Below are 108,629 nucleotides of genomic sequence, written 5' to 3' on the forward strand. Positions count from 1 at the left end.
AAGCCGCCGAACCAAGTGGACCTCCCCAAATCAGATGGGCTTCCAATATGTATAATTTTCCCCGGACAGCCCTGCGTAAACGGGGCGAGAGGGCTGGCCGCAACGCCGGCGTCTTCTTGCAACGCTGGAGATTGGCGAAATCGCCGACGGTAGCGCCCCTCTCCCCGTCACTATACGGGGATATGACCAGTTGCCATGACGCTAGCAGGGGTAACATCTCAGCGTCATGAGCCGGCAGCCGGATTCTTCGAGGGCTGTTCTTCCCGAACGTCCACGATCTCCCGGTAGTCCCTCACCTCCCCATCCAGCCCGCGTATCAGCCAGCTCCGACCGTCCTGTCCCTCGATAGGACATGGTCCGAGCGGCACCTTCCCTCCCCCCTCCGGCAGGTCGATGACGTAGACCGGATTGCAGATCCCCGACAGGCGCGCGCGCAACGCTTCCACCAGCGCCTGGCCTTCGGCGATCGTGGTGCGCCGGTGGGCCATGCCGCGCGCGAGATCGCCATGGTGCAGGTAATAGGGTTTTATCCCGAGCCGGTACATCAGCTCGCGGCAGAGCTCCTCCAGCACCTCGACCGTATCGTTGACGCCTTTCAGCAGAACACTCTGGTTGAGCATCACGAACCCGGCCTGTCGCAAGGTGCGGCAGGTCGTTTCGGTGGCATCGGTGATCTCGCGCGCATGGTTGAAGTGGGTGACCACCGTCACCATCAGCCGGCCCTGCAGCGCCGCGACCAGCCCTGGCGTGATGCGCGAAGGCAGCGCCACCGGCACGCGGGTGTGGATGCGCAACAGCCGCACATGGGCAATAGTCTCTATGCGGGCGCGGATTTCGGAGAGTGCGTTATCCGGCAGCGACAGCGGATCGCCGCCGGTAAGGATCACCTCGCGGATTTCGGGGTGGCCCGCTATATAGGCCAGCGCCGGCTCCAGCGCCTCGCGCGTATAGCCACGGCCGATCGAGGTCAGCGATTCCTTACGGAAGCAGAACCGGCAATAGACCGCGCATTGATAGGTCGGGAACAACAGCACCCGGTCGGCATGGCGATGCGTCAGGCGCGGCACCGGGCTGAATTCATGGTCGGCGATCGGATCGCCAAGCTCGCCCTCGGCCTCTTCCAGTTCTTGCGGCGACGGGATCACCTGCGCCCGGATCGGATCGGCGGGATCGTTCCAGTCGATCAGGTCGAGATAGGTTTTCGGCGCGCGCACCTTGTGCAGCGTGGCGGCGGCTTGCGCGGCTTCGCGTTCGGCCGGCGACAGCGGCAGGGAAGCGAGGTCGCGCACATGGCGCACGCCGGCGCGGACATCGTCCTGCCAGGCGGTGTCGGGGGCGGTCGCGCGGGTGGCGTCTTTGAGATCGGTCATCGGGGTCTCGGGTTTTTGCCGCGGACCTATCGGCCGGATGGGCTGTCGGGTCAACCACTGGGCAAGCCAACCACGCCCGCCGCACTCTACGGCGCCCCCTCTGAGGGGGGAGATCGGATGTTGCGACGGCCTTCGCCAATCTCCAAAGTTAAATAGGGAATGCCGGCGCCCAAACTGCCAATCTCCCCACTTGAGGGGGAGATGTCCGGCAGGACAGAGGGGGGCGCCGTAGAGCGCCGCCCTTGCCTTCACACCCTCCGCCCACCCGCGCCGGCCATCGCCACAAAAGCGCTTTCGATCGTCTCGAACCTCAGCTCCGGATAAAGCGCCCCCGCCTCCGGGGTGGCCGTTTCGAGCGCGGTCTCGCCACGGATCCAGAATGCCCGCAGCAGTCCGAGCCCCGGAACCGCCGCGATCAGCGCCTCCAACTCCTCGGCGCTCATCTGCTTGACGCGCGGCGAGCGGCCGCTCACCCGGCGCCAAAGTTCGATCATCGCGCTTTGCGTGATCCTGTTTCGCGCAATACGGATTTCGCTGCGCACCGCATTGGGGTCCTCTAGCGCGCGCATCGTGACAGCCGCGATATCCCTCTCGCTGACAAACGTCGCCGGCACATTGCCTTTGCCATAGAGCGTCACCTCGTCCGGCGGCAGCGGCGACGAGCCGAAACGCGTCAGGTCGCCAAGCGTCGCCACCCAGGTCGAGAAGAAGCCGTTGGTGTAGATCACCGTATAGGGCAGATCAGCCTGCCTGACCGCGTCGAAGACGGCCCGCTTGATGTCGAGCGGTTCGATCGAGCCGGGTGGGGCGGCGGCAAAGTCGAGGCCGAAGCCGGCGGACGGCACATAGCGCGAGACGCCGGCATCCCTGACCGCGCGCACCAGCGTCATCTCGCTGGCCGAACCGACATGCACCGAACTGATGACGCGGTCGACCGAGCCGAGCGCGCGCACAAGGCTGCCATAGTCGTCGAGATCGCCAAGATGGATGGTGGCGCCCAATTCCTTGAGCGGGCGCACCCGCTCCTCATTGGCCGCCGTTGCCGGCCGCATTAGCACATGCAGGCTGTCGCCATTGCGCACGCTGGCCTTCGCCATCTCGCTGCCCAGAAGTCCCGTCGCGCCGATGATCAGGGTGCTGGTCAAATCGCCCTCCCATTGCCCAAAATTCCGTTGGCAAGAATGGAACCGTCCCAGTCGCGTTCGAGGCCGATGTCATGCAAACGGCGGTCGGAGAGCCTGGAAACCTGGCGCAGTGTGCGGCGGCGCTCGAAGGCTGCCGCGCTCCTCATGGCAAGGCCGCTCATCGCGCTGCCGATGGGTCGAAGGGTCAAGGTCATTGTCCGTCTCCTATTTCATTGGGCGCAAGCCTGCCGACGTCGCCCACCGGGCGAGCATGACGATTGCTCACACTTCTCTGGTCAGTTCAGCGCATCGATGAACCGGAAGTCCGGCATGGATGCTTGCTACGCCAGAATATTGGGCGGTTTCGGACTGGACGACAAACGACTCTTTGTGCAGGATTTGTGAGCAACACTCACAGGTCGAACCATGCCTCGCAGATTGCCGCCCCTCACCGCTCTGCCCGCCTTCGACGCGGCCGCCAGGCATTTGAGCTTCTCCAAGGCCGCCGAAGAACTCAACCTCACCCATGGCGCGGTCAGCCGCGCCATCCGCAACATCGAGGACAGGCTGGGTATCCAACTCTTCGATCGCGGCACACGCTCCGTGCGCCTGACCGCTGTCGGCGCTGCCTATGCGGTCGAGGTCGGCAAGGCGCTCGACCAGATCGCCGCCGCCACCATCGCCGCCACGCCCGACCGCTCGACCCGCATCCTCAGCGTCAGCACGTCGGACGGTTTCGCCGGCCGCTGGCTGGTGCCGAGACTGCATCGCTTCCATCGCGCCAATCCCGACATCGACGTGCGGCTGGCGACTTCGGGCGTGCTGGCCGATTTCGTCAGCGACGGCATCGACATATCCATCCGCTACGGCCGCGGCGGCTATACCGGGGTGACGGCGGAATTCCTCGCCGACGAGGAGGTCTTCCCCGTCTGCAGCCCGGAACTGCTGGAAGGCGAGCACCCGCTGCGGCAGCCCGGGGATCTGCGGCATCACAAGCTGATCCACGACGCCTTCCGCATCGACTGGGCGACCTGGCTCGGACAGGCCGGCGTCGAAGGCATCGACCCCAAACGCGGCGTGCGTTTCGATTCCGCCACCTTCGCCGTCGAGGCGGCCGTGCATGGCGAAGGCGTGCTGCTCGGCCGCAGCGCGCTGGTCTCGGCCGACCTCGCTTCCGGGCGGCTGGTACGGCCCTTCGACCTCGCGCTGAAATCAGCCGCCAGCTACTACGTCGTCTATCCGGAAGGCGCGTTGCGCCAGAAAAAAATCAAGGCATTCCGCGACTGGTTGTTCGCCGAGATCGCTACCGATTGGGTTGGCGTGCCCAAGAGCCAGGCGCCCGAAGCCACCTGAGCACATCCGGTTCCATCGATTGAACAGGCGTCGGCGACGGACGAGACAGGTGGACAGCCCAAAGCTGCCCACCCGGCCCCCGCCGCTAATGCATGTCGCCCCAAAAAGGGGCATCGGTATTTTCGGGAGCCGCCATGCATTGACGGCCCAGAGTGAACGCTGGCGCTCGCGGCGACCAGTCGTCATATGACGGTATCGCGCTTCACGAGGCCGGCTTCGGCCTACTCCCTGGCGCGGAAAGCCTCCGGTACGATGAAGACCTCGTCGGCGCGGCCATAGCCGCCGTCGGCGATTTCCTCCACCAGCACCATTGTGGTGGGCCGCACGCCTTCGCCGAAAAAGTCGACGAACATGGCTGTCGTGCGGTGGATGAGGTCTTCCTTCTGCGCCTTGGAGAGAGCGGCCTGCGGCATCTTGAAATTGGCGAATGGCATGGTCTTTTCCTGTTTCTGGAGGTTGGATTTCTGGGGTTTGGTTTCAGGTTTTGGGATGGAACGGATCGGCGGACGGCGGAGGCCCCGCCTCCTCAGATCACGCCGCCATTGGCGCGGATGATTTGCCCGTTGACCCAGCCACTGTCCGGCCCGGCCAGGAACGACACCACGCCGGCAATGTCGTCGGGCTGGCCGAGCCTGCCGAGCGGGACCATTTTTCCGATGGCCTCGATCTGCGCCGCGCTCTTGCCATCCGTGAACAGCGCCGTCTCGACCGGTCCGGGCGCCACGGCGTTGACGGTGATCCCGCGCGCGCCAAGCTCCTTGGCCAGGATGTGCGTCATCGCCTCGACCGCCGCCTTGGTGGCGGCATAGACGCCGTAACCCGGCTGGTAGAGGCCGACGACGCTGCTCGAAAAATTGACGATGCGGCCGCCGTCGCGCAGCCGCCGCGCGCCTTCGCGCATGCCGCGGAAGACCCCGCCGAGATTGATCGCGATTTGGGTGTCGAAGAAGGCGTCGTCGGCCTGCGCGATCGGCGAAAGCTTCATGATGCCGGCATTGTTGACCAGGATATCGATGCCGCCGAAGGCCTTTTCGCCGGCGTCGAAAAGGCTGGCGATGCCCGTGGGATCGGCGATGTCGGCCCGCACCGCGATCGCCTTGCCGCCATCGGCTTCGATGGCGCGCACCACGTCCTCGGCCTCCGCCTGTCCCCGCGCATAATTGACGACGACGGCGATGCCGTCACGCGCAAGCCGCCGCGCGATCGCCGCGCCGATGCCCTTAGAGGCGCCGGTCACGATCGCCGTTCTGGCTTGATCCGTACTTCTTTGGCCTGAAGTCATGGAAGTCTCTCCTTATCGTTGGCGAGACGGATATAGGCCAGTGCACTTTCCGGATAATCGGCCCTCAATTGACATCACTATTCGGAAAATGCGAACAAACCGCATGGATCGGCTCGACACGATGCGGCTCTTCGTCCGCGTGCTGGAGCGGCGCAGCTTCACCGCCGCCGCCGCCGATCTCGGCCTGCCGCGCTCGACCGCGACGGAAGCGATCCGGCGGCTGGAGGTGCATCTCGGGGCAAGGCTGCTGGAGCGCACGACGCGGCAGGTCAACGCCACCCAGGACGGCGAGGCCTATTATCAGCGCTGCCTGTCGATCCTGGCCGAGATCGAGGATGCCGAGGCTGCCTTCCGCGACGCCGAACCGTTCGGCCTGCTGCGCATCGATGCCAGCACGCTGCTCACCCGCACCTTCCTGCTGCCGCGCCTGCCGGAATTCCTCGAAAATTATCCCCGCATCGACCTGCAGATCGGCCAGAGCGACCGGCTGGTCGATCTCGTGCGCGAGGGCGTCGACTGCGTCATCCGCGTCGGCGAACCGCCCGACAGCGGCATGATCATGCGCCGCCTTGGCATGATCCGCGAGATGACTTGCGCCAGCCCCGCCTATCTCGCGCGCCACGGCACGCCAGCCTCCCCCGACGCGCTGGAGGGCCATCAGGCGATCGGCTTCGTCTCCTCGCGCACCGGCGAGGTGCTGCCCTTCGAATTCACCGTCGCCGGCAGGACCCGCGAGGTGAGGCTGCCCGGCCGCGTCGCCGCCAACAATTCCGACACCGCCGCCGACCTGGCGCGGCTCGGCCTCGGCCTCATCCAGGCGCCGCGCTATCGCTTCGAGAAGGATTTGGCCGAGGGCACGCTGGTCGAGGTGCTGGCCGACTACCCGCCATCGCCGACGCCGCTGTCGGCGCTCTACCCGCAGAACCGCCAGCTCTCGCCACGCCTGCGCGTCTTCCTCGACTGGGCGGCGCGCATCTTCGCCGAGGCGAACCTGTAGGCGACGGATGCAGATTGGCATCGATCGTTGCCCATCGGCGCGATCTGATGGCATTGTCGCCGCGACAGCGCGCCATGGGGAGAGATGGCGCGCCGCCAGGGAGGATTTTCATGACCACGACACAAGGCGGCTTGCCGCGCTATGAGGACGCTGTTTCGGGCTTCCGCATCGAGGATGAGATCGCCAGGCTCGACGGCGACCCGGCGACCGGCATCAACGCCTATGTCGAATGCTGCGGCCGCCACGCCGGCCAGAACCGGTTGGCGCTACGGGCGATCTCCGCGAGTGGCGAGCTCAACGAATTCAGCTTCGAGGATCTCAACGCCATGTCCGGCCGCGTCGGCAATCTGCTGAAGGAGTTGGGCGTCGGTCCGGGCGATGTCGTGGCCGCCATGCTGCCGCGCATCCCAGAACTGGTGGCGCTGATCCTCGGCGCCTGGCGCATCGGCGCCGTCTACCAGCCGCTGTTCACCGCCTTCGGCCCTAAGGCCATCGAGCATCGCCTCGGCTATAGCGGTGCAAAACTGGTGGTGACCAATCCGGCCAATCGCGCCAAGCTCGACGAGGTCGCCAACCCTCCGCAAATCGCCACCATCCTCGGCGCGGGCGAGACGCTGCCTGCGGGCGACATCGATTTCCGCGCCGCCCTTGCCGGTGCTTCGCCGGCCTGCGAACCGGTGATGCGCCGGGGCGAGGACCTGTTCATGATGATGTCGACCTCGGGCACCACAGGCCTGCCCAAGGGCGTGCCGGTGCCGCTCAGCGCTCTGCTCGCCTTCGGCGCCTACATGCGCGATGCGATCGGGCTGCGCCCCGACGATGTCTTCTGGAACATCGCCGATCCCGGTTGGGCCTACGGCCTCTATTACGCCATCACGGGCCCCCTGCTGCTCGGCATCGCCACCACCTTCAACGAGGGCGCCTTCACCGCCAAGAGCACCTATGACGTCATCGAGCGGCTCGGCGTCACCAGCCTTGCCGGCTCGCCCACCGCCTTCCGCCTGCTGCTCGCCGAGGGCCCCGAGGCCGCCGCGCGCGCAAAAGGCCGGCTGCGCGTGGTGAGCAGCGCCGGCGAGCCACTCAACCCTGAAGTGATCCGCTGGTTCGACGCCCATCTCGATGCGCCGATCCACGACCATTACGGCCAGACCGAGAACGGCATGATGGTCAACAACCATCACGGGCTTTCGCATCCTGTCCGCGCGGGCTCGGCCGGCTTTGCCATGCCGGGCTACCGCATGGTGGTGCTGGACGAGGCCGGCAGCGAGCTCGGCCCCAACCAGCCCGGCATCCTTGCCGTAGACATCGCCAACTCGCCGCTGCGCTGGTTCGGCGGCTACCATCAGGCCGAGACACCGGCGATATCGGGCGGCTACTACCGCACCGGCGACACGGTGGAATACGAGCCCGACGGCTCGGTCTCCTTCATCGGCCGCGCCGACGACGTCATCACCTCGTCCGGCTACCGCATCGGCCCCTTCGACGTCGAAAGCGCGCTGATCGAACACCCCGCCGTCACCGAGGCAGCCGTGGTCGGCGTGCCCGACCCGCAACGCACCGAAATCGTCAAGGCCTTCGTCATCCTGGCGCCGGCCTTCAACGGCAGCCCGGAACTCGCCGAGGAACTCGCCCAGCATGTCAGAAAGCGCCTCTCGGCCCACGCCTATCCCCGCGAGATCGACTTCGTGAGCGAGCTGCCGAAGACGCCGAGCGGGAAGATCCAGAGGTTTCTGCTCAGGAAGGCGGAGGTGGAGAAGCGGAAGGGGTGATGGGCGTGACGCCGCTTCTCGGCCCCAACAGTGAGGGCACTTCATGACGAAGCGTCGAATCTATTCCACAAGCTTCGCCAGCGTCTATCCGCACTATGTCGCCAAGGCGCAAAGGAAAGGACGCACCAGAGCCGAGGTCGATGAGATCATCCGCTGGCTAACGGGTTACACCGAGAAGGAACTCGACGCCGAACTGGAGAAGAAAACCAGCTTCGAGGATTTCTTTGGTCAGGCCTCTCGACTGAATCCTTTGCGGAATTTGATTACAGGCGTGGTCTGCGGCGTGCGCGTGGAAGACATTGAGGATCCGCTGATGAAGGAAATTCGCTACCTAGATAAGCTGATCGACGAGCTTGCGAAGGGGAAAGCGATGGAGAAGATACTCCGGAAATAAGGCGAGAGGTCGAGCGCGCGATATCATTGACCGAGCGCATGAGCGCACGCGCTGATCGCGCGCCCTCACCCCACCATCTGCAGCGTCCCCTGGCGCCGCACCTCGGCTTCTATCTCCTTCACCAGCGTCTCCAGCGCGGGGTTGCGGGCGTTGCGGGCGCGGCGGATGACGTAGGCTAGGTCAGGAGGCTTGGGGAAATTCTTGTCGGCGATCTCCATGCCGGGCTGCAGATGGCGCTGGCTGAGCAGCGCGACGCCGAGGCCGGAGGTCACGCCGGCGATGATGCCGGCGGCACTCGAACATTCGAACACGATCTCGAACACCGTTCCCTCGTCCTGGCCGAGATCGAGGCCCCAGCGGCGATAGAAGCAGTTCTCGTCGAAGGACAGGAACGGCACCGGGTCGCCTTTCGCCAGGATCAGTTCGGGCGACTTCACCCAATGCAGGCTCTCGCGAAAGAGCAGGACGTCGGTCGGGCGGACCTCGTGCTGGAACACCTGGATGATGGCCGCGTCGAGCGCGCCTTCGCCCAGCAGCTTCTGCAAGGCGAGGCTCATGCGCACTTGCGTGCGCACGCTCACTTCGGGGTAGAGCCGGCGAAACCGGCCAAGGATGCGCGACAGGTCGGTGCAGGTCGTGTCCTCGGTCATCCCCAGCGCGATCTTGCCCTGCAGCGTGCTTTTCGACAGGCTCAGGATCGCCTCGTCATGGATGCCCAGGATGCGCCTTGCATAGCCCAAGAGATCCTGCCCTGAGCTGGTGAACATCGGCGCATTGGCCTTGCGGCTGAGGATTTCGCAGTCGAGGCTCGTCTCCAGCCGCCGGATCTTGTGGCTGACGGCCGACTGCGACAGGCCCAGCATCTCGGCCGCGCGGGTGACGCCGCCATGTTTCTCGATCGCCACCATCGCCCGCAAGGCATCGACATCCAGGCGGCGGCTCATCACTCCAGCCATGACAATCCTCGTTCGAAAAGACGTGCTGGTCCAGTTCCTTGCGCGGAACCGGCTCCAAGGCAAATTCATATGTCAGCTTTCGTGGCTATTTCATGAGTTCATCGAAATTTGTCATGTGCAAAAACAGGCCTGCCGCCATAAATCCTCAGCTCGGATCGGCCACGATCCGCCTAGCGCGGATCGGCGCCGCTGCAACGAAGAGACCGCATGATGCACCCTCTACCCCATCGCCTGGTCTGGCCACTGCTGGCGACCGCGCTGGTCGTCAGCTGGAGTTCCGGCTTTGTCGGCATCCGCTACGCCAGCGAGAACGCTGACGTCATGCTGGTGCTGTTCTGGCGGACCTTGATGTCGGGACTGGTCCTGCTGCCCTTCGCGCTCATGGTCGGGCCGCGCATCGGCGCAGGCGCCCTGGTGCAACAGATGGCGTTCGGCGTGGCGATGATGTTCCTCTATCTCGGCGGCTTCGCGCTTGCCATCGGCCAGCGCGTGCCGACCGGCCTCGTCGCACTGATCTCCGACCTCGTCCCGCTCGCCATTGCGGCACTGTCGCAGCCCGTTCTCGGCCACCGACTGACATCGAGGCAATGGACCGGAACGGCGCTCGGGGTGGCCGGCGTGCTGATCGTCTCGCTGAACAGCCTCAGCCTCGGCAGCGCGCCCGCCTGGGCCTACATGGTGACCATCGCTTCGATGATGGTTTTCGCGCTCGCGACCGTACTGCAGAAGCGGATGGGGACGATCGACATGCCCATCCACCAAAGCCTGTGCATCCAATGCCTGACAGCGTCGATCTTCTTTGCCGCCTGCGCCGGGTGGAATGGCGGGCTAATGCCGCCGCTCGATGGCCGTTTCGAGTTCGGCATCGCCTGGCTGGTGCTGTTTTCGACCTTCTTCTGCTACGGCGTCTACTATGTCAGCCTGCGCCTCCATAGCGCAGCGCAGGTCAGCAGCGTCATCTATCTTAGCCCGCCGGTGACGATGCTGTGGGCCTGGCTGCTGTTCGGCGAGCCGCTTTCATGGGCGATGGTCCTCGGCCTCGCGGTGACGCTGTTCGGCGTCTGGCTGACATCCTCGCGCGGCACTGCATCCAGGGGCGAGGCAGGTTTGCGGCCGGTCGGGCAACCGGCCGATTGATCGCGATCCGCGCAAACACCACCCCAAAGGAGTGATTCCATGAAGCTGACTGATTTCAAGGCCCTGACCTTCGACTGCTACGGCACGCTGATCGATTGGGAATCCGGCATGATCGAAGCCCTGAAGCCGCTGACCCAGCGGGTTGGCGGCGCCTTGAGCCGCGACGAGGTCCTGCAGGCGCATGCAAGGCATGAATCCAGCCAGCAGAACTGGACGCCGCAAAAACGCTACAGCGACCTTCTGGCTGTCGTCTACAAGCGGCTGGCCGAGGAATGGGGCGTCGTGGCCACGCCGGAAGAGTGCATCGCCTATGGCCAGAGCGTGAAGGACTGGCCGGCCTTTGCCGACACCGCCGCCGCCCTGCAATATCTGAAGCAGCACTACAAGCTCGCCATCCTCTCCAATGTCGACAATACAAGCTTCTCCTTCAGCAACAGGAAGCTCGGCGTCGATTTCGACGCGGTCTACACGGCCGAGGATATCGGCTCCTACAAGCCGTCGCCCCGGAATTTCGACTATATGCTGGAAAAGCTGGCGACGCTCGGAATCAGCGGCAAGGAGGTCCTGCACACGGCCGAAAGCCTGTTCCACGATCATGCCGTCACCAATGGCCTCGGCCTTAAATCATGCTGGATCCAGCGCCGGCACGCCGATCAGGGTTTTGGCGCCACCATGCATCCCGGCGACATGCCGAAGGTGGACTTCCGCTTCGACAGCATGGCCGACCTGGTGGAGGCGCACAGGGCAGAGGTGCGCGCCTGATTGACCATCCGCAGCGGGGACGTCAGTCCTTTTTGTGGGCGCGATCGAGCGGCTTTCCGGCCGAGGCGCCGGAACCCCACAAGGCGCGGCCGAGCAAGCCCCTGCGTTTGCGCGGGGCGAGATCGATATCGCTGACCAGCTTGGCGCCGCCCTTGCGCCGCTCGAGCGTGATCTTGCGGCTGTGAAAAGCCTCCAGCTCGGCCCGGTGCGCCACGCTGACGATGGTGACATCGGGCAATTCATGGATGATGGTCTCCATCATCTTTTCCTGGCTCTTCTCGTCGAGCGCCGCCGTCGCCTCATCCAGCACGATGATGTCGGGCGCGTGCAGGAGGAGCCGCGCGAAGGCCAGCCGCTGCTTCTCGCCGCCCGACAGGGTCTGGTCCCATGGCGCGTCTTCGTCGATCCTGTCGCCGAGATGACCGAGCCCGACCTTGTCGAGGGCAGCCTTGATCTGCGCGACCGTCCAGTCGTCGGCCGCACCGGGATAGGCCGCCGCCCGGCGCAGCGTGCCCGCGGGAATGTAGGGACGCTGCGGCAGCATGAACATGCGCTTTCCCGGGTGGAAATCGACGCTGCCGCCGCCCCACGGCCACAGGCCCGCTATCGCCCGCACCAGCGTGCTCTTGCCCGAGCCGGATTCGCCCGCCACCAGCAGCCGCTCGCCCGGCTGGATCACGACCTCTGTCTCCTTGACCACGGCGGTGCCGTCATCGAGCGACACCGAGAGGTTGTTGAGGCTCAACATCGTATTGTCCTTGGTCTCGCCGCGATTGATGCGGCCGAGCGCGTCGCTCTCTTCGGCGCGTTCGAGCCCGTCGAGCGACATCATCAGCGAGGCGATGCGCCGTGCCGAGGCGTTCCAGTCGGCGAGCCGCGGATAATTGTCGACCAGCCATCCGAACGCCCCCTGCACTATGGCAAAGGCGGACGCCGCCTGCATGACCTGGCCCAGCGACATCGAGCCGTCGAGGAATTTCGGCGCACACAACAGCACCGGCACGACGGGCGCGAACAGGCTCGACCCCTGCGACACCAGCGCCGTGCGCATGTGCTGGCCGGCAAGCTTCGCCCACCGCCCCAGCACGCCGGCGAAGGTCCTGTCGATACCGCTGCGCTCTTCCTCCTCGCCGCCGAGCAAGGCGATGCTCTCGCCGTTTTCGCGCACGCGTGTCAGCGTGTAGCGGAATTCCGCTTCCGCCTGGTTCTTCTGCTCGGAGAGTTCGACGAAATGCCGGCCGATGACCACCATCGAGGTGGAGGTGATGGCGGCATAGATGACCGCGGTGATGACGAGGAAACCTGGAATGGTGACGGTCGAGCCGCCGATCGTCAGCGTCAGCGCGCCGCCGATCGTCCACAGCACGACGATGAAGGTCGATGCCGCCAGGAAGGCGTTGAGGACGCCGGAAACGAAATCGACCGGCGATTCGGTGGCGATCCGCAGATCTTCGGCGATTCGGGCTTCGGGATTCTGGTGATCGCCGCCGACGAGATTGAGCTGGTAGTAGCGGCCGTTGGTGAGCCAGCGGCCGATGACGGACGTGGTGAGCCAGGAGCGCCAGCGGCGTTGGATCGTCATGCGCAGATAGACCTGCGCGACGACCAGACTGGCGCTGCCGAGCACCAGCGGCACGAACACGGCGCTCAGGAAATAGACGTTCGGCGCATTGCGCTGCTCGATGGCGTCGAAGATCGAGCGGTTCCAGACATTGATCCCGTACTGGAAGCCGACATTGACACAGATCAGGATCAGGAGCGCGATCGTGCACGGCCAGGCGAGCTTGTCGCCGCGCCGGCTCCAATAGCCGCGCGCGCTGATCCAGAACCGCTTCAAGAGGTATTTCTTGCGCGCCTGCTCTGCCTGTTCGGGGCTCAGCTGCGGATCGGGTTCGACGGCCTCCGGCGGGGGCGCGTCCTCGCCGACGACCTCTGACGCGGCCTCGACATCAGGTGCCTTCTCCCGGCGGGGCTTCCTGGCACCGTTTGGTTTGGCGCCGCCGACCGGCTTCGGTTTGGATTTGATGTCTGCCACAACCGCCATAACGGCCTGGATATCGGAAGGTTTCATTGTGACGGCTCGCCACCGTGCCAAAGCTGTCCTGGTGCCTCGATATCCGACCGCCTCGGCCCGCCTTCACCGCCGCACAATCGCCACCAAGCCACGCGAAGAGCTTGTAAAAACGGAGGTTCGACGATGCGTCTGGTCTGGACTTTGGCGTTCGCGCTGGCGAGCGGTGCGGCCTGTGCCGCTTCACCGGAGGACGAGTACATCGCCGCGCGCGACAAGGCGATATCAGCCATAGCCGCGATGGAAAGCGCCAACGCTCCCGTCGAAACGCTCGATGCGGCCAATGAAAAGGCCCGCGCCGATCTCGAACAGCGCCTTTCGGCGCTTCTGGGGCCTTTCACGGTCAAGGGTTTTCCGGCGGCCGGCACGATCAACATCGAAAGCCTCAGTTCCTCCGATGTCGGCTTCGGCATGCTGGACGGGCTGCGTCACGGCACCGAGGACGGCCCCAGCATCGTGGCCTCGACACGCGGGCTGGTCGAACGCTGGCTGCAATCGCGCGCCGCCGAGACCGACGCCGATCTCAAACTGCCGACCAGCTTTGACGCAGCGCTGAAGCTCGACGCCTTCTACACCCAGGCCATCGGCAGCGACGCTGCGTTCACCGGCACGCTAGACTTCAAGCTGAAGACGCCCGACGGCGCCGACATGACGATCGCCCGCCTCGGCGGCTGGGCCCAGGATGTCGGCCCGAATTACGACCAGGAAATCGTCGTCACCCTGGTCAAGGGCGACAGCGTCATGATCGCCGAGGCGCCCGCGACGGTCCCCAAGATCGCCGCCTGCGACGCGGTCTGGACCGCCGCAGACGCCGCCGCCCAGAAACTGGTCAAGCAGGCCACCGACGACAGCGAAGACAACACATCCGATGCCGCCGACGCCGCCTGGGCAAAAGGCGACAGCGACTTCCGCGCCTGCATGGCCAAGACCCTGCCCGATACCCCGGTCTTCCCCGCCCTGCTCACCCAGGCGCAGGCGCTCGCCGACAAGATGGCTGGGAAGTAGGGCGCGACGCAGACGCTGCCAATCTCCCCCCTCGTGGGGGAGATTGGCTGTTTCGCCGATTCCGCCCTTGCGGCCTCCGCACTCCATCACGATATTGTCGTCGCGCCGGCACCCGCCGAGTTGCCGACGCAATTGAAAATGGTTGAAGGAAGTCCTGGACGCGCCACGGCGCGGCGGGCGGGTGAAAAGCGTGGGAAACCTGGAATGACGACAGACACAAAAGCGACGGAAACCAAGGCATTCGAGGCGGATGTTTCGCGGCTGCTGCACATGATGGTGCACTCGGTCTACTCCGACAAGGACGTCTTCCTGCGCGAGCTGATTTCCAACGCCGCCGACGCCTGCGAAAAGCTGCGCTTCGAAGCCGTCAGCCGCCCCGAATTGCTGGCCGACGATCCGAAGCCGCGCATTTCGATTTCCGCCGACGCGGACAACAAGCAGATCACCGTCGAGGACAACGGCATCGGCATGAGCCGCGACGACATGACCGAGGCGCTGGGCACCATCGCGCGCTCGGGCACGCGCGCCTTCATCGAGCGCGTCGGCGCCGGCAATGCCAGCGAGGACACGCAGCTTATCGGCCAGTTCGGCGTCGGCTTCTACTCGGCCTTCATGGTCGCGGACCGCGTCGACGTCATCAGCCGCCTGGCGGGAAGCGACGAGGCCTGGCGCTGGTCGTCCGACGGCAAGGGTTCCTATGAGATCGCGCCGGCGCCGCTGGAAGCCGCTCCGAAGCGCGGCACCCGCGTCGTGCTGCATCTGATGGACGACGCCGTGTCCTACACCGGCTCCTACCGGCTCGAGCAGCTGGCCAAGTCGCAGTCGGGGCACGTGCCGGTGCCGATCACGCTCATCGAGAAACCCGGCGCCGAGGCGCGCGACATCGCCGATGGCACGGCCCTCTGGGTCAGGCCGAAGAGCGAGATCAAGCCCGAGGAATACACCGATTTCTATCGCGGCCTCGCCGGCCAGTATGACGAGCCGGCCGCCACCATCCATTTCCGCGCCGAAGGCAGGCAGGAATACTCGGTGCTGGCCTTCGTGCCCGGCTCGCGTCCGTTCGATCTCTTCGACCAGGACCGCAACGGCCGCATCAAGCTCTATGTGCGCCGCGTCTTCATCACCGACGAGGCCGAGCTTCTGCCGCGCTACCTGCGCTTCATGCGCGGGCTGGTCGATTCCGCCGACCTGCCGCTCAACGTCTCGCGCGAGATGATCCAGGAAAGCCCGCTGCTGGCCGCGATCCGCAAGGGCCTGACCAACCGCGTGCTCGGCGATCTCGCCAAGCTGGCGGAGAACGAGGCCGAGGCCTATGCGAAAATCTGGGAGAATTTCGGCGTCGTCCTGAAGGAAGGCCTCTACGAGGACCATGAGCGCCGCGAGCAGCTCTTGAAGCTAGCCCGCTTCCGCTCGACGGCCTCGGGCGAAGGCTGGCGCGGCCTTGCCGACTATGTCGCCGCGATGAAGGAAGGGCAGAAGGCGATCTTCTTCATGGCCGGCGACGACCGCGCCCGGCTCGAAGCCTCGCCGCAGCTCGAAGGGTTCAAGGCGCGCGGCATCGAAGTGCTGCTGCTCACCGACCCGGTCGACAGTTTTTGGACGTCGATGGCGCCGGAGTTCGACGGCAAGCCGTTCAAGTCGGTGACGCAAGGCGTGGCCGAACTCTCCGACATTCCCCTGCTTGACGATGCCAGGAAGCCGGACACGGCGGCGACGCCCGAAGTCGACAGCTTCCTGGCCTTCGTCAAGGCGGTGCTTGGCGACGCCGTGTCGGATGTAAAACCTTCCGACCGGCTGACCGAAAGCGCGGTCTGCCTGGTGGCGCCCGAACACGGACCGGACCGCCAGTTCGAGCGGCTGCTCAATGCCGCCGGACGCCTCGACAAGACGGCCAAGCCGATCCTCGAAATCAACCCCCGCCACGAGCGCGTGCTGGCGCTCGCCAGCCTCGGCGACGACGAGCAGGCCTTCAAGGACGATGCCGCCCACCTTCTCTACGACGAGGCGCGCGTGCTCGACGGCGACAAGCCGGCCGACGCCCGGGCGTTCTCGGAGCGCCTGGCGCGGCTGATCGCGAGGGGAATTTCGAAAGGCTAAGCTGGCGCCGCCCAACAGTCCTTCGATGCTGGCTCAATCGCCAGCTGTAGACATCGGGCCTCCAATCACCCACTCTTGATCCCGGGAACAAAACAGGCGCTTCAAAGAAAGCGCACCGGGTGCTCATGAAACGACGATGGACATTGTATGATCCACGGCTGGCCTGGATGCTGGTCGCGCCGGTGCTCCTGCTGCTGATCTTCTTCCTGGTGCTGCCGATCGCCGTGATGGCCGGCTATACGTTCTTCACCTTCGTCACCGCCGGCGTGGAAACCAGCGCGCTGACGACCGCGAACTGGCACGAATTCCTCACCGACAGCTATTATTCCGGCTTCCTTGTGAAGACGCTGCGGGTCGGCGCGATCACGGCGCTGCTGTGCGGGGTGCTCGGCTATTTCCCCGCCTATTTCATCTGGGCCACCACCTTCAAGCACAAATGGCTGCTCTTGCTTTTGCTGATCGTGCCGTTCTGGATCAGCTTCACCATCCGCACCTTCTCCTGGATCAACATCCTGGGCGAACAGGGCGTCATCAACGTCGCGCTGCTCAAAATGGGCATCATCCATGAGCCGCTGCAGATGCTCTACAATGAAGGCGCGGTCATACTGGGCATGCTGCACTTCCTGCTGCCCTACATGATCCTCAACGTCTATGTCAGCCTGGAGAGCATTGATCGCACGTTGATTTCGGCGGCCCGCTCGATGGGCTGCACGAGCGCGCAGGCGTTCCGCGAGGTGACGCTGCCGTTGTCGCTGCCCGGCCTGGCGGCGGGGTTGCTGCTCTGCTTCGTGCTGGCCGCCGGCAGCTATGTGACGCCGCAGCTCCTCGGCTCGGGCCGCGACGCGCTGTTCGGCAATTTGATCTACGACACCATCATGGGCGAGCTGAACTGGCCGATGGGCGCCACGCTTTCGATCGTGCTATTCGTCGTGCTCGGCTTCTTCGCCGCCGTCTACACGCGCTACATGGGCATGTCGCAGATCGTCAAAGGGCTTGGTGGATGACGGGACTGGGTGGATGAGCGGGACCCGTCGCAAGCAGGAAGGCAGATGGGCCTGGCGGCTGACCGGCTTCGTCACGGTCTGCGTCTACATCTTCATGTTCGCGCCGATCGTGGCGACGGTGATCCTGTCGTTCAACGCCTCGATGTTCGGCGGCTTCCCGATGACCGGCTTCAGCCTGCAATGGTACGGCAAGCTGATGGCCAACGAGGCGGTGCTGGCCGCCTTCCGCACGTCCTTGTGGATCGCATTGGTCACCGCCCTCGTCACCACCGCCATCGGCGTCACCACTGCGTTTGCCCTGGTGCGCTTCGATTTTCGCGGCAAGCAGGCGCTGAGCACGCTGGTGATCCTGCCGGCGCTGGTGCCCGAAACAATCCTTGGCGTCGGCCTGCTGGTGCTGATCAAGGCGGTCGACCAGCCAAGGACCATGCTGCTTCTGGTGCTCGGCCATATCCTGCTTGCCATGCCCTATGTCGTGCTGATCGCCCAGGCGCGCATGATCGGCATCCGGCGCGTCTACGAGGAGGCGGCGCTGTCGCTCGGCGCCTCAAGGGTCTCGTCCTTCCGCGAGATCACGCTGCCGCTGCTCATCCCGGCAGTGGTCGGCGGCGCGCTGCTCGCCTTCACCATCTCGTTCGACAACACCTCGGCCAGCCTGTTCTGGCGGCCGGCCGGCGTCGAGACCATGCCGACCCAGATCCTTTCCATGCTCAAGATCTCGATCAGCCCGGAAATCAACGCGCTCGGCACCGTGATGATCCTGGTGACCGTCGGCATCCCGCTGATCGGCGGCCTGATTCTGCAAAGCCTGACGAAACTGAGAAGACGTGGCGAACCAAAGGAGGATACACAATGAAACTCACCACCACGAAGCGGCTGGAACGGCTGCATGACCGATATGCCAATGGCGATTTGAGCCGCCGCACTTTCCTGACGCTGACCGCCGCCGCGGCGGCATCGGCCGGCCTTTCCATGCCATGGATGGGCCGGGCGCTCGCCGCGGTCCAGGAGGTTCGCTTCGACGGTTGGGGCGGCACGGTGCAGGACGCGATCGACAAGTTCGCCTTCCAGCCCTACACGACCAAGACCAAGATCAAGGTGGTCCAGGGCACGTTCGGCGACGAGGACGAGATCATCACCAAGATCAAGACCGCCAAGCCCGGCGACTACCAGGTGATCCATTCCTCCGGCGTCAACTACTACATCAAATATGTGAACGCCGGCCTGACCTCGGAGATCAACGAGGCCAACATTCCCAACATGGCCAATGTGCTGCAGCCGATGATCGAGCCGTTCCGCAAGCTGACGCCAAAGCTTTCGGCCGTGCCTTACGACTACGGCACGACCGGCATCGCCTACAACACCAAGGTGATCTCGCCCGAGGAAGCCAAGGAAAAGGGCGCCGGGCTACTGCTCGACAAGAAATATGCCGGCAAGGTCGGCGGTTATTCCGACATGACGACGCGCGTCTGGTACGCGGCGCTCGCCACCGGGCAGGACCCCAACAATCTCAAGGACATGGACGCCATCTGGGCCAAGGTGCGCGAGACGCGCGACCTCGCCAAGAAGTTCTGGAGCTCCGGCGCGGAGCTGATGGACCTGCTTTCCAAGGGCGAGATCGTGGTGACCGATGCCTGGTCGGGCCGCGTCGCCGCGCTGCAGGACCAGGGCCATCCGATCGGCTATCTCGATCCGGCCGGCTCCTATGCCTGGATGGAGGACATGCTGATCCTGAAGGGCTCGCCCATGGCCGAGTGCGAGGAACTCATCAACTTCATGCTCGACCCGGCGACCTCGATCGCGGTTGCCGAGGGCCAGAGCTATCCGCCGTCGCTCGACCCCAACAAGGTCAAGCTGACCGAGAAGATCGAGAAGCTGCCGGCATTCGACAAGTCGGGCACGATGAAGTCGCTGACCTTCGCCGATCCGACCTACTGGGCGACCAACGAGGACGCCTGGACCAAGCAGTGGAACAGGATCTCCAAAGGTGCCTGACAGCCAGGGCACGACACTCCATCCCCGGCCTGTGCTGGCCGGGGCAGCCGGCGCTAGCGCGGCCGCCGAGGCAGACAGCCCGGCGGTCGAGTTCCGCGACATCGACATCGCCTACGGCAAGTTCGTCGCGGTGCGCGATTTCTCGCTGTCGATCCGCAAGGGCAGCTTCGTCACCCTGCTCGGGCCCTCGGGCTGCGGCAAGACCACGATCCTGCGCTCCATCGCCGGCCTGGTCGACATTTCGGACGGCCAGATCATGATCGACGGGCGGCGGGTCGATGACATCCCGATCTACAAGCGCAACATCGGGCTGGTCTTCCAGAGCTACGCGCTGTTCCCGCACAAGAACGTGTTCGACAACGTCGCCTTCGGCCTGAAATACCGCAACGTGCCGAAGCCCGAGATCACCCGCAAGGTCGGCAAGGCGCTGGAAATGGTGCGGCTGCCGGGCAGCGAGAAGAAGCTGCCGTCGCAGCTGTCTGGCGGTCAGCAGCAGCGCATCGCGCTTGCCCGCGCCATCGTCTTCGAGCCGCAGGTGCTGCTGCTGGACGAGCCGCTATCGGCGCTGGACGCCAACATGCGCGAGGAGATGCGCGTCGAGATCAAGAAGATCCAGAAGGAAACCGGCATCACCGCCATCTTCGTCACCCACGACCAGGAGGAAGCGCTCTCCATGTCGGATCGCATCGTGGTGATGAACGCCGGCGCCGTGGAGCAGATCGGAACCCCACAGGAAGTCTATGACACGCCGGCCACGGCCTTCGTCGCCGACTTCCTCGGCAAGGCCAACATGCTTGCCGGGACCGTGAGCAGGTCCGGCCAGGCGGTGGTGCTTGCCAGCGGCCAGACCATCACGGTGGCCTCTTCAAGGCCGCTTGCCGAAGGCAGCAAGGTCACCGTCGTGGTGCGGCCGCAGAAATTTTCGGTCGGTGCGGCGGTGAGTGCCAACCGTCTGTCCGGCCGCGTCGTCTCGGCCTCCTATCTGGGCGGCAGCGCAATCTACGAGATCGACATCGGCGGCAAGACCCACCTCCGCGTCAACGCGCCGATCGCTGGCCACGTGCTTCGCGAAGGCGAGGCGATCGACCTTGGCTTCGACCCCGAGGGCTCCGTTCTGCTTGATGAGGATGGTCGGCGGATTTCCTAGGCGCCGCACTTCACGTCGCGGACTTCATTGGATCATTGCTCCGCCGGGCATGCGGTTTAGATGCCTGAGATGCGTCGGCGTGATGCCGGTCTGCTGGCGGAACACGCGGCTGAAATGGCCGGCATTGGTGAAGCCGCAGCGGTAGGCGATGTCGCCGATCTGCAGGTCGCTGCCTTCCAGAAGCGACTTCGCATGATGCACCCTGAGCGCCAGATAGGCGGCCATCGGGCCGATGCCCAGTTCCGATCCGAAGAGCCGTTCGAGCTGGCGCCGCGAGCAGTTCAGGCGGCTTGCGATCTCGGCGACCGACAGCGTCTCCTGGAGGTTGCTCTCCATCAACAGCAAGGCGCGCTTCACCGCCCGGCTCGACGCACCGGGAAACAGGTCGCCCACGGGCTGGACGTCCCTGCTGCTTCTGATCCGGTCGAGGACGAGGATCTTGGCGGCCTTTTCGGCCGCCTTCTGGCCGATGAACTGGGATACAAAGTGACCCGCAAGGTCGGCGGCACCAGTGCCACCGGCGCATGTCGAGCGGCCCCGGTCGACGGTAAACAGGCTGTCGGCATGAGCGTTCACCTCCGGGAACCGGCTGCGGAAATCCTTGATGTGGAACCAGCTGACGGCGGCGCTATAACCATCGAGCAGGCCGTAGCGCGCGAGCACGAAACTGCCCGTGCAGAGCGCCGTCAGCGGCACCCCCTTGCCGGCGGCCCGCAACAGGAACGCCTCCTTCTCGGAACTCAAGGCACGGTTGGTGTCGAGCAGCCCGCCGACCACGACGACATTGTCGAAATCCTCCGGATTGCCGATCCCCCCGGTCGGCAGCAATTCGACGCCGCAACTTGCCCGGATCGGCAGACCGCGTTCGCCGACGATCTCCCAGTCGAACTCTATCCTGCGGCTGCGATCGCCCTCATCGCCCGCCAGCCGCAGCGGTCGATGAACAGCGACAGCGGCGACAGGGTGAAATCGCGAACGAGGAGAAACGCAATCCGCCTGGCCATTGTTGTTCGAAACCGTCCCTATGCCCTTAACCTGATAGCTCAAACCTGTGGTTCCGTCTTGGCGCTTTCTTGCCCAAGGCGCGGCTCCGTCCCGGCCAGAAGCCGCCGGATGTTGGCACGATGGCGTGCGATCACGTAGAGCCCGCCGGCAATCACCAGCAGCCGGTAGGGTAGCGGTTGCTCAAGGCCGCAGACAAGCGCCATCGCTGTCAACGCCGCCAGCATCGAACTGAGGGAAACGAGCCTGGAAACACCCAGCACAAGGCAGAACACCGCCGCCGCACCCACACCGACCGGCCACGACATCGCCAGCAGCACGCCAAGCCCGGTCGCGGCGGATTTGCCGCCGGTGAAATTCAACCAGATCGAGCGGCCATGCCCGAGCAGCACCGCAAGGCCGGCGAGGCAGACGGTCCAGGGCACGAAGCTTTGCGGCTCAAGTCCGGCCGGTGGCGTCAGCAACGGCAATGCATGGAGCCAGCGGATAAGGACGATCGCCGCCACGCCTTTCAGCACATCGACCAGCAGCACCGCCAAAGCAGGCCCCTTGCCCAGGGTTCGCAACACGTTGGTCGCACCGGTCGATCTGGAGCCATGCTCCCGGATATCGATGCCCCCGAGCAGTTTTCCCGCCAGATAGCCCGTGGGAATCGAACCGAAGAGATAGGCGATCGCCAGTCCGGCCACGCTCGCTACCCAGAAGATCATCACGTTCCCCCTGTTGCGGATCAATCGCCACTCCCTTATATCGCCACTGTCGGAAAAGGCAGGGTTGGTTTGGTAAGCCCAACTCCCCTTCGCCAGCGAAATCGTTCGCTGAGAAGGCTCTGGTCTTTGGCTTCGTGCACAAGATCCCCGCGACGAACATCGGACGCTGATGGCGCCCAATCGTTCGTCCGTGTGGTTCTCAAAGCGAGGAACGCTCCGGTCGAACATCGACCGAGGAGCAGTTCATGCAAAACCCCAACCCATATGATGTCGTGATTGCCGGCGCCGGCCCTGTCGGCCTGTTTCTCGCCTGCGAGCTTCGCCTCGCCGGCCTCCGCGTGCTCGTGCTGGAGCAGGCCGAGCATCCCGGCTCGCCGCTGAAGCGGCTGCCTTTCGGCATGCGCGGCCTTTCGGCGCCCACCATCGAGGCTTTCCACCGTCGCGGCTTGCTCGACGACATCGCCGCGCCGCGACAGGCGGCCGGCGACGTCTCGGCCGCCGCGCACTGGACAAAGCAGCCGCGCCGGCCGGGCGGCCATTTCGCCGGCATCCAGTTCCATCTCGATGCGGTCGACTCTTCGAAATGGCCGTATCGCCTGCCCGGCCCAGCCGGCACCCACACGGCGTCGGACATGGAGGCGATCGAAACCGTGCTGGCGGCGCGGGCGAGCGCGATGGGCGCCGAGATCAGGCGCGGCCTCGGCGTCGAGGGTTTCGACCAGTCGGACGGGGACGTTACCATCCGCGCCGGCGGCGCAATTTTTCGCGCGCACTGGCTCGTCGGCTGCGATGGCGGCCGCGGCACGGTCCGCAAGGCCGGCGGCTTCGAATTCGTCGGCACCGATCCCGAATTCACCGGCTATTCGGTCGACGTCGAGCTGGCCGATCCCGAAAAGCTCGAGCCCGGCCGTCACTACACGGCGACGGGCATGTATACTTATGGCCGGCCGGGCACGATCGCGATGGTCGAGTTCGACGGCGGCGCTTTCCACCGCACCCAGCCGATCACGCCGGAGCATGTGCAGGCGGTGTTGCGCCGCGTCTCCGGCACCGACGTCACGGTGACCGCGCTGCGGCTGGCCACCACCTGGACGGACCGCGCCTACCAGGCGACCGCCTACCGCAAGGGCCGGGTGCTGCTCGCCGGCGACGCCGCGCATATCCATTCCCCCTTGGGCGGCCAAGGCCTCAATCTCGGCTTGGGCGACGCGATGAACCTTGGCTGGAAGCTTGCCGCCACCATCCGTGGCGATGCGCCGGCAGGCCTGCTCGACAGCTATTTCGAGGAGCGTCATCCCGTCGGCGCCGATGTGCTCGACTGGTCGCGCGCGCAGGTCGCGCTGATGCGCCCAAGCCGCGATTCGCGGGCGCTCGCGGCCATCGTCCGCGACCTCATCGACACGCGCGACGGCGCCACCTATTTCGCCGAGCGCGTCTGGGGCGTTGGCCTGCGCTACGATCTCGGCGGCGCCCATCCGCTGGTCGGCCGCGGCGCGCCCGATTTCGAGCTGGCCGACGGGACGAGGCTCGGGGAGCTCATGCGCTCTGGACGCGGCCTGCTGCTGGACTTCGATGGCCGCGCTCCGCTCCAGGCGCTCGGCGGTCGCTGGAGCGGGCGGATCGCCTATATCGCCGGCGATGCCCGAGAGCGGTTCGGCCTGAGCGCCCTGCTCGTGCGCCCCGATGGCTTCGTCGCCTGGGCCGCTGATGGCGAGCCCGACATCGAGGAGGCTACCCAGGCCGCGTCACGGTGGTTTGGCGAACCCGAATAGGGCGTGGAGGAGACCAGGGTCCGCGCGAGATCGACTTTCTTCGACCTCCCCGCGCTGGCTCGCGCCCAAGCCGGCCATCCCAGCTCAGCATGGAGGGACGCCAAATTGATTGTGCCGTAACGAATTCGACTCGGGGGCAAATGCTATTTGTACAATCCGGCCTACAACTTGACCAATCATCCGGCGTCGTAGTAAAATACAGATGGGTTGGGATGATGACTTGCAACGCGATCTCTTTTCATTCGCTTTGGCTGCGAACGTCTTGCCATGCATATGCGCGGCCAAGTGGCGGGTCGCATGATGAGATGCCTGGTCATCAATTTGGACCGGTCTCCTGGTCGGCTTGCCCATATGACCACCGAGTTTGCACGGATTCAGGTAAAATTTGAGCGTGTTTCCGCCGTTGACGGGATGAAACGGCCGGAGATCGCCGCGATGTCGCGAATCCTGTCACCCACCGAAATTGCCTGCTTTCTGAGCCATAAGGCATGCTGGCACATCATTGCGGAGGGCGACGAAGCCTATGGCGCGGTGTTCGAGGATGACACCGTCTTCACCGCCAAGGCAGGCCCATTGCTTGCCGACGTCGGCTGGATACCAGCCGACGCAAGCATCATCAAGCTGGAGACGGTCTTCAAGAAGGCCGTGATAGCGATGATGCCGTCGCATGTCGGCTTCAGTTTTTCGGTGGCGAGGCTTTACGGACTGCATCTTGGCGCTGGAGCCTACATCATTTCAAGGAAGGCGGCCCGCGACCTCCTTCAAGCGACTGGAGATTTCAATATTCCAGTCGATCACGTGCTTTTCGACCCCACGCTCGCGACGTCATCATCCGAGACCATCTATCAAATCCTGCCGGCGGCTTGCGCGCAGGGGCTGTTTCTTAAGGACAAATGGATCGAATTGGCGAGCCAGATAGAGCAGGATCGATCGCCGTACCAGATGAAGCGCAATCTCGTAAAAAAGCGCAGAAAAACTCCGTTGACGACCGTCAAGACCGAAGCACGGCGGGTAGGCTTGCAAATCGCCAACATCTGCCGGTTGAGGCTGGAGAAGACGATACCGTTCCACCATCATGGAGCGCGCGTTCGGCGCGGCATGATGGTGATGGAATATCCACACCATCCAGCGCCGCCTAATGCCAATACCAATCTTGATGTACCATCAAATCGATGAGGCCGCCGGAAAGGGTGGCCCGTTCAGCCATTTGACGGTCTCCCCACGCGCCTTTCGCCATCAGATGAATTGGTTGAAGCGCCTGGGATGGACAGGCCTGTCGATGCGTGACCTGAAACCCTTTCTGGACGGAGAAAGGTCCGGGAGGGTGGTTGGCATCACGTTCGACGATGGCTTTCGCAATGTCCATTCGAACGCGCTTGCGACCCTTCAGAGATGTGGTTTCACCGCAACCAACTACCTGGTCAGCAGGCAGATTGGTGGCTTCAACAAATGGGATGCGGGGCTCGGCATCCCGCACGCCGCCTGCATGTCAAAGGAAGAGATACTGGATTGGGTCCGCTCAGGTCATGAGGTGGGTGCCCACACGTTGGACCACGTTCGCCTCACGGCTGCCGCGCCGGCCGAATCCCGGCGTCAGATCACCGATGTTCGCCACGAGTTGGAAGATCTGATCGGCAATACGGTCGACGCCTTCTGTTACCCCTACGGCGATGTGTCCGAGGAGATCAGGAGCGTGGTTGAGGAGGCCGGCTATGCCAGCGCCACAACCACTCGCAGCGGCAGGGCGCGGTCGGAAGACGACAGGCTGCTTCTCCCGCGGATATCAGTGCGCCCAAACGACGGCATCTACAGCATCCTGCGCAGGTGGCTCACCGGCTGATTGCTGTCGCCGTCATCGCACATCGCCCGAGTGGAACGTGCAAGCTGGCCGGATCAAGGAACTGTTTGGCCCGATTTCGGTTGTCGGCCGTGGTAACGTGGTTCCAGCAAGGCACCTGATGAGCAAAAAGGACACATGACCGACAAGAAGCGCGGTTCCCTGCGCAAGATGGTGAGCGGCATCGTTGCGGCAATTGCCGCCGCTCCTGATCGCGCATCGGAGCGCGGCGGTACCACAGCTGCGTCACTCGTTGCCGAATGGCCGCTGCCGCCATCGGCGACGCTTGGGTCCTCCATGCGCCTGAAGGGGATCGAACGCGAAATCAGGGCCAGACTGCCGTGGACGGTGAGGACGTTCGCCAAGGCCGAAACGGGCCGAATCGTCTTGCGCATGGTGAAAGCCGACGCGGATGCGTTCCAGGCCGCCTCGGCAACCATTGCGAGCACACTGGAAGGGATCGAAGCGCTGCCCGTGCTGCCGCGCGAGGCCGAGGACATTCTCACCATCTCCGCCCGCGAGCGTCACAAATGGCTGAAGGACGGGCGCCTGAAAAGCATCGGCACGCGCACCGTGAAGATGCGCGGGCGATCCAAGGCCGTGACCTTCCACGTCTTCGATCCACGGCACATCGAGGACATTCTCGATCGCGACCTGGCGACCGCCTGGCGGGAGGAGGATGCGCGCGAAACCTCCGAAAACAGACGGCGCGGGGCCGGCAAGGCCGCGCTGACGCGAGCCGGCAAGCGGAGCGGCAAGGCGCGCAAGACCAGAAATTCGGGTGGGGATGATGCGCCAAAGCTCGAAGGCTGGGACACGTTCGAGGCCGAAGGGCTGCTGCGCTAGGTCGAAGGCGCGCCTGGAGGCCGGTTGCGGCCAGATTTGGCGGGCCTGCTTGGGAGGCGCATCAGGCGAACATGGCCGCCGCGGGCGGTGGTTCGCGGTCGTCAAACCCCGGCACTGGAGCGTATCTGCTATAGAAGGTGCTCAAGCGTGCCTGTCCTTTTGAAAGCGAGCGCAGTGCGTCCTCCAATTTGGACATGGTTGCGAGCGGCACCACCGCATTGATGAGGACGTCCGGGTCGCGGGTTTCCTGATCCTGGATATGGCCACGGCGGCTCTTCAGTTCGCCGATGATGCCGTCGACATGGTCTGCTGGCGTCATCACCTCGACCTTCATGATCGGCTCAAGCAACTGCACGCCGAGACGCGGAGCGGCTTCGCGAAAGCAGGCGCGGCCGGCGATTTCGAAAGCCAGAGCCGAGGAGTCGGTCTGGTGCCAATCCCCGTCCACCAGAGTTGCCTTGACGCCAATCATTGGAAAGCCCGCGAATGGCCCAGCCGCCAGGGCGCTTAGCAGCCCCTTTTCGACCCCTTCAACATAATCGTTCGGAACCGCATCGCCGATGATCCCGGACTGGAATGCGAAGTCCGCTTTGTGCGAGTTCGGCTCGAACTTAATCACCACACGGGCGAACTGGCCCGCCCCTCCAAACAATCTCTTGTGTGTGTGATCCCGCTGATGGCTGCGGGTAATCGTCTCGCGATAAGCCACCTGCGGCGTGCCGATATTCACCGCAATATTGAACTCGTGGCGCACGCGGTCGATGATGCTCTCGAGTTCAACCTCGTCCATGAAGGCGATGATCGTCTGCCCCGATTCCTCGTCCCATCTGACATGGAATCCGGGATTGCCGCCCGCCAGTCTCCGCAAGGCGATACGCAGCTTCTCCTCATCGGCTTTCGACTTTGCCTCGATTGCGATTTGCAGCAAAGGCCATGGCGGGGCGGACTTTTCCATCACGCCATGGTCGCAGCTCAACCGGATGACTGCAACGGGTCGAAAGCGGCGGTGCCTGCACGGCTTTCAAGCCGGGCCTACGGATATTTCGCCTTGTCCGGGCCGCCCGCCCCCAGATCACCCTGCAATTCCTTCGGCAGCGGCAGGCTCGAACATTGCAGATGCACGTCGCGGGCGAGCAGCTTTCGCTGCTTCTGCTCGTGCTCCTTGGTGGCCGCTATGATACCCAAACCATACGGGCCAAGGGCGACGAATTCCCAGCCCGGGTGCGTTTTTTCGCGGACCGCGTAGTCCGAAGCCGCCGCCCGGGCTTGCTGGCATTGCGGCGTCGCCCATTTCTGGTCCTGCTGCGAAAGCGAGGCTCCATAGTCCACCGGAGAGGTCGCGCATCCAGCCATCGTCGCGGCCAGTGCGGACATTGCAATTGTCATCGCAATTCTCATCCCGAGCCCCTTGCTGTCCCCGTCCCGCTCTCGGCAAGCTTGCCCGTCGTAGTGCCCGCGCCAATCACGTATCCGCGATGTCTCGTCCCAGCGCTTGCCATAGACCCCGCTCCGTGTCGATCTTCCACGGTCAGAATCGAGCTGCGTGCCCGGAACCAAATGACAGGCGAGACTGTTCAGTTGTAACTTTGACACAGCGCTGACGCGCCTGTCCGGTCGGACAAGCGGTAATTTGAGGAGCTCTTATCATGAAAATTTCATCTGGATTTCGCTCGATAGCGGCTGCCGCCATCGCCACCGCGGGCATCGGCTTTGCCACCGCCGCGCATGCCGACAGCGGCACGATCCGCTTCTCCGTCTACAAGGCGGCCTTCTTCGTCGGCGGCTCCGGAGGCGAAGGGACCTTCACCTTCCATGGTAAAAGCTACCCCATCTCGATCGGCGGCGTCTCGGGCGGCCTCGCCTTCGGCGTCTCCAAGACCTATTTCCGCGGCACCGTGCGCCATATCAGGCGCGCCCGGGACGTGACCGGCGTATATGGCGCGGCCGGCGGCGGCGGCACGCTCGGCAAAGGGGCCCAGGTGATCGTGATGACCAACGACGAGGGCGCCCAGCTCGAGCTCACCGGCAAACAGGTGGGCCTGCAGGTCAACGCTGACCTGAGCGGGATGGCCATCTCGCTAAGATAGGCTGCCCGCCGGAGCGCGTCGCCATCGACCATGCGGCGCTTCGGCGCACATTCCAAAAGCTGGAATCAGCTCCGCAAGCCCGGCGCTTCCTGTCCGGTGCGCTCGACATATTCAGTGTAGCCGCCGCCATAGGTGTGGACGCCTTCTGGCGTCAGCTCCAGCACGCGGTTCGACAGTGCCGCCAAAAAGTGCCGGTCGTGCGAGACGAACAGCATGGTGCCCTCATATTGCGATAGCGCCTCGATCAGCATCTGCTTGGTGGTGATGTCGAGGTGGTTGGTCGGCTCGTCCAGCACCAGCAAATTGGGCGGGTCGAACAGCATCAGCGCCATCACCAGCCTCGCCTTCTCGCCACCTGACAGCACCCGGCATTTCTTCTCGATCTCGTCGCCGGAAAAGCCGAAACAGCCGGCAAGCGCCCGAAGCGGCGCCTGGCCGGCCTGCGGAAAATTGTCTTCCAGCGTCTGGAACACGGTGCGCTCCCCTTCCAGAAGCTCCATGGCGTGCTGGGCGAAATAGCCCATTTTCACGCTCGGTCCCCGCGCCACCGTGCCGGCATCGGGGTCGGAGGCGCCGGCCACCAGCTTCAACAGCGTCGATTTGCCCGCGCCATTGACGCCCATGATGCACCAGCGCTCGCGGCGGCGGACCTGAAAGTCGAGCCCTTCATAGATGGTGCGGCTGCCATAGGCCTTGTGGACGTTCTTCAAGGTGACGACATCCTCGCCGCAACGCGGCGCCGGCTGGAACTCGAAATTCACGATCTGGCGCCGCTTGGGCGGCTCGACGCGGTCGATCTTGTCGAGCTTCTTCACCCGGCTCTGCACCTGCGCGGCATGGGAGGCCCGCGCCTTGAAGCGTTCGATGAAGGCGATCTCCTTGGCCAGCATCGCCTGCTGGCGCTCGAACTGCGCCTGCTGCTGCTTGTCGGCGATCGCCCGCTGCTGCTGGTAGAATTCGTAATTGCCGGAATAGGCGGTGAGCGAGCCGGCATCGATCTCGACGATCTTGTTGACGATGCGGTTCATGAACTCGCGGTCGTGCGAGGTCATCAGCAGCGCGCCGTCATAGCCTTTCAGGAACTGCTCAAGCCAGATCAGGCTTTCGAGATCGAGATGGTTGGACGGTTCGTCGAGCAGCATGACATCGGGCCGCATGAGAAGAATACGGGCCAGCGCCACGCGCATCTTCCAGCCGCCCGACAGCTTGCCGACATCGCCGTCCATCATCTCCTGCGAAAAGCCGAGACCGTCCAGCACTTCGCGCGCGCGGCCATCCAGCGCATAGCCGTCGAGTTCCTCGAAGCGATGCTGCGCCTCGCCATATTTCTCGATGATCTCGTCCATCCGGTCGGCCTGGTCGGGATCGGCCATCGCGGCCTCTAGCTCCGCCATCTCGGCCGCCACGTCGCTCACCGGTCCGGCGCCGTTCATCACCTCGGCCACCGCGCTGTGGCCCGCCATGTCGCCGACATCCTGGCTGAAATAGCCGATGGTAACGCCGCGATCGACCTGCACCTGGCCCTCATCGGGCTGTTCCTGGCCGGTGATCATGCGAAACAACGTCGTCTTGCCGGCGCCGTTGGGGCCGACAAGGCCAATCTTCTCGCCCTTCTGCAGCGAGGCCGACGCCTCGATGAAGACAAGCTGACGGCCGTTCTGCTTGCCGATGTTTTCCAGTCTGATCATGATAGTTCCGGGAGGCTCAAGCCGAATGGGAGGGATTTGCCCGCGCCTTTACGCGAATGACGGTGCCTGGGGAAGAGGCAGAAGCGCCGCAGCGGGTATGCGCGAACGGCGGCGCACCGACAGGCCGCCAAGGTCGGCTTTCCAGCCGCGCAGGCAAAAATCATTCGCTTGTCGAAATCCGCGCCTGTCGAACGACTTCGGCGCGGTGGCCCGCACGGCCCGACCAAGCAACGCCAACAGGACAGGACCAATGGCCAAGATGCTCGTGATCTACAAAACCCCGGCCGATCCGGCCGCCTTCGACCGGCACTATTTCGACATTCACATACCGTTGGCCAAGAAGCTTCCCGGCCTGCGGCGCTACGATGTCAGCAGGCGGCCCATCGTCAAGCTCTCGGCGGGCGAGATGCCTTATCTGGTGGGAACATTGTATTTCGACAGCCTCGACGACATCCGCGCCGCGTTCGCCAGCGAGGTCGGCGTTGCCTGCGCCGCCGACCGGCGGATATTGGCCCCGGGCGACGACGATTTGACGATGCTGCTGTTCGACGCCGACGAGGTGTGAACCCGGCCTCCAGACACACTCCAGAAACAAGATTCAACATCCGGGAAAAACTGGCGAAAAGATCGTCTGCGATAACCATCCCGTGGCGGCCGGACAGCGGCGCCAGACAACGCAACGGGATCTTGCCTGCGATGCAACGACGTTCGACCAGATGGATGGGTGCCCTGACAGGCATTTCGCTTGCCATGCTCGCGGTCGCGCAGTCGGGCGCGGAGGCGGCGGTCACCCGGAGCGAATATTGCAGCCGGCTTGGGCTTCAACTCGACGGAGCCATCCGGACCAAGGCCGAACCCGGTGCCAGTGCGAGCCAGATCGCGCAGGCAACGGCGCTGCAGGACAAGGCGAACCGGTTCTGTAGCGAGAGCAAGCAGGCGCAAGGCATCCGTACTTACGCCAACGCCCTGAAACTCCTCGGCGTGACGCCGGTCGACCTCAACCAGTGACGACAATCATCAACCCTGAAGGAAAGCCCATTATGAACAAGCCTCTCCTCTCCGCTCTCGGTCTCGCCATCGCGCTGGGTCTCGCAATGCCGGTTGTCGGCACCGCCAATGCTGCCGCCACGACCACCACCGCGACGACCGCTCCGGCGACGACGACCGCCCCCGCGACCACAACCGCCCCCGCGACCACGCCGGCGGCCGTAGACGCGGCGAAGACGCCGGTCAAGTCGGCCGCGCACAAGCGTCACCGGCACCACAAGAAGCACCATAGGCATGTGCGCAAGCACGCTCACCGGCACGCGGGCAAGAAGCACGGCCACAAGCACGTCGCCAAGAAGCACGTCGCCAGGAAGCATCACCACAAGAAGCACGATCACAAGCACGCCAAGGCAGCTTGAGCTTTTCTGACCTCTCTTTCTGACTTCCTCCCGGGAAAAGGCCGCCACTCGCAAAAAGCGAGGGCGGCTTTTTCTTGTCCATCAAGGCCGGGTTTCGCTTATTTCTCGCCCAGATACTGGAAGACCGCCTGCTTCCACCAGTCGCTTTCCATGGTTTGCAGCAGGGCGACGTCGAGCGGCTTGCGCAACCGGCTGCCGAGAGGCAGCGCGATGGCATATTGCTGCTGGTCGAAGGTCGCGTCGAGAACCCGCAGGCTCGCGCCATAGTTCTGTCCGACCAGCCAGCCAAGCAGCGGCTTGTCATGGACCAGCGCATCGATCTTGCCGGTGCGCAGCGTGTCCAGGCCCTGCTGGATGGTGTCAAAATCCTGATGGCGGATATGGGTGGAATCCAGATAGGACGCCGTCGAGGAATTCCGCACGGCGCCGACCCTGACCGTGCCGAGGTCGCTTTCGCCCTGCACCATGCCTTCCATCTGCGTCACCGTCAGCACCGATGTGACGCCGGCGGTGAACACCGCGATGGCGATGATCGATCCCATCATCCACAGCGCGGCGAGCACGCGTCCCGGCACGGTTCGCGGACCGAAATCGCCGGTGCTGGCCTGGGTCGCGGCAATCGTCGACCACCACATGCTTGAAAACAGGCCCTTGGCGACGCCGCCGCCGAAATCGTCATTGTGGCGGCGTTCGAACATCCAGATCAGGACGCCGACCACGACCGAGATGACGACCAGCGCCAGCACCGCCTGCAGGAAACCGAACGAGGTCAGCGCATGCAAAATCGGCCGCCATGACGGCTGGCTGTTGAGCGGTGTGGCGATGCCGAGGCCGGTCGTGAAAAAGGGCTGCGAGAAATCGGCGGCTTTCTCGCGGTCGGCCGTGACCGTGATCGCGGCCATCGCCACATCGAATTTGCCACTGGCAACGCCATCGATCTGGTCCTGCACACCAGGCACTTCGACATAGTGGAAGCGAAGGTTGAGCCGCCCGGCTATTTTCTGCCAGAGGTCGATGCTCAATCCGGACCAGGTACCGTCCTGCAGCTTGAAGGCGAAGGGCGGCGCGGCCTTGACCCCGACCGATATGTCCTTCGATGCCAAATCCGCCGGTAAAGACAGCTCGGCGGGTGTCTGTGTCTGGGCGGCCGCGGCGCCCGCCCCGGCACACGCGGCGACGGCAACGAGGATCACCGCCATCATCCACGAAGCAGCACTTCTCAACGGTAAAACTCCCGGCGACCCTGCGCCGCGCGATCTGGTCGCGGCACGGAAAGGTAGCCGCCATGCCGCCCTTCGTCCACCCGCCATCTCAGCGGGAGGCGATGCGCGGATGCCAGGCGGGATTGATGCAAAAACAACCAGTTGGCACAATTTCCGATTCAGATGCTGAACGCCGCGGGGCAATGCCGAGCGCCAATGGACCCCGAATTGCGGTTCTCATCTTCGCCTCGTGCCGAACAGAACCATCATGTCGTCACCACGGCAGCCCTGCCTCCCTGCCAGAACCTGTCTGTTTACACCATGGCAGAATAGGGATATTTCATATCCTTAATAGAGTTGGGTCGGCATCGACTCCGGAACCCGTGGATGATTCTGAAAAGCCAAGTCGAATGGGCACTGCACTGCTGCGCCATTCTCGCCGGTCTGCCCGAGGGACGCTATCTCTCCACAAAGGCGCTTGCCGAATTCCACGGCCTTCCCAAGGAATATCTTTCCAAGGCGTTGCAAAGCCTGTCGCAGGCAGGCCTTGTCGATACGACGCTCGGCCCATCGGGTGGATACCGGCTGGCACGGACACCGGCCGAACTGACCTTCCTGGACATCGTGGAAGCGGTGGAGGGCAAGGCGCGGACATTTGTGTGCAGCAACATCCGTGCAAACAACCCGTGCCGACCTCAGGGCTATTGTGAAAGCAGCCCTTGCGCGGTGTCGCGCATCATGTGGGAAGCCGACGAAGCCTGGCGGGCAAAATTGCGCGGCGTCAGGCTTTCCGACCTCACCGAAGCGCTGGCGCAGGAGATTCCGGCGGAGCTCTGGAAGAACAGCTTCGAATGGGTGCTGGAGCACGCCGGGTGAGCATTAACGCATGATCCTCGCCAGCGGCTGGCCCGCGGCCGCCCGCAGCATGATGGCATAGCTTTGGGGCGACATAGCAAGCGACAGGCCGTTCGCCTTGCAATGACGATGGACAAGGTCGATCACCTCATTTCTCGCAAGTAGCCGGTCGCCCGGACCGGCGACGCAAAACAGCAGGTCCATCCCGATGGCCGCCGCGTCGATCTCCGTGAGCGCGACAAGCGGTGCCGGCTCCTTCACGATCCGTTGGCAGTTCCGCAGAGCCGCATGCATGGCCTCCTCGATGACGTGCGGCGCGTGCGTGGCCGCAAGCCGCACGGCCAGGGTCATTTGCTGCGTCTCGTCGGGACGGCTGAGATTGGTCAGGCTCAGCTTCGCCAACACGCTGTTGGGGAGGACGACAATATTGGTCGCACCCGTAAGCAGATGCGTGGAACGCCAAGTTGTCTCGACGACACGTCCTTCCGTGCCGTCGCTCAGCATGATCCAGTCGCCGAGCGTGAAGGGTCGGCCCAGCGTCAGCGCAATACCGGAGAAGACGTCGCCAAGCGTATTCTGCAGCGCAAGCCCGACAATGATCGCAACCACGCCCGACGTTGCCGCCAGCGTTCCGATGGGAGCGCCGAAGACGAAGCCCGTTATCGACAGCGCCACGCCGAGATAGATGGCGGCGACGACAAGGTCCTGGAGCAGGCGCGCCTCTTGCGGCCGGTGCTCCAGAACGATGTAAAGGCGCACAAAGCCGACAAGCGTCCAGGCAAGATGCGTCCACCAGAGGACGCGCGCCGACTTCGCCAGATATGCGCCGGAGCCTTGTAGATCCGCCTCGCCCATCCAGTGCGGCAGGATATCGCTGAAGCCGAGCACCGCCGTCATGCCGGCGAAGAACAGGATCTGGACGATCAGGCGCGCCATGGGACGCCCACGGCCCTGGAAATACCACACGGCAATGCCGACGAGCCCCAGAAGGTTGATCAGGACCAGAGCCAGATGATCGCCGAACATGGACTCTCCGACAGGATTGAATTTGCTGGCAGGGCCGGACGCCAGGAATGGCGTCCGGCCGCTTGCGCCTACTTCTTGACCGGATAGGTCAGTTCCTTCTGCGCGGTATCGACCACGAAGACAGCCAGCAGCTTTGCGGGTTTCGTCTTGCTGCCGTTCTCGCTCACGCTGTGGCGATCGCCCGGCATCTCCGAAAAGCTCTCACCGGCCTTGTAGACCTTGGCCGGGTCGTCATTGACCTGGCTGCGGATCGAGCCTTCCAGAACCGTCGCATAGATGAAGGCCGAGCTCGGATGGGTGTGCGCCGGCGAGTAACCGCCGGGGCCATATTCGACGAGGATGCCCTTGATGCTTTTGCCCGGAACATTCGGCAGTTCATGCTCATAGACAAGGGTGACCTTGGCCGCCTTCTCGCCAGTGCGCGGGGCTTGCGTGGCGCCGGCCGGGTCGGCCAGGGCTGCCGTCACGACGAGGGCGGCGACGATTGACTTGATCATTTGAAAACTCCTTTCCATTGAGCGGTATCCCGGGCCTAGGCCGCCGCGTTTGCCGGCGGTGATTTCCGCGTCGAGGCGGCGAACCACTGCTCGAACGTGATGTGGCCAAGGCGCGGATTGTCGTCGGAGACCAGCGAAGTGTCGTTCAGCCTCGCGCCGAAATAGAGCGCCTCCGGATCGGCCACGACCTCGCGAGGATCGCCGACAGCCTTGAGGTAGCGGGCGACGAGTTCGCTCATCCGCACACGGTCGGGCCCCGAGATCTCGATCGTGCCGTTGATCGGCGCGGCGAGCGCGACCCCGGCCATCACATCGGCGACGTCGTCGGACGCGATGGGCTGTACATAGGCCGGCGACAGGTGCACGGCCTCGCTCACCGTGCCCGACTTGGCGATGCCGGCCAGGAACTCCATGAATTGCGTCGAATGAACGATGGTGTAGGGAATGCCGGACGCCTTGATCAGATTTTCCTGGACAAGCTTGGCGCGGAAATAGCCGCAGTCCTGCAGGCGTTCGGTGCCGACAACCGAGAGCGCGATATGGTGCCTGACGCCCGCGGCCTTGCCGGCGGCGAGCAGATTGCGGCCGGACGTCGTGAAGAAGTCCATCGATGCCTTATCCTCGAAGGAAGGCGAGTTGGCGAGGTCGATCACCACTTCGGCGCCTTCGAGGGCCTCCTGCAGGCCTTCGCCGGTGATGGTGTTGACGCCAGTGTTCGGCGCGGCGGCGATCACCTCGCTGCCCTGCTTGCGCAAGCGTTCAGTGGTCTTGGAACCGATAAGGCCGGTGCCCCCGATGATGACGATTTTCATGATGGTCTCCGTTTGCGGCCGTGATCTCGCGCCGCGTCGATTGATGGTCAGCCGAAAGGAAGGGTTTTAGTTCAGACCAGCCTTGTCGAGGCCGTAGAGCTTGTCCGCGGAGCCGGGTACGGCCTTGAAGGCGACGCTGACACGGTTCCAGGCGTTGATGGCCATGACCGAAAAGGTCAGGTCGGAGATTTCCTTTTCCGAAAGCTGCCCGCGCACGCGCTCATAGAGCTCGTCCGGGATGCCACCTTCGGGAAGCTTGGTGACGGCTTCGGTCCAGGCCAAGGCAGCGCGTTCACGCGGAATGAAAAGGGTCGATTCCCGCCAGACGGCGAGATGATGGAGGCGCAACTCGCCCTCGCCGTGGATCCTGGCTTCCTTCACATGCATGTCGAGGCAGAAGGCGCAGCCATTGATCTGCGATGCCCTGATGTGGACGAGGTCGCGGGTCTTCTCCTCGATGGCACCGTGTGCCTCGGCCATACTGAACTCGGAGAGCTTCTTGAACAGTTCAGGCGATTGCTGGGCGGCGTTCAGGCGCTGTGTCATGGCTTTTCCTTTTTTGAGGATATCTTATATCCTTAAGGATAATAAATATCCGTAATATCTGGACAGTAAAGCGCTATCCGCCTAGGATGCGGACATAAGGCTTATGTCGAAAAGTATGAGGGCGAGGATGGACGTCGTATCGGCGTTGAGAACGTTCCTGCGGGTGGCGCAGACAAAATCCTTCTCAGCGGCCGCGCTCGACCTCGATCTGACGCAGCCGGCGGTATCGCGGCAGGTCTCCGCGCTGGAAGCGCATCTCAAGACGCGCGTTCTGCACCGCACGACGAGCGCGCTCGCCTTGACGGCGGAGGGTGAACAGATGTTGCCGATGGCGCTGCGCGTCCTCGAAGCGGTCGAGGCGCTCGGCCATGCCAGCGGCGCCGAAGCGGCAACCGTCTCTGGAAAAGTGCGGCTCAGCCTGCCCACGCCGCTCGGCTTGTTCATCGGCGACCGCCTCGCGGGGCTGCTGGAGAGCCATCCGGCGCTGGAAGTCGAGCTGATCTTTCGGGACGAGCCTTCAGACCTCATCGCCAATGCGATCGATCTCGAGGTGCGCCTCGGGCCAGCCGGTGACAGCAGCCTGATGTGCCGCCGGATCGGCTGGACGACAGCCTTTCTGGTGGCCTCGCCAGGCTATCTCAAGGGACGCGGCTCACCGCGAACGCCGCAAGACATCAAGGATCACTCCTGCATTTGCTACAGCCGTGCCGGCGACGGCCGGTCATGGTCGTTCTCGAGCGGAGCGGACGACGTTGTCCTGCGCATCGAGCCCCGTCTTGTCGCCAACAATTCGATGGCCGTTCATCGCGCGACACTGGCAGGAGCCGGGCTTGCGGTGCTCTCCCACATTCTGGTCGGGGCGGACATCGAAGCAGGCAGGCTGGTCAAGCTGATGCCGGATTATTCGCCGACGCGCCTGCCGATCAACGTCGTCTACCCATCCCGCCAGAATATACCGTTGCGTGTGACGACAGTCCTCGACTTTCTTGTCCAGGCCGTCCGCGGCGATATCTTCATGGCGTCGTCAGCACCCTTGCCGCCCGAGCCATCGACCCGCATTCCCGCGCCCGAAAGCCCCTACTTCTTCCCCTGCGGATAGATCGTCTCGCCGCGCTTCAGCATCGCCACGAAGGTCTCGATCTTCTTCTTGCGGCCAGCCTCGGTCTTCATGTTGTGGGTGCGGAAGGCAAGCGAGAAGCGGTTCTGCGCGCTGAGTTTTTCCAGCATCGCCTTCGCCGCCGGCTCGGCGTCGATCGCCGCCTGCAAATCGCTTGGGATTTCCATCTTCTTGCCGCTGCCATAGGCGCGCGCCCAGCGCCCGTCGGCCTTGGCCGCCTCGACCTGGGCCAGCCCATGCGCGGTCATGCGGCCCTCCTCGACGAGACGCGCGACATTGTCGACATTGATCTTGCTCCAGATGCTCTTCTTGCCGCGCGGCGTGTAGCGCTGGAGAAAACTGTTCTCGTCCAGCGCCTTGCGCACCGCGTCGATCCAGCCGAAGCACAGCACGACGTCGATCGCTTCCTTTGGCGTGATCGATTTCAGGCCCGACCCCACCTTGTGCACCTTGATCCACACCTCGGTTTCCGTGGCGTGGTGCTGGCCGAGCCAGGCGTAAAAACTGTCCGCGTCGGGGAATTCCCTGACCTTGTCGGGATCGACCTTGACCGGCGCCATCAGTGGGCCTGCCTGTTCGGTGCTGTAGTCGCTGGCGTCACTGTCATCTGCCTCCGGCCTCGTTTCAGGTCCCGGCATCATGGCATGGCCCACTGCCAATTTTCGTCAGCAGCGGAACCCCTGCCCTCGCCTGGAACGCACCAACCATCGCCGCGTTGCGACTGGAGTGCAATCCGTGGAGGTCCCGATGGCGATCCAAACCGTTTTCGCCCATGTCAGTTGCTCCGATCTCGAGCCCAGCATCGGCTGGTATGAAAAGCTCTTCGGCAAGCCGCCATTGCGCCGGCCGATGCCCGGCCTCGCCGAATGGCAGTTCACGGAAAGCGCGGAAGTGCAACTGTTCGAGGACAAGGAAAAAGCCGGCACCTCGACGCTGACGCTCGGCGTGCTGCCGCTGGCGCCCGAGCGGCGGAGACTGGTCGATGCAGGCCTCGACCCAGGCCCGATCGAGGAAGCCGACCATTTCTGGATCATGCGCATGCGTGATCCCGACGGGAATCTCGTGGTGCTTGCGAGTGCCAAGCGGGAATAGGGCGGAAAAGCGTGCAATCTTCTAAAGAAGCCCTCTCGTCCAGGCATTCAGAATTCGCTATATGTAGCGCATGGCCAAGACAAGCGCAGCATCATCAAGTCTAACAGTCCGCAACGCGAAGACGGGAAAGTCGGTGGTTGTCCGTGGCGCCGGATCGCTGAAAGGTAGCAAGTTCGCGATCAAGAAGAGCGTAGACCTGACGAAGCCTATCGCCGAGCAAGCCCTCAAGGGCGGTTCTCAAGTTTCGAAACACGCGGCCAAAGGCTGACCCGTGCCGGGCATTCTGCTCGACACACATGTTCTCTATTGGTGGTGAGCGAGACAGAACCGCTTTCGAACGATGCGCTGATAACCATCGGCGAAAACCAAGAGACCGGCACCCTTTATGTCTCGCCTATCACAGCGTGGGAGTTGGCAATCGCCGCGCGAAAGCCTGCCCATAAGAATCCGCCCGATCTTGGCGCCAATTCTCCTGCGCGCTGGTTTTCAGCAGCTGTCGAAGCCACAGCCGCGAAGATCATTCCAATCAAACAGCGGATAGCCATCGAAGCAGCCGCCGTGGTCACTGCGACGGCGCACAAAGACCCTGGTGACTGCTATCTTATCGCCACCGCTCGGGTGCGCAAGATTCCGATCATGACGCGAGACGGCGTGATGCGAGGGCTTGCCGCGCCGGACTATCTGCAAATCCTCGACTGCTGACCTCCCCCTGCCCCTCACCAATCCATCGGCATCTCCGATAGCACCATCGGTTTCTTCCGTTTCCGCTTTCCACACCGACCTGCCAATCCCCTGCCCGTGTCCATCCAGACAAAGGCAGAGCGGATATGAGCACTTCCAACCAAAAGATCCTGATCGTCGGCGGCGGCTCCGGCATGGGGCTGGCGTTGGCCAGACGCTGTGTCGAGGCCGGTGCGGACGTCACCATCGCCGGGCGCGGCGAGGACAGGCTGCGGCGGGCATGCGAGGCGCTGGGCAATCCCGCCGGCCTGGACGTGGCCGTCGTCGACATCACGCGGGAAGATCAGGTCGCCGCGTTGTTCGCAGGGATCGGCGGCCTCGATCACATCGTCAGCACCGCCGCCGACATCGAAGGCGCCTATAGGCTGCTGCCTGAACTCGACCTCAAGGCGGCGCAACGCGTGGTCGACGGCAAGCTCTTCGGCCCGTTGCTGCTCGCCAAGCATGGCGCGCCACGGCTGGCGGCGGCCGGCTCGATGAGCTTCGTCTCCGGCATTGCCGCCTATCGGCCGGCGGCGCGCGGCTCGGTCGTCGCCGCCGTCAATGCGGCGCTCGAAGGGCTGGTGCGGGCGCTGGCGATAGAGCTCGCGCCGATCCGCGTCAACGCCGTCTCGCCCGGCTGGGTCGACACCGAAATCTGGGCGCAGGTTGCCGGCGACAGGAAGGCCGAGACGCTGGCGGCGATGGCCGAGCGCCTGCCCGTCGGCAGGATCGGCCAGCCCGACGATATCGCCGACGCGATTTTGTTCCTGATCGGCAATGGTTTTACGACCGGAACGACGCTGCATGTGGAGGGCGGGCATCGCCTCGCCTAGGCAGAAGCGCCGCCCGCTCAGGAATTGTTTGGAAACAAGACCTTGGCGCGGTTCGCCGATTCAAGACCTGAATCGGCCCCCACCCGTTGGGGCGCCAGCGTTTCGCGCGCGGCGGCGAGAAATTGCCGGAGTGCCGGCGGTTGGACGCGCCGGCGCCGCCAGATCATCGTCAGTGGCGCCGTCCGCATCTCACCGGGCCATGTCAGTTCGGTGAGATCACCACGCGCCAGCGCGTCGCTGACGGCCAGACGTGGAACGAGGCCGAGCCCCGAGCCGGCCGCTACCAGCCGCGCGATGGCGCCAATGCTGCCGACTTCGGCGGCGAGTTCCGGCGCGCCGATGCCCGCTTCGGCAAAGGCGGTGTCGAACATGTGCCGGTAGATGCATCCAGGCTCCGTTGCCACGAAACGCCTTGCCGCAAGCGCGGCCAGGTCGCATGGAGCCAAGTTCTGCCCCGGCGCGGCGACAAGTACGAGCGGTTCGGCCGCTATCATGTGCCTGGCGAAGCGTTGATCGGCGCCGTCGTTCGAAACGTCGCGGCGATCGAAACAGAAGGCGACGTCGATGTCGCCATCCTCGAGCTGGCGCAGCAGCGCGCCGCTATCAGCCACTTTCAACCGCACGGCGATGTCGGGATGGCTCGCCTGGAACCCCGGCAGCCAGGGCGCCAGCCGGACCGAGGCGATCGTTTCCAGCGCGCCGATGGTCAGCGCGCCGCTGGTCTGCTCCGCTGCCGCCTGAACGGCGGCACGCGCCTCGCCATCGAGCCGCAGCAGTTCCTCGGCGATGGGCTTCAGCGCCAGCCCCGCCGGCGTCAGTTCCAGGCCTGACTTCAAGCGCGTGAACAACGCAGTCCCAAGTTCGGCCTCCAGCGACTGGATCTGGTCGCTGACGCTCGACTGGGCGAGGTGCACCGCCTCGGCGGCGCGCGTGACGTTGCGGCTCAGCGCCACCGCGAGGAAGGTCTTGAGCAGTCTTGGATGCATCGCCTGGCCGAAATCGCCCCGCCCTATTGCAGCTGCGGCTTCTTCAAAAAGCTGCCGCGGTCGGCGGACTTGACGCGCAGCCAGGTTTCGCGGCCGTCGCGCACCACCCGCATCGGGATCTCGGCCCCGGCCGAGCCGCTTTCCCACAGTTTGCGATAGAAATCGGCGAGCCCGTCGACCGCGCCGTCGCGCACCTCCGAAATGACGTCGCCTTCGCGCAGGCCGGCCTTGGCGGCGGGGCCGCCTTCGGTCACGCTCATCACCACCACCTTGCCGTCGCTTTCGGCCGACAGCGCGCCGAGCCACGGACGCGGCGGCTTGGCCACCTGGCCGCGCGTCAGCAAATCGTCGAGGATCGGCGGCAACAGGTCGATGGGCACCACCATGTTGATGTCGGCGACCTCGCCGGCGCGGCTCATCTGCAGGCGCAGCGAACCGATGCCGAGCAGCGCGCCCTCGGCGCTGAACAAGGGCGCACCGCCCCAGGACGGATGGGCCGGCGCGATGAAGATCGCTTCGTCGAGCAGATACTCCCAATAGCCGGCGAATTCCTGCTTGGTGACGATCTTGGCCTCGACCGCCCGGCCGATGCCGTCGGCAAGCACAACCGCGTCGCCGATCCTGGCCTTGCCGGCATCGCCGAGCGCCACGGCCGGCAGGCCGGTCGGCGCCAGCGCCTGGACGAGGCCGAAGCCCGATTCCTGGTCGTAAGCCAGCGCGTGCGCGGGGATGACGCGGCCGTCATGCGCGGTCAGCCAGACTTCCTCCGCCTCGGTGATGAGATAGCCGATGGTGAGCACCAGCCCGTCATCCCTGATGACGACGCCGCTGCCTTCCCTGAGCGTGCCCAGCGCCCCGGCCGTGAAGGCATCGTCGGGAACGGTCGCTCGCACGGCAACCACGGAGCGCGGATTGGGATTGATGGTCATGGTTTTGTCCTGCGATACGAATGCCCGGCGGCTTCCTCTATAGGTATGCCGCTGAGAGGAAGGCGCAAGGGGTGGCGCTTGCCTTCTCCCCTTGTGGGATAAGGAAGATCCGACGTCCGTGCTGACATCGACAATAGTTCAACGCAAGTTGAACTTCCCGCTCCCCCACCCTAGTTCTAGCGTATCTGCCTAACCCCATTCTTCCTCCCCGCCATCCCGAGGCCCCGCATGACCGATTACACCCCGCCGAAAGTATGGACCTGGAACAAGGCCAATGGTGGCACATTTGCCAGCATCAACCGCCCGATCGCCGGTCCGACGCATGATAAGGACCTGCCCGTCGGCAAGCACCCGTTGCAGCTTTATTCGCTGGCGACTCCGAACGGCGTCAAGGTGACGGTGATGCTGGAGGAACTGCTCGCGCTTGGCCACAAGGGCGCCGAATACGACGCGTGGCTGATCCGCATCAACGATGGCGACCAGTTCGGCAGCGGTTTTGTCGAGGTCAATCCCAATTCCAAGATCCCCGCGCTGATGGACCACAGCGGCGGCAGCCCGGTGCGCATCTTCGAATCCGGTTCGATCCTGGTCTATCTCGCCGAAAAATTCGGCGAATTCCTGCCCGTCGAACAGCCGGCCCGGGCGGAAGTGCTGTCCTGGCTGTTCTGGCAGATGGGCTCGGCCCCCTATCTCGGTGGCGGCTTCGGCCATTTCTACGCCTATGCGCCGGAAAAGTTCGAATATGCCATCGACCGCTTCTCGATGGAGGTGAAGCGCCAGATGGACGTGCTCGATCGCCGGCTGGCCGAAACCGACTATCTCGGCGGCAAGGATTATTCGATCGCCGACATGGCGGTCTGGCCCTGGTATGGCGGGCTGGCGCTCGGCCGGATGTACAATGATTCCGCCGATTTCCTGTCGGTGCAGGATTACAAGAACGTGCAGCGCTGGGCAAAGGCGATCGATGAACGCCCCGCGGTAAAGCGCGGCCGCATGGTCAATCGCGCCTTCGGCGAACCGGCCATGCAGTTGCACGAACGCCATGACGCCAGCGATTTCGATACGAAGACGCAGGACAAGCTGGCCGCCGAATAAATTCCACCCTGGTCGGGGTCAAAACAAAAGCCCATCACCGGTCCGACCGGTGATGGGCTTTTTGCTTCGCATGAGACGGATCAGTGAAGAACTTCAACGATCTGACGGGTGTCGGGGTCGACCAGCACGGTCTGATCGTTGATCACCGCGACGCGGTACTTGACGTTGGGAACTTCACGCAGTTCGACCTTGTCCGGTACCGACGAACCCAGCTTGAGCTCGACGCCCAACAGATTCACCGACGCCAGCGGCTCCTTCTTGACGTATTCGCGAACGACCGTCTCCTGTTCCGGCTGGACAACGATGGTGTCCGCCATGGCGGCACCCACGCCGCCCAACAGGACGATCGCAGCCGCAGCACTCGTAAGATAATGTTTCATAACAACCTCCATGATTGGATATTTCGCTCCGCCTCGGAAAAAACTCCCACGCAACTCGGAGGTTCCATTGCTGCTTGCGAAATAAGTATGGCGAGAAACCAGAAACATGCCACATTTTGTTACGCATGCATGCGAAGATACTCACTGACATGATTTTCATGTCAGCCAGAACTTCTTCCCGTTTTTCAGGAATAGCAAAAAGCATTAGCGCTTTGCAGCCAAGCAATGCAGCCTTCTTCTCGGATCATCCACTCCTTAGCAACAACTAACGTATAGCGAAGAGTGTCGTTCCAAATGCTCTACCGGCCTTCAAAAAAGCCCGCCCTGCCGGGAGCAGAGCGGGCTTCAATGGATCGGTGGAGGTGGCGCCTCACCGGTCGCGGCAGGAAAACGCACGCACCGCGGCTTCGTTCCACCATGCCGACGCGATTTGGCGGAAGGGGCGCAACGCTCGACATGCTGCTGGAGTACGAACTCTTCGCTAGAACCGGACGCCGTCCCGATGGAGCGGCGGCACCGGGTTGACTGCATCCGGGCTCATCGCGGCGTCTTGCGCGCGCCTGTAGATCAACCCCACGACGAGCACGAAGTAGCCGACCTGCAGCACGACCAGGACCACCACCGTCCACGCAAGCGCCACCCACAACGACCCGGTGGCAATATAGGTCCACACCGCGACAAGGATCGTGGTCGCCGACATCCCGACGAGAAATGGCCCAAAATACATCGACCTTCAAGATCGCCGAACCCGTTTCGGTCCGGCGACTCCCCTGCCCAAACACCACACCCGCGCACAGGCTTCCATTATTTTAGCAATTACGCAAGTATGGCGTCCGGCTAGGCGTCCATGTAGAAGTTTATTACGGGCGGCGCCGACAGGAGCAGTTTGATGCTCACGAACCGCGATTTGCGGGAAAAGAAGTCCGGGGGGGATTGAATATGACGCTCAAGCTTATCGGGGTCGGTTTCGGCCGCACCGGCACATGGTCGACCTTTGCCGCGTTGAACAAGCTCGGCCTGCCCTGCTACCACATGCAGGAAGTGATCATGAACAAGGCCAATAAGGGCCATCTCGATTTCTGGCGCAAGGTGGCCAACAGCCCGCCCGGCACCCAGCACGACTGGAACCACGTGTTCGCCAACTATACCGCCACCGTCGACAATCCAGGCTGCTGCGTCTGGAAGGAATTAATGGCTTCCTATCCCGATGCCAAGGTGCTGCTTACGCTCCACCCGCGCGGCGCCGAAGCCTGGTATGAAAGCACCATAGATACGATCTACTTCACCAAGAACGTCTGGCAGTTCAAGATCCTGGAATGGCTGACGCCGTTCGGCCGCAAGTTCGGCGACATGTCGAGCAAGCTGGTCTGGGGCCGCACGCTGGCCGGTGTCATGGGCGACCGTGACAAGGCGGTAGCCCGCTATAACGCCTATGTCGACGAAGTGAAGGCAGCCGTGCCGCCGGAAAAATTGCTGGTCTTCAAGGTCAGCGAAGGCTGGGGCCCGCTCTGCCATTTCCTCGACGTGGCGCAGCCGAACGAACCCTTCCCAAACCTGAACGACCGCGAAACGATCAAGAAGATCATCCGCGACATCATCAAGGGCTCCTACATCATGCTGGGGCTGACGGCGGCGGCCATCGCGGCGGCGATCGCGGCATTGTGGTGGTGGCTGGGGTAAGGGCAGCCGGGAACTCAAGCAGCGGCTTTCTCGCAATTTTGCGCTTGCCTTCCCTGCCGGGCGGTCACCGGCCCATGCCTATCCTGGCAGGCTTTTGCCCCTCTCAACCTTCAGGCGAGACGGGATCGTTACATATTGATTGGATAAAATAGCGGAACGTCCAATGGACATTGCCGGAACCGAAGAGGGCCTCTCGGACCTTTGCGCGCGTACCCCAAGACCTTGGTCCTACAAGGAAAACCGCACGGTTCGATCCGCGGCACTCAGGCCCGGTCGGTAAAGAGGCTCCAACACTTTTCCATGCCGAGCATCGCCATGCACACAACGCCCGCCTGGCGGTTGGCCGATCATGCCCGGCTAGAATGCCGGACCTCGCCACCCTTGCCTATTCCGCTTTCGCGGAAGTTTCGGCCGGCATGCGATGTGCGATGGTGCTCTTGCGGCGGTACGAGCCGCCCTGGCTGACGCGGGCGCCGAGCACACCCCAACAATGCGCCCCCCCGTCCGCGTCGGCCAGGCGCTCGGCGCGCAAAGCGCTGCCCACTCCATCGCCTTCGATCACCGGTCTCTGCTTGATCAGGCGGTTCCTCGACATGTTCCCAATTGCACAGTGCAACATTGACAGAGAACCAAGATGTGTCACGATGATGGCGGTATATAGGGGAGAGCTTTTGATCATGAAGAAGATTTATGAACGGCCCGTCCTGGTCAAGAAGGGCAATCTGAAGTCCATCGTGGCTACGGCCTCGCCGCCGGTGCGCCCGGAATAGGTCAGCAGGTCGGCGTCAGGGCACTCGGGACCATTTTCCAACAGCATTCTTCGAAGTGTGCAGGCGGTTTTATCGCTCCAGGCATTTGGGCGGCGCGTGAGCGCCTGGAAATCAGTGGTGCGTGAGCGCCGTGATCGATCCCGGCGCCTTCATCGCGACCACGATTGCAGGTTCGATCAAACGACGCCGCCGGAGCAATTCCAGGAAAAGTGTGAAACGGTTTTCCGTCCGGAATTGCGCCGAAACAGAGAGTCAAAGTACCAGTGTCCGATTTGTCACGGTCGCGATCGGTATGGCTTGAACTATCCCCGTCGAGACATTGACAGCAGGCAACGCTATGGCAAACTCCTAACGGGATATAGTGGAGAGACTGCATCATGAAGAAGCTTTATGAACGGCCCGCTCTGGTCAGGAAGGGCAATCTGAAATTGATCACGGCCGGGACCAACGGCACGGTGGTGATCTCAAAGTCGCCCAGCTAATCAGCCGGCCAGCACCAGGTCGTCCACGACTATTTGCCAGGTATGTTTCGTCGACAGACGGACGCGGGTGACTTCTCCAAGCATCGGCGCGTAGTGCAGCGGCGTGAGCGCCGACAGCACCACTTCATCGCTGGCGACCAACTGGTCGCCGAGCCAGCTTTCGATCAGCGCCGTTTCCCCTTCCGCCTTCAGCCACGCAACACTAAGCAGCACCGAGTGGAAGCCGAATGGCGTCTCGCGGCTGAACTCGGCCGGATAGCCGCTGCTTGTATAGGCGACGTGGTCGCCCGAGACATTGCCGTTGACATAGCCCTCGCTGTCCTTGGTGTGGTCCTTCGCCATGGCGTTCAGGTTGCGCCAGTCGAGCCCGGCATGGCCGCATGGGATCTTGCGGAAGCCACGCCCGGTGACGTCGTCGAAGCCGATCATGCGCGCCGCCGCCTCGTCGGCCAGGGCTCGGGGCGAAAGCTGCCCGAGATCGGTCGGGTAAGGCGACAGCGCCAGCCGGCGGTCGAGCCCGCCGCCGCTGATCACCACCATGTCGGCCTCGCCGGCAAGCTCGAAGCGAAAGGCCAAAGCCGGCGCCAGCGTGTGGCGCTCCAGCACCTGCCCGTTCGCCATCACCGACAGGGTCGCGCTGTTGGCCGCCGCCATCCTGCCGGCCAGGGTGCGCACCGGCGCCAGCCCGACCGGACGTGGCAGATCCCGCGACACCAGCCCGGCGGGTGAGCCGGGCGCCAGCTCGAACTCCATCGACTGCGTGTCGTTGGCGCTGGGCGAGCGCCAGCCCGGCGGCACCGAAACCGAGAACCGGTAGGCGCCGGGCAAGCGCAATGCGGCCTTCACCGCCGACGTCGACATGGCGAAATTGGCATAGCCGGCATTGTTCGTCCTCGATGACGCGACGAAGCCGCCCTGCCCGTCGAACAGCCGCACCATGATGCCGGCCATCGGCCGGTCGGCCACGCCGTAGCTGCCGTCGCGGTCGACATCGAAATAGACGAAGGATGAGTAGTTGACGGTGCCCGTGCTGCGGCTCCAGTCGGTGCGCACCGCATAGTCGTTGGCGGGGTTGGCCCGGCGCAACGCGCGGCGGCTGAGGTGCCGCCGCCGCAACAGCCAGATCACGGCAACGGCGGCGGCAATGATCGCCAGCGTCGCGACAAGAAGACCGACAAGAGCGAGATTACTCATGGCGGACCGGCTTCGCTGGCGGCCGCTCGCCACTTGTCAGAAATGCAATTCATCAAGCAGCCCCCTTGCCGATCCGATCCAGCTTAGCCCGACGGATGCCCCGCGCAAAAGGGTGGCACGCGGTTAATGCCCGGCAGGCGTGACATGCCTCACCCCAATTCCACCCAGACCGGCGCATGGTCGCTGGCGCCGTCCTGCCCGCGCACGTCGCGATCTATCCCCGCCCCCTTCAGCCGCCGCGCCAGCGTCTTCGACAGCAGAATGTGGTCGAGCCTCAATCCGGCGTCGCGCGGCCAGCGGTTCCGGCGGTAGTCCCAAAAGGTGTAGAGCGTCTCCTTCGGGTGTTTCCTGCGCAACGCATCGGTCCAGCCTTGTTCGAGCAGCGCGGCGAAGGCGGCGCGGCTTTGCGGCTGCACCAGCGCGTTGTCGTCATAGGAGCGTGTGGCGTAGATGTCGCGCGGCTCGGGCACGATGTTGTAGTCGCCGGCCAGCACGACCGGCAGGCCGGTGTCGAAGAGTTGTGCCGCATGCGCCTCCAGCCGCGCGTGCCAGGCGAGCTTGTACTGGAATTTCGGCCCCGGCTGCGGATTGCCGTTGGGCGCGTAGAGGCAGGCGATGACGACGCCGTTGACCGCCGCCTCGATATAGCGGCTCTGGCGGTCCTCGTCGTCGCCCGGCAAAGCATCGCGCGTCAGCACCGGTTCGGCCCCGCGCGCCAGGATCGCGACGCCATTCCAGGTCGGCTCGCCCTTCCACACCGCGCCATAGCCGGCATCGGCAAGTGCGGTGCGCGGAAACTGCGTGTCGCGCGCCTTCAATTCCTGCAGGCACACGACATCGGGCCTTGCGGCGGCGAGCCAGGCCAGCAGATTGTCCAGCCGGCTGTTGATGTTGTTGATGTTGAAGGTGGCGATCTTCATTGGGTATCTAGATGAAGCCGACGAGAGCCCTTCCAGAAAAGAATAACATCAGGGAAAATGAGAGTAGAAAAAAGAAGAACGATCGCATAGGCCACCGATTCAGCTACTCCAGATACCTTATCAAATATGAATAATATAGACGATATCGCAATAATATAAATCACGATAGAAAACCTTTTAAATCTGGCTATATCTCGATGATTCAACATAAACCAGAAATAATCAGCATACTCATTCGATTTGTCCATTACAACATATATATATATTAGTGACAAAATAAAAGATACATATTCTATGTACGATAAATATCCAGAATTCAAAAAAGACACAGCAGAAAGCGATATAGATATCAAAATAATCAACGCCACCGCAATAAAGGCAGCGGTCGTTTCAAGCCTTCTCTTACCATATATCAAATAGGGCAAAGTTACCTCTTCTAGATTATAGCCCTTGCGAAATCCACACGTTGGCTCGCTTTACGAGACTTTCATCGAACTGCAAACTCCGGCCCACCCCCTCACAGTTTCCGCCACGGTCTTCAAATGATCCGCCGTCGAAAACCCCGACACACTCTTGCGCGGTTTCAGATCGTGGTCGCCGTCCTCCAGCCAGATCACTTCGATCGCATCGGAAAGGCTATAACCGGCCACTTCGTCCGGCGCACCGAATTCGTCGCGCGTGCCCTGAAATATCAGCGTCGGCGTCTTCAGCCCCAACAGATGTTTGGTTCGCAGCTGCTCGGGCTTGCCTGGCGGATGGAAGGGATAGCCGAGGCACAGCAGGCTAACGATTTCGCCCCTGGCGAGCATTTCGTCGGCGACCATCGAGGCGACGCGCCCGCCCATCGACTTGCCGCCGATGATCAGCTTGCCCGTCACGCCCCTCGCCCGGAGATCGGCGATCGCCTTGATGTATTCCGGGTTCACCGTCTCTGCGCGCGGCGGCGGCTTGCGCTGGCCGTAGCGGCGGGCCGCCATGTAGTGGAACTCGAAGCGCGCCACCTGGAAGCCCGCGACGGCGAGCGCCTTGGCGGTGGCGGTCATCGAGGGAGAGTCCATGGAGGCGCCCGCGCCATGCGCGAGCAGGATGGTGACAGGGGCGGTGTCGTGGCCGTCGAAGAGGAAGCTAGTGGCCATCAGGTCGCTGGGTCCCAATGTAGTGATACGTAACTTTGGAGCCGTTGACTTCCTTGCGCCATTGCTCCGGATGGAACGTGATGTGTCCCGCCCCGGCCGCTAATGCTGCCACACAAAACATAACGAAAGGTCGAGCCAAACAGACGCGCTGTCTGTTTGACGCAAGGTATTCGGCGGGAGTTGGGCCGAGCTCTAAAAACGGTCGCCTCCTGCCACTGCGGATCTTTAGCCAATTGATGTTGCTATCCACCGAGAAGTCCCACCCAATGTTTCGATAGAACAGCAATTCCCGCATCTGGCCAATCGCCAAGAGTACAAACAACCCCGTAAGTCCGATAAACAGGAACGCCATTTGAAATCCCACCGGCAAACCGAAACTCCTCTCCGTTGCAAGAAAGGAACGCGTCACCCCGCCGACTTCGCCAGTTGCATATCCACGAATTGCACGCCCCTGGCCGCCACTCCAGCCCATTCGGACGCCGCGTCCAGTTCCAGATACCGCACCCAGAGCCGCCGCGCCTCCGGCAGATTGCCGGCGTCGAATTCCAGCCGCGCCAGGTTGAACACCGGATCGGCATAAGTCCTGTCCAGCGCGATCGCCTTCTGCAAATGCCTTCGCGCCGAGGCGTCGCGGCCCTGCTCGCTCATCAGCCCAGCGAGGTTGAACCAGGCTTCGACGAAGGCCGGGTCGAGCTTTATCGCCCGGGCGTAGTCATGCGCGGCTTCCGCCACGCGCCCGGCCCCGCGCAAACAGTTGGCGCGGTTGAAGGCGGCGATGGCGTCGGTCGGGTCGATCGCCAGGCAGCGCTGGTAGAGCTCGGCGGCGCCGTCATGGTCACCGCCCTCCTCCGCCGCTTCAGCTTCGGCGAAAAGGTCTTCCAGCGTGTCGTCGCCGATCGCGGCGGCGCCCAGATCGAACAGCAGTTGCCCGTCGAGTTCGCTCTGGCCACCTTCGAGATAGATCGCGTCGGGCCGGCCAAATGCCGAGCCGACATTGAGCGACTTGGCGGTGAGCGAGGCGACCGGACCGGAGCGGTGGACGGAGCGCGCGATCGCGCCCCATGTCGCGCCGCCGGCGATCAGCCCGGCATATTTGCGCGCCAGGATCAGGTCCCGGAAGGAATAGGGCTCGCCATCATGCTCGAAGGCATCGAACAGGCTGAGGCGGTCGAGATCGGCACCGGACAGCCTGGACTGGTCGATCAGCGACTGACGCGACAGCGAAGACGCCTCGGGCGCCTTGATCAGCCCGAGCAGGCGCAGGAAACCGTTCTCGCTCAAAACCACGCGCCCGGCGGCGCGCTCGGCGCCGAGCCGGCGTTCGATCTCGCTATCGCTGTTTTTGGTCAGCCCCGCCTTGGTCAGCCCAACCTTGGCCAGCCCCGCTTTGACCAACCCAGCCTTGGCCAGCAAGGTCCGTCCGACCACGACATGGGTGGTTCGCCTTGTGACGCCGCGCCTGAGCTGGCCGTGCTGGCGTTCCACCTCGCGCGCGGCGAGCCGGAGCGGAAACGCCGCCAGCGCGCCGATCGTGCCGAAGACGGCCCCCGCAACGGCCGGTGCCGTCATTTCTTGCTCTTGCCGACCGCCTTGAGCAGACTGGCCTTGAGCGGATTTTCAGGAGCAGCGCCGCCCGCGGCCGCCTTCTTGGCGGCGGGTTTGGCGGCCTCGTCCGCCTTGCTCTTCGACTTGGCCGGCGGCTTCGACTGCGACAGGCTGGCCTTCAGCGCATCCATCAAATTGATGACATTGCCGCGTTCCGGTGCCGCCGCGATGATCGGCTTGTGGCCCTTCAGCTTCTCGCGGATCATCGTCATCAGCGCGACCTCGTAGCGGTCCTCGTAATTCTTCGGATCGAAGGTGGTTTCCTTCTGCTTGATCAGCGCTTCGGCAAGCTGCAGCATTTCCGGGTCAGGCTTGCCGGCCGGAATGTTGCCGAAATATTCAGCGGTGCCGCGCACTTCGTTCGGGTTCCTCAACGTACACACGAACATGCCGTTCTCGCGCGCGCCGATCGTCACCACGCGCTCGCGGCTGGACAGCACCAGCCGCGCGATGGCGAGCTTGCCGGATTTGCGCATGGCCTCGCGCAGCACCGCGAAGGTCTCCTCCGCCATCGCCCCGTCCGGCGCCATGTAATAGGGCGCGTCCTGGTAGATGACGTCGACCTCGTCCTCGTCGACGAAGGCCTCGATGTTCATCGTGTGGTTGGATTCGATGCGCACCGCGTCGAGGTCAGTGTCATCGATGATGATGTACTGCTTGTCCTCGTACTCGTAGCCCTTGACCAGATCCGCGCGCTCGACAAGCCCCAATTCGGGATCGACCGGCTTCATATTGATGCGGTTATGGGTCTTCTTGTGCAGTTGATTGAACGAGATGCGTTCGCTGGCGCTGGTGGCGGGATATAGCCGCACCGGACAGCTGACGAGACTGAGCTTGAGATAACCCTTCCAACTTGCCCTGGGCGCCATGATGAACTCCTACGCGGCCACGCGCTGACATTTTAGCTCGGGCATGATCTCTGGACAAACGGAAACCGTTTGTCCGCGAAAACCGGTCCCGCTTTTCGGGATCATGCTCTCTGCAGCGCTTTTCGTCCGCAGGACGATCGACGCCGAGGAAATCCTACACCGACCCCGCACAATACCGGCAAATCCCTGATGAAACCTTCCGGCGGGTTTTGGGTCACGGGAAGAGAATAATTCAAATTGTCGGAACCGTCGATGGAGGTAGCGTGACGGTCACGGCGAACGCGGACCGATCGGCCAAGAGATCGGCCAATTTCTTTGGGGAAATCAAAAAGTATGTTTATGATTAGGCAGTTACGAGAACCAAAGATCGGCCAAGCCAAGCCCATGGAAGAAAGCGTGCAGCGGATAGAACCGGCCCGTCTCGAGGATGCATCGGAGGCGATCTCGGATGCCTTGGCGGAGCTTTCCGCCACATCCGCCATGTTGGGAAACAGCCTTCACCCCCGCACGGCGGCAAATCTCGCGGATCTCGTCCGCATCATGAACACCTACTACAGCAACCTGATAGAGGGCCACGACACGCGTCCGCGCGATATCGAGCGCGCGCTGGCGGGCCATTTCGACCAGGATGAGGCACGGCGTAACCTGCAACTCGAGGCCGCTGCCCATGTCAGGCTTCAGGCGGATGTCGACCGGATGGCGGCACAGGGACAATTGAACCGGCTTCCCGCGACTTCATCCTGTGGCTGCATCGCCAGTTCTACCTGGAGGCCGGGGAGCCCATGCTGCGCATCAAAGGCGCGGGGCGCGAATTTCTCATGACGCCTGGGGAATGGCGATCGAAACCTGAACAGGATGCCGCGGTTGGCCGGCACGAACCGCCTTCCAGTGCCCGCGTCCCGGATTTCATGCGCCATTTCGAAATGCGCTACCGTCTCGCAAATCTGGGCAAGGCAGGCCGCATACTCGCCATTCCCGCCGCGCATCACCGCTTCAACTTCATCCATCCATTTCCTGACGGCAATGGACGCGTCAGTCGCCTCATGAGCCATGCCATGGCGCATGAGGCCGGCATTGCCGCTCATGGGCTGTGGTCGATCTCGCGCGGATTGGCGCGAGGGCTGAAAAGTCGGCAAGACTACAAGACCATGATGGATCATGCCGACATGCCGCGTCAGGGTGACCTCGACGGCAGGGGCAATCTCTCGCAACGCGCGCTGGCGGATTTCACCCTGTGGTTCCTGCGCGTCTGCGTCGATCAGGTGACATTCATGTCCGGCCTATTTGATCTCACGACCCTAGCGAGGCGTCTTCGTGCCTATGTTGACCGCAGCGAGTTGAAGCCGGAGGCCGCTCGCTTGCTGGAGGAGGCACTGATGCGTGGCGAATTCGAGCGCGGCGACATCTCGCGCATCACAGGATTGCCGGAGCGAACGGCGCGACGGGTTTTCAACGAGGTGATTTCGCTTGGGTTGCTGGCATCCGAAACACCAAAGGGGCCCGTCTCCCTACGGTTCCCCGCTGACGCCTTGGATACGCTTTTTCCCAGGCTATTCCCGGAAACATGACCCGCAAGGTGCGAAGAAATTTCACGAAACCGCCGGCAAATCCCTGGCAAACTCATTAATCTCCGCCCATGGATCGCCGGACGTCTCCAGCAACCCCGGCAGCGACGCATAGTTCAGGTCCTGCGGCGCATCGATCGCCTCCAGGTCGCTCCAGCTCACCGGTGTCGAGGCCGGCAGGTTGGTGCGCGCGCGCAGTGAATAGGGCGCGGCGGAAGTGTGGCCGCGCGCGTTGCGATGATAGTCGATGAAGATGCGGCGCTTGCGGTTCTCCTTGCCCATGGTGGTGGTGAAAGTGTCGGGCGCGGTCGCCGCCAGATGCGTCGCGATGGCGCTGGTTGCCTGGTGCAGCTTCTTCCAGTTCTGCTTGCCCGTCACCGGCACGGTGATGTGGATGCCGCTGCCGCCGGACGTCTTGGCGAACGGCACCAGCCCCAGTCCCTCCAGCTCGCCCTTGATGTGGACGGCGGCCTCCACCACCTCGCGCCAGGAAATCCCCTCGCCCGGGTCGAGGTCGAGGACGATCTGGTCGGGCTTGTCGAGGCTCGTGCGGTGCGTGCCCCAGGTGTGGAATTCGACGACACCGAACTGCGCCAGCGCCAGATAGCCCTTGGCGCCCTCGACCGAGAGATAGGATTTGGCCTCGCCCTCGGAATTGATCGCCTGGAAGGTCACCACCGAAGGCGGCATGCCGGTGAAGGCGTGACGCTGGAAGAAGCAGTCCTTGGGCAGGCCGGTCGGGCAGCGCACCAGCGACACCGGGCGGCCAAGGAGGTGCGGCAGCATGAAGTCGCCGACCAGCGCGTAATAGACGGCGATGTCGAGCTTGGTCGGCCCGGTCTTGCCGAACAGCCGCCGTTCGGGATTGGTCACCCAGATGGTCGCCAGATCCGCCTCGGAGATCAGGCGCTTGCGCTTGGTCGACACCGGCGTCGACAGGCCGACATCCCTAAGACCGCGAAACACGCCATGGCGCAGCGCATTGTCCGCCGTGCGGTTGGCATAGTGGACGCGCGCCGAGAACAACGGTTTCACCCAGCGCATCTCGCGCATGATTTCGCGCGGCACGCCTTCCGGCGGGGTCGCGCCTGATGCGAGCGGCTGCAGCCGGGCCAGCAGATCGCCCGCGGTTCCGGCATCGAAGCCGGTGCCGACCTTGCCGCGATAGTGCAATTCGCCATCCACCCATTCGGCCATGCCGAGCGCGGCCAGCCCTTCCGCCGCGTCGGAGACAGTGTAGCCGGCGATGACGAAATCTTCGCTCTTTAGCGCCTTGGTCTTGGTCCAGCTCTTGGTCCGGCCGCTCTGGTAGATGGCGGTCGCCCGTTTTGAGACGACACCTTCCAGCCCCATATCCGAGGCTTGATCAAAAAGTCCCTGCCCCGAACCCTCGACATGGTCGGAAAACTGGATGGCGGAGTTGGCGCCGAGCCCGCCAAGCAATTCGGCCAACAGCGCCTTGCGCCGGATGAGTGGCACCTTCATCAGGTCCCAGCCGTCGAGATGCAAGAGGTCGAAAGCATAGAAATGCAGCTTGCTGCCGGCGCCCTCGGCAAGCGCGTCCTGCAGCAGCGCAAAGCGCGAAATGCCCTTGGCGTCGAGCACGACGATCTCGCCGTCGATGATCGCCTCGCGGCACGGCAATTTGGCGAACGCATGAGGCAGGTCGCCATAGCGCTTCGTCCAGTCGATGCCGCCACGGGTGATCAGCCGCACCTCTCCATCGGCGAGGTGTGCCATGGTGCGGTAGCCGTCGAATTTGATCTCATGCAGCCAGAGCTCGTTCGTGTTTTCGGCAAGGCCTTCGCCGCCCGGCGGCTTGGGCACCTGGCTTGCCAGTTGCGGCTCGATGCGGCTGAGCGCCGGCGCCTTGGCGGCACCCGGCAGCTCGCCAGGCTTCAGCGAACCAGGCTTTGGCGCGGACTTGGCGGCCGGTTTCGGCGGCGCCACCAGTTCCTCGATGCGCAATCCGGATTTGACGCTCTCCGGCCGCGCTTCGAGGATGTTCAGCACCGTGTCGGCGGCGAGGTCCCGCTCCTTGAACAGCAGCCAGTTTTTCTTCTCCGAATCCTCTCCCGGCTTGGGCTTCAGCCGGGTCAGCATCCAGCCGCCATTGAGCTTTTCGCCGGCCAGCCGGAACTTGAAGGCGCCGGTGCGCAGGCTCTTGTCGACATCGTCCATCGGCGCCCAGCTGCCGGTGTCCCAGACGATCATCGGCCCGCCGCCATATTCGCCTTCGGGAATGACGCCCTCGAAATCGATATATTCGAGCGGATGGTCCTCGGTCTCGACCGCCAGCCTCTTGTCGGCCGGATTGAGCGAGGGCCCGCGCGGCACCGCCCAGCTTTTCAGGACATCGCCGACCTGCAGGCGCAGATCGTAGTGGTCCGCGGTCGCGTGATGCTTGTGGACGACGAAGCGGTTGCCTTCATCGGTGATCAGCCCGCCGGCGGGTTCGGGCGTTTTGGAAAATTCGCGCTTGGCGCGATAGGTTTTGAGCTTGGTGGGCGGCATGTCAACAGCCGAGCCGGGCGGGAATCAACAACCGCCTCGTTCCTTCGCGCCCCCCTCTGCCCTGCCGGGCAAACCTCACGCCGGCCTTCGCGAATATTGGACTTTGAAGGAATAGCGCGGTAGGCGAAATTACCAATCTCTCCCCTAGAGGGGGAGATGTCCGGCAGGACAGAGGGGGGCGCCGTAGGGCGCTACGTTTGCACCACTCGCGATTTTTCACGTGGTCTCAATCGTCGATCGCGGGCGTCAGCTCCAGCTCGGCTGGGGTCAACCCCTGCTGCAACTGGCTCAAGCGGAATTCGTCGACCCAGTAGGCCTCGCCGTCGACCAGCACGCGCGCCTGGTAGGCGCCATCCGAAAAGCTTTGCGCGGTGATGTAGACCTTGTGGCGGTCGAGCGCCTTGCGCACCGCGGCGCGCTTGGCATTCTGGCCGGTGACGGGACTGAACATGACGCTGCCCTCGGTCGCTCTTACACGCAACATGGCCGTTTCCCTGGCCCGCGACTGTGCTTAAGGATGACGGAGACGCGCCGCCCTGTCAATTTCGCGGGCGGCGGCCCCTGGCCGATGGCTTACGAGCCGCTGGTGTTGAGCGTGTTGCCGATCTTCAAAAACTTGCTGTTGATCGCATTGCCTAGCGCGCCCGCGCCGACGATGATGGCTAGCGCGATAAGAGCGGCGATCAGGCCGTATTCGATCGCGGTGGCGCCGGAATCATCCCGGATGAACCGAGAAATTGTTGCTGACATGTCATGCCCCTGCTCTTGATCCCTCGCACAACCCTATAGGCACAGCAGGTTGCGGTTCGGTTAAATCTTCGCAGTGTTTTGAAGAGGTTCCGGGGCTGCCTTGAATCAGGATGAGAGCAATCGTGCCCGAATGCCAGGCAGGAAAGATAGCAGTCAGGTCTTCAATCGCCGCAGACGGCGCATCGCGCCTTGCATGGCCTTGTAAAGCCGAGGCTTGGAGCGCACGAACAGCTCGGTCTTGCAGCGCAGCCTGATATAGGCGGTCGAACCCCTGCCCTTCAGGGTCGTCGCCTCGCACAGTTCGGCCAGCACCGAGTTCGAGGCGCCGATATGTTGCTTGTATCCCTGTCCGCCGACCGAGAGGTCGAAATAGCCGAGCCCTTGCGCCCGTGCCCACATCATCAACTTGCCGATCATTGTCAGGCCCGGGGCGACGTTGGCCACCGCGTCCTGGTCGATGCCGAGCAGCAGGGCATGCAAGGTGCCTTTCATGACCAGCACGTACATGACAGCGAGATAGGCCTGGCCCACGCGCAGCCCGAACAGCCGCACCGAGCCGTCGGAAAGCCCCTGCAGGGCGGCGTTGCGGTAGAATTCCACGACCGGCGCCTGCGTCAAGAGGTCGAAGCGCCCGAGCTCGCGAAAGCGATTGAGCCTGAGGTCGAGCAGCCTGTCGAATTGCTCCTCGATCATGTCAGGCGTCTCGGCTTCGACCAGTGCGAGGCCGCCGTGCTCTTCGAAGCGGCGGCAGTGCTTGTTGAAATTCTTGGTGAAGGACGATTTGCAGATGCGTTTGAGAAGCGTCTCCGGCTCGCCATCCATGACCATACCCGAGGCGATCTGGATGGAGTCGCGCGCCGTCGAAAGCAGCGCCAGAGGATTGGCAACGCCGTGGATTTCCCGTGGAATCCCCGCGACATGGATGCGGTCGGCCGGCGGCAGCACGGCGCGGGCCGCCGCCCAGGCGGCGTCGGCGCTTTGCCTGGTCCAAGGCCTGGCATCGGCCAGTAGCGGCGCCGAATAATCGCACACGCCGCGGCTCAGCCATTCGATCACGGAGTGGCCAAGCGCCCGGCGCCGCATCAGCGGCATCAGCATGACCGGCGCGCCCGTGTCGGCGTCATTGACCTCGACGACCAGCAGCTCGGCGCTTTTGGGCATCAGCCGCCCGGCGATCCCTTCCACCCAGGCAAGGCCCTGGTGGCCGGTGCACAGGCCGGTCTCCTCGAGACGCTGCCAGAGCTGCCTTACGGTGTCGAAGCTGGTGTGCAGCCGCGCCGTATAGCGCGCCGTGGCGCCCATGCCTGCTCTGATTGGAGAAGTCGGTTGAGCCGGTGCATCCGCCGTCGCCGCCAACCGCACTGCCTGGCTTGCCAAATGCCTCTCCCATTCGTTCTGGGGCGCCCAGGCATCATCCACGCAAGCGCCGCAGACCCCGCATCGTTCCCTGGACCGCCTTGAGCAGCCTGGGTTTGGAGCGTATGAAGGCCTCGGCCCCCCTGCGCAACTCGATGGCGGTGCTGGCAAGACTGCCCCGCATCGTCAACCCATGGCAGAGTTCGACCAACACCGAACCCTTGGCGCCCATATGTTCCTTGTAGCTCTGGTTGCCGACCGACAGGTCGAAATAGCCAAAACCCCGTTCGCGCGCCCAGCCGATCAACCTGCCCATGATTGCAAGGCCCGGTGAGACGTTGGGCACGACGCTCTGATCCATTGCTATCAGCAGAGCGTGAACAGTCCCTTCATGAACCAGCAAATATTGGACCGAAATGAGAGCCTCGCCGACGAGCAGTCCAAACAGCCGCACCGAACCGTCCAGCAGGCCCTGAATGGCCGCGTTCCTGTAGAAATCGACGATCTTGTCCTGCGTCAGCAGGTCGAAGCGGCCAAGCTCGCGAAAGCGATCGAGGCGCATCCGCACCAGCTCGCCGAAGATGCGTTCAACCTCGGCCGGCGCGCGCGCCTCGACCAGTTCCACACCGCCAAGCCGCTCCAGGCGACGCCAATCCTTGCCGAATTCCTTGACGAAAGACGGCCTGCAAAGGCGCTTGAGGACCGTTTCCGGATCGCCGTCGATGGCGAGGCCGAAAGTGGTCTGGATCGAATCGCGCGTGGCCGGAAGCAAGGCCAGCGGATTGGCAACGCCCTGGATCTGTCGCGGAACCCCCTCGATGTGGACGCGGTCCACCGGCGGCAGCACCGAGCACAGCGCGGCCCACGCGGCCTGCGCGGATTGTTTCGTCCATGGAGTGTCATCGGCCAGCAGCGGTGCCGCATAGTCGCAGACGCCACAGCTCAACCATTCGACCACCCAATGGTGGAAAGCCTTGCGGCGCATCAGCGGCACCAGCATCCTGGTTTCGCCGGTCGCCGCGTCGCTCACCTCCACGAGCAGGAGTTGCGCGCCTTCCGGCAACAGCCGCGCGACGATCCCTTCCGCCCATGCGAAATTCTGGTGGCCGGTGCACACACCCTGCGCCTGCAGGCGCAGCCACAGCGGCCTGACCGCCTCGAGGCTGGTGTGCAGCTTCGCCGTATAGGCGTCGTTGGCGGCGACGGCGGCGGCGTGCGGAACCTGCCCGTCGGGCAGCTCGGTCACAGCGGCGATTTGTACGGCCTGGCCTGACACGTCCGTCTCCTATCGCTTTACCGCGGCGAACGAGACCGCCCGCCGCCAGGAGCCCAGGCGGCTGTCGCGCTGCTGGTCCGGATGTTCGATGTTCCACATGCGGTGATGCACGAAATACCATGATGCCGCGAGCACGAAGATCTCGGAGAGCGCGGAACCGAGCAGCGCCCATGGCGGGGGGGCGATTGCCAGGGAGATGGCGATCAAGGCCAGCCCGACGATGGCGCCGCCCAGGGTGATGAACGCGACGATGCGGAAGTCACCCATGATCTCCAGCACGATGCGGGGCATGATGTAGAGCATGATCGGAACGAAATTCGCGGTCACGAAAAGCCCGATGAAGCCTACCGACGCATCCTGGAGCGCCTGCGATTTTATCATCGGCAGGACGAACAGGATGGCGCATCCATAGACCACCGCGCCGAGCCCCATGACGACAGCCCACAGCTTCGCCTGGGCCCAGACACGACGGGTCTCGTTATTGCGCATCAGCTTGGCCAGTTCCGGCTGCGTCATGTTGACGAAGGCGAGGCTGATGATGCGCAGCGGCGCGAACAGCACGATCACCGCCGCCAGCGGCGCATAGGCTGCCGGCCCGGCAATGCCGGCAACCAGCAGCGCCAGGCATTGGCCCTGGATGTTGGTGGTGGTGGCGCTGAACGCCGACCAGCAGAGCTGGGCCCAGAGCCTTGCATAGCGCCGCCGCGTCGGCATGCGGAAGCTGATGCGCAGCGTGCGGCGCGCCAGCCGGACCAGGACGAAGATGCCGAACACATTGGCCGCGGCCAGCGCGTAGAACACGGTCTGCAGCATGTCCTTGGCCAGCCAGATCGCCAGGCCGCCCATGACGGTGCCGGCGATCGTGAAGGCGGCATCGCTGATGGAGACGATCACCTGCTGGCGGCGCGCGAAGAAGGCCGTGCGCATGTGGCTGCGCAGCGACCACGCGCCGACGAAGCAGCCGGCGGCGATCCCACTGGGATCACCCAGGAGACGCATCACCATCGTCGTGCCGAGCGCCATCACCAGCGCGACGACCAGCGCCGCCGTCCCGAAGGCCACGTCATAGGCATCGACGCCGGCGCTGTTGGTGCTCTTGCTCATCCATATCGAGGCGGGAACGGCGGTGAGCGACCTGATGTAGGACAGGCCGACGCCGCCCATCACCATGCCGATGGCGAAGAGGCCGTAGCCTTGCGCCGACAGCATGTGCAGCAGCGCGATGTTGAGGGCGAAGTGGAATCCGCTCTGCATCGCCTCGCCGCCGATCATCAGCACGAGGCGCCGCACCAGATGGCCGGGGAGTTTCACGAGCGTGTCTCCGCCTGGCGCACGGTTGCCGTCCGGCCCGGCCTGGCGATCGCCGCCTTGAGCTTGTCGGCGGCTATCGCGGCGATCGCCGCCGCAGCGACCGGCTCGCTGAACACCGCTTCGTAGCGCGCCCGCCCGGCGGCGACGAAGGAGCGCCAGGCCTCGGGCCGCAGGATGATTTCCTCGAGTTTGCCGGCAAGGGCCGCGGCATCGCCGGGCGGCACATGCCAGCCGGTTTCGCCGTCCGCGACCACCTCGACCAGCCCGCCGATCGCCGACACCAGCGGCGGCCGGCCATAGGCCATCGCCTCGATGGCGACGCGGCCGAGCGATTCGGGACGCCGTGACGGCACGGTGACGATGTCGGCCCAGCGATAATGTTCGGACGGATCGGAAATGAAGGGCAGCACGCTGACGCGTCCGGTAAGCCCCATGCTGGCGACCAGTTCGGCCAGCGCGCGCTCGCGCTCGACGCTTTCGAAGGCGCCGCCGACCAGCCGCACCTCGATCCGCGACTTCAGCTCAGCCGGCAGCGAGGCGACCGCCTCGAGAAGCACTTCCTGGCCCTTGATCCTGTTGATGCGGCCAAGCAGCAGCACCTTGAGCGGCCGCTTGCCGTCATAGGTCGTCGCTTCGACCGCCGCCGGGCCGGCAACCCCGTTATAGACCACATGGGAGCGCGCGGATTTGGGATCGCCGAACGCTGCGCGGGTGGCGCGCGAGTTGAAGATGAGATCGGCATGGCTCCAGTGCATCAGGCCGACGAGGATCCTGCGCATGGCGCCTTCGGGAATTTCGTGGATGTGCAGCACGGCCTTATCAGGCAGAAGGCGCGCGGCGATCGCGTAGTCGGCCACGATCGAGGTGTTGACATAGGTGAGGTCGCAATCCCTGAGCCGCCGCCAGGCCCGCAGCACCGCGACCGGCAGCCGCGCCATCTCGGTGGTGGCAAGGCGCGCGATGGCCTGGCGCCTCAGCACCCAGAGCGGCTCGAAGACGATGCGGGTCGCATGCGGTTCGAGGATTTGCACGATCGGTCCGCCGCGCGGCAGGACCACTTCGATGTCGGCCGACGGAAACGCGGCGCGCAGCGCCGCCACGCTCTCGGCGAAGCTGCGATCGGAACCGTAGAGCTCGTAGCCCTGATGGATGCAGGCAATCCGCATCTTCAAATGCATCTTTCTGTCAGGGTGGTGAGACGATTCCGCTGCCTGACGCTATCGGCGGCTGGAAACTTCAAGCAACACCCCTTTGGACTTCCCTCGTTGTCAGTGTGGTCGTGAAACGAATCTCGAACCCGGATCAACGGATGTTGATCTGGGATCACCACACCAATGCTGCGCGCCCTCCGCCGATTCTGGCGCACAGAAGTCCTTACGCAAGCATTATGCCGTGCTAATATATCCGTTCGCAGGCCGACAAGCCGCAGCGTGGCCTCGTTTCGATACACATACGTTGGGAAGGTTGACCGATAATGAAACAACTCGGGCGCTTGGAAGAAATATTTTACAACCCGGGTGCGATGATGGCTGGAATCGAGCCTGCCAGCCTACCGCAAGGGCGCGGCTTTGAGATGAGACAGCATTGCGGATCGAGCGGACCTGAAAAGTGCCAGCAGTCATGAAATCGGAACAGCCTGCCATCCTGATCCTCGGGACGCGCGGCATTCCAGCGGCCCATGGCGGTTTTGAAACCTTCGCCGAGAAGCTGGCGCTGTTTCTTGCCGGGCGCGGCTGGAAGGTCGGCGTCTACTGCCAGGAGGAGGTCGAGCGGGTCGACCAGAGGGTGCGCGTCGATAGCTGGAAAGGCATCGACCTCATTCACATCCAGGTCGCCTCCAAAGGCCCGCGCGCGACGCTGGAATTCGACTGGCAATGCGTGCTCGACGCCGCCCGTCGGCCCGGCGTCTGCCTGGTGCTCGGCTATAATGGCGCGGTCTTCCTGACCTGGCTGCGGCTGATGCGGCGCAAGATCATCACCAACATGGACGGCATCGAATGGCGCCGGCCCAAATGGGGTGTGGCGGCGCGCACATGGTTCTGGCTCAACGAGTGGATCGGCGCCTGGGCCTCGCACCGTCTGGTCGCCGACCATCCCGTGATCGCCGACCACCTGGCGACGCGCCGGCCGCGCGGCGCCATCGCCACCATCACCTATGGCGCCGATCCGGTGACGTCGGCGCCGGAGGCGCCGGTACGCGCGCTCGGCCTCGAACCTGGAAAATACCTGATCTCGATCGCGCGCATCGAGCCCGACAACAACATCCTGCCCATCGTCGAGGCCTTCTGCAGCCAGAAGCGCGACATGAAGCTGCTCGTGCTGGGCACGCTTTCCCCTGACATCCCCTATCATGTCGCCGTTCGCAAGGCGGCCAACGCGTCGGTGGTGCTGCCCGGCGCCATCTACGACCAGGCGGCGGTGAAGGCGCTGCGTTTTCACGCGCGCGCCTATATGCATGGCCACACGGTCGGCGGCACCAACCCGTCTCTGGTCGAGGCGCTGGCCGCCGGCAACATGGTCATCGCCCACGACAACCCCTACAACAGATGGACCGCCGGCGCGGCCGCCGTCTTCTTTACCGACAGGCAGAGTTGCGCCGAGCGCATGCGACAGGCGCTGGAGGATGACGCCCTGGTCAGGACTTGCGGCGAGGCGGCGAGAGCCCGCGCCGACGAAGTCTTCCGCTGGGACGATGTCCTGCTCGCCTACGAAGCCGAAGCCTACCGGCTTCTCGGCGTGAGCGCCGCCGGTGCCGTGCCGATCGAGCGCCCCTCGCCCGGCGCCGTATGAGGGGCTGGTCGCGACGGCGGCTGTTGCGGACCGCGCTTTCGACGGCGCTGCTGCCCGCCACGGCCGCACTTTCGTCCGTGCCGCCCGCTTTGGCCGCCACCGGCGAATGGCGTTTTCGCCGCGGCGTCAATGCCTGGCCCTGGTTCGCGCTGACGCGTGAGTTTCCCGCACCGCGCACCGACTATGACTGGCCGCCCTTCCAGTCGCAGCGGCCGGTGCCGACACCGGCCGACCTTCGCCGGCTGCGCCGAACCGGGCTCGATTTCATCCGCCTGCCGGTCGATCCCGGCCCGTTCTTGGCCGCCGACGCCGCCACGCGCGCAAAATTGCTGGCGATGCTGGACGATGCCGTCACGGCCGCCCTCGATGCCGACCTCGGCATCATCGTCAACGTGCAGGCCAACGGCGCCACCCATTACTGGAATCCCGACCGCATGGTCTCCAGCACCGCCGCCCCCGAATTCGCAGCCTATCGCGCGCTGGTCGGCACGCTTGCCGGCAGGCTGCAGCGCTTCGCACAGGGCATGGTGGCGCTGGAACCGGTCAACGAGCCGCCGCAATCCTGCTCTTCCAATGTCTGGTCGAACGTCCAGGCGGCCCTTCTGACGGCTGCCAGGGCATCGTCGTCGACCTTGCCGCTGGTCGTCACCGGCGGCTGCGGCTCGATGGTGAGCGGGCTGGCAGCGCTCGACCCGGAGCCGCTGGCGGCCTTCGAGCCGATCCTGTTCACCTTCCACTTCTACGAACCCTATCTGTTCAGCCACCAGGGCGCGCCCTGGATGCGCGAGCCCGTCTACCGCGCGCTGAACAACGTGCCATGGCCGGCCTCCGCCGGTTCGCTCGAGCAGACGCTGGCCTCGGTCAGGGCGCGCATGGCGCAGGACATCGAGACCTCCGAAGCGGACAAGCAGGCCGCCTATGCCGAAACCGAGCGCGTGCTCAAGGTTTATTTCGACGCCAGGCCCGACCGCTGGTTCATCGACAAATATATCGGCCAGGCGCGCAACTGGGCCGACAGCCACGGCATCGCGCCTGGCCGAGTCATCATGGGCGAATTCGGCGCGCTGCGCACCGACGCCCGCTACGTCGCAGCCCCCAACCCCGACCGTGCCCGCTACATCGCCGATGTCAGGCAGAGCGCCGAGGCATCAGGCTTCCCCTGGGCCTTCTGGGACCTCTTCGACGGCATGGGCATGATGGACGACACGACGCGCGCGCTCGACCCGGCGATGGTGGATGCGCTGGGTTTGAGGATGGCGAAGTAGAGAGTCGACGACGAAAAGTGGCCGAGTGCCTCCCTTTCTTTTCGTCTGGTGCCCATCTACCGATAGAGGTTCGGGTGCCTGGCCTTCTCGGTTTGACAATTTCCCGCCCTTTGAACCGCCATCGCGTAGGCTCTTTCATAGACGTGGATGGCCCTCTGGAACTTGCCCGGATTGGGCGTCAGATGTTTATCGATCCCATCGTACAAAAGGACTGGAACAGTGATGATCGCTTTTCCATCCTCGTTCGGCCTCAACCGACATCTTTGGATCACGCCGTTCAGATCGCCCGCCATTGTTGCGACCTTCTTCAAATAGGCATCGTCCTTTCCAGCCAAGAAATTTATGTTGTTCTGCTCTCCTTGCCCTGCTGAGGCAGCCGATATCGCGAAGCAAATTCCTGCGGTGAATGAAGCCAAAGCAAAGCCTAATTTCATTGTTCCCTCCCAATTTGTATCAAAGAAAGCACATTTGTGCATAACTGAACAACTGGCGGCGAAGTGGCAAAATGTATCGCTATAGACAGCCTTCTTCGCGATAAACGCCTCGGACTGCAGACAGTGTCCCGTCCATCCCCACTCGCCAATATACCCGCGCGGCGATGTTGCAAACGAAGCTATCCTCGTTTCGCTTCGCACCGTATGCCCCGGTGGGTTCAAACCACGTTGGATTGAACCCCTCCGCTCGAAGTTCATCGGCAAGTTTCCAAACCGAAATACCAAGAGGAAAGCGGGCACGAACCCGGGCATCAAACTCTATGGACGCAGCGCCAAAGCTTGAAGGCAATCCTTCGGTCAGTTGGGACGATAACCGCAAATTTTCCCACCATAAGGTGAGAACAAGCCCAACAGCGATTCCGCTCACAAGCAATGCGATGATTTTTCCAATACGCAAAATCTTCCCCAGACAACTTAAATTCTGCCGCCACCGCCAACATCAAGGATGTAATGCAGTGTCCACACGATATGCAACGGTCATCTAGACGACGACGGCCAGGAGGTCGCCTCGAACATTGCCCAGATCGAGGGCGTTGCGCCTCAGGTGAGCTTCGGCAAAGTCGAGATGGTCGCCGACGGCGTGCTGATCGGCGTGGTTCGCGGCAGCCTCCGACCGCCAGATTCTATGGTCAACGTCACGGCATGGATCCTCCGCGACGGAGCTACGCTCCTGCTACGCCCTAGGATAACGACGACGCGAGGGCCTGTCGCCAATCACCGACATTGACGGTTCGTGCGCTTCGCGGGGCTGCATCTGGAGCCGCCTCACCCGCGCCGGCCTGTACAGCGCCAGCGCGATCACCACGAACTTGGTCATCAGCGTCGTCTTGGACGCAAGGCTTTCGGAGGTGTTGAGCAGGATCAGCCAGCCCAGCATCGTCAGCCAGATGCCGGCATGGCAGCGGCGCGCCACTTCGTGCATGAACAGCACGAAGCCGAAAAATAGCAGGAGCGTGAAGAAGGCGCCCTGATAGAGGAGCAGGCGGATGATCGGGTTCTCGATTCCCTGTTCGAGGCCATTGATGCGGCGCAGGCTTTCGATGAGATCGATATCGGGTCCCACGATCAGGTCGCGCAGTTCGAAATGCTTGAACAGCTCGAACATTTCGACGCGGGCATTGGCGCTGCCGCTGTCCGAGACGAAGCGCTCCAGCAGCGCGTCGAAGAAGCCGTAGGAGAACAGCATGACGACCACCACCGGCAGCAGCGAGGCGAGCAGGACCGCAAGAGCGGCACCCGGCAGGCTGATGCGTCCTCGCCTGAGATAGGCCACACCGCTGAAAAGCAGATAAATGCCGCCGAGCACGATCGTCGTCACCATCGCCGAGCGCCCGCCAAACGAGACCAGCGCCGCGCATTGCAGGCCGATCAGGGCGAGCCGCATCGGCATGGACAGCGATCGCGAACCCGAGAGCAGCGCCAGCACATAGATCGAGGTGACCGTGGCGTTGGACAGCGGATGGCCCTGGAGCGCCGTCGAGCGCAGGTCGTTCATGAACACCGCGCCGTCGAGCCGGTACGGAAAGACCAGCGTCTTGGTGGCGAACTCGAACAGGGCCAGCAATGCGTTCACCGTCATCACCGCGTGGACGACGGTCTGTATCCGGGCGAATGTCCTTTCGTCGGCCTCCGCCAGCATCATCACCAGCAGCGCCGGCGCCACGAACGTGTCGATCATGCCGGCCATGCCGGGGCGCTGCCTGACGATGACGACGACCAGCAGCAGGATCGAGATGACCGCCATCAGCGCGCTCGCCGGCCGCCGGTCGGCGATGGCCAGCGTGTAGCCGACCGGGTTGCCGAAGGTGCAGGCGCGCCAGGCAAACATCAGCACCAGCAGATAGGTCGAGGGATGGATCTTGGTCGCCGGATTGCCGGTCAGGCCATCGTAATTATAGCCGACCAGCCACAGCATCCCGCCAGAGATGGCGAAGAGCAACGCCACCACCGCGACCAGGCCGTAGCCGGTCACCCAATCGAGGGAATTGCCGGCGCGGGGCGCGGTCGAGGCTTGACCCTGGCCGGCCCAGCCGGCCGCCGGGGAGGCTGACCGGGCGGCACCCCGGATGGCAGCCCGGATGACAGCCATCTCAGGCCGCCTCGTCGACCAGCAAGGCGCCGGTCGGCAACCGTCCCATGACGGAAATGGCTTGCGAGGCCGCCGTGACATCGCGCATCGGCGTCGCGTTCAGCGTGGCGACGAGCACGATCTCGTCGACCATGGCGACCAGCGGCGAGGCGTTGAGATTGTCGGCCAGCGCGCCGCCGTCAACGACGACGAGGTCGAAATTGCGGCTCGCCTGGGCCAGCATATGCTGCGTGAAATAGACGCCCTGCGCCTCGGAGAAGGCGGCCTTCGGCCGTCCCTTGCCCAGGACCGCGACATTGCTGCCGGGCGCGAACTGGCTTAGCGCCTCGAAAGCGTATTCGCCGCGCAGCACGTCGAGCAGGCCGGGCTGCGGCTCCTTCTGGCTCTTGCCGCCATTGGTGTCGATGAACAGCACGCGGCTGCCGCGCGCGGCCGCCGCATTGGCCAGCAGGCGCGCCACCCGGCCCCGCTGCGCGGCGTCCTCTGGCGCCGACGTCAACAGGATCGATGGCACCAGCGGCCAGTTCGGCGGACGCCGGCTGGAGGCGAACAGGCGTCTCAGCGCCAGGCCCGCGACCGCATCCGTTTTCTGCGCGGCCGGCGTGGCGGCGCCGCCGAAAGGCCACCAGCGGCGGCGCGCCGGTTTTGCCGGCAGCACGCCCACCACCGGCGCCTCGATGGCCGATTGAATCTGCGCGCTGGAAAGCACCGTCGGCGACGAATATTCCGCGATCAGCCCCATGCCGGTGCCGAGCCCCAGCCCGCCGAAGAACGCGCCGAACACCAGCAGCAACAGCGGCGGCCAGCTCTTCTTCAGGGCGGGCATGGCGCTGGAGATGATGCGCGCATTGGTGCTGTCGACATTGATCTGCTCGCGCGTTTCCTGCGCCCGTTGCAGATAGGTGGCGTAGACGGAGCGCACCGCCTCGAGATCGCGCTGCAATTCGCGCAGCTTGACCGATGCCTGGTCGGTGTCGAGCGATTTGCTCTTCATGCCGGCGACCTTGGCCTCCAGCGCCTGCTGGTTGGCCAGCGCCCGCTCGTAGTCGGTTTCGGCGGCGGTGACGATGCGGCCGAGTTCGCGCGCGATGAGCTGGCGCGTGTCGCGCAGCTGCTGCTGGGCCGCGATCATCGAAGGATGGCGCGGCCCCAGTTCGGTACCGAGCTGCGAGAGCTGGTCGACAAGCGTCGCCTCTTGCGTGCGCAGGCTCGAAATCACCGACGAGCGCATGGCCTCGGAGGTCGCGTCGGGCGCGCCGCCCTGCTTGCGCAACTGGTCGACCTGCGCCTTCAGCGCCGCGGTGCGGCTCTGCGCGGCCGACAGCTGCGTGTTGATCTCGGTCAGTTCCTGGTCGCTGACCAGATTGCCCGCCGCCATCACCATGTTGTTGGCGGACTTGTAGGCCTCGACCGCGTTCTCGGCCTGCTGGACGCGCTTGCGCTGCTCGTCGAGCCGCGCGGTGATGGAATCGGAAGCATCCGTGGCCATCTTGGCGCGCGCGCTCGCCTGGTCGGCGAGGTAGGCCTGCGCGATGGCATTGGCGAGCATCGCCGCCTTGTCGGCGCTCTTGGCGGTGACGATGACGTCGAGGACCAGCACCTTGTCGGCCCGCTTCACCGCCAGCCGCCGGCGCAGCGCATCGAGTGTCTTGCCCGTCTTGTCGGTATCGGCCGACCCGCCGCCCAGCAGACGGCTCAGCAATCCGCCCTGCCCGTTGAATTCGGGATCCTCGGTCAGGTTGGTTGCCGCGATAGCCCTGAGCAGTACGCCGCTCGACTGGACGACGGCGACCTGGCTTTCCACCATGGTGATGCCGCCATCGGGCGGAACGCGGCTCGGATTGACGTCGTTGGTGACCACCTGCAGGTCTTGCGGATCGACGATGATCTCCGCCACCGAACTGTAGAGCGCCGGGGTGAACAGCCCATAGAGCAGCGCCGCAAGGGTCAGCAGCAAGGCGGTGGCGAGGATCAGGAAACGGCGGCGCACCAATATGCGCTTCACGTCACCCAGTTCGACACTCGAGGATGGATAGGAGGCGGCCGGCATCGGCTCCGGCGCGGCATATTGCATCCCCTCCGGAGCGTGTTGTTGCGGCAACGAGAGCAGGGATGATTGCAAAGGTCGCTCCGACAACACTCCATGTGCCCCAAAAGATTAAATTGCGGCTTCAGCCTAGCTATTACTCCAACTGTTAAAACACTGTTAATTATGTTGGGAGCTCTTCTGATTTCTGGCACGAAGTTTGCGTAGCAAAGGCAACGGCCATGTTGACAGGGCGCAAGCGAGCGGGAAACGAATGGAAATGGAGCAACCTCTCCCTCCAGTCCATCCGTCCGCCCGCCTCTCATGCCCGAAATCGAACACCGGCCGGTTACCGACCATCAGAATTCTAGGGGTGCGACATGCAGGTGAGCCTGCGCCTGGACAGCGACTGCCTCCGAGCTTTTCACTTGCTGCTGCTGCGGCGCCTGGCGGCGCTCGCCGATGTCGAGGTTCGCGTCGACGCGCGCCCGGGCGGGAGCGGCGTCCCAGGCAGCATCGCGGCCCTGTTCCAGCTTGAAACGGTCATCCATGGCTTGCCCGCGGACGGGTTGGCCAAGCGCCTGCCGCTGCCGGCGCTGGCCTCCTACAGCACGCCGCCGCCCGCCGCGCCCGACCTCGTGATCGACCTGTGCGGCGACGTGCGGCCGGAAGGGACACGCGTCTGGCGCGTGACCTATGACGGCGCCGCCGGCGAAGCCGCCCTTCTGGCATCGATCCTCGATGGCCGCACCCCGCTGGCCAGCATCGAGGAGAACGGCGCCGTCGTCGCCGAAGGACGCCTCGGCACCGAATATGGCGGCATCGCGCTCGCCGCCTTCCAGGACATGCTGGCGCGCACGGCAAGCCTGATCGTGGCAGCGGTGACGGGCGCGGCGCGAGGCGCCCTGCCCGTCCTGCCTGAGATGGTGGACGGCAGGGCCGCGCCGTCGCTGCCCTCGGCCGGCAGGCTCGGCGTCAGGGCGGGCAAGGCGCTGGCGCGGCGCATCGTCCAGAAAATCTACCATCTCTGCTACAACGCCCCGCACTGGAAGGTCGGCTGGCGCGAGATCGGCGGGAAGGATCTGTTCGATCTGCGCGCCCATCCGGCATCGGGTTGGCAGGAGTTGCCCGACGACGGCAGCCGCTTCTACGCCGATCCGTTCCCGATCCTTTACCAGGGACAGGTGACCCTGTTCGTCGAGGACTATATCCATCGTCTGGGCCGCGCCATCATCTCGGCCGTGCCCTTCGGCCCGGCGGGACCGATCGGCCGCCCGGAGCCGGTGCTCGACCTGCCCTACCACCTCTCCTACCCCTTCGTCTTCGAGCGTGACGGCGAGGTCTGGATGGTGCCCGAAAGCTGCGCCAACCACACGGTCGATCTCTACCGCGCCACCGCCTTCCCCGGCGGATGGGTGAAGGAAGCGACACTGCTCTCCGACATCGTCGCCAGCGACGCCACCCTGGTCGAGCATGGCGGGCGCTGGTGGCTGTTCGCGACCGTGCGGGACGGTGGCGGCGCCTTCTCCGATGAACTGCATCTGTGGTCGGCGCCGGACTTTCGCGGTCCCTGGACGCCGCATCCCAAAAATCCGGTGCTGATCGACATCGCCTCGGCGCGGCCGGCCGGCCGCATGGTGCAACGCGGCGGCCAGTTGCTGCGCCCGGTGCAGGATTGCCGCAGGAGTTATGGCGCCGCGCTCGGCATCGCACGCGTCACTCACCTTGATTTGAATGGCATGGAACAGCTTGTCGAGACCATCTTAACCCCTGGTCCGCTATGGAGCGGGCGCAAGCTGCACACGCTGAACGAGGCGGGCGGCCTGGAGTTCATCGATGGCTCGGCGATCGCGCCGCGCTGGAAACAAAAGAGGCGACCGCGGTTAACCTAAACACTTGTTACTACCAGCCACTCGCGCCGGTTGCTTGAGGTTGATCAAGGTCCGGTAGATATTTCCACCACAGATTGTGGAGCAGAAAGATGACGAGCTTGAAGGGCAGCGAGGCGAGCGCCGCCGAAGCTGTCCCGACCGAGGTCGATGTGGCGATCGTGGGCGCCGGAATGGCGGGCACGACCCTGGCAATGGTGCTGGGAAAGGCCGGGCGCAAGGTGGCGCTGATCGATCCGCACCGCGTCCATCATGACGAGTTCAGGGCCGAGAAGATCGGTACCGCTCAGATACGGCTGTTCGAGAAGCTCGGCCTCGACGAAACGATCATGCGTCTCGTCACGCCGTTCGACGACATTCATGTCTTCCGCCTCGGCCAGTTGTTCGCGCGCGAGCGCAGGCCGGAATACGCGTTTTCCTATGGCGCGCTGATCAACGGACTCCGCGATGCCCTTCCCCCGCAGGTACCGCTTACGGTCGGCAAGGTCATGGAGGTCTCGACCGGACCGGACCGGCAGCGCCTGGTGCTGAGCGATGGCAGCGTCATCATTGCCCGCCTGCTGGTGGTCGCCACCGGCTACAGCGAAGCTGTGCGGCGCGCCATCGGCGTCGAGCGCGTCGAGCAATCGAAAGCCCATTCGCTGTCGATGGGTTTCGACCTCGTCATTGCGCCGCGCGAATGCGTCTACCAAGCCGTCACCTGCTACGGCAAGCGGGCAGCGGACCGCGTGGCCTATCTCACCATCTTCCCGCTCGGCGACAAGATGCGGGCCAACATGTTCGTCTATCGCACCGTGGCCGAACAATGGACGCGGGATTTTCGGGCCGATCCGCAGAAGATGCTTTGCGAATTGATGCCGGAAATATCGGCGCAATGCGGCAATTTCGCCGTCGCGAGTCCCGTCGAAGTCAGGCAGATCAACCTGACCACGACGCAAGGCCACCGCCGCGACGGGGTCGTCTTCGTCGGCGACGCGTTCTGGACGACATGCCCGACGCCGGGCGTCGGCATTGGGCGGGTCATGATCGACATCGATCAACTCCACTCCGTTCACATTCCACGCTGGCTGGAGACGCCAGGCATGGCGGCCGACAAGATCGCCGCTTTCTATGACGATCCGGTCAAGGTGGCCTCCGACGAGGCCGGCATGCGGGTGAGCGTCTACGCCAGGCGGATCACAACCGAAAACGGGCTGGAATGGCGCGTGCGGCGCCTGCGCAACAACACGGCACGCCGGCTGATGCTCATCGGCCGCAAGGTGCGCCATTTGGGATCGCGGCGGCAACCGGGCATGGCGTGAGGCGCCTCCCAATCTTCCTCGCCATCGAAGACAGCGGTTTCTTTCCACGGGGTTGAAAAAAACAAATCCAGTGCCGTTCGTTCGGAACAAGCGGCGCGCCGACAGGTTATCCCCGCAGGAGATCCTGTCATGGTCAAGAATATCGACCGCGCGTTGCAGGATGCTATTCTGGCGATGCGCATTCTTCGTAAATCCATCATTGACCATGGCCATATGGAAGCCATGGCCGAATTTGACGGCTTGATGAGCGTGACCATTTCCGAGGCCGAGCGCGAACTGACCCGCTGGCAGGCCGGTCATCGCGCCGGACGGTCAGGCGTGGCGCAATCCTGACGCGATTGGTCCGCGAGCCGGCGGAACCTTGCCGCATCCGGATGGTTCTAGGACATCGCATCGCGCCGGAGAACGACGTGACCCGAGTGGTCGACAAGCAAAAGCTCGAGAGAGCCGATCGCGAGTCGAGGATCATCCTCGACGCCGAACGGCTGGCCCGTGACGCAAAGACCGCCCGCCTTCGCGAGGAGCGGCTGTCCACGGCGAGCAACACGGCAAACGACGGCGGCAAGCCGCGAAAGCCCGCCGCTTCAAAGCGCCGTCGTGACGCGGGCGCCTGCTGAGCGTCACGGCACGCGGCAGCGAAGGCCAGCACGGCAATGAGGTCGGCGGAACAAGGCGATCCCACGAAGATGCCGAAAATCCCAGGCACCAACGCCTCGACGGCCTGCCAGGATAAGATTTCACCATCTCGAAGGTGTGGCGCCGCAAGGCTTCCAAGATCGGCTTCAAATCCACTTGCATTATGCAACCGGTTCGGATACGGTCAAACTAGTTGCAAAACGCAACTGGAAAGTTGACGCGATGGATCGGCGCTCGGCATGCCCCGATAAATCTCGCGACAGAAGCGATCGCCGGAGCATGGACCTCCTACGCGAAGCGGTTGCGAGAATGGCAGCCGTCACCCGCGTCACGTCGAAACCCTGAAAGGAACTCACAATGCCAAAGTTCGTTACGATCCAATATGGCGACCGGGTCGGGTATGACCGCACGCCCCAACCCATCAGGGATGCCGCTCATGAACAGGACGCGAAGTTGCTCTCCGAAGGCGCCCTGATAGGGAGGGCGGGGACGCCGGTACAGGTGCGCAATCCGGAAGCGTCGGGAGTGGAAACGCGCGATGGTGCGTTCATGTCATCAGATCTGCCGATCGCCGGATTTGCCGTGATCGAAGCTGCTGACCTTACCGACGCCATCGAGAAAGTCTCGCAGGTCCCCTGTGCTGTCGCGCATGGCGTCGTCGAGGTGTGGCCCTTGAGATGAAGTCCAGTTCTGTCAGCGAACCGCTCCCAGCCGCAAACCCGCTTTCGCCGCCGCCTCGCGCAGGAACGGCAGGCCGACGCCGATGACGTCGTCGGGATTGTCGGCCACCGGGCGCCACACCGCCAGGCCGCCGGCGATGTCGGCATCGACATGGTTCATGCTTTCGAGCGTAATGGCGCCGGTATAGCCGATATCGGCGATCGCCTTCATGCAGGCCGCCCAGTCGAGCATGCCGCGCCCGGGTACGCCGCGATTGGCTTCCGAGACATGGACATAGCCGAGATAGGGCGCCGCCGCCTTGAAGCCGGCGGCGAAACTCTCCTCCTCGATATGCATGTGATAGGTGTCGAGATGGATGAAGATGTTGTCGGCGCCGACGCGCTCGATGATGTCGGCCGCGTCGACGCCGCGATTGATCAGATGCGTCTCGTAGCGGTTGCAGGGCTCGATGCCGAGCTTCAGCCCATGCGCACCGGCCGCCTTGGCGGCGCGGACGAGGAAGCGGCACATGCCGTCGATCTCGCCTGCCGTCGGCGCGCGGCCCGAAGTCTTGCCGATCGTGCCGTAGGTGACGCCGCCGAGCGCCTCGCTGCCGACCGCCTCGCAGACGCCGAAGGCCGGTTCGAGAAAGGCCAGCGCCTCGTCCGGACGCGCCACGACATCGAGTGAGGCCGGCAGGCCAAGTGACGGAATAAGCGCGACATTCCAGCGTTCGGCAAACGCGCGCGTGCGCGCCGTGTCCATCTCCTCGGGGCGCAGCAGCGGGATTTCCAGCAGCCCGATGCCGAGCCCCTTCAATCGCTCCATCTGGGGCTCGATCAAATCGAGATCCCAGACCGGGGCAATCGCAAATGTGTGCAGTCCAAAGACGTTCGTCAACTCAACCTCTCCCTTCCCGCGCCGCCGCATTGCCGGCCGGCGGCCCCACGGAATCGCGCATCAGGAGCCGGCACGGCTCCAGCCGCGCGGCCGGCGGCCCCTCTTCCCCCTCGATCCTGGCAAACAGCGCCGCCATGGCGTGTTCCGCGATGCGGCCCACCGGCTGCACCACGGCGGCGATGGCCGGCCATGTCACCTGCATCCATTCGGCATCGTCGAAGCCGACCAGCGAAATGTCGTCGGGGCAGCGCCAGCCGCGCCGGCGGAATTCCGACAGCGCCACCTGCGTACCCCTGAGGAACAGCGAATAGACCGCCGTCGGCCGCTCGCCCTTCTCCTCGCATCCGCCGAAATAGTCGCGCAGCCGCGCCCTGAGCGGCTCGACATCGCTTTCGGCCAGCACCACGTCGATGCGCGTGTCGGGTGCGAGCGCAAGCGCGGCGGCGCGGAATCCGTCGAGCCGGGCGCGCACGGTGGCCGCCTGTTCGCCAAGACCGACGATCAGTATGTGGCGATGGCCCCGGCCGGCCAGTTCGCGCGCCACTTGCGCGCTGGCCGCGGCGCTGTCGGCCGACACCGTGTCGAAAACCGTGTCCGACAGCACGCGGTCGATCAGCACGCCGGTCATGCCGTTGGCCTTCATGAACCCGGCCGCCGGTCCATGCTCGTTGCGCACCGGGGCCAGCACCACGCCGGCCACCCGCCAGTCATGCATGCGGGCCAGAATCTCCTTTTCGCGCGCCTCGGATTCGCGGCTCGAGGCAGCCACCAGCGTGTAGCCACGCTCTTCGGCAAGGCTCTCCAGCCGGGTGACCATCTGGCCGAAGAACTCGCTTTCGAATTCAGGCACGATGGCGCCGATGATGCGGCGCCTTGCCCTGCGCATGTCGGACGCCAGCGGATCGACCCGGTAGCCCAGATGTTCTACGGCATCGAGGACGCGCCGCGCATTCTCCTGCTTCACCGTGGCGACGCCGGACAACACCTTGGAGACTGTGGCCGCCGACACGCCGGCGCGATCCGCCACGTCGTGAATCGACGGACGCCGCTGCTGGGCCTGCCTGTGCGCCATTGTCCTCCTCCCGGGGGCCGGCCTCACCATCGGCCTGCTTGCGAAACGAGTAAATCGATTTATCGTGCTTGTAAATCGTTTAACCCAGGATAGATTTGGCCCCGAGGAAGCGCCCTGGAGCCGCTTCGGGAGGATATTGCCATGTCGAACACCGCCTTGCCGCTGGTCATCAGCGCGCCCGAGCCGCGCACGCTCGAACTGATCTTCACGCCGCCGCAGCTGGCGCGGCTCAAGGCGAACTACCGCATTGTCGAGACGACGGCCGACGGAGTGGCGCAAATGCCGACCGAGGTGCTGGCGCAAGCGCGCTACATCATCGGCCAGCCGCCGATCTCGGTCGAAACGCTTGCGGCCATGAAGGCGCTGCGTTGCGTCTTCAATGTCGAGAGCAACCTCCTCGACAACATGCCCTATGAAACCCTGTTCGCGCGCGGCATCCATGTCGTGACGACGGGCCTTGTCTTCGCCGAGCCGGTCGCCGAACTCGGCCTGGCCATGGCGCTCAACCTTGCCCGCGGCATCGTCGATGCCGACCTCGCCTTCCGCCAGGGTCGGGAGCTCTGGGGCGGCGATGGCAACGAGACGGCGCGGCTGCTTTCGGGCGCCGATGTCGGCATTATCGGCTTCGGCGATCTCGGGCGCGCGCTCAACCGCCTGCTGTCGGGTTTCCGCACCCGAACAAAAGTGTTCGACCCCTGGCTGCCGCCGTCGATCCTGAGGGAAAATGGGGTCGAGCCGGCCTCGCTGGACGCGGTGCTGTCGTCGAGCGACTTCGTCTTCGTCGTCGCCTCGGTGACCTCCGAGAACCAGGGCTTTCTGGGCGCCGACGCTTTCGCCGCGATGCGCAAGGGCGCCGCCTTCATCCTGCTCAGCCGTGCCGGCGTGGTCGATTTCCCGGCCCTGATGGCGGCGGTGAAGAGCGGCCACATCCTTGCCGCCAGCGATGTCTTTCCCGAGGAGCCGCTGGCGGGGGACCATCCCGTGCGGGCGCTGCCCGGCTTCCTGCGCTCCGCCCACCGCGCCGGCGCCCTCGACATCGCCTTCAAGCGCATGGGCGACATGGTGCTGGAAGACATGGACCTGATCGATCGGGGCCTGCCGCCGTTGCGCTCCAAGCGCGCCGAACGCGAGACGGTGTCGAGGATGCGCTCCAAGCCGTCCGACAGGAACTGAGCAACCGGGCGGTGTGAGCATCGCTGAACCGCATCGGCGAGGTATGTACCGAATCGTACGTTGAATCCCCTTTGAGATGCGCCTTCAAAGGCGTAAAAAATGCAACTCGGGAGGCAGCGATGATCGAAAGCTATAAAGACATAGCGCAGGCCGCTATCGAAGCCAGCTTCCTGCTACGACATCGTTCCATTGCTGGGAACGTCGCCTTTCGCCGCGAAATAGACCATTCCCGGCGCGTGATCGCGCAATCGCGCGAGCTTCTGAAACGGATTCGCGAACGCCAGCGCGACGACAGCCGAGCCTGGGAAGATGACCGGTTCCCGTTGCCGTCTCGGCGTTCGATGCCGACATTCTGCGCGCTGTGTTTCGAGATCTGGTCTCGGAAACGAAGGTGCCCGAGTGTCAATGGCGCGATCTGGCCAGAAGCCTCGTTCACGAGTTTACCGGCTGCGATCTGGTCGAGACCGGCTTGATAGAATGGATCATTCATAGATAGCGATCCGCAAGGCATACCCTCTCCCAGAGGTGGGCCTCCCGTTGTGATGGAACGATCGCGCCGCCGGCGGGTTTTGCAAGAGGCCAGGGCGGTGGGACGCCCGGCCTACTCCAGAAGGCCCGTCACGAGTCGCGTCGGTGGCGGGCCTTTCTCCATCGCACGTGATATTGGCTCCATCGCAGGTGATATTGGCCGAAGGTCCCATTCGCGCCGCGCCCATCTTGTGCGACATTGCCCTAATATCAGCAATTGCTTGAATATGGTCGGGACGTCGGGGCGGGGTCGTGCCAATTCGCAGGAATCTAGCCGCGAATCTCAGACGGCTGGTCGGCAGCCATCCGTCCGTGAGCGCGGTTTGCCGCGGATTGAACATGAACCGCTCGCAATTCGAACGCTACCTGCAAGGCAAGAGCCTGCCTAACCGGGCCACGGCGCGACTGATCTGCGACTATTTCCGCATCGACGAGGACGAATTGTACCGCGCGCCGGAAGCGGCGGCATCGCAACACGCCCCCCTGTCGCCAATGCACGAAACGCTTTACGAAAACATGGTGCGCGGCCCCAGCCCCGCCATCGCCGGCGGCGCCTACTTCACCTACTTCGCGGTTCCCGATCGCCCTGACCTTTTGATGCGCTCGGTCACCTTCGTGCGGCGGCAGGCCGAGCTGGTGACGTTCAGGCGCGTGACCCGCTGGGTCGAAGGCCATCGCCAGGGCGGCGCGCGTGTCCCGGGCTGGCATTATGGCGTGGCGATCTCGCGCCTGAACTGGATCTATTTCGCCGCCATCAACCGCCGCCAGACCGCCGAGCCGTCGATCATGGCCGTGCAATGGGCGCCCTTCTCGGAGCCGGTGCTGGTCGGCAAGGCATTCGTCCTGACCGGAGCCGGGCCGGCCTGCATCAAGGTCATCATGCGCCAGGAAGTCGGCAGGATCGGCCTGCGGCAGGCAATGCGGATGTCGGGCGTCGTCAGCCTCGACGACCCGCGTCTGGACCAGCTTGTGGCCAGCCTCGCGCGCGAAGGCTAGAGTGGTCGGCGCCAAGGATGATTTGGCCTGGCCAACGAGAGAGAGCGATGCTCAACACGGTCGACTATGGCGGCAAGGAAGCCGATATCGTGCACGCGCTGGAGGAAGACATCATCTTCGGCCGGCTGGCGCCCGGCACGCGCCTGGTCGAGGACGTGCTGCTCGCCCGTTTCCCGGTCTCGCGCCACACCATCCGCCAGGCGCTCTACCAGCTGGAAAGGCTCGGCGTCGCCACGCGCGAGCGCAACAAAGGCGCCATGGTGCGCCGGCTCGCGCCCGAGGAAGTGCGGCAGATCTACGAGGTACGCGAGATGCTGCAGCGCCAGGCCGCGCTGATGATCCGCCTGCCGGCGAGCGAGGCGTTGATCGCGGAATTGACCGAGATCCACCATGTCTACAGCGGCCATGTCGATGCCGGTTATCTCAGAGGCATCCACGAGGCCAATGACCGCTTCCACCTGACCATGTTCTCGGCCTGCGGCAATGCCTATCTGGTGGCCTCGATCGAGCACTATATGCGCCTCAGTCTGCCGGTGCGGGCCAATTCCCTGGCAGACCGGGACAAACTCGACATCTCGCGCCAGCACCATCTGATGATGATCGAGGCGCTGAAGCGCAGCGACAATTGGGTGCTGGCGCAGCTCTGCGTCGACCACCTGCAGCCGAGCAAGGTTTTTTATCTCCAGGAGGTCGAGGCCTCGCTCCCGACTGTCCCTACCTGACCTTGATGACCACCTTGCCCTTGGCGCGCCCGGTTTCGACATAGGCCAGGGCTTCGTTGGTCTGTTCGAACGCAAACGTCCGGTCCATGACAGGGCGTATGATGCCGGTTTCGACAAGCGACGCGAGCCGGCTCAACTGATCGCCTTGCGCCCACATGAACAGGAAGGAATAGGCGACACCGGCGCGTTCGGCCCTGCGGCGTATGCCGAGACTGAGGAACCACATCACCAGCTTCAGCACGACGTTCAGGCCTTGCTTGCTGGCGAAGCCGGGATCCGGCGGACCGGAAATGGAAATCAGCTTCCCGCCCGGCTTCAGCACGCGCAGCGATTTTTCGAGCGTCCTGGCATCCTGGCTGTTCACGACGACGTCGTAGCCTTGCAGCACCTGCTCGAAATCGTCCTTCCGGTAGTCGACGACGATGTCGGCGCCGAGACTTTTCACCAGATCCATGCTCGCCGCGCTCGCCGTCGTCGCAACCGTGGCGCCGAGATGCTTCGCCAGTTGGATGGCTATCGTGCCCACCCCGCCGGAACCGGCCTGGATGAAGACCTTCTGGCCCTTCCGTAAGCCTGCCCTTTCGACCAGCACCTGCCAGGCGGTCAGGCCGACCAGGGGCATGGAGGCGGCCTCCTCCATGCTGAGGTTTTTCGGCTTCAGGGCCATGTCGGCCTCGTCGATGGCGATGAATTCGGCGAATGTCCCGATCCGGCCATCGCGCGGCCGTGCAAGGATTTCGTCACCGGGTTTGAACTTGCGGACTTTCGAGCCGACGCGCACGACGACGCCGGCCACGTCATGGCCCAGGACGAAGGGCGGCCGATACGGCACTATCAGCTTGAACTCCCCGTCCCGGAGCTTGGAATCCAGAACGTTCACGCCGGCGGCGTGGATTTCGACCAGGACGTCATTGTCCCCCGGCTCGGGCACCGGCATTTCGGCGAGCCGCAGCGCGCCCTTCTTCTCATATTTATCGACGACAAAGGCTTTCATCGCACTCGCTCTCTCACGATCGCGATCTTTCCGGAGTGCGTTTCATTGATGCTCCAGAGCCCCTCGGGCTAGCTTTCCGCGACAGATTGAATTATGATCGTAATATCAGATTATGATCATAATGCAATAGTGGTGTGGGAAAGCAAGGACATGCGCTACGAAAAGGGCCGGAAGGACGCATCGCGCGGCCGGATCATGGAGGTCGCCACCGAGCGGTTCCGCGGCGACGGCATCGCCGCCTCCGGACTGGCAAGCATCATGAGCGACGCCGGGCTGACCAACGGCGCCTTCTATCCGCACTTTCCCTCCAAGGCGGCGCTGGTACGGGAATGCGTGGCGGCGGCACTGGAGGGCCAGTCCGGGCAGATCGCGGAGGCGCTGGCCTCCGGCGGCCTGGAAAAGGCCATGGACGCCTACCTGTCGCCGGAGCACCGCGACAATCCGGGCACGGGCTGCGCTTCCGCCGCGCTGTTGCCGGAAATCGCGCGGCAGCAGCCCGAAACGCGGCAACTCTATACCGAGCGCCTGATGATCCTGGTGCAGCAGGTGTCGGCCGCCCTCCCGCCCGATACGAGCGACCCCGAAGGCGTGGCATTCGGCATCTTCGCGACGCTCATCGGCGCGCTTCAATTGGCCCGCGCCGTGGAAGGGCCGGACCTGTCGGATCGCATCCTGGCGGTAGGAGCGGACGCGGCCCGGTCGCTGATCCAACAGGGTCGCCGCGCACCAGCCGGCTGAGCCCGAAGCAACAGACGGCGAGAGCCTGAAACTTTCCGCAAGCCGCCCTCGTTGCTGCGTGATCGCCAAGGCGATAGCAAGACCCTCCATTCAATACCCGCCGGCCTCTCGCCGGCGGTTTTTTATGTTCGTCCGAGGCCGTCGGTCGCCGGGGAACCATCGACGAATCGAGAAGTTGTCCAGGCGGCCAGAAGCCTGGCCGACACACAGAAGCCCGCGCAGGCGCCGGCGGCGGGAGAGGCTGGGCTGAAACCAGTAGATACAGGACAGAACCGCGTTGCTTTCAGATCCCGCGTAGGTTTAAACGCTATTTTGGCCCTTTTCGAGGAATTCTGACCTGAAAATCCGGAACTTTCTGGCAAACTGTTTCGTTAGAAAGCTTGATCGTTGCTTCGACGGTCACAAAGCAACAGGGAAGGACCCAATCATGAACATCAAGATGATCTGTCTTGGCGCGATGGCGCTTTCAATGGCCACCGGCGCGGCTCTCGCGGGCGGCAACACGGGAACGTCCGCTCTCGATGATCCTGCCAAGATGAAGCCGTTCTACACGGACTCCGGCATGAAAACGATGGTCGGCAATGATGACTTCGTGAAAGCCTGGAAGGCGCTGACGCCCGAGGACCAGACGGCGATGAAGACCGCCTGCGCCGACGAGGCCAAGAACGCAAACCCCACCAACACCCATCCGGAATTCTGCAGCAGCGTAAAGCTGAACGGCGGCAGCTGATAACGCGCCACTGCCCTGGAGACAGCCCCGTTCGCGGGGCTGTCTTTTTGTGACTGCCACCGCCCCGACTTGTCGCCCGTTGATCATGTTCGCCGGTTTCGCCCCCGGAAAGGCTGATGCGGCGTGCCGGCTTCGCTCCTGGGAGGCCGCGCGGCGCTTGTGTCGACGGCGGGTAAAGCCGGATCCATCGGCACCCAGGCGATACCCCTTCCCACCGGCCGTCCTTTTTCTGGCCATGTTGCACTGCGAAAAACATGTTGCATTGCGACAAGAAACTTGTTGCATTGCGGTAGCGACCTTCCCGGCCGATACCGGCAAGGGCTGGCTTCGGGCTTGCACCAAGGAGACCTCGTGGCGGCATCGTTTCGGCCTGACATACAGGGCTTGCGCGCGCTGGCGGTTGGCGGCGTCGTCGCATATCATTTCGGCCTCACGGCGCTGCCGGGCGGCTTTGCCGGCGTCGACATCTTCTTCGTCATTTCCGGCTGGCTGATCACGACGCATCTGATGCAGGAGATCGCCGAGACCGGCCGGCTCGACCTCTGGCGCTTCTATGCCAGGCGCGCTCGGCGCCTGCTGCCGGCCGCGATCTTTGTCATCCTGGCCACGCTTGCCGTCGGCAGCCTCATCATGGCGCCGCAGGAACAGGCGCTCTATTCGCGCGGCGCCATGTATGCGGCGGCCTACGCCATCAATCTGTGGCTGCTGCGCTGGTCGTTCGACTATTTCGCCGCCGACGCCTTGAGCAACCCCTTCATACATTTCTGGTCGCTGTCGGTGGAGGAGCAGTTTTATCTCGTCTGGCCGGCGCTGCTTGTCCTGGCCGCCTGGCTGCGGCCGGGCCGGCGCATGACCGTGGCGGTGATCGGCATCGTCGGCCTCGCCTCCTTCGCCGCTTGCCTCTGGCTCACCAGCCTGGCGCCGGCCTGGGCCTTCTACTTCTCGCCGCTGCGCGCCTGGGAGTTCGCCGCCGGCGGCCTGGCGACATTCGTCTCGCCGGCGCTCTGGCATCACCGATCCTGGCTGCGGGCGGCGCAGGGGTGGCTCGGCCTGGCGCTGATCGCGACAGCCTACCTCACCTTGAGCGAAGACCTGCCCTTCCCCGGCTGGTATGCGCTGCTGCCGGTTGTCGGCACCGTGCTGGTGCTCTTGAGCGGCGCCGGCGAGCAGGCCGACGCCCCCGGCGCGACGCGCTGGCAGGCTTTGGCGCCCGCCGCCCTGCTTTCGCTGGCGCCCTTGCAGTGGGTCGGCACGCTCTCTTATTCGCTCTATCTCTGGCACTGGCCGGTCATCGTCTATGCCGGAATGCTGCGGCCGGATATCGGCGTGGCGCAGCGCCTCGGCTGCGCCGTGCTGGCGCTGGTTCTGTCGGCGCTCACCTATCGGCTGATCGAAAATCCGGCGCGGCGCGGCGACTGGCTGGCGGCGGCCGCGAAAGCCTTTCGCCTCAACGCCGGTCCGGACGCAAGACCGCTCCGGCTTTTCCCCGGGCTTGTGCTAGCCCCCGCCCTCGTGCTGACAGGCGCCGGCGTGGCGGCCGCCTACGCCAACGCGCATCTGGCCACGCGCAGCATCGACCCCACCCAGCGCGGCATCGAAGAGGCCGCCGAACAGCCTTCCCTCGCGCGCGCCACCGACGCGAACTGCCTGCTCGACTTCCAGACGGTGAAGCCGAAACCGTGCACCTTCGGGCCGGCCGATGCCGCCAACACCATCGTGCTGTTCGGCGATTCGCATGCCGACCACTGGTCGACGCCGCTGGTCGCGGCGGCCCGGCGCAATGACACCAAGGTGGTCACCTATCTGAAGTCGTCATGCCGCGCCTCGCGACTGTCGACCTTCAGCGCCGTGCTCAAGCGCGACTACACCGAATGCGACGCCTGGCGCGAACAGGCGATAGCGGACATCATCCGCGAGAAGCCGCGCCTGGTGGTGATCTCGGAATTCTCGATCGGCAATCTGACGCGCGACATGACCGCAGCCGGCCGCACCGCCGAGACCGCGCGCTGGCAGGCCGGCCTGCGCTCCACCTTGGAGTCCTTCAGCCAGGCCGGCGTCGCGACCGCCGTCATCCGCGACACGCCGATCGGCGGCAGCTTCGCCGATGCCTGCGTCGCCCGCGCGCTGTGGTGGCGCGAGGCGCCCTCGCGGTGCGACACGCCGCGGGCGCAGGCCGCCAATGACGGCGCCGCGGCGCAAGAGCGCGCCGTGGTGCAAAGCGTGCCCGGCACGCTCTATGTCGACCTCACCGACCGCTTCTGCGACAGCGCCACCTGCCACGTCTTCATCGGCGGCAAGCTCGCCTTCCGCGACCGGCACCATCTGGCGACGGCGTTTGCCGAAACGCTGGAAGAACCGCTGGAAAAGGCGCTGTTTCCAGAAAGGCTTGGCTCCCTTCTCCCCGTTCACGGGGAGAAGGTGCCGGAAGGCGGATGAGGGGCAGCGCGGCGTTGCACCGCCATGGACAGGCGCTTGCCGTCACGGCGCGTGGCTCGAACCATCGATTCGCCAATTTTTATGGGAACAGGGCCGCCGCCGCGACGTTTATTAGACATACCTTAAGGAGGAGGTTGTCATGAAAAAGCTCTTGCTCGCATCCGTGATCGCGGTCGCCTCGGCGGTGTCGGTGATCGCCCCCGCAAATGCCGCCAGCATCACGCTTGGCATCGGGAACGGCTATGATGACGATTACTACGTTCCCAGACATCGCGACTATTACCGCCATTATTCCGACGACGGCTCCTATTACGGCCGCCGTCACTACCGCTACAGCGACGACGGCTACCGCCCGCGCTATTACGGCATGCACCATCGCCGCTGCCACACCGAACTGGTGAAGCACTGGCGCCATCACCACCGCGTCATCGAAAGAGTGCGCGTCTGCCGCTTTTGAGCTTGGGATTGATCCGGCCGGCATCAGCCGGCCGGATCAAACATGACCACTTCAGACCGGAATGCACCGGCGCTACGCTGGCATCGCCGGCTGGGTGGCCTCACCGCCCCATCATCATCCCATAATGCACCGCCAGCAGGTCCAGCCCGAGCTTCAGCAGCTTCGTCACCACGTCGCGGCCTTCGCCATCCTGCTCGGCCACGGTCTTCACCGGCTGTTCCAGGCACACAATCTTCTGAACGACCGCCGCCACGTCCCAATGCCCGAGCGCCCGTGTCGCGGCGGCGTGGGCGCGGCCAGCGTTGAGCACGCTGTCGGCGATGCCGCCGCCAATGCGGCCGCCGTCGACGCGCTCGGTCCAGCGCATCGGCTTGATGTCGGCCTGCTGGCTGCACCGGAAGTGCTCGCGGTAGCGCAGGCCGGCCTCGCGCTGCTGGCGCGACAGCGAGGTGATGCCGACGAGCGGATCGACATTGCGCACCCGCACGATGCCGCCGGTGGAGGTGTGGCCGTCATTCGACACTTCGTAGACGCGCCGCGCCTCGGCCGTGCCCGATGTCAGCCGCTTGCGGCCGAAGGCGTCGTTTCTCAGCGCGAAATCATGCCCGACCTCGCGGCGGATGCGCACCTGCTCGGCCTCGCCCTTCGGCAGTTTCGGCGCCTGCGGCTTGGCGGGTCTGGCTTTTTTGGGCATGGGGTGGCTCCTCTCGGGTTTGGGGTGTGACGTTTTTGTTGGAAGGGCTGGCGGAGACGGAGATGATCATCCCGTCAACTGTTTTGCCGCCGCTTGCCCACTCCGCCGCGCCAGCAATTCGCGCATCACCTTCCGCTCGCGCACTTCGATGCAGAGCTGCGCGCTCGAAGGGCAGAACTGGGCGTTGCCGCTCCTCACCTCGCCGCGCACGAAGCGCTGAATGGCGGCCTGCAGATCACCCAGTTCGGCATCCCTGACGGCGCCGAGATAGCCGCGCATCTGCATCTCGACGTCAGTCAGCGCGGATTGCGGGAAGCAGGAGAAGAGTGCCGCCAGCGCCTTCGTCGCCTGCTGCAGTTCGGCCGTGGTCATGTGCGCGGAGCTCCTCGATGATGGTGTTGGCGGCGTCGCCATGGGTTCTCGGCCTGATCCAGCCCGGTGGTTTTCTGGGCCGGCCCGGGCCGTGCGAGCGCGAAGCACCCTCACCGCTTTCCCGCATCGAAATCCCCACGCTTTCGCGCGCCCCGCGCGCTGAAAAAGCGGAAGCTTTTTCCATCTGTTTTCTGGTGTCTGGAGAATGCCGCGCCAAAACATCGGCATTTGCCGTGACATGCGCCTTTGTTTTCAAGGCGGTAGCGGCCCCGCCACGCGCGCCGGCGGCCGCCCTCGCCTCGCTCTTGAGCAGCGCCTTGCGCAGCTCCTTGGTCAGCCTCTTGTGGCCGACCTGGCCGCCCTCGCGCTCGAAGAAGGCCAACAGATCGGCGCTGATCGCCCGCCATCGTTTCAAGGGCAGGCGCGCCACGCGCGCCAGCCTGGCCTCGTCGTCGGGCAGGCTCCCGCCGGCATTCCACATTGCCATCAAAAGCAGCATGTAGGCGCCGATCTGCTCGGTCGAGAGCTGCAGCGTGTCGCCGACGAAATCGGAGACGTAGAGCTGCATGAAGGGGCGTTCGCTCATGCCGCGCTCCACGCCGTGCTTGCGCTCGCGCTCATGGAACCAGTCCCCGGCCCGGACGTTGTGACGCGTCCAAACCAAGGAGAGGACCGCCGATGACGGCCTTCATGCCGGTGACCCTGCGCTTTTGCGACAACAAGACCATGCTGGTCGGCTCGGTGGCCGACGCGGCGACGGCGCTTCATCAGCAATGGCCCGACAAGACCGCACCGGGCTATCTCGAGGCCGCACGGCTCGTCCGGCTCGCCGTCGAGGGCACGTGCTGTCCGCGCCCCGCCTTCGGGGCCTTCCGCGAGGCGGCCAGACAGCAGGGCATATTGGTGAGCAGGCCACGCAGCCGCGCGCATGATTGGCTCGACGCCGCGGCCGGCCCCTGAGGCGGGCGCGGCGGCGATGCAACCGCCTGCCGGCCTCGTGCGTTTATGAGCGTCGGCTTGAAAGCCGCGCGCTCTGACGACAGACCGAAGGTGAACGCCGTGGGTACGATGAAAACCGGAGTGCCGCTCAAAGTGTGCCTGGACGGGCATGTCGAGGAAATCGAGACCGTCAGCGACGCCGCCGATTTCCTGCAGCGTTGGCCGATCGAGAGGCGCGGTCACGTCTACCGCAGCGCCCTCAACGCCTGCAGCGCGGCCATCGCCGCGCAGATCTCGCAATCCGACGCGATAAAGGTCTTCACCGGCTTCGCCCGCGTTACCGGCATCCTGGTTGCCGGAGGCGGCCCTGGGGTTGCGCTGGAGGCAAGGACGGTGCAGAGCCGCCTGCCCAAGCAAGGCCGGCAGATGCCGAAATAGCGTTGCCGCGCGATAGCGGTTCAAGGCAATTCTCCCAATATTTCGCGGAGCGTCCTTCTCCCCATGAACGGGGAGCATGCCCGGTAGGGCAATGACGGCAGAACAAGCGTTTCCACAGGTTGGCGTCCGCTGAAGCTCCAATTCCGTCATGTCGGCGCTGCCCCTCATCCGCATGCCGGCACCTTCTCCCGTATAGAGACGGGGAGAAGGCAAGCTCTCATTTTCAGACCCGGCGTTGAAAGCGCGCCTGATGGTAGGTGCAGTAGCTTTTCATCCCCTTTGTGCGCATGCCGCAGCACAGCATCTCCTGGCCGGGCCGTCCGCCGGGCGCATCATTTTGAGGATCGTTCTCCAGCGTCAGGTCGAGCGGCGCGCGGCAGCGGTTGAACAGACAGTCGATGAAGCGCATGGCCACGCCATGCGGCTGCCGGCCGATGGGAGCGCGCGGCCGTGCCGGCACCTTGAAACGATAGGTTTGCCCGTCGGCGACCAGCAGCCCTGCCTCGCGCTGGAAAAGCCGTGGCCGGGCCGGCGAAGGATCCCGCTTGAGCTGTGTGGCCGGTTTGCGCGCCGCCGCTGGTGGGGCCGGAGCCGGTGTCTTGGCCGCGGCGTTGCGTTCCGCCGTGGCGGCGTGGCGCGCAGCCACGGCCACCGCTGCCGGCAGGCCCTTGCCATTGGCAAAGCCGATCGCGCCCAGCATGGCGTTGCGGTGGACGATGCCGATAATGGCGTTGCGCGATACGGGCGAGCCACGCTGCTGGCTGAACACGGCCGCGAGGCGCGAGGCCGAGAGCCCGTCCTTCAGCCAGGCGGCGATGGCCTGCAATTCACTGTCGCTGTAGCTTGCCATGTCCGTCTCCATTGCGCGGCCAGCGGCCGCCGCGCACGGCGCCTTCAGGCAAGCGTCGGGGTTTGCCCACAGCCGCCATGGGCGCCGTCGGCCGTGGTCCGGCCTGTCGGCCGGTGGGATTTTGCCTGTGGAAAGGCCTGCTCTTAGCCCGGCCAGCCGACGGGCACGGCAAGCGCCATGTCCCTGTCGGGAGCGGAAATCGCCCTGCCCGTCGCCGGCTCGTTCACGACGACGGTCCGCGTGCCGATCAGGGAACAACCCATGGCCGGGTCGAATGGGGGGCCGGAGCCGCGGGGAGCGGCGGCTCCGGCCGTTCCGGCCGCCGCTGACGGGCGGACCGGACGCGAGGCCGATGCGTCAAGGCAATCGGCTTCGCGCTTCGCCCCGGCCGGGGAGGAGGCGGCCGGGTCGGAAGGGAAAGGGCAGACCGGCAAGGCCGGGCTGGAGGCGCTGTCGACTCTGAGGAGGGGGTTGAGCTTTTGCATGGGCTGATATAAGCATAACTCAAAAACTGATGCAAGCCATTCTTTCATGGACGAAAGCAGGACTTGTCGATCACATGAGGCCATGGTGAAAACGCAACTGTCGATCAGGGTCGGAGCCGCGATCCGCCAGGCCCGCAAGCAGCGCGGCCTGGTCATGCGCCACATCGCCGAGCACAACGACACCGATGTCGCCGCCGTCGGCAATTGGGAAACCGGGCGCAACCTGCCCAAGACCGAGAACCTGTTGAAGACCGCCGCCTTCCTGCGCGTCGACCCCGTGGCGCTCGGCCAGGGGCAGGTCGTCTTCCTCGACGACGCCGGGCCGGTGGCCGACGCCGAGATCGTCACCGATGCCGGCCCACTGCCGGCCGGCGCCATGGATATTCCGGTGCTGGGCGCCGCCGTCGGCGGCGATGACGGCGACTTCACCTTCAACGGCGAGCCGGCGGGATATGTCCAGCGTCCGCCAGGCGTGCGCAACCTGCCGAAAGTGTTCGCGCTGCATGTGCTCTCGGATTCCATGGTGCCGCGCTATGAACCCGGCGACATGATCTATTGCGGCGGCCGCGACGCGGTGCCGGGCGACCATGTGGTGATCGAGACCTTTCCCGAAGAGAACGAGAAGAACGGCAAGGCCTTCATCAAGAAACTGGTCCGGCGCACCGCGGGCGAGCTGGTGGTCGAACAATACAATCCGCCCAGGACGCTGACCTTCAACCGCTACGCCATCAAGCAGGTCTGGCGTGTCATCCCGCTGAAGGAACTGCTGGGGTATTAGCGGCCCATGGTGCACCATCCCACCTAGCGGCTGCTCCCACAAAAGCGTATGATTAAGTCACACGCCACTCAGGAAACGACAATGCGCAGCACCCAGCCCCTGACCATTACCTTGCCGCTCGAAATGGCGCGGATGGTGAAGGAGAAGGTTTCATCGGGCGAGTACGCCACCGAAAGCGAAGTTATTCGCGATGGCCTGAGAACTCTCGCGGCGCGCGACGCGGCGGTCGATCGCTGGTTGCGGGAAGAGGTCGCACCGACGATGGACGCGCTCCATAAGGATCCTTCCCTCGTTGCACCTCTCGAGGAGGTGCGCAAACGGCTGCATGGGCGCATTGACGCCCTCGTGGGCAAGCCGTCGCGCCAAGGATGACGTACAGGGTCGTCTTCAGCAAGGCCGCGGAGGACGACCTGACGGATTTGTTGTCCTACCTGGTTCCTCAGGCAGGCGAGCGGATTGCGCGAACCTATGTCGATCGCCTGATCGACTATTGCGCGGAATTTGACGTGTTTCCCGAACGCGGCACACGCCACGACGACATCAGACCGGGCCTACGTACCGTCGGCTATCACCGGCGAGCCACGATCGCATTCAGTGTCAGGGACAAGACCGTGACGATCCTGCGTGTCTTTCATGGGGGACGAGACGTCATTCTCTCCGATGAAGACGACGTCCGCTGACAGCTACCAGCCGGCGCTCCTCAAGCCCGCCTCGCCCCTTCCAGCGGCACGTCCCGGTCGCTCAGCATGCGCGCTTCGTTGCGCACGCGCTGGCGCTCGTCGATGAAGGCGGCCTGGATGGAGATCGCCGTGCCTGGCAGCCCGTCGGCGCGGCAGGCCGAGCACACGATCCTGCCCGACAAGGCGGCCAGCGGCGTGTTGCCGTTCACCCCGAAGCGCTTCAGCTGATCGGGCCGCCACCACCTGTTGCGGCCGCAATCGGCGCACTCGACCGCCAGCGAGGCGACCTGCGCGATCACTGCTTCCCTGCCTGGCAACGCCATCATCCCCTGTCCTTTTGTTTCTGATTTGTTCCTATCTTCCCGTGTTTTGAAGCGGGAGTCGAGTCGCGGTTTTCAAACACCTCCAAAAGTCTCTCTTTTATGTCTGTTTGAGTTATGCTTATATAATTCTTGCAAATGTGAGTCGGCGCGGAATTGCACGCGCCCGATCCGGGAGCAAGAATGGATGCCGCCGATTTCGCCCGCGCCTGCGGTTATACCGGCGACAGTCCAGTATTGCTGGAGGCCTTCGATGCGATCCGCCGCAACGGCATCGCGCAGGCCCGTCTCGACCATTTCAGCCGCAAGGCCGTCATCGACGAGCTGAAACAGTCGGAGCCATTGTTCCTGGCCGCGATCGGCCCGGCGCTGTCGGCGCACGAAGCCGTCGAGGAGGCCACCCGCTTCATCGCCGGCTGGCGCAACATGCCGCGCTGGCGCCAGGAACGGCGCCTGCCCGATCTCGCCAGGGCAAGGCGGCAGCTTCTCATGGCCCGCTTCTTCCGCCGCTACGGCCATCGCCTGTGGGCGCTCGAAGCGGCCTGAGTCGAGCACGTCGAGCACATTGGCGCTCTGGCCGAAATCGGCCTGGTCGAGCGTGTCGCGCGAATATTGCCGCACGATGTCGCCGAGGAACCCCAGGCCGCGTAATAGGCGAAGAACGGCAGCAGTGCGATGGTGATCATGCGCACCAGCCGCGAGCCGCGCCTGTCGGCATCGCCAGCCTGCTTGCCGGCGGCCGCGGCCTTGCCCGTGCCGCGCTGCGCGGCCAGCACATTGGGCAGGTCCGGCCGCAACACATGGAACATCGCCACCGTCACCACCAGTTGCGCCAGCGCCACCAGGGTGCTGCGGCCAGAACCGCCGCAGCAGCGAAAAACTCAAGCTGATCGGCCTGATGATGTCGGCAACCATGAGCACCCCTCATGACGCCACCCGCCCCGGCCTGTCCAGACTAGCAAGGCGCCGATGTTTTGCAGCCGGGCCGGGAACCGTCCGCGCATCCGCTGCTCGCGACCATGCCGCCGCGCATGACGGCGGCCCTCTTTCCGTCGGAATGATGCGCTGATTGATGCCTCGAAAAGCGCTGGAAGGACCCGCCATGAAACGCCTTGTTCTTGTAGCCGCCTGGATGATGGCACTCGCTTTGTCCGCCCATGCCGCCGGCGACACCCCATCGGGGCTTGCCGACGCCACCGTGCTGATCGTGCGCCATGGCGAGAAGCCCGACAGCGGCACCGGCCTGTCGCCGGCGGGCGAGGCCCGTGCGCAGGCCTATGTCGCCTATTTCCAACCCTTCATGCTCGACGGCACGCCGGTCCGGCCCGATATGCTGGTGGCGAGCGCCGATTCCAAAAACAGCGCGCGTGAACGGCTGACGCTGACGCCGCTCGCGCAAGCCCTGAAATTGCCGATCGACCAGCGCTTCGCCGACAAGGACGTCAAGGGCCTCGTCGCCGCGCTGGCCAGCGAAACGCACGGCAAGTCGATCCTGATCGCCTGGCATCACGGCCAGTTGAGCAAGTTGATCAAGGCCTTCGGCGTCTACCCCAACGCGCTGCTGCCGAACGGCAAATGGCCGCGCGATGTCTTCAACTGGGTGGTGGTGCTGCGCTTCGACCATGCCGGACAGTTGGTGCCGGCTTCGGCACGGATCATCGAGGAGAAGTTGCCGGGTTGAAATGATTTCCGGCTGATGCGAGGCACCCCCAGACCTTGCGACCTACCGCCTCACCCTTGACTTCAGCCACCGGTCGAACGCCACCGCCAGGATCAGGATCAGCCCGATGACGATGCTTTGCGTGTAGGACGAGACGTTGTTGAACTGCAGCCCGTTCTGCAGCACGCCGATCAGCGCAGCCCCCACCACCGTGCCGCCGACCGAGCCGATGCCGCCGAACAGCGAGGTGCCGCCGATGACGACGGCGGAGATCACCGTCAGCTCGTAGCCGATGCCAGCGACCGCCTCGGAGGAATTCAGCCGCGCCGACAACACGAAGGCGGCGAGCCCGGCGAAGAAGCCGACGATGACATAGACCGAGACCAGAATGCGGTCGACGCGCAGGCCAGACAGCCGCGCGGCTTCCGCATTGCCGCCGACGGCGTAGACGGCGCGGCCATAGCGCGTGTAGCGCAGCACGATGTGGCACAATATGGCGGCGAAGGCGAAGATCAGCGCCGGCACGGGCACCGGGCCGATCAGGCCGGTGCCGAACCAGCGCATCGAGGCGTCGAAGCCCGAGATCGGGCCGCCATTGGAGATGGTCAGCGTCAGCCCGCGAAATACCGTCAGCCCACCCAGCGTGACGACGAAGGGCGGCACTTTCAGCCTTGTGATGGCGAGCCCCTGGACGCCGCCGGCGAGCGCACCGACCACGACGGCCGCCAGCAGTGCCGCGAACCAGCCAAAACCCTGCGTGCCCGACGTCGACAGCGACAGCGTGTTGGCGGTGCCGCCCTTGGCCACGACCGCCGCCACCATGCCGCAGAAGGCGAGCAGCGAGCCTACCGAGAGATCGATGCCGGCGGTGAGGATGACGAAGGTCATGCCGAGCGCGATCAGCCCGGTGATCGAGATCTGGCGCGTGATGTTGAACAGGTTGATCGGGTCGATGAAGCTCGGCTTCAGCACGGTGAAGACGACGACCAGCGCCGCCAGGAACAGCAGCGGCCCGAAACTCATCAAAAGCTTTGCGAGCGTCGCGCCGCCGCGCTGGTTCTGGTCCTCGGCGATGCTCATCGTGCCTGCCCCTCCGCATCCTGTAGCGGCGTTTCCCGCCTGTCGAGCGCCATCAGTTCCATCAGTTTTTCCTCGTTTGCCTCGACGCCCGGCATCTCGCCGGTGATGCGGCCCCTGCGCATGGTGACGATGCGGTCCGACACCGCCAGCACTTCGGGCAGTTCGGACGAGATCATCATCACCGCTATGCCGCGCGCCGCCAGTTGCACCAGGATCTGGTGGACCTCCGCCTTGGCGCCGACATCGACGCCGCGCGTCGGCTCGTCGACGATCAGCACTTTTGGATCGCGCGCCAGCCAGCGCGCCAGGATCACCTTCTGCTGGTTGCCGCCCGACAGGCCCTCGATCGCCTGCTCGGCCGACGCCATGCGGATCGACAACATCTTCCTGAAACCCGACAGCGCGTCGCGCTCGCGCCGCTCGGCCATGAACCCGAAACCGGTGCTGAAGCGGCCGAGCGAGGCGACGGAGAAATTCGGCAGGATGCCGAGCGCGGCGAAGATCGCCTGGTGCTTGCGGTCCTCCGGCACCAGGCCGATGCCGAGCTTGATGGCGTCGGCCGGCGAAGCAGGCGCGATCGGCTTGCCGTCGAGCGTGATCGTTCCCGCCGCGATCCGGTCGGCACCGAAAATGGCACGCGCAAGCTCCGTGCGGCCCGAGCCGACGAGACCGGCAACGCCGAGGATTTCGCCCGCCTTGAGGTCGATGTCGACGCCGTCGAGCACGATGGCATGCGGCGCCTCGGGGTCGCGCATGGTGCGCAGGCCACGCACCGAAAGCACCACATCGCCGGCCACCGCGCGCTGAGCGGGCCTGGCGTAAAGTTCGGAGGCGGCGCGGCCGACCATCTTTTCGATGATGGCGGGCAGCTTGATCGGCCCGCCCTGACGGTCGAGATGCCCCGCCAGCCGGCCGTCGCGCAGCACCGTCATGCGGTCGCAAATGGCGGATGCCTCCTCCAGCCGGTGGGTGACGAACATGATCGCGACATGGTCCTTGCGCAGTCGGTCCATGATCGACAGCAACCGCTGCACCTCGGTCTCTGTCAATGCCGAGGTCGGCTCGTCCATGATGATCAGCCGGCTTTTGAGCGACAGCGCGCGCGCGATCTCGACCAGCTGCTGTTCGGCCACCGACAGCGCCGAGACCGGCGTCAACGGGTCGATGGTGAGGCCGACGCGGGCGATGATGGCGCGGGATTCCTGCTCCATCCTGCGCCAGCTCACCAGGCCGAGCGGCCCGGTCGGCGCACGGCCGATGAAGATGTTCTCCGCCACCGTCAGCGTCGGGATCAGGCTGAGTTCCTGGTAGATGGTGACGATGCCGAGCCGCTTGGCGTCCTGCGGGCTGGACGGCGTGTATTCGGCGCCGTCGAAAATGATGCGGCCGCTGGAGGGTGGCATGACGCCCGACAGGATCTTGAGCAATGTTGACTTACCGGCGCCGTTCTCGCCGAGCAGGCCGAGGATTTCGCCAGAGCGGACATCGAGCGAGACGTCGCTGAGCGCGGTGACGCCGGCGAAATGCTTGGTGACGCCTTCGACGGCAAGCAGGACGGGTGCGGCTTCAGCTGGCAAGGGTTGTTTCCTTAGTGGAGTTCATCCGGGCTCCGTCAGCGCTTGAACGCCCCCCTCTGTCCTGCCCGGCAGGGCAGAGGGGGCGATGCCCCGCCTGCCTTGCCAATCAGCCCTACTTCGTCTCGCTCAACCTCTCGGCCTTGTCCAAATTATCCTTGCCGATGACGATGGGCGTCAACAGCACCAGCTTCTCCTTCGGCTCGGTCTTGTCCTTGGCATAGGCGACCGCGATCTGCACGGCGGTGCGCGACTGCTTGCCCGGGAACTGTTCGACCGTGCCGGCGAGCTTGCCGTCGCGCACGGCAACCAGCGCTTCCGGCAGCGCGTCGAAGCCGTAGATCTTGACGTCGGTGAAGTTGCGCGCCGCGCAAGCTTCGAGCGCGCCGAGCGCCATGTCGTCATTGGCGCAGATGATGGCGTCCGGCTTGCCGTTGGCGGCAAGGCCGGCTTCCGTCACCGACAACGCCTCGGCGCGGGCGAAGTTGGCGGTCTGCTCATAGATGATCTGGTATTTGTCCTTCACTGGATCGAGCACATTGTGCACGCCCTTGTTGCGGTCGATCGCGGGACCCGCGCCAGGCTGGCCCTGCAGGTGGAACAGCTTGGCGCCATTGGGGAATGCCGCCACCACGGCCTGCGCCTCGGCCTCGCCGCCCTTGACGTTGTCGGCGCCGACATGGGCGAGGATGCCTTCCACGCCGTCGACGCGGCGGTCGATCGTCACCACGGGAACGCCGGCCTTGACCGCTTCCTCGATCGCCGGCGCCAGCGCGTTGACGTCGAGCGGCGAGATCACGATGGCGTTGACCTTCTGCACCAGGGCCGCCTCGATGTCGGCGGTCTGCTTGGTGGCCGAATTCTGGCCGTCGCTCTCGGTCAAATTGACGCCTTGCGCCTGCGCTTCGGCCTTGATCTCGTTCAGCATGTGCACGAAGAACGGAAAGCCCAGACTGGGCACAGAGCCGAGAATGGTGAGCTTGTCCTCGGCGAAAGCCGAGCGTGCGGCCAGCATCATGGCGCCCGCGGCCACGGACGTCATCAGGAATTCACGTCTGTTCATTGGGTTCCTCCTCCACGAAAGCGCACGGCCCCTAAAAACCGGGACCGGTTTCAAGGAAGGATCGCGCGCCGGTTAAAGTGTTGGAGCATCCTCCTTGCGCCAAGAACGCATGCCGCTCCAGCTGACCGCCGCCTAAATTCCTCCGATCGGCGTCAACAAGAGGATGCTAACCCAGGGTCAACCATTTGTGCAACATCGATATAACAGAGCTGGTCAGCTAATTGTCGGAATTGTCGGAACTTTGGATCGCGGGCATGCTGCTTCTTCGAGGGGCACGGATCCCTTCCACATTTTTATTGAAAGGCCGGCTGCCGATGTGTATAAATACACATGACTAGTGCTGAAATCATCCGCCTGTTGCAAGCTGACGGTTGGTTCGAGGTAGCCCGAAAGGGTAGCCATGCGCAATTCAAACACCGCGGCAAGCCAGGACGTGTCACCGTTCCCCATCCCAAGCGGGATATCCCGATAGGCACCCTGCGCGGCATCGAAAAGCAATCTGGACTGAAACTGAGGTGACGGACATGAAGCAGTATATCGGACTTATCCACAAGGATGCCGACAGCGACTTCGGCGTGTCTTTCCCCGATTTCCCAGGCGTGATTACCGCCGGCAAGGATCTGGATGACGCCCGGTCCATGGCCGAAGAGGCCCTTGCCCTCCATATCGAAGGGCTGGTCGAGGATGGCGATGCCATTCCGGAGCCTTCCAGTCTTGAAGCTGTGATGACAGACGCCGACAATCGTGACGGCGTGGCAATCCTGGTCGCGGCAAGGACCGGGGCCAGGAAGGCGGTGCGTATCAACGTGACGCTGCCGGACGACGTTCTCCAGCGGATCGATGCCTTCGCGGAAGCCCATGGCTATACGCGATCCGGCTTTCTGGCGAAGGCGGCGGAGAAGGTGATGGCGCTTGAAACGGCCTAGCCCCGTCACACCCAGACACGGCACAAGGCCTGAATTATGGAATCCTATCCCCGGAGAAGTCCCATGAAGCCGCACATCATCTGCCATATGCTTGCCTCGCTCGACGGCAGCCTTCATCCGAGCCGCTATAGCGAAAGCCCCGATGGCAGCCGGGCCGAGTGGTCGGGCCTCTATGAACAGATCCACGACGACCTCGAAGGCGACGCCTGGATCGTCGGCCGCGTCACCATGGCGGAGATGAGCAAGGCCGCCGCGCATCCGCCGGCGCATGTCGGCAAGGTCGAGCGGCCGCATCATTTCGCGCAACGCGACGCGGGCAGCTATGCCGTGGCGCCCGACGCCTCGGCCAAGCTGCACTTTTCCAAGCCCGACATCGGCGGCGATCATGTCGTGGTGCTGCTCGGGCAGGATGTCGAGGACAGCCATCTGGCCGAGCTCGCCGCCGACGGCGTGTCCTACATCGTCTCGCAAACATCAGACATCGATCTCGCCGCCATGCTCGACGTGCTTGCCCGCGAACTCGGCATCCGCCGCCTGCTGCTCGAAGGCGGCGCCGGCATCAACGGATCCTTCCTGGCGGCGGGGCTGGTCGATGAACTCAGCCTCCTCATTGCCCCCGCCCTCGATGCGCGGGCGGCGAACCAGGGCTTTGTCGAGTTCGGCGAGGCCGGGCTTGCGGGCAAGGTGCGGCTGTCGCTTACGGACTGCAAATCCCTGGCGCATGGGGTGATCCACTTACGCTACGCCGTGAGCCCCGGAGCATGACCCCTCACCGCTTCGTCATCGACGGGCGGAGCAAGGAGCGTAGCGACGCGGCGCAGACCCCTGGAGCTGCTCTGCAGCCCAAGGGATCCATGCCGGGACTCCTCAGCGCCGCAACGGTCCGGAATTCTGCACCGCTGCGCCCGCGTTCGAGGTCACGGAATGGATCCCAGGGTCTCCGCCACGGAGCTGCGCTCCTGCTTCGCCCTGGGATGACGAACGTGGGGAGGCTCAGCTAGCCCTCGAACGTTGCCACGCGCCTCAGTATCGCATGGCATCCAGATCGGCGATCAGCGTCGGGCCGGTCGGGCGCCAGCCGAGCCGTGCCTGGGTCAGCGCGCTGGAGGCGGGCAGGTCCATCGGGGCAAACAGCGCCATCCAGCCGAAATGCTCCGCCGCCTTTTCCGGCGCGATCGAAACGACCGGCAGGTTCAGGCCTCGGCCGAGCGCCTCGGCGATGGCGCGCACCTCGACGCCTTCCTCGCCGACAGCGTGATAGCGCGCGCCGGGCTGCCGCTTTTCCACCGCAAGCCGGTAGAGCCGTGCCGCGTCGAGCACATGGCCGGCCGAATAGCGGTTGCGGCCTTCGCCGACATAGGCCGAGACGCCCTTCTGCCGCGCGATCTCGATGAGCGGCGAGATGAGGCCTTGCTTCCTCGTGTCGTGGACCTGCGGCAGGCGCATCACCGACAGGTTGATGCCCGCCTCCAGCAACGCATTGCCGGCGAGTTCCGAGGCGATGCGGGGGTTCTGGTGGCCAGGATTGAAGACATCCTCGACCGCCAGTTCGCCATGTCCGGGGCTGCCCATGCCGACGCCCGAGGTGATCACCAATGGCCGGTCGGAGCCGGCGAGTGCCTCGCCGAGCGCGGCGATGACGCGGCTGTCCTTTTCGCAGTTCTCGGCGAACCGCGAAAAATCATGATCGAAGGCGGTGTGGATCACGGCTTCCGCCTTGGCCGCGCCGTCGCGCAGGCCTTTCGGATCCTCGAGGGTCCCGCGATACACCTCGGCGCCCGCGGCCGCCAGCGCCTCGGCCCCGGCATCGGAGCGGGTGACGCCGACCACCTGATGGCCGGCCTGAAGAAGTTCGGCAACGATGGCCGAACCGATGAAACCGGTCGCGCCGGTGAGAAAGATACGCATGCAAATCTCCTGCGGTTGCCTGCGCAATATCGCTGGTCTATTATTCCATTAAAGTAGTGACCTTATCATGGTATAATCTTTAACAGGATGGCCAACAGGATGCCCAACAGCTCTCCCGGTTCGCTCGCCGCATTCCTGAAAGACCGGCGCACCCGGCTCGACCCCTCGTCCTTCGGCTTTTCCGGGCGCAGGCGCACGCCGGGGCTGCGCCGCGAAGAGGTCGCCCAGCGCGCCAACATCAGCCCGACCTGGTACACATGGCTTGAACAGGGACGCGGCGGCGCGCCTTCGGCCGATGTGTTGAACCGGATCGCCAAGGGGCTGCTTTTGACCGAGGCCGAGCGCGAACATCTCTTCATGCTCGGCCTCGGGCGCCCGCCCGAGGTTCGCTACGTCGGTGCCGACGGCGTCAGCCCGAGGCTGCAGCGCCTCATCGATACGCTCGAGGCAAGCCCCGCCTTGATCAAGACGGCGACTTGGGATGTCGTTGCCTGGAACAGCGCCGCGCAAGTGGTGATGACCGACTACAGCACCTTGCCCCACGGCCAGCGCAACATACTGCGCTTCATGTTCCTGAGCCCGACCATCCGCGCCAAGCAGCACGACTGGGAAAACCTCGCCCGCTTCGTGGTCGGCGCGTTCCGGGCCGACGCGGCGCGCGCCGGCGCGGTGTCCGAGGTCGCCCAGCTCGTCGACGAATTGTGCGGCGCCAGCGCGGAATTCGCCGCGCTCTGGCGGGAAAACGACGTGCTCGCCCATGGCGACGGGACCAAGCGCCTGAAGCATCCCGTGCTTGGCGACATCGAGCTCGAATATTCGGCCTTCGCGGTCGATGGCCGGCCGGATTTGAGCCTGACCGTTTACAATCCGGTGGACAGTGCGGTCGCTGATCGCATCCGCGACCTCGCCCGCCGCCGCAAAGAGCAAGATGCCTCCGAGCCCGTCGCTGTGTAGCCCTTAAGGGCGCTCGCACACCGCCTTCAGGATTTGCAAGGTCGGCCCCCAGTAGAGATTGGCATGCGGGCGGATCGACGGCTCGGCGAAGCCGCTCAGCGTCAGGGTCAGCAGGGTTCCGCCATGCGCCGGCGCAAGAGCGAAGCCGACCACCGTGTGGTTCTTGGGCATATCAGCCAGCCGCGAGGCCGAGAGCGTGCTCCAATAGCTGTAGGCGAAGCTCTTCGCCGGCTCGTACGCCCGGACGGTGCCGTGGTTTTCGAACGGCATGCCATGCAGCACGCCGCGGATCACGATCGCGCCGCCGGCATGCGCCTCGAGGCTGACATCCAGTTCTTCGTCGGACATCCATTGCGCGATCAGTGCCGGCATCGTCAGCACCCGCCAGACCTTGGCCGGGTCGGTATCGATGGCGATAGCCTTGACGATCGGCGCGGCAGGATCGGTCACGGCGCCGCGCTTCAGGCAGAAGGTTCGGGCGCCAGCACCAGGGCGATCCCGTGCGCCGCCTGCGCGGCATGGCGGCGCACGGTGGCGAGGTCGACCACGCTGTAGCTGGTCGCCACATAGGGCACGGTGAGAGCCGCGACCGAATGGCCGAACGGCCCGATGACCGGAAAGGCCAGGTCGATGACGCCAGGCTGCAGCCCGTCCGCCACCTCCTCATGGCCGGCGTCGCGGATGCGGACGAGCGCGTCGCGCACTTCGCTATTTTTTTCGTCAGCGATACCAGCGGCTTGCAGCCATTGATTGATTCTATCCTGCGGCTGGAACGCCATCAGCGTACGGCCGGTCGCGGTGCCGAACAGCGGAAACTCGGCGCCGACGCGAACCCGGAAGCCGAACGCGGCCGGGCTTTCCACCTGCGCCAGGATCAGCACCCTGCCGGCATTGTGGACACCGAGATTGCAGGATTGCTGGATGGCGTCCGACAGCCGCCGCATCGACGGCAGCGCCGCCTGGACGAGACCGCGCAGCGGCTCGTGCCGGTGCGCCAGCTCGAACAGGCGCGGCGACAGGAAATAGAGCCCGGCCGGCCGGTCGCGGAAGATGTAGCCGCGCCGCTCCAGCGCCTGCAGCACGCGGTAGATCTGGTGGATCGAGCGTCCGACCGCCTCGGAAATCTGGCCCTGGTTCAGCCCGTCCTTCTGCTCGGCCAGCAGTTCGATGATATCGAACGCCTTTTCCAGGGCCGGAACCGAATAGTCCGGCGCTTCCGCGGTCTTGCCAGCCATGCCCACAATCCTTCAGGCGTCAGACGGAGAGAATCATGGGGCTACCATAGCTACAAGGCGGCCCCCATCGAAGCCGTCATCAGCCGGGCGATGCGGCGGTTGATATCGTCGGGCACCGGCTGCGCGCCCGCGGCAAGGTCCTTCCCGCTCACCACCCGCTCCAGCGACAGCGCCTGCAGCATGAAGCCGATATCCATGGACTCGATCGAATTGCCCTTCGGCTCGACGCCGGCAAGGTTGAACATGCGTCCCTCGGCGACGAGGATGACATGCCGCCCATTGGCGAGGTCCAGCCGCCGCAGCGTGCCGTCCAGGTCGGTGGTCGCGGTGGTCATGGCACCGAGACCCTCGGTGTCGATCTCCCAGGGAAAATGCCCGGAATTGGCCAGCACCGCGCCGTCCCGCATTTGGGCAATCGCTTCCGCCGGCAGCACGCCGGCGCGGCCGGTGGCGGTGATGAACACCTCCGCCCATGGCGCAAGGTCGGCGAGCGGCGCCACGCGGTAGCCGTCGAGGGCGGCCTCCAGCGCCTTGATCTCGTCGACCTCGACGATGGCGACGCGTCCGCCCAGCGCGCGCAGATATTGCGCGATGCCGCGCCCGCACCAGCCATAGCCGACGACGCAGAAGCGGCGGCCGGGGATCATCAGATTGGTGATGCGCATGAAGCTTTCCACCACCGACTGGCCGACCGCGTGCTTGTTCTCGCCGATCGCCTTCAGCGGGCTGTCATTGATGACGATGGAGGGGAACGGCACCTTGCCGGAGAGTTCGCCGCGCAGCCGGTCGCCGCCCGACGTCGTCTCCTCGGTGCCGCCCAGGATCGACGCCGCCCTGCCCCGCTCGACGATGCCGGCGGCAAGGTCGGCACCATTGTCGAGCAGCATGTCGGGCCTGGCATCCAGCACCCGCGCCAGATTGGCGTGATGGTCGGCGAGCGTGTCGGCGCGGCGGCCGAAGATGCCTATGCCCCGGCTTTGCAGGAAGGCGACGACATCGTCCTGCGTCGAACCGTGATTGCCGGTGCCGACGATCTCGGCGCCGCCCTCGGCCAGCACTTCGAGCAGCACGGCGGTCTTGGGTTCGACATGCAGCGACACGCCGATGCGCCGGCCGGCGAACGGCCTCGTGCGGCGGAACTCCTCGCGCAGCCCCGCCAGCAACGCCATGCGCGAACGGATCCAGGCGATGCGGGCGCGGCCGCGCTCGACCAGTTCGGCATCGGCCGCATTGGCATCAGCCGGACTGGTATTGGCCGAATTGGTAGGCGCTTGGGTCATTCGAAGTCTCCGATCACGGTCCAGATTCAGCGCTTGCAAAAAACTTTTTTGCATGTGACAAATCTTGCAGAGGGTCGTCAAGCCCCGCCAAGAGGGACAACGGACAGGACAGCACGCGCGCCAAGGAATCTGGCGCGCCATCGGCTTCGCATGTGAAGGGGTACAAAATGGGAAATCTGGATATTGCGGTCGTCGCCGTCTATCTCGTGGCGGTCACCGGCATCGGGCTCTACTTCGCCCGCTCGATCAGGACCGAGGAAGACTACATCGTCGCCGGCCGGCGCATGGGGCCGCTCTGGCTGACCATCTCGGCCTTCGCCTCCTGGACCGGGCTTGCCGGTCTGTTCGGCACGCCCGAAATGGTCGTCCGCTACGGCATAGCGGGTGCGTGGTGGTGGTACACCTTCCCGATCGGCCTGCTGCTGATGGGCATCTTCCTGGCGAAAATCGTACGCCAGCGCATGCATGTGACGACGCCCGACATCGTCGCGCAGGATTATCCGGGCTCGGTGCGCGTCGCCGCCTCGCTGGTGACGAGCTGGAACTATCTCGCCTGGGCGGCCGCGCAGGTGTTCGGCATCTCCATGGTGTTCACCCTGTTCTCGGGCATGGATCCCAGGACCGGCGCCATCGTCGCCTTCCTCGTCGTCATCGTCTACACCATGCTCGGCGGCTTCCTCGCCGTGGTGGCGACCGACGTATTGCAGGCCGTCATCTTCCTCGTCATCATCGGCGTCGTGGCGCCGCTCTACGTCATCTTCGGACCCGGCGTGCCGCGCATCTACGAGGCGACGAAGGACATTCCGGGCTTCTACAATCTGTTCGCCAACGTGCCGCCGGCGACGCTGTTCGTCTGGTTCCTGCTCCTGCCCGCCGGCTTTATCGACACGATCGGCTTCCAGCGCGTCTTTTCCGCCAACTCGCCGGACACCGCGCGCAAGGGCTTGATCAACGGCTTCGTCATCATGGCGATCTTCGGCGTCGTCCTCACCTTCCTCGGCGTCGCCGCCAAGGCGCTGCTGCCGGCCGGCGCCAACCCGGTCAACGCCATGCCCGACCTGATGGTGCAGCTACTGCCGCATGGCGTCATCGGCGTGCTGGTCGCAGCCTTCCTGGCGGTGGCGATGTCGACGGCGAGCACCACGCTGCTCATCACCGCCACCACGCTGCAGCGCGATGTGATCTCGCGCATGCGCCCCGGTGCCAGCGACAGGGAGAGGCTGTGGACCAGCCGCATCCTGCTGCTCGTGCTCGGCCTCGTGGCGCTGGTCGTGGCGCTCTCGGTGCCGGGCATCGTCACCATCCTGATGCTTGGTTTCTCGGTCTATGTGCCGGGCCTGCTCTTGCCGGTGCTGTCGGCCACCTTCGGCTGGCGCATTCCCTCCTGGTCGATGCTGACGACCATCGTACTGGGCGCCGGCTCGACCGCGATCCTGGTGCTGATGGGCGAGCCGGGCGGCATTCCCGCCTCGCTGATCGGCTTCCTGCTCTCGCTCGTCCCCTTCGTCGCCGGGCTCGTCACCCGGTCGCAACGGCAGCCGGCGTGACGGCGAAGATCAAGAAAAAGCAATGCGATAAAGCTTCATCCTAAATCAATTCGGGATGGAGCCCGGATACGGAGAGACCGATGCGCAAGACAAGCTTCGACCAACTTTCGAGCGCCGACCAGGCGCTCGTCACAGCGGCGGCGCAGGCCCGCGACAAGGCCTACACGCCCTACTCCAACCACAAGGTCGGCTCGGCCGTGCGCACCGCTTCGGGCCGGCTGTTTTCCGCCTGCAATGTCGAAATCGTCACCCTCCAGCAATCGGTGCATGCCGAGCGCAACGCGGTGATGCAGATGGCCGCGGCCGGCGAACGCCAGATCGAGGCCATCGTCTGCCACGGCCCCTATTCCGGCGTGCCGTGCGCCGAATGCAGGCAGGTGATCTGGGAGTTCTGTTGCGACGATCCCGAGGTCAGGATCATCGGCTCGACCCTCGATGGCGAGATCGAACTGATGACCATCGGTGAGATTTATCCGAGCCCTTACGGGCCGGGCACCAAGGGCATCGACCCGCGCAAATTCTGATTTCCGGGGAACGCCTGAGTAGCCGGCCCGCCACCGCTCCGGTGGCGGGCCAGGCGATGTTACTGGATGATCTTGATGATCTTGCGGGTGCTTGGATCCACGATCACGGTCCGGTCGTCGACGACGGTGTAGCGATACTTGACGTTGGGGACTTCGTGCAGCTCGACGGTGTCGGGCAACGCCGTGCCGACATTGAGTTCCACGCCGGGAACCTTGACCGAAGCCAGCGGCTGCTTATGCACGTACTCCTTGATCACCGTTTCCTGCTCGGGCTGGATGACGATGTCCTCGGCGGCGGCGGCGCCGACACCGCTGAGCAACAGGACCGCTGCCAGGGCGGCAAGATTCTTCTTCATGAGATCCTCCATCTGGAATTCGCACGGCACGGAATTGTCGCCGGGCTGGGAATCGAACTTCAGCCCGGGTCGAACGTTCCAGGGTCGGGCTTCGGTCCGGCATCACCCAGGACTTAAGGCCGATCAAGAAAGGCAATGGTCCTATCGGCGCCGCCGCCGGGAACAGCCACCTTTTGCGCTCGTTGTCGACTGCAAGTTCAGGCATTGGCGCAGCTCCGTCCCTTCCTGCGCCAATAGGGTTCGCTCGTTGCTTCCGGGTGGCGGGCGAACCCTGAATTCCGCCGCCGGGGCCAAGACGGCAGGAGATCGTGATGTTCAGCGACAAGGAAACCAAACTGATCGAGGCGGCGCTGTTGATGGCGGTCCCGCTATCGGCCCTGGTCGCCGTTTTGCTCGTCAGCTTTACGTTGAGCTGGTAGCTGCCTTCATTGCGGGAGGCTGAGGCGATGAGACGTCAGATCCGGTCACACAACCCCAACCTGACCACGCTGGCTGGCCGCCAGAGGAACGAGAACCGCGCCTTTCTCGCCGCCGAGCAAGGGGGCCGGTTCCGGCGTGCTTTCCGCCAGCCCGCCGATCGGGCCTTGTCTTCGTTGCGCAACCAACGCTCGCCCCTGCCCGTGGAAATCGCGGTCCGCTGGTGATGTTCTCATGGCGGGAAGCCCGGCCCGCTTTGGCGGAAGGTTCGGCACGTTGGCGAGCAGGCCGGGCTGTGCGCCGGCTACCCCGCTTGATGGAGGCTCGGCCGGTGCGCCGGCAGGTTGCGGCTTTATCGCCGCAGCTGCAATTGGGACTGAAGTCCCAACCGTCGGCGCATTGGTCCCATATGCCGAACATCGGCCGCCGATGCTCGTTGCGCTACCAGGCGGGCGATTTGGAGGACACGTAAATGCAACTTGGTGAGATCGTCGCCAACACCTTGGCCATCCTCTTGCTGGTCTGTTTCCTCGCCAGCACGTTCTTCCTTTTCGGCAAGCCATTGTGGCCGGAGCAGCATGCCCGCATGGTCATTATCGTGCCCGTCGACACGATGACGACGGCCTCGACCGGACGCGGTGACACACCTGTGCTGCCGGCCACCTTCGACGCCAGCCTGGCCCACCCAAGGCCGTCCTGACACCGCCAAGAGAGGCAGGCGTGACAAGAGAGGCGTGAGAAGACAGGCCCGTGAAGACACGGCGGCTAGTCGAGCTTCTGGATGCGCCCTTGGTCGAGACGGAACACGCCATCGTTACCGCCCTGGAGTTCGAAGTCGGTCTGCAGCTCGTCCCATATCCCGAGATACCTGCCGCACTCCGCGCAACTGATCCGGGTCGACGGTTGCGCATCGGCCGGGATGTTCAGGCGAATGGTGCCGCAGAACGGACACTCCAGTCGGTGATCGAGGTATTCGCCCTTGCGCGTCCGTAACAGCCTACTCACACCTTCCTCCTGGAATTTGGCGGAAGCAGGATGATGCTCCCAAGCGTCAGCGTGCCTGGAGTTGCGGACGGCTTGGGCAAAATACGCCTGTCGCCGTCGGGGTCAATAAACAATGACGTAGCCAAAACCTTCGCATTCCACGAAACGCGGCGGCTTCGGCAAGGCGGGGCCGACGCGCCCGTGCAGCTTGGCGATCCGCCCCGGAACCAAAACGACCGGCAGCGGTTTCCCACTCGAAGGGACCGCAACCACGGAAGCGGAGTAATGGAACTTCTGACCTTGGAACTGGCCACGGCGAGGCAGCGCCTCAACCGGGCGGAACTCGCCCTTGAGCGGGCAAACGCGATGCTGGACGAGGACTGTGGTGTCGGTATCAATCTGAGGCTTTGCGACAGGATAAGAACCGCGCAACAACGCGTCGGCGAAGCAAGAGCCCGCCTTGTAAAGCTCGATCCCGCCAGTACGGATTTAGATGGATCCGGCTGAAGCCGAGAGGCTTCGTCAGCCAGATCATCCTCGATCGAATTTTCCCCGCAACGCTTAGCCCTGCGGTACGGCGAGGCTCACGTCTTGCGAGAACCCGCCGAGCGTTGATCGCTGAGATGCGGACGCCAGCCATGCACCCGGTCGCGCCCGGCGGCCTTGGCGCCGTAGAGCGCCTCGTCGGCGCGCCGCAGCAGATCGGCAATCTCCATCGCGGCGGCGCCCGCCTCGAATGTGCCGACACCGATGCTGACGGTGACGATGCCTTTCTCGCTTCCGGCATGCGCCACGGCCAGGTCGCGCACCTTGCTCCTGAGCTTTTCGGCGATGACGAAGGCGCCCCGTGCGTCTGTCTCGGGCAGGATGAGCGCGAATTCCTCGCCGCCATAGCGGGCGGCGGCGTCCGCCGGCCGGCGGGCGGCCGCCTCGATGCAGCGGCTGACGGCGCGCAGGCATTCGTCGCCCGCCGGATGGCCGTAATGGTCGTTGAAACGCTTGAACCAGTCGACATCGATGATGAGCAGGCTGAGCGGCATCGCGTTGCGGCTGGCGCGGGCGAATTCGCGCGCCAGCGCTTCGTCGAAAGCGCGGCGCGTCAACAGTTCGGTCAGGCCGTCGCGATGCGCCAGAAGGTTCAGCTTCTCATTGGCGGCCATCAGTTCGGCCTCGACCTGCTTGGTCTCGGTAATGTCGGAAAACACGCTGAGGCTTCCGCCGTCGCCGGTCGGGCGGGTGCGCACGTCGAGCCAGCGTCCGTCGGCGAGCCGGATCTGGCGGTGGCTGACAAGCTTCTGCGCGGCCATGATGCCGGCGATCCATTCCTCGACGGCGCCAGGCGGTGTTGTTCCCTCGCCGCGCGCCGCCGAGGCGCGCAGTATGTCGCGGTAATCGGCGCCGGGCACCCTCAGTTCTGCCGTCTTCGGAAACATGGCGCTGTAGCGGGCGTTGCAGAGCACCATCTTGCCGTCCGGGTCGAACATCACCAGGCCATCGGCCATGTGCGTCAGCGCGTCTCCGAGCCTGGCCTGGCTTTCCGCCAGTTCGGTCTCCAGCTGCTTGCGCGCGGTGATGTCGCGATTGTGCGTGATCAGGCCGACCACGGCCCCGCTCCTGTCGCGAAACGGCGCCTTCAGGGTCGCCAGCCAGCCATCGGTGCCGTCCTCGTGATGAACACGCTGTTCGATGGTGGAGGAGGCGCCCGAGGCCAGCACGGCAAGCTCGTCCTCGCGAAATCCCCGCGCCGTTTCGCGCGGATAGAAATCGAAATCGGTCTTGCCGGTCAGCGCCTTGGCGTCGGGCGCATGCATCAGCGCGGCCGTTGCCGGATTGGCCGCGATGAAGCGCCCGTCGAGGTCCTTGACGTTGAGGCAATCGGGCAGCGTCTCCACCACCGCCTTGTAGATGCGCCGCGACTGCAGCGCTTCGAGACGGCGCCGCTCCTGGTAAAGCGTCAGCCCCGACAGTACCACCGAGACGAAGATGAGCAGGGAGGAAGGCAGCGCCACCTTCGGCAGGACCATTTGCAGCACATCCCGCGGCAGGACGCTGAGGCCAAGCAGCGACGCCGCCGCTGCCGCCGCGCCGAGGATCATGATGTCGATCATGGTGGGCCGGCGCCCCCGCAGGGCAAGGTTGCCGGCAATGCCGACCAGCATGGCGGCCGCGATCCCCACCGCGCCGGCGAAGGCGCCGATGCCGCCTTCGAAGGTTCGGAACGCGCCGGCCATGATCCCGGCGACGATGCCGGCCACAGGACCGCCGAAGAAGCCGGCAACGGCAATCATCGTCGCCCGGAGATCGGCGAGCACGCCCGGCTGCAACTGCATGGGCGTC

120 protein-coding genes and 1 pseudogene (1 of these 121 running past the window's edge) are annotated in these 108,629 nt (G+C 64.4%); 64 read left to right on the forward strand and 57 right to left on the reverse strand.

The window, feature by feature from the left end:
- Positions 1-224 precede the first annotated feature (224 nt).
- The 3 genes from LB564_RS23395 to LB564_RS23405 form a co-directional block, all read right to left on the reverse strand.
- Positions 225-1,370, reverse strand: a complete 1,146-nt coding sequence (locus LB564_RS23395) for a KamA family radical SAM protein (RefSeq protein ID WP_224541320.1) — start codon at positions 1,368-1,370, stop codon at positions 225-227.
- 248 nt (positions 1,371-1,618) lie between these two features.
- A complete protein-coding gene (locus LB564_RS23400) occupies positions 1,619-2,515 on the reverse strand; it encodes an NmrA family NAD(P)-binding protein (RefSeq protein ID WP_224541322.1) in 897 nt (298 codons plus the stop codon).
- Complete coding sequence (locus LB564_RS23405) at positions 2,512-2,709, reverse strand: DUF1127 domain-containing protein (protein WP_224541323.1); 198 nt, start codon at positions 2,707-2,709, stop codon at positions 2,512-2,514. The genes LB564_RS23400 and LB564_RS23405 overlap by 4 nt, the downstream gene beginning before the upstream one ends.
- Before the next feature lie 211 nt (positions 2,710-2,920).
- On the opposite strand from LB564_RS23405, the gene LB564_RS23410 reads away from it, so the two are divergent.
- Positions 2,921-3,847, forward strand: coding sequence for a transcriptional regulator GcvA (locus tag LB564_RS23410; RefSeq protein ID WP_224541326.1), 927 nt, complete (start codon positions 2,921-2,923; stop codon positions 3,845-3,847).
- 221 nt (positions 3,848-4,068) lie between these two features.
- Here the strand turns inward: LB564_RS23410 and LB564_RS23415 are convergent, their stop codons facing one another.
- Both LB564_RS23415 and LB564_RS23420 read right to left on the reverse strand, forming a co-directional pair.
- Positions 4,069-4,281, reverse strand: coding sequence for a tautomerase family protein (locus tag LB564_RS23415; RefSeq protein WP_140708767.1), 213 nt, complete (start codon positions 4,279-4,281; stop codon positions 4,069-4,071).
- 92 nt (positions 4,282-4,373) lie between these two features.
- On the reverse strand, positions 4,374-5,129 hold the full coding sequence (locus LB564_RS23420) for an SDR family oxidoreductase (RefSeq protein WP_224541328.1): 756 nt from the start codon (positions 5,127-5,129) through the stop codon (positions 4,374-4,376).
- Between the two features lie 103 nt (positions 5,130-5,232).
- Between LB564_RS23420 and LB564_RS23425 the strand changes: the two genes are divergently transcribed.
- From LB564_RS23425 to LB564_RS23435, 3 genes are all read left to right on the forward strand, one after another.
- Entirely contained in the window at positions 5,233-6,126 is an 894-nt protein-coding gene (locus LB564_RS23425) for a LysR family transcriptional regulator (RefSeq protein ID WP_224541330.1), read from the forward strand.
- Positions 6,127-6,236: 110 nt separating this feature from the next.
- Positions 6,237-7,895: an acyl-CoA synthetase gene (locus LB564_RS23430; RefSeq protein ID WP_224541332.1), complete on the forward strand. Its 1,659-nt coding sequence runs from the start codon at positions 6,237-6,239 to the stop codon at positions 7,893-7,895.
- A gap of 43 nt (positions 7,896-7,938) precedes the next feature.
- Positions 7,939-8,289: a DUF2200 domain-containing protein gene (locus LB564_RS23435; protein WP_224541334.1), complete on the forward strand. Its 351-nt coding sequence runs from the start codon at positions 7,939-7,941 to the stop codon at positions 8,287-8,289.
- A gap of 65 nt (positions 8,290-8,354) precedes the next feature.
- Here LB564_RS23435 and LB564_RS23440 read toward each other — a convergent pair whose 3' ends face one another.
- Positions 8,355-9,245 carry a LysR family transcriptional regulator gene (locus LB564_RS23440; RefSeq protein ID WP_140708777.1) on the reverse strand — a complete coding sequence of 297 codons (891 nt, stop codon included), beginning with the start codon at positions 9,243-9,245 and terminating at the stop codon, positions 8,355-8,357.
- Positions 9,246-9,452: 207 nt separating this feature from the next.
- Here LB564_RS23440 and LB564_RS23445 point away from each other — a divergent pair, with 207 nt between their 5' ends.
- Together LB564_RS23445 and LB564_RS23450 are read left to right on the forward strand one after the other, a co-directional pair.
- A complete protein-coding gene (locus LB564_RS23445) occupies positions 9,453-10,382 on the forward strand; it encodes a DMT family transporter (RefSeq protein ID WP_224541336.1) in 930 nt (309 codons plus the stop codon).
- Positions 10,383-10,421: 39 nt separating this feature from the next.
- Complete coding sequence (locus LB564_RS23450) at positions 10,422-11,144, forward strand: haloacid dehalogenase type II (RefSeq protein ID WP_140708781.1); 723 nt, start codon at positions 10,422-10,424, stop codon at positions 11,142-11,144.
- Positions 11,145-11,166: 22 nt separating this feature from the next.
- Here LB564_RS23450 and LB564_RS23455 read toward each other — a convergent pair whose 3' ends face one another.
- Entirely contained in the window at positions 11,167-13,215 is a 2,049-nt protein-coding gene (locus tag LB564_RS23455; RefSeq protein WP_263491577.1) for an ABC transporter ATP-binding protein/permease, read from the reverse strand.
- A gap of 126 nt (positions 13,216-13,341) precedes the next feature.
- On the opposite strand from LB564_RS23455, the gene LB564_RS23460 reads away from it, so the two are divergent.
- From LB564_RS23460 to LB564_RS23485, 6 genes are all read left to right on the forward strand, one after another.
- Positions 13,342-14,220, forward strand: a complete 879-nt coding sequence (locus tag LB564_RS23460) for a hypothetical protein (RefSeq protein WP_140708783.1) — start codon at positions 13,342-13,344, stop codon at positions 14,218-14,220.
- 204 nt (positions 14,221-14,424) lie between these two features.
- A complete protein-coding gene (gene htpG / locus LB564_RS23465) occupies positions 14,425-16,317 on the forward strand; it encodes a molecular chaperone HtpG (protein ID WP_224541337.1) in 1,893 nt (630 codons plus the stop codon).
- 125 nt (positions 16,318-16,442) lie between these two features.
- Entirely contained in the window at positions 16,443-17,321 is an 879-nt protein-coding gene (locus LB564_RS23470) for an ABC transporter permease (protein WP_140708787.1), read from the forward strand.
- 13 nt (positions 17,322-17,334) lie between these two features.
- Positions 17,335-18,177, forward strand: a complete 843-nt coding sequence (locus tag LB564_RS23475; protein WP_224541339.1) for an ABC transporter permease — start codon at positions 17,335-17,337, stop codon at positions 18,175-18,177.
- Positions 18,174-19,316, forward strand: a complete 1,143-nt coding sequence (locus tag LB564_RS23480) for an ABC transporter substrate-binding protein (protein ID WP_224541342.1) — start codon at positions 18,174-18,176, stop codon at positions 19,314-19,316. Before LB564_RS23475 ends, LB564_RS23480 begins: the two co-directional genes overlap by 4 nt.
- Positions 19,309-20,463 carry an ABC transporter ATP-binding protein gene (locus tag LB564_RS23485; protein WP_224541344.1) on the forward strand — a complete coding sequence of 385 codons (1,155 nt, stop codon included), beginning with the start codon at positions 19,309-19,311 and terminating at the stop codon, positions 20,461-20,463. Before LB564_RS23480 ends, LB564_RS23485 begins: the two co-directional genes overlap by 8 nt.
- Positions 20,464-20,487: 24 nt before the next feature.
- Here LB564_RS23485 and LB564_RS23490 read toward each other — a convergent pair whose 3' ends face one another.
- Both LB564_RS23490 and plsY read right to left on the reverse strand, forming a co-directional pair.
- On the reverse strand, positions 20,488-21,510 hold the full coding sequence (locus LB564_RS23490) for a GlxA family transcriptional regulator (RefSeq protein WP_224541346.1): 1,023 nt from the start codon (positions 21,508-21,510) through the stop codon (positions 20,488-20,490).
- Positions 21,507-22,175 (reverse strand): glycerol-3-phosphate 1-O-acyltransferase PlsY, encoded by a 669-nt coding sequence (plsY, locus tag LB564_RS23495; protein ID WP_224541348.1) that lies wholly within the window; start codon positions 22,173-22,175, stop codon positions 21,507-21,509. Before plsY ends, LB564_RS23490 begins: the two co-directional genes overlap by 4 nt.
- A gap of 245 nt (positions 22,176-22,420) precedes the next feature.
- Between plsY and LB564_RS23500 the strand changes: the two genes are divergently transcribed.
- The 4 genes from LB564_RS23500 (at position 22,421) to LB564_RS23515 (ending at position 26,630) form a co-directional block, all read left to right on the forward strand.
- Positions 22,421-23,947 (forward strand): FAD-dependent monooxygenase, encoded by a 1,527-nt coding sequence (locus LB564_RS23500; protein ID WP_224541349.1) that lies wholly within the window; start codon positions 22,421-22,423, stop codon positions 23,945-23,947.
- Between the two features lie 300 nt (positions 23,948-24,247).
- A complete protein-coding gene (locus LB564_RS23505) occupies positions 24,248-25,123 on the forward strand; it encodes a glycosyltransferase family 25 protein (protein ID WP_224541668.1) in 876 nt (291 codons plus the stop codon).
- Positions 25,086-25,787 (forward strand): polysaccharide deacetylase family protein, encoded by a 702-nt coding sequence (locus LB564_RS23510; protein WP_224541351.1) that lies wholly within the window; start codon positions 25,086-25,088, stop codon positions 25,785-25,787. The genes LB564_RS23505 and LB564_RS23510 overlap by 38 nt, the downstream gene beginning before the upstream one ends.
- 135 nt (positions 25,788-25,922) lie before the next feature.
- The gene (locus LB564_RS23515; protein WP_224541353.1) at positions 25,923-26,630 is read left to right on the forward strand and encodes a hypothetical protein; all 708 of its coding nucleotides are present in this window, start codon (positions 25,923-25,925) and stop codon (positions 26,628-26,630) included.
- A 61-nt stretch (positions 26,631-26,691) separates the two neighbouring features.
- Here LB564_RS23515 and LB564_RS23520 read toward each other — a convergent pair whose 3' ends face one another.
- Both LB564_RS23520 and LB564_RS23525 read right to left on the reverse strand, forming a co-directional pair.
- Positions 26,692-27,585, reverse strand: a complete 894-nt coding sequence (locus tag LB564_RS23520; protein WP_224541355.1) for a hypothetical protein — start codon at positions 27,583-27,585, stop codon at positions 26,692-26,694.
- Positions 27,586-27,662: 77 nt separating this feature from the next.
- Entirely contained in the window at positions 27,663-28,028 is a 366-nt protein-coding gene (locus LB564_RS23525) for a hypothetical protein (protein ID WP_140709096.1), read from the reverse strand.
- 248 nt (positions 28,029-28,276) lie between these two features.
- Between LB564_RS23525 and LB564_RS23530 the strand changes: the two genes are divergently transcribed.
- Complete coding sequence (locus tag LB564_RS23530) at positions 28,277-28,717, forward strand: hypothetical protein (RefSeq protein ID WP_224541357.1); 441 nt, start codon at positions 28,277-28,279, stop codon at positions 28,715-28,717.
- A 65-nt stretch (positions 28,718-28,782) separates the two neighbouring features.
- Here the strand turns inward: LB564_RS23530 and LB564_RS23535 are convergent, their stop codons facing one another.
- The gene (locus LB564_RS23535; RefSeq protein ID WP_224541359.1) at positions 28,783-30,405 is read right to left on the reverse strand and encodes an ABC-F family ATP-binding cassette domain-containing protein; all 1,623 of its coding nucleotides are present in this window, start codon (positions 30,403-30,405) and stop codon (positions 28,783-28,785) included.
- Positions 30,406-30,655: 250 nt separating this feature from the next.
- On the opposite strand from LB564_RS23535, the gene LB564_RS23540 reads away from it, so the two are divergent.
- From LB564_RS23540 to LB564_RS23550, 3 genes are all read left to right on the forward strand, one after another.
- Positions 30,656-30,970, forward strand: coding sequence for an EthD family reductase (locus tag LB564_RS23540; RefSeq protein ID WP_224541360.1), 315 nt, complete (start codon positions 30,656-30,658; stop codon positions 30,968-30,970).
- 155 nt (positions 30,971-31,125) lie between these two features.
- On the forward strand, positions 31,126-31,413 hold the full coding sequence (locus LB564_RS23545) for a hypothetical protein (RefSeq protein ID WP_224541362.1): 288 nt from the start codon (positions 31,126-31,128) through the stop codon (positions 31,411-31,413).
- Between the two features lie 32 nt (positions 31,414-31,445).
- Positions 31,446-31,811: a hypothetical protein gene (locus LB564_RS23550; RefSeq protein ID WP_140708812.1), complete on the forward strand. Its 366-nt coding sequence runs from the start codon at positions 31,446-31,448 to the stop codon at positions 31,809-31,811.
- A 98-nt stretch (positions 31,812-31,909) separates the two neighbouring features.
- Here LB564_RS23550 and LB564_RS23555 read toward each other — a convergent pair whose 3' ends face one another.
- The gene (locus LB564_RS23555; RefSeq protein ID WP_224541363.1) at positions 31,910-33,034 is read right to left on the reverse strand and encodes a transporter substrate-binding domain-containing protein; all 1,125 of its coding nucleotides are present in this window, start codon (positions 33,032-33,034) and stop codon (positions 31,910-31,912) included.
- Positions 33,035-33,400: 366 nt separating this feature from the next.
- On the opposite strand from LB564_RS23555, the gene LB564_RS23560 reads away from it, so the two are divergent.
- Positions 33,401-33,889: an RrF2 family transcriptional regulator gene (locus tag LB564_RS23560; protein WP_224541366.1), complete on the forward strand. Its 489-nt coding sequence runs from the start codon at positions 33,401-33,403 to the stop codon at positions 33,887-33,889.
- 3 nt (positions 33,890-33,892) lie between these two features.
- Here LB564_RS23560 and LB564_RS23565 read toward each other — a convergent pair whose 3' ends face one another.
- The 4 genes from LB564_RS23565 to LB564_RS23580 all read right to left on the reverse strand — a co-directional run bounded on the left by LB564_RS23565 (position 33,893) and on the right by LB564_RS23580 (position 36,749).
- Positions 33,893-34,894 carry a mechanosensitive ion channel family protein gene (locus LB564_RS23565; RefSeq protein WP_224541368.1) on the reverse strand — a complete coding sequence of 334 codons (1,002 nt, stop codon included), beginning with the start codon at positions 34,892-34,894 and terminating at the stop codon, positions 33,893-33,895.
- Between the two features lie 68 nt (positions 34,895-34,962).
- A complete protein-coding gene (locus LB564_RS23570; RefSeq protein ID WP_224541370.1) occupies positions 34,963-35,391 on the reverse strand; it encodes a cupin domain-containing protein in 429 nt (142 codons plus the stop codon).
- A gap of 35 nt (positions 35,392-35,426) precedes the next feature.
- Positions 35,427-36,203 carry an SDR family oxidoreductase gene (locus tag LB564_RS23575; protein ID WP_224541372.1) on the reverse strand — a complete coding sequence of 259 codons (777 nt, stop codon included), beginning with the start codon at positions 36,201-36,203 and terminating at the stop codon, positions 35,427-35,429.
- A 66-nt stretch (positions 36,204-36,269) separates the two neighbouring features.
- On the reverse strand, positions 36,270-36,749 hold the full coding sequence (locus tag LB564_RS23580; protein WP_224541373.1) for a carboxymuconolactone decarboxylase family protein: 480 nt from the start codon (positions 36,747-36,749) through the stop codon (positions 36,270-36,272).
- Between the two features lie 127 nt (positions 36,750-36,876).
- Here LB564_RS23580 and LB564_RS23585 point away from each other — a divergent pair, with 127 nt between their 5' ends.
- Positions 36,877-37,848 carry a LysR family transcriptional regulator gene (locus tag LB564_RS23585; RefSeq protein WP_224541375.1) on the forward strand — a complete coding sequence of 324 codons (972 nt, stop codon included), beginning with the start codon at positions 36,877-36,879 and terminating at the stop codon, positions 37,846-37,848.
- On the opposite strand, the gene LB564_RS23590 is transcribed toward LB564_RS23585, so the two are convergent.
- Complete coding sequence (locus tag LB564_RS23590) at positions 37,827-38,426, reverse strand: YdeI/OmpD-associated family protein (RefSeq protein WP_224541669.1); 600 nt, start codon at positions 38,424-38,426, stop codon at positions 37,827-37,829. The two genes, LB564_RS23585 and LB564_RS23590, sit on opposite strands and share 22 nt — an antisense overlap.
- A 187-nt stretch (positions 38,427-38,613) precedes the next feature.
- Between LB564_RS23590 and LB564_RS23595 the strand changes: the two genes are divergently transcribed.
- The 3 genes from LB564_RS23595 (at position 38,614) to LB564_RS23605 (ending at position 40,514) form a co-directional block, all read left to right on the forward strand.
- Entirely contained in the window at positions 38,614-38,958 is a 345-nt protein-coding gene (locus LB564_RS23595) for a VOC family protein (RefSeq protein WP_140708820.1), read from the forward strand.
- A 312-nt stretch (positions 38,959-39,270) separates the two neighbouring features.
- Positions 39,271-39,660 (forward strand): PIN domain-containing protein, encoded by a 390-nt coding sequence (locus LB564_RS23600; protein ID WP_181173795.1) that lies wholly within the window; start codon positions 39,271-39,273, stop codon positions 39,658-39,660.
- Positions 39,661-39,785: 125 nt separating this feature from the next.
- Positions 39,786-40,514 carry an SDR family oxidoreductase gene (locus tag LB564_RS23605; protein WP_224541377.1) on the forward strand — a complete coding sequence of 243 codons (729 nt, stop codon included), beginning with the start codon at positions 39,786-39,788 and terminating at the stop codon, positions 40,512-40,514.
- A 17-nt stretch (positions 40,515-40,531) separates the two neighbouring features.
- Here LB564_RS23605 and LB564_RS23610 read toward each other — a convergent pair whose 3' ends face one another.
- Together LB564_RS23610 and LB564_RS23615 are read right to left on the reverse strand one after the other, a co-directional pair.
- Positions 40,532-41,500, reverse strand: coding sequence for a LysR family transcriptional regulator (locus LB564_RS23610; RefSeq protein ID WP_140708826.1), 969 nt, complete (start codon positions 41,498-41,500; stop codon positions 40,532-40,534).
- A 23-nt stretch (positions 41,501-41,523) separates the two neighbouring features.
- Positions 41,524-42,429, reverse strand: a complete 906-nt coding sequence (locus LB564_RS23615) for a S1C family serine protease (protein WP_224541379.1) — start codon at positions 42,427-42,429, stop codon at positions 41,524-41,526.
- 228 nt (positions 42,430-42,657) lie between these two features.
- On the opposite strand from LB564_RS23615, the gene yghU reads away from it, so the two are divergent.
- Positions 42,658-43,524, forward strand: a complete 867-nt coding sequence (gene yghU, locus LB564_RS23620) for a glutathione-dependent disulfide-bond oxidoreductase (RefSeq protein ID WP_224541381.1) — start codon at positions 42,658-42,660, stop codon at positions 43,522-43,524.
- Between the two features lie 80 nt (positions 43,525-43,604).
- On the opposite strand, the gene LB564_RS23625 is transcribed toward yghU, so the two are convergent.
- Positions 43,605-43,904 carry a DUF1236 domain-containing protein gene (locus tag LB564_RS23625; RefSeq protein ID WP_140708831.1) on the reverse strand — a complete coding sequence of 100 codons (300 nt, stop codon included), beginning with the start codon at positions 43,902-43,904 and terminating at the stop codon, positions 43,605-43,607.
- Positions 43,905-44,385: 481 nt separating this feature from the next.
- Entirely contained in the window at positions 44,386-44,631 is a 246-nt protein-coding gene (locus LB564_RS23630) for an exopolysaccharide production repressor protein (RefSeq protein WP_224541382.1), read from the reverse strand.
- A 212-nt stretch (positions 44,632-44,843) separates the two neighbouring features.
- Here LB564_RS23630 and LB564_RS23635 point away from each other — a divergent pair, with 212 nt between their 5' ends.
- The 3 genes from LB564_RS23635 (at position 44,844) to LB564_RS23645 (ending at position 46,836) form a co-directional block, all read left to right on the forward strand.
- Positions 44,844-45,584, forward strand: a complete 741-nt coding sequence (locus tag LB564_RS23635; RefSeq protein ID WP_224541384.1) for a sulfotransferase family protein — start codon at positions 44,844-44,846, stop codon at positions 45,582-45,584.
- 677 nt (positions 45,585-46,261) lie between these two features.
- Complete coding sequence (locus LB564_RS23640; protein ID WP_224541386.1) at positions 46,262-46,354, forward strand: putative RiPP precursor; 93 nt, start codon at positions 46,262-46,264, stop codon at positions 46,352-46,354.
- A gap of 377 nt (positions 46,355-46,731) precedes the next feature.
- On the forward strand, positions 46,732-46,836 hold the full coding sequence (locus LB564_RS23645) for a putative RiPP precursor (protein ID WP_224541388.1): 105 nt from the start codon (positions 46,732-46,734) through the stop codon (positions 46,834-46,836).
- Here LB564_RS23645 and LB564_RS23650 read toward each other — a convergent pair whose 3' ends face one another.
- The 6 genes from LB564_RS23650 to LB564_RS23675 form a co-directional block, all read right to left on the reverse strand.
- Positions 46,837-48,030: a hypothetical protein gene (locus LB564_RS23650; protein ID WP_224541390.1), complete on the reverse strand. Its 1,194-nt coding sequence runs from the start codon at positions 48,028-48,030 to the stop codon at positions 46,837-46,839.
- 149 nt (positions 48,031-48,179) lie between these two features.
- Positions 48,180-48,950, reverse strand: a complete 771-nt coding sequence (locus LB564_RS23655; protein WP_224541392.1) for an exodeoxyribonuclease III — start codon at positions 48,948-48,950, stop codon at positions 48,180-48,182.
- A 476-nt stretch (positions 48,951-49,426) separates the two neighbouring features.
- Entirely contained in the window at positions 49,427-50,086 is a 660-nt protein-coding gene (locus tag LB564_RS23660) for an alpha/beta family hydrolase (protein WP_224541395.1), read from the reverse strand.
- A complete protein-coding gene (locus LB564_RS23665) occupies positions 50,076-50,438 on the reverse strand; it encodes a hypothetical protein (protein ID WP_224541397.1) in 363 nt (120 codons plus the stop codon). The genes LB564_RS23660 and LB564_RS23665 overlap by 11 nt, the downstream gene beginning before the upstream one ends.
- A gap of 53 nt (positions 50,439-50,491) precedes the next feature.
- Positions 50,492-51,655, reverse strand: a complete 1,164-nt coding sequence (locus LB564_RS23670) for a tetratricopeptide repeat protein (protein WP_224541399.1) — start codon at positions 51,653-51,655, stop codon at positions 50,492-50,494.
- Positions 51,652-52,560: a Ku protein gene (locus tag LB564_RS23675; RefSeq protein WP_140708845.1), complete on the reverse strand. Its 909-nt coding sequence runs from the start codon at positions 52,558-52,560 to the stop codon at positions 51,652-51,654. The genes LB564_RS23670 and LB564_RS23675 overlap by 4 nt, the downstream gene beginning before the upstream one ends.
- Before the next feature lie 384 nt (positions 52,561-52,944).
- Between LB564_RS23675 and LB564_RS31535 the strand changes: the two genes are divergently transcribed.
- From LB564_RS31535 to LB564_RS31545, 3 genes and pseudogenes are all read left to right on the forward strand, one after another.
- A complete protein-coding gene (locus LB564_RS31535) occupies positions 52,945-53,382 on the forward strand; it encodes a hypothetical protein (RefSeq protein WP_263491579.1) in 438 nt (145 codons plus the stop codon).
- A pseudogene (locus tag LB564_RS31540) lies at positions 53,343-53,558 on the forward strand (Fic family protein); the annotation flags it as partial. The gene LB564_RS31535 and the pseudogene LB564_RS31540, both read left to right, overlap by 40 nt.
- Before the next feature lie 57 nt (positions 53,559-53,615).
- Positions 53,616-54,128, forward strand: coding sequence for a hypothetical protein (locus LB564_RS31545; RefSeq protein WP_263491591.1), 513 nt, complete (start codon positions 53,616-53,618; stop codon positions 54,126-54,128).
- Between the two features lie 21 nt (positions 54,129-54,149).
- Here LB564_RS31545 and ligD read toward each other — a convergent pair whose 3' ends face one another.
- The 7 genes from ligD to LB564_RS23720 all read right to left on the reverse strand — a co-directional run bounded on the left by ligD (position 54,150) and on the right by LB564_RS23720 (position 62,510).
- Complete coding sequence (ligD, locus tag LB564_RS23690) at positions 54,150-56,639, reverse strand: DNA ligase D (protein ID WP_224541403.1); 2,490 nt, start codon at positions 56,637-56,639, stop codon at positions 54,150-54,152.
- Between the two features lie 226 nt (positions 56,640-56,865).
- A complete protein-coding gene (locus LB564_RS23695) occupies positions 56,866-57,090 on the reverse strand; it encodes a hypothetical protein (protein WP_140709102.1) in 225 nt (74 codons plus the stop codon).
- Positions 57,091-57,212: 122 nt separating this feature from the next.
- Entirely contained in the window at positions 57,213-57,389 is a 177-nt protein-coding gene (locus tag LB564_RS23700) for a Flp family type IVb pilin (protein WP_140708849.1), read from the reverse strand.
- 153 nt (positions 57,390-57,542) lie between these two features.
- Complete coding sequence (locus LB564_RS23705) at positions 57,543-58,766, reverse strand: GNAT family N-acetyltransferase (protein WP_411910204.1); 1,224 nt, start codon at positions 58,764-58,766, stop codon at positions 57,543-57,545.
- 34 nt (positions 58,767-58,800) lie between these two features.
- The gene (locus tag LB564_RS23710; protein WP_140708853.1) at positions 58,801-60,021 is read right to left on the reverse strand and encodes a GNAT family N-acetyltransferase; all 1,221 of its coding nucleotides are present in this window, start codon (positions 60,019-60,021) and stop codon (positions 58,801-58,803) included.
- A 9-nt stretch (positions 60,022-60,030) separates the two neighbouring features.
- Positions 60,031-61,332, reverse strand: coding sequence for a hypothetical protein (locus LB564_RS23715; RefSeq protein ID WP_140708855.1), 1,302 nt, complete (start codon positions 61,330-61,332; stop codon positions 60,031-60,033).
- Positions 61,329-62,510 carry a glycosyltransferase family 4 protein gene (locus LB564_RS23720; protein WP_224541409.1) on the reverse strand — a complete coding sequence of 394 codons (1,182 nt, stop codon included), beginning with the start codon at positions 62,508-62,510 and terminating at the stop codon, positions 61,329-61,331. Before LB564_RS23720 ends, LB564_RS23715 begins: the two co-directional genes overlap by 4 nt.
- A gap of 442 nt (positions 62,511-62,952) precedes the next feature.
- Between LB564_RS23720 and LB564_RS23725 the strand changes: the two genes are divergently transcribed.
- Entirely contained in the window at positions 62,953-64,122 is a 1,170-nt protein-coding gene (locus LB564_RS23725) for a DUF1972 domain-containing protein (protein ID WP_224541673.1), read from the forward strand.
- Entirely contained in the window at positions 64,119-65,387 is a 1,269-nt protein-coding gene (locus LB564_RS23730; RefSeq protein ID WP_224541410.1) for a glycoside hydrolase family 5 protein, read from the forward strand. Before LB564_RS23725 ends, LB564_RS23730 begins: the two co-directional genes overlap by 4 nt.
- A gap of 56 nt (positions 65,388-65,443) precedes the next feature.
- Here LB564_RS23730 and LB564_RS23735 read toward each other — a convergent pair whose 3' ends face one another.
- From LB564_RS23735 to LB564_RS23745, 3 genes are all read right to left on the reverse strand, one after another.
- Positions 65,444-65,821: a hypothetical protein gene (locus LB564_RS23735; RefSeq protein ID WP_189524535.1), complete on the reverse strand. Its 378-nt coding sequence runs from the start codon at positions 65,819-65,821 to the stop codon at positions 65,444-65,446.
- Positions 65,822-66,554: 733 nt separating this feature from the next.
- A complete protein-coding gene (locus LB564_RS23740) occupies positions 66,555-67,970 on the reverse strand; it encodes a VpsF family polysaccharide biosynthesis protein (protein WP_224541412.1) in 1,416 nt (471 codons plus the stop codon).
- Position 67,971: 1 nt separating this feature from the next.
- Entirely contained in the window at positions 67,972-70,044 is a 2,073-nt protein-coding gene (locus tag LB564_RS23745) for a GumC family protein (protein ID WP_224541414.1), read from the reverse strand.
- Between the two features lie 332 nt (positions 70,045-70,376).
- On the opposite strand from LB564_RS23745, the gene LB564_RS23750 reads away from it, so the two are divergent.
- From LB564_RS23750 to LB564_RS23770, 5 genes are all read left to right on the forward strand, one after another.
- A complete protein-coding gene (locus LB564_RS23750; RefSeq protein ID WP_224541416.1) occupies positions 70,377-71,888 on the forward strand; it encodes a formyl transferase in 1,512 nt (503 codons plus the stop codon).
- An 89-nt stretch (positions 71,889-71,977) separates the two neighbouring features.
- Positions 71,978-73,186 (forward strand): FAD-dependent monooxygenase, encoded by a 1,209-nt coding sequence (locus LB564_RS23755; protein WP_224541418.1) that lies wholly within the window; start codon positions 71,978-71,980, stop codon positions 73,184-73,186.
- 129 nt (positions 73,187-73,315) lie between these two features.
- Entirely contained in the window at positions 73,316-73,519 is a 204-nt protein-coding gene (locus LB564_RS23760) for a hypothetical protein (RefSeq protein WP_140708867.1), read from the forward strand.
- Positions 73,520-73,605: 86 nt separating this feature from the next.
- On the forward strand, positions 73,606-73,803 hold the full coding sequence (locus LB564_RS23765; RefSeq protein ID WP_224541419.1) for a hypothetical protein: 198 nt from the start codon (positions 73,606-73,608) through the stop codon (positions 73,801-73,803).
- 376 nt (positions 73,804-74,179) lie between these two features.
- Complete coding sequence (locus tag LB564_RS23770) at positions 74,180-74,503, forward strand: transcription initiation protein (RefSeq protein WP_224541422.1); 324 nt, start codon at positions 74,180-74,182, stop codon at positions 74,501-74,503.
- A gap of 12 nt (positions 74,504-74,515) precedes the next feature.
- Here LB564_RS23770 and LB564_RS23775 read toward each other — a convergent pair whose 3' ends face one another.
- On the reverse strand, positions 74,516-75,382 hold the full coding sequence (locus LB564_RS23775) for a sugar phosphate isomerase/epimerase family protein (RefSeq protein WP_224541424.1): 867 nt from the start codon (positions 75,380-75,382) through the stop codon (positions 74,516-74,518).
- A 1-nt stretch (position 75,383) separates the two neighbouring features.
- Positions 75,384-76,454 carry a LacI family DNA-binding transcriptional regulator gene (locus tag LB564_RS23780; RefSeq protein ID WP_224541427.1) on the reverse strand — a complete coding sequence of 357 codons (1,071 nt, stop codon included), beginning with the start codon at positions 76,452-76,454 and terminating at the stop codon, positions 75,384-75,386.
- A 141-nt stretch (positions 76,455-76,595) separates the two neighbouring features.
- Between LB564_RS23780 and LB564_RS23785 the strand changes: the two genes are divergently transcribed.
- The 4 genes from LB564_RS23785 (at position 76,596) to LB564_RS23800 (ending at position 79,873) form a co-directional block, all read left to right on the forward strand.
- Positions 76,596-77,627 carry a hydroxyacid dehydrogenase gene (locus LB564_RS23785; RefSeq protein WP_224541429.1) on the forward strand — a complete coding sequence of 344 codons (1,032 nt, stop codon included), beginning with the start codon at positions 76,596-76,598 and terminating at the stop codon, positions 77,625-77,627.
- Positions 77,628-77,746: 119 nt separating this feature from the next.
- Positions 77,747-78,100 (forward strand): hypothetical protein, encoded by a 354-nt coding sequence (locus tag LB564_RS23790; RefSeq protein ID WP_224541431.1) that lies wholly within the window; start codon positions 77,747-77,749, stop codon positions 78,098-78,100.
- 307 nt (positions 78,101-78,407) lie between these two features.
- Entirely contained in the window at positions 78,408-79,151 is a 744-nt protein-coding gene (locus tag LB564_RS23795; protein WP_224541433.1) for a helix-turn-helix domain-containing protein, read from the forward strand.
- Positions 79,152-79,198: 47 nt separating this feature from the next.
- Positions 79,199-79,873 (forward strand): GntR family transcriptional regulator, encoded by a 675-nt coding sequence (locus LB564_RS23800; RefSeq protein ID WP_140708882.1) that lies wholly within the window; start codon positions 79,199-79,201, stop codon positions 79,871-79,873.
- Here the strand turns inward: LB564_RS23800 and LB564_RS23805 are convergent.
- The gene (locus tag LB564_RS23805; RefSeq protein WP_224541435.1) at positions 79,866-80,867 is read right to left on the reverse strand and encodes an NADP-dependent oxidoreductase; all 1,002 of its coding nucleotides are present in this window, start codon (positions 80,865-80,867) and stop codon (positions 79,866-79,868) included. The two genes, LB564_RS23800 and LB564_RS23805, sit on opposite strands and share 8 nt — an antisense overlap.
- Positions 80,868-81,017: 150 nt before the next feature.
- Here LB564_RS23805 and LB564_RS23810 point away from each other — a divergent pair, with 150 nt between their 5' ends.
- The 4 genes from LB564_RS23810 (at position 81,018) to LB564_RS23825 (ending at position 85,228) form a co-directional block, all read left to right on the forward strand.
- Positions 81,018-81,605 carry a TetR/AcrR family transcriptional regulator gene (locus tag LB564_RS23810; protein ID WP_224541437.1) on the forward strand — a complete coding sequence of 196 codons (588 nt, stop codon included), beginning with the start codon at positions 81,018-81,020 and terminating at the stop codon, positions 81,603-81,605.
- A gap of 427 nt (positions 81,606-82,032) precedes the next feature.
- On the forward strand, positions 82,033-82,335 hold the full coding sequence (locus tag LB564_RS23815; RefSeq protein ID WP_224541439.1) for a hypothetical protein: 303 nt from the start codon (positions 82,033-82,035) through the stop codon (positions 82,333-82,335).
- 351 nt (positions 82,336-82,686) lie between these two features.
- Positions 82,687-84,771: an acyltransferase family protein gene (locus tag LB564_RS23820; RefSeq protein ID WP_224541441.1), complete on the forward strand. Its 2,085-nt coding sequence runs from the start codon at positions 82,687-82,689 to the stop codon at positions 84,769-84,771.
- 139 nt (positions 84,772-84,910) lie between these two features.
- Positions 84,911-85,228: a hypothetical protein gene (locus tag LB564_RS23825; protein WP_224541442.1), complete on the forward strand. Its 318-nt coding sequence runs from the start codon at positions 84,911-84,913 to the stop codon at positions 85,226-85,228.
- Positions 85,229-85,328: 100 nt separating this feature from the next.
- Here LB564_RS23825 and LB564_RS23830 read toward each other — a convergent pair whose 3' ends face one another.
- The 3 genes from LB564_RS23830 to LB564_RS23840 all read right to left on the reverse strand — a co-directional run bounded on the left by LB564_RS23830 (position 85,329) and on the right by LB564_RS23840 (position 86,880).
- On the reverse strand, positions 85,329-85,922 hold the full coding sequence (locus LB564_RS23830) for a DUF6456 domain-containing protein (protein WP_224541444.1): 594 nt from the start codon (positions 85,920-85,922) through the stop codon (positions 85,329-85,331).
- A gap of 66 nt (positions 85,923-85,988) precedes the next feature.
- On the reverse strand, positions 85,989-86,294 hold the full coding sequence (locus LB564_RS23835) for a hypothetical protein (RefSeq protein WP_224541445.1): 306 nt from the start codon (positions 86,292-86,294) through the stop codon (positions 85,989-85,991).
- Entirely contained in the window at positions 86,215-86,880 is a 666-nt protein-coding gene (locus tag LB564_RS23840; protein ID WP_224541447.1) for a YdaU family protein, read from the reverse strand. The genes LB564_RS23835 and LB564_RS23840 overlap by 80 nt, the downstream gene beginning before the upstream one ends.
- A 92-nt stretch (positions 86,881-86,972) precedes the next feature.
- On the opposite strand from LB564_RS23840, the gene LB564_RS23845 reads away from it, so the two are divergent.
- On the forward strand, positions 86,973-87,254 hold the full coding sequence (locus LB564_RS23845) for a DUF982 domain-containing protein (protein ID WP_224541449.1): 282 nt from the start codon (positions 86,973-86,975) through the stop codon (positions 87,252-87,254).
- A 108-nt stretch (positions 87,255-87,362) separates the two neighbouring features.
- Positions 87,363-87,671: a DUF982 domain-containing protein gene (locus LB564_RS23850; protein ID WP_411910205.1), complete on the forward strand. Its 309-nt coding sequence runs from the start codon at positions 87,363-87,365 to the stop codon at positions 87,669-87,671.
- A 223-nt stretch (positions 87,672-87,894) separates the two neighbouring features.
- Here the strand turns inward: LB564_RS23850 and LB564_RS23855 are convergent, their stop codons facing one another.
- Positions 87,895-88,521 carry a GcrA cell cycle regulator gene (locus tag LB564_RS23855; RefSeq protein WP_224541450.1) on the reverse strand — a complete coding sequence of 209 codons (627 nt, stop codon included), beginning with the start codon at positions 88,519-88,521 and terminating at the stop codon, positions 87,895-87,897.
- A 177-nt stretch (positions 88,522-88,698) separates the two neighbouring features.
- Between LB564_RS23855 and LB564_RS23860 the strand changes: the two genes are divergently transcribed.
- The 4 genes from LB564_RS23860 (at position 88,699) to LB564_RS23875 (ending at position 90,464) form a co-directional block, all read left to right on the forward strand.
- Positions 88,699-89,013 carry a hypothetical protein gene (locus tag LB564_RS23860; protein ID WP_224541453.1) on the forward strand — a complete coding sequence of 105 codons (315 nt, stop codon included), beginning with the start codon at positions 88,699-88,701 and terminating at the stop codon, positions 89,011-89,013.
- A 75-nt stretch (positions 89,014-89,088) separates the two neighbouring features.
- Entirely contained in the window at positions 89,089-89,784 is a 696-nt protein-coding gene (locus LB564_RS23865; RefSeq protein ID WP_181173797.1) for an XRE family transcriptional regulator, read from the forward strand.
- An 81-nt stretch (positions 89,785-89,865) separates the two neighbouring features.
- Positions 89,866-90,156, forward strand: a complete 291-nt coding sequence (locus LB564_RS23870) for a type II toxin-antitoxin system ParD family antitoxin (protein ID WP_224541455.1) — start codon at positions 89,866-89,868, stop codon at positions 90,154-90,156.
- Positions 90,153-90,464 (forward strand): type II toxin-antitoxin system RelE/ParE family toxin, encoded by a 312-nt coding sequence (locus tag LB564_RS23875; protein WP_224541457.1) that lies wholly within the window; start codon positions 90,153-90,155, stop codon positions 90,462-90,464. The genes LB564_RS23870 and LB564_RS23875 overlap by 4 nt, the downstream gene beginning before the upstream one ends.
- A gap of 20 nt (positions 90,465-90,484) precedes the next feature.
- Here LB564_RS23875 and LB564_RS23880 read toward each other — a convergent pair whose 3' ends face one another.
- On the reverse strand, positions 90,485-90,787 hold the full coding sequence (locus tag LB564_RS23880) for a hypothetical protein (RefSeq protein ID WP_140709106.1): 303 nt from the start codon (positions 90,785-90,787) through the stop codon (positions 90,485-90,487).
- A 180-nt stretch (positions 90,788-90,967) separates the two neighbouring features.
- Here LB564_RS23880 and LB564_RS23885 point away from each other — a divergent pair, with 180 nt between their 5' ends.
- Entirely contained in the window at positions 90,968-91,330 is a 363-nt protein-coding gene (locus LB564_RS23885; protein WP_224541461.1) for a hypothetical protein, read from the forward strand.
- Here LB564_RS23885 and LB564_RS23890 read toward each other — a convergent pair.
- Positions 91,294-91,626: a hypothetical protein gene (locus LB564_RS23890; protein WP_224541463.1), complete on the reverse strand. Its 333-nt coding sequence runs from the start codon at positions 91,624-91,626 to the stop codon at positions 91,294-91,296. The genes LB564_RS23885 and LB564_RS23890 overlap by 37 nt on opposite strands.
- A 260-nt stretch (positions 91,627-91,886) precedes the next feature.
- On the opposite strand from LB564_RS23890, the gene LB564_RS23895 reads away from it, so the two are divergent.
- Entirely contained in the window at positions 91,887-92,465 is a 579-nt protein-coding gene (locus tag LB564_RS23895) for a flagellar basal body-associated protein FliL (protein ID WP_224541465.1), read from the forward strand.
- 42 nt (positions 92,466-92,507) lie between these two features.
- Here the strand turns inward: LB564_RS23895 and LB564_RS23900 are convergent, their stop codons facing one another.
- From LB564_RS23900 to LB564_RS23910, 3 genes are all read right to left on the reverse strand, one after another.
- Complete coding sequence (locus LB564_RS23900; RefSeq protein WP_224541467.1) at positions 92,508-93,524, reverse strand: ABC transporter permease; 1,017 nt, start codon at positions 93,522-93,524, stop codon at positions 92,508-92,510.
- Positions 93,521-95,101: a sugar ABC transporter ATP-binding protein gene (locus LB564_RS23905; RefSeq protein ID WP_224541468.1), complete on the reverse strand. Its 1,581-nt coding sequence runs from the start codon at positions 95,099-95,101 to the stop codon at positions 93,521-93,523. Before LB564_RS23905 ends, LB564_RS23900 begins: the two co-directional genes overlap by 4 nt.
- A gap of 112 nt (positions 95,102-95,213) precedes the next feature.
- Positions 95,214-96,161, reverse strand: coding sequence for a substrate-binding domain-containing protein (locus LB564_RS23910; protein WP_140708915.1), 948 nt, complete (start codon positions 96,159-96,161; stop codon positions 95,214-95,216).
- A 330-nt stretch (positions 96,162-96,491) separates the two neighbouring features.
- Here LB564_RS23910 and LB564_RS23915 point away from each other — a divergent pair, with 330 nt between their 5' ends.
- The 3 genes from LB564_RS23915 (at position 96,492) to LB564_RS23925 (ending at position 97,852) form a co-directional block, all read left to right on the forward strand.
- On the forward strand, positions 96,492-96,680 hold the full coding sequence (locus tag LB564_RS23915) for a type II toxin-antitoxin system HicA family toxin (RefSeq protein ID WP_140708917.1): 189 nt from the start codon (positions 96,492-96,494) through the stop codon (positions 96,678-96,680).
- Positions 96,681-96,685: 5 nt separating this feature from the next.
- On the forward strand, positions 96,686-97,087 hold the full coding sequence (locus tag LB564_RS23920; RefSeq protein WP_140708920.1) for a type II toxin-antitoxin system HicB family antitoxin: 402 nt from the start codon (positions 96,686-96,688) through the stop codon (positions 97,085-97,087).
- 63 nt (positions 97,088-97,150) lie between these two features.
- Positions 97,151-97,852 (forward strand): RibD family protein, encoded by a 702-nt coding sequence (locus tag LB564_RS23925; protein ID WP_224541471.1) that lies wholly within the window; start codon positions 97,151-97,153, stop codon positions 97,850-97,852.
- Between the two features lie 258 nt (positions 97,853-98,110).
- Here LB564_RS23925 and LB564_RS23930 read toward each other — a convergent pair whose 3' ends face one another.
- Positions 98,111-98,995, reverse strand: coding sequence for an SDR family oxidoreductase (locus tag LB564_RS23930; RefSeq protein ID WP_224541473.1), 885 nt, complete (start codon positions 98,993-98,995; stop codon positions 98,111-98,113).
- Between the two features lie 99 nt (positions 98,996-99,094).
- Here LB564_RS23930 and LB564_RS23935 point away from each other — a divergent pair, with 99 nt between their 5' ends.
- On the forward strand, positions 99,095-99,949 hold the full coding sequence (locus tag LB564_RS23935; protein ID WP_224541475.1) for a helix-turn-helix transcriptional regulator: 855 nt from the start codon (positions 99,095-99,097) through the stop codon (positions 99,947-99,949).
- 3 nt (positions 99,950-99,952) lie between these two features.
- On the opposite strand, the gene LB564_RS23940 is transcribed toward LB564_RS23935, so the two are convergent.
- The 3 genes from LB564_RS23940 to LB564_RS23950 are packed head-to-tail and all read right to left on the reverse strand — an operon-like array spanning position 99,953 to position 102,464.
- The gene (locus LB564_RS23940) at positions 99,953-100,399 is read right to left on the reverse strand and encodes an SRPBCC family protein (RefSeq protein WP_224541477.1); all 447 of its coding nucleotides are present in this window, start codon (positions 100,397-100,399) and stop codon (positions 99,953-99,955) included.
- Between the two features lie 11 nt (positions 100,400-100,410).
- Positions 100,411-101,184, reverse strand: coding sequence for an IclR family transcriptional regulator (locus LB564_RS23945; protein WP_224541479.1), 774 nt, complete (start codon positions 101,182-101,184; stop codon positions 100,411-100,413).
- A gap of 50 nt (positions 101,185-101,234) precedes the next feature.
- Entirely contained in the window at positions 101,235-102,464 is a 1,230-nt protein-coding gene (locus LB564_RS23950) for an adenosylhomocysteinase (protein ID WP_224541481.1), read from the reverse strand.
- 167 nt (positions 102,465-102,631) lie between these two features.
- On the opposite strand from LB564_RS23950, the gene LB564_RS23955 reads away from it, so the two are divergent.
- Both LB564_RS23955 and LB564_RS23960 read left to right on the forward strand, forming a co-directional pair.
- Positions 102,632-104,011 (forward strand): sodium:solute symporter, encoded by a 1,380-nt coding sequence (locus LB564_RS23955; protein WP_224541482.1) that lies wholly within the window; start codon positions 102,632-102,634, stop codon positions 104,009-104,011.
- 80 nt (positions 104,012-104,091) lie between these two features.
- Positions 104,092-104,535 carry a cytidine deaminase gene (locus LB564_RS23960; protein ID WP_224541484.1) on the forward strand — a complete coding sequence of 148 codons (444 nt, stop codon included), beginning with the start codon at positions 104,092-104,094 and terminating at the stop codon, positions 104,533-104,535.
- A gap of 59 nt (positions 104,536-104,594) precedes the next feature.
- On the opposite strand, the gene LB564_RS23965 is transcribed toward LB564_RS23960, so the two are convergent.
- A complete protein-coding gene (locus LB564_RS23965; RefSeq protein ID WP_140708937.1) occupies positions 104,595-104,891 on the reverse strand; it encodes a DUF1236 domain-containing protein in 297 nt (98 codons plus the stop codon).
- Positions 104,892-105,337: 446 nt separating this feature from the next.
- On the opposite strand from LB564_RS23965, the gene LB564_RS23970 reads away from it, so the two are divergent.
- Positions 105,338-105,535 carry a hypothetical protein gene (locus tag LB564_RS23970; protein ID WP_140708938.1) on the forward strand — a complete coding sequence of 66 codons (198 nt, stop codon included), beginning with the start codon at positions 105,338-105,340 and terminating at the stop codon, positions 105,533-105,535.
- Positions 105,536-105,780: 245 nt separating this feature from the next.
- On the forward strand, positions 105,781-106,008 hold the full coding sequence (locus LB564_RS23975; protein ID WP_140708940.1) for a polymerase: 228 nt from the start codon (positions 105,781-105,783) through the stop codon (positions 106,006-106,008).
- Between the two features lie 65 nt (positions 106,009-106,073).
- On the opposite strand, the gene LB564_RS23980 is transcribed toward LB564_RS23975, so the two are convergent.
- Positions 106,074-106,313 (reverse strand): hypothetical protein, encoded by a 240-nt coding sequence (locus LB564_RS23980; protein WP_140708944.1) that lies wholly within the window; start codon positions 106,311-106,313, stop codon positions 106,074-106,076.
- A 264-nt stretch (positions 106,314-106,577) separates the two neighbouring features.
- On the opposite strand from LB564_RS23980, the gene LB564_RS23985 reads away from it, so the two are divergent.
- Complete coding sequence (locus tag LB564_RS23985; RefSeq protein ID WP_224541486.1) at positions 106,578-106,799, forward strand: hypothetical protein; 222 nt, start codon at positions 106,578-106,580, stop codon at positions 106,797-106,799.
- A gap of 77 nt (positions 106,800-106,876) precedes the next feature.
- Here LB564_RS23985 and LB564_RS23990 read toward each other — a convergent pair whose 3' ends face one another.
- Positions 106,877-108,629, reverse strand: partial view of a diguanylate cyclase gene (locus LB564_RS23990; protein ID WP_224541488.1) — the 3' portion only. The gene runs 161 nt beyond the window's last position; the window shows 1,753 of its 1,914 coding nt (coding positions 162-1,914); the start codon falls outside the window, past its right edge — the gene reads right to left on this strand; the stop codon is at positions 106,877-106,879.

Origin of the sequence: Mesorhizobium sp. ES1-6, from assembly GCF_020164775.1 — a bacterium.
Lineage (GTDB): Bacteria > Pseudomonadota > Alphaproteobacteria > Rhizobiales > Rhizobiaceae > Mesorhizobium.

Bases quoted from the DNA above. Each gene is read 5' to 3' on its own strand.
- LB564_RS23395 (WP_224541320.1), bottom strand. From the start codon at position 1,370: ATGACCGATCTCAAAGACGCCACCCGCGCGACCGCCCCCGACACCGCC.
- LB564_RS23405 (WP_224541323.1), bottom strand. From the start codon at position 2,709: ATGACCTTGACCCTTCGACCCATCGGCAGCGCGATGAGCGGCCTTGCC.
- LB564_RS23410 (WP_224541326.1), top strand. From the start codon at position 2,921: ATGCCTCGCAGATTGCCGCCCCTCACCGCTCTGCCCGCCTTCGACGCG.
- LB564_RS23415 (WP_140708767.1), bottom strand. From the start codon at position 4,281: ATGCCATTCGCCAATTTCAAGATGCCGCAGGCCGCTCTCTCCAAGGCG.
- LB564_RS23420 (WP_224541328.1), bottom strand. From the start codon at position 5,129: ATGACTTCAGGCCAAAGAAGTACGGATCAAGCCAGAACGGCGATCGTG.
- LB564_RS23425 (WP_224541330.1), top strand. From the start codon at position 5,233: ATGGATCGGCTCGACACGATGCGGCTCTTCGTCCGCGTGCTGGAGCGG.
- LB564_RS23430 (WP_224541332.1), top strand. From the start codon at position 6,237: ATGACCACGACACAAGGCGGCTTGCCGCGCTATGAGGACGCTGTTTCG.
- LB564_RS23435 (WP_224541334.1), top strand. From the start codon at position 7,939: ATGACGAAGCGTCGAATCTATTCCACAAGCTTCGCCAGCGTCTATCCG.
- LB564_RS23440 (WP_140708777.1), bottom strand. From the start codon at position 9,245: ATGGCTGGAGTGATGAGCCGCCGCCTGGATGTCGATGCCTTGCGGGCG.
- LB564_RS23445 (WP_224541336.1), top strand. From the start codon at position 9,453: ATGATGCACCCTCTACCCCATCGCCTGGTCTGGCCACTGCTGGCGACC.
- LB564_RS23450 (WP_140708781.1), top strand. From the start codon at position 10,422: ATGAAGCTGACTGATTTCAAGGCCCTGACCTTCGACTGCTACGGCACG.
- LB564_RS23455 (WP_263491577.1), bottom strand. From the start codon at position 13,215: ATGAAACCTTCCGATATCCAGGCCGTTATGGCGGTTGTGGCAGACATC.
- LB564_RS23460 (WP_140708783.1), top strand. From the start codon at position 13,342: ATGCGTCTGGTCTGGACTTTGGCGTTCGCGCTGGCGAGCGGTGCGGCC.
- htpG (WP_224541337.1), top strand. From the start codon at position 14,425: ATGACGACAGACACAAAAGCGACGGAAACCAAGGCATTCGAGGCGGAT.
- LB564_RS23470 (WP_140708787.1), top strand. From the start codon at position 16,443: ATGAAACGACGATGGACATTGTATGATCCACGGCTGGCCTGGATGCTG.
- LB564_RS23475 (WP_224541339.1), top strand. From the start codon at position 17,335: ATGAGCGGGACCCGTCGCAAGCAGGAAGGCAGATGGGCCTGGCGGCTG.
- LB564_RS23480 (WP_224541342.1), top strand. From the start codon at position 18,174: ATGAAACTCACCACCACGAAGCGGCTGGAACGGCTGCATGACCGATAT.
- plsY (WP_224541348.1), bottom strand. From the start codon at position 22,175: ATGATCTTCTGGGTAGCGAGCGTGGCCGGACTGGCGATCGCCTATCTC.
- LB564_RS23500 (WP_224541349.1), top strand. From the start codon at position 22,421: ATGCAAAACCCCAACCCATATGATGTCGTGATTGCCGGCGCCGGCCCT.
- LB564_RS23505 (WP_224541668.1), top strand. From the start codon at position 24,248: ATGAGATGCCTGGTCATCAATTTGGACCGGTCTCCTGGTCGGCTTGCC.
- LB564_RS23510 (WP_224541351.1), top strand. From the start codon at position 25,086: ATGCCAATACCAATCTTGATGTACCATCAAATCGATGAGGCCGCCGGA.
- LB564_RS23515 (WP_224541353.1), top strand. From the start codon at position 25,923: ATGACCGACAAGAAGCGCGGTTCCCTGCGCAAGATGGTGAGCGGCATC.
- LB564_RS23520 (WP_224541355.1), bottom strand. From the start codon at position 27,585: ATGGAAAAGTCCGCCCCGCCATGGCCTTTGCTGCAAATCGCAATCGAG.
- LB564_RS23525 (WP_140709096.1), bottom strand. From the start codon at position 28,028: ATGAGAATTGCGATGACAATTGCAATGTCCGCACTGGCCGCGACGATG.
- LB564_RS23530 (WP_224541357.1), top strand. From the start codon at position 28,277: ATGAAAATTTCATCTGGATTTCGCTCGATAGCGGCTGCCGCCATCGCC.
- LB564_RS23535 (WP_224541359.1), bottom strand. From the start codon at position 30,405: ATGATCAGACTGGAAAACATCGGCAAGCAGAACGGCCGTCAGCTTGTC.
- LB564_RS23540 (WP_224541360.1), top strand. From the start codon at position 30,656: ATGGCCAAGATGCTCGTGATCTACAAAACCCCGGCCGATCCGGCCGCC.
- LB564_RS23545 (WP_224541362.1), top strand. From the start codon at position 31,126: ATGGGTGCCCTGACAGGCATTTCGCTTGCCATGCTCGCGGTCGCGCAG.
- LB564_RS23550 (WP_140708812.1), top strand. From the start codon at position 31,446: ATGAACAAGCCTCTCCTCTCCGCTCTCGGTCTCGCCATCGCGCTGGGT.
- LB564_RS23560 (WP_224541366.1), top strand. From the start codon at position 33,401: ATGATTCTGAAAAGCCAAGTCGAATGGGCACTGCACTGCTGCGCCATT.
- LB564_RS23565 (WP_224541368.1), bottom strand. From the start codon at position 34,894: ATGTTCGGCGATCATCTGGCTCTGGTCCTGATCAACCTTCTGGGGCTC.
- LB564_RS23570 (WP_224541370.1), bottom strand. From the start codon at position 35,391: ATGATCAAGTCAATCGTCGCCGCCCTCGTCGTGACGGCAGCCCTGGCC.
- LB564_RS23575 (WP_224541372.1), bottom strand. From the start codon at position 36,203: ATGAAAATCGTCATCATCGGGGGCACCGGCCTTATCGGTTCCAAGACC.
- LB564_RS23580 (WP_224541373.1), bottom strand. From the start codon at position 36,749: ATGACACAGCGCCTGAACGCCGCCCAGCAATCGCCTGAACTGTTCAAG.
- LB564_RS23585 (WP_224541375.1), top strand. From the start codon at position 36,877: ATGGACGTCGTATCGGCGTTGAGAACGTTCCTGCGGGTGGCGCAGACA.
- LB564_RS23590 (WP_224541669.1), bottom strand. From the start codon at position 38,426: ATGGCGCCGGTCAAGGTCGATCCCGACAAGGTCAGGGAATTCCCCGAC.
- LB564_RS23595 (WP_140708820.1), top strand. From the start codon at position 38,614: ATGGCGATCCAAACCGTTTTCGCCCATGTCAGTTGCTCCGATCTCGAG.
- LB564_RS23605 (WP_224541377.1), top strand. From the start codon at position 39,786: ATGAGCACTTCCAACCAAAAGATCCTGATCGTCGGCGGCGGCTCCGGC.
- LB564_RS23610 (WP_140708826.1), bottom strand. From the start codon at position 41,500: ATGCATCCAAGACTGCTCAAGACCTTCCTCGCGGTGGCGCTGAGCCGC.
- LB564_RS23615 (WP_224541379.1), bottom strand. From the start codon at position 42,429: ATGACCATCAATCCCAATCCGCGCTCCGTGGTTGCCGTGCGAGCGACC.
- yghU (WP_224541381.1), top strand. From the start codon at position 42,658: ATGACCGATTACACCCCGCCGAAAGTATGGACCTGGAACAAGGCCAAT.
- LB564_RS23625 (WP_140708831.1), bottom strand. From the start codon at position 43,904: ATGAAACATTATCTTACGAGTGCTGCGGCTGCGATCGTCCTGTTGGGC.
- LB564_RS23630 (WP_224541382.1), bottom strand. From the start codon at position 44,631: ATGTATTTTGGGCCATTTCTCGTCGGGATGTCGGCGACCACGATCCTT.
- LB564_RS23635 (WP_224541384.1), top strand. From the start codon at position 44,844: ATGACGCTCAAGCTTATCGGGGTCGGTTTCGGCCGCACCGGCACATGG.
- LB564_RS23640 (WP_224541386.1), top strand. From the start codon at position 46,262: ATGAAGAAGATTTATGAACGGCCCGTCCTGGTCAAGAAGGGCAATCTG.
- LB564_RS23645 (WP_224541388.1), top strand. From the start codon at position 46,732: ATGAAGAAGCTTTATGAACGGCCCGCTCTGGTCAGGAAGGGCAATCTG.
- LB564_RS23650 (WP_224541390.1), bottom strand. From the start codon at position 48,030: ATGAGTAATCTCGCTCTTGTCGGTCTTCTTGTCGCGACGCTGGCGATC.
- LB564_RS23655 (WP_224541392.1), bottom strand. From the start codon at position 48,950: ATGAAGATCGCCACCTTCAACATCAACAACATCAACAGCCGGCTGGAC.
- LB564_RS23660 (WP_224541395.1), bottom strand. From the start codon at position 50,086: ATGGCCACTAGCTTCCTCTTCGACGGCCACGACACCGCCCCTGTCACC.
- LB564_RS23665 (WP_224541397.1), bottom strand. From the start codon at position 50,438: ATGGCGTTCCTGTTTATCGGACTTACGGGGTTGTTTGTACTCTTGGCG.
- LB564_RS23670 (WP_224541399.1), bottom strand. From the start codon at position 51,655: ATGACGGCACCGGCCGTTGCGGGGGCCGTCTTCGGCACGATCGGCGCG.
- LB564_RS23675 (WP_140708845.1), bottom strand. From the start codon at position 52,560: ATGGCGCCCAGGGCAAGTTGGAAGGGTTATCTCAAGCTCAGTCTCGTC.
- LB564_RS31535 (WP_263491579.1), top strand. From the start codon at position 52,945: ATGGAAGAAAGCGTGCAGCGGATAGAACCGGCCCGTCTCGAGGATGCA.
- LB564_RS31545 (WP_263491591.1), top strand. From the start codon at position 53,616: ATGGCGCATGAGGCCGGCATTGCCGCTCATGGGCTGTGGTCGATCTCG.
- ligD (WP_224541403.1), bottom strand. From the start codon at position 56,639: ATGCCGCCCACCAAGCTCAAAACCTATCGCGCCAAGCGCGAATTTTCC.
- LB564_RS23695 (WP_140709102.1), bottom strand. From the start codon at position 57,090: ATGTTCAGTCCCGTCACCGGCCAGAATGCCAAGCGCGCCGCGGTGCGC.
- LB564_RS23700 (WP_140708849.1), bottom strand. From the start codon at position 57,389: ATGTCAGCAACAATTTCTCGGTTCATCCGGGATGATTCCGGCGCCACC.
- LB564_RS23720 (WP_224541409.1), bottom strand. From the start codon at position 62,510: ATGCATTTGAAGATGCGGATTGCCTGCATCCATCAGGGCTACGAGCTC.
- LB564_RS23725 (WP_224541673.1), top strand. From the start codon at position 62,953: ATGAAATCGGAACAGCCTGCCATCCTGATCCTCGGGACGCGCGGCATT.
- LB564_RS23730 (WP_224541410.1), top strand. From the start codon at position 64,119: ATGAGGGGCTGGTCGCGACGGCGGCTGTTGCGGACCGCGCTTTCGACG.
- LB564_RS23735 (WP_189524535.1), bottom strand. From the start codon at position 65,821: ATGAAATTAGGCTTTGCTTTGGCTTCATTCACCGCAGGAATTTGCTTC.
- LB564_RS23740 (WP_224541412.1), bottom strand. From the start codon at position 67,970: ATGGCTGTCATCCGGGCTGCCATCCGGGGTGCCGCCCGGTCAGCCTCC.
- LB564_RS23745 (WP_224541414.1), bottom strand. From the start codon at position 70,044: ATGCAATATGCCGCGCCGGAGCCGATGCCGGCCGCCTCCTATCCATCC.
- LB564_RS23750 (WP_224541416.1), top strand. From the start codon at position 70,377: ATGCAGGTGAGCCTGCGCCTGGACAGCGACTGCCTCCGAGCTTTTCAC.
- LB564_RS23755 (WP_224541418.1), top strand. From the start codon at position 71,978: ATGACGAGCTTGAAGGGCAGCGAGGCGAGCGCCGCCGAAGCTGTCCCG.
- LB564_RS23760 (WP_140708867.1), top strand. From the start codon at position 73,316: ATGGTCAAGAATATCGACCGCGCGTTGCAGGATGCTATTCTGGCGATG.
- LB564_RS23770 (WP_224541422.1), top strand. From the start codon at position 74,180: ATGCCAAAGTTCGTTACGATCCAATATGGCGACCGGGTCGGGTATGAC.
- LB564_RS23780 (WP_224541427.1), bottom strand. From the start codon at position 76,454: ATGGCGCACAGGCAGGCCCAGCAGCGGCGTCCGTCGATTCACGACGTG.
- LB564_RS23785 (WP_224541429.1), top strand. From the start codon at position 76,596: ATGTCGAACACCGCCTTGCCGCTGGTCATCAGCGCGCCCGAGCCGCGC.
- LB564_RS23790 (WP_224541431.1), top strand. From the start codon at position 77,747: ATGATCGAAAGCTATAAAGACATAGCGCAGGCCGCTATCGAAGCCAGC.
- LB564_RS23800 (WP_140708882.1), top strand. From the start codon at position 79,199: ATGCTCAACACGGTCGACTATGGCGGCAAGGAAGCCGATATCGTGCAC.
- LB564_RS23805 (WP_224541435.1), bottom strand. From the start codon at position 80,867: ATGAAAGCCTTTGTCGTCGATAAATATGAGAAGAAGGGCGCGCTGCGG.
- LB564_RS23810 (WP_224541437.1), top strand. From the start codon at position 81,018: ATGCGCTACGAAAAGGGCCGGAAGGACGCATCGCGCGGCCGGATCATG.
- LB564_RS23815 (WP_224541439.1), top strand. From the start codon at position 82,033: ATGAACATCAAGATGATCTGTCTTGGCGCGATGGCGCTTTCAATGGCC.
- LB564_RS23825 (WP_224541442.1), top strand. From the start codon at position 84,911: ATGAAAAAGCTCTTGCTCGCATCCGTGATCGCGGTCGCCTCGGCGGTG.
- LB564_RS23830 (WP_224541444.1), bottom strand. From the start codon at position 85,922: ATGCCCAAAAAAGCCAGACCCGCCAAGCCGCAGGCGCCGAAACTGCCG.
- LB564_RS23835 (WP_224541445.1), bottom strand. From the start codon at position 86,294: ATGACCACGGCCGAACTGCAGCAGGCGACGAAGGCGCTGGCGGCACTC.
- LB564_RS23840 (WP_224541447.1), bottom strand. From the start codon at position 86,880: ATGAGCGAACGCCCCTTCATGCAGCTCTACGTCTCCGATTTCGTCGGC.
- LB564_RS23845 (WP_224541449.1), top strand. From the start codon at position 86,973: ATGACGGCCTTCATGCCGGTGACCCTGCGCTTTTGCGACAACAAGACC.
- LB564_RS23850 (WP_411910205.1), top strand. From the start codon at position 87,363: ATGAAAACCGGAGTGCCGCTCAAAGTGTGCCTGGACGGGCATGTCGAG.
- LB564_RS23855 (WP_224541450.1), bottom strand. From the start codon at position 88,521: ATGGCAAGCTACAGCGACAGTGAATTGCAGGCCATCGCCGCCTGGCTG.
- LB564_RS23860 (WP_224541453.1), top strand. From the start codon at position 88,699: ATGTCCCTGTCGGGAGCGGAAATCGCCCTGCCCGTCGCCGGCTCGTTC.
- LB564_RS23865 (WP_181173797.1), top strand. From the start codon at position 89,089: ATGGTGAAAACGCAACTGTCGATCAGGGTCGGAGCCGCGATCCGCCAG.
- LB564_RS23870 (WP_224541455.1), top strand. From the start codon at position 89,866: ATGCGCAGCACCCAGCCCCTGACCATTACCTTGCCGCTCGAAATGGCG.
- LB564_RS23875 (WP_224541457.1), top strand. From the start codon at position 90,153: ATGACGTACAGGGTCGTCTTCAGCAAGGCCGCGGAGGACGACCTGACG.
- LB564_RS23880 (WP_140709106.1), bottom strand. From the start codon at position 90,787: ATGGCGTTGCCAGGCAGGGAAGCAGTGATCGCGCAGGTCGCCTCGCTG.
- LB564_RS23885 (WP_224541461.1), top strand. From the start codon at position 90,968: ATGGATGCCGCCGATTTCGCCCGCGCCTGCGGTTATACCGGCGACAGT.
- LB564_RS23895 (WP_224541465.1), top strand. From the start codon at position 91,887: ATGAAACGCCTTGTTCTTGTAGCCGCCTGGATGATGGCACTCGCTTTG.
- LB564_RS23900 (WP_224541467.1), bottom strand. From the start codon at position 93,524: ATGAGCATCGCCGAGGACCAGAACCAGCGCGGCGGCGCGACGCTCGCA.
- LB564_RS23910 (WP_140708915.1), bottom strand. From the start codon at position 96,161: ATGAACAGACGTGAATTCCTGATGACGTCCGTGGCCGCGGGCGCCATG.
- LB564_RS23915 (WP_140708917.1), top strand. From the start codon at position 96,492: ATGACTAGTGCTGAAATCATCCGCCTGTTGCAAGCTGACGGTTGGTTC.
- LB564_RS23920 (WP_140708920.1), top strand. From the start codon at position 96,686: ATGAAGCAGTATATCGGACTTATCCACAAGGATGCCGACAGCGACTTC.
- LB564_RS23925 (WP_224541471.1), top strand. From the start codon at position 97,151: ATGAAGCCGCACATCATCTGCCATATGCTTGCCTCGCTCGACGGCAGC.
- LB564_RS23930 (WP_224541473.1), bottom strand. From the start codon at position 98,995: ATGCGTATCTTTCTCACCGGCGCGACCGGTTTCATCGGTTCGGCCATC.
- LB564_RS23935 (WP_224541475.1), top strand. From the start codon at position 99,095: ATGCCCAACAGCTCTCCCGGTTCGCTCGCCGCATTCCTGAAAGACCGG.
- LB564_RS23945 (WP_224541479.1), bottom strand. From the start codon at position 101,184: ATGGCTGGCAAGACCGCGGAAGCGCCGGACTATTCGGTTCCGGCCCTG.
- LB564_RS23950 (WP_224541481.1), bottom strand. From the start codon at position 102,464: ATGACCCAAGCGCCTACCAATTCGGCCAATACCAGTCCGGCTGATGCC.
- LB564_RS23955 (WP_224541482.1), top strand. From the start codon at position 102,632: ATGGGAAATCTGGATATTGCGGTCGTCGCCGTCTATCTCGTGGCGGTC.
- LB564_RS23960 (WP_224541484.1), top strand. From the start codon at position 104,092: ATGCGCAAGACAAGCTTCGACCAACTTTCGAGCGCCGACCAGGCGCTC.
- LB564_RS23965 (WP_140708937.1), bottom strand. From the start codon at position 104,891: ATGAAGAAGAATCTTGCCGCCCTGGCAGCGGTCCTGTTGCTCAGCGGT.
- LB564_RS23970 (WP_140708938.1), top strand. From the start codon at position 105,338: ATGAGACGTCAGATCCGGTCACACAACCCCAACCTGACCACGCTGGCT.
- LB564_RS23975 (WP_140708940.1), top strand. From the start codon at position 105,781: ATGCAACTTGGTGAGATCGTCGCCAACACCTTGGCCATCCTCTTGCTG.
- LB564_RS23985 (WP_224541486.1), top strand. From the start codon at position 106,578: ATGGAACTTCTGACCTTGGAACTGGCCACGGCGAGGCAGCGCCTCAAC.